This window comes from Thauera sp. AutoDN2 (genome assembly GCF_051280715.1).
Taxonomy (GTDB): domain Bacteria; phylum Pseudomonadota; class Gammaproteobacteria; order Burkholderiales; family Rhodocyclaceae; genus Thauera.
In genome coordinates this window covers 1-112,782 of sequence record NZ_JBNCAR010000002.1, presented here as the reverse complement: position 1 = coordinate 112,782, position 112,782 = coordinate 1, and the positions used below count along the sequence as shown (strand labels likewise).

The following is a 112,782-nucleotide window of genomic DNA, read 5'->3' as shown; positions in this document are numbered from 1 at the left end:
GTCGGGCAGGTTGGCAAACAGCGCAGGGTGATAGGCGCCCAGGCCGGAGAAGGTGAGGCGCGGCTGGCCATCGGCGCGGATGCGGCTGTCGGCGGCGAGATGGAAGTCGCCGTCCGGATGGTGCGCGGGGTTGTCGACCAGCAGCAGGTGGGCGAGCGCGCCGTCGGCGCGCAGATCCGCGGCGGCGGAACGCAGAGCGGTGAAATCCGCGTCGCAGAACACGTCGCCGTTGACGACGATGAAGGGTGCGTCGCCGAGCAGCGGCAGGGCGTGGCGGATGCCGCCAGCGGTCTCGAGTGCGGTGGCCTCGGGCGACCACGCGATGCGCACGCCGAAGGCGGTACCGTCGCCGAGCGCTTCCTCCAGCCGGTGGCCGAGGTGGGCGTGGTTGATGACAAGCTCGCTGAAGCCGGCTGCGCGCAGGCGCTCGATGTGCCACACGATCAAGGGCTTGCCGCCGACGGGCAGCAGCGGCTTGGGCGTGTGGTCGGTGAGCGGGCGCATGCGCTCGCCGCGCCCGGCGGCGAGGATCATCGCTTTCGTCATCGCGCTCAGAAGGTGTAGCCGACCTGCACGTCCTCGGGCTCGAGGCGGTCGAGCAGCTTCAGCAGCGGGCCGAGGTCGCGGTAGCGCTTGCAGGCGCGGCGCAGGTAGTCCGTCACCAGCGGCATGTCGGCGAGGTAGCCGTCCTTGCCGTCGCGGTGATACAGGCGGGCGAAGATGCCGAGCACCTTGATGTGGCGCTGCACGCCCATCCACTCGAAGTCGCGGTGGAAGTCGGTGAACGCCTCGCGCACCGGCAGGCCGAGCTTTTTCGCGGTTTCCCAGTAGCGGATCAGCAGGTCGAGGATGAACTCCTCGTCCCAGCGGATGTAGGCGTCCTTGAACAGCGACACCAGGTCGTAGCTGATCGGGCCATAGACCGCGTCCTGGAAGTCGATGATGCCGGGGTTCGCGCCGCGGCCCTCGGCGGGTTCGAGCAGCATCAGGTTGCGCGAGTGATAGTCGCGGTGTACGAAGACCTGAGGTTCGGCGAGGTTGGATGCGAGGATCTTGTCGAACGTTGCGTTCAGCGTGGCGGTCTCGGCTTCGGTCAGGGTGACGCCCTTGTGGCGGGCGATGTACCACTCGGGGAAGAGTTGCAGTTCGCGCATCAGCAGGGCGCGGTCGTACTCCGGCAGCACCCCGGGACGGCTGGCGCATTGGATCGCCGCCAGCGAACCGAGTGCGTCGGCGTACAGGTGCGCAGCGCGTTGCGGGTCGTCCTGCGCCTTGAGCGCCTGCAGATAGGTGGTCGAACCGAGGTCGGACAGCAGCAGGAAGCCCTGGTCGAGGTCTTGCGCGAGCACCTCGGGGACGTGTGCGCCCGCGGCGCGGAAGAGCTCGGCCACGTGCAGCCACGGGCGCACGTCTTCCTTCTCCGGCGGAGCGTCCATGACGACGCGCGAAGGGTTGCCGTCGGCGAAGGTGACGCGAAAGTAGCGCCGGAAGCTGGCGTCGGCCGAGGCCGGTGCGAGTTCGAAAGGATGGCCGGGCAGCGTGGCGGCGAGCCAGGTCCTGAGTTGTTCGAGGCGATGCAAACCGGATCTCCGCGGGTGTTCGTGTAGAATCCGCGAGTTTATCAACACGGTGGTTCGGGTGGGCAGACGCACATTGCGAACAACGGAAAAGGCTTGATCCGCATGGCTCCGCGTATGGCTCCAAACACCCGCATTCGTCTGATTCCGCTGCTGTTGCTCTGCATGTCGGGCGCGGCCCATGCCGAGTCGCTGCCGGTGCTCAAGGTTTCGCCCGATCTGCTGCGCAGGCCCGCTGCTGCGCAGACGCCGCCGTCCCGCGCTCCGGCATCTGACGGGGCGGAAGGCAGCGTCCAGGGCGATGCCACGCTGCCGACCAAGCCGGTTGCGGCCGTGCCGCTCGCGCCCGCCACCGCGCCTGCGGTCGCACCGACCGCCGAGCCGGCCCCCGAGCCAGCCACTGAGCGGGCGAGGCAAGCCGGTTCGCGGCAGATCCCGGCTGCGGGCGGAACGGCCGTGACTGCGCTGCGCATCCATGGCACGCGCGGGATCGAACTGGTCGCAGAAGGTGAGGCGGAACTGCAGCGCGACGATACCCTGCTCACGGCGGACAAGGTCACCTATCGCGAACTCACCGACGAGGTGGTGGCTGAGGGCAACGTGGTGCTCGACCGCGCGGGGGACGTCATTCGCGGCCCGCGTGCGCGGCTGGTAGTGGGCGACCGGGTGGGCGAGGTCGAGTCTCCGCAATACGAACTCTCACGCACGACGGCGCCCGCGCTGGCGGGCGATGCGCCTCGCACCGTCGCCGGCAGCGGCCATGCCGACATGCTCCGGCTGGAGGGCGAGAACCAGTACCGGCTCGAGAACGCGACCTGGACCACCTGCACCCCGAGCGATCCCGACTGGTACATCCGGGCCCGCGAGCTCGACCTCGACTACGACCGCGAGGTCGGCACTGCGCGTGGCGGCTCGATCGTGTTCATGGATACGCCGATCTTCTGGCTGCCATGGGCGGAGTTCCCGCTCAGCGGACAGCGCCAGTCCGGCCTGCTGCCGCCGACCTTCGGCTCGTCGAACAAGACCGGGCTGGATTTCACTCAACCGTATTACTGGAACATCGCGCCCAACTACGATGCCACCATTGCGCCGCGCTTCATGGGCCGGCGCGGCGTGCAGATCGGCGGCGAATTCCGCTATCTCGCCGAGGCCTATCGTGGCATCACGCGTGTCGAGTGGATGCCCGAGGACCGCGTGACGGGCGAGGAGCGGCGGCTGGGCTCGATCCAGCACCAGCACCGCTTTGCGCCGAATTTCTATGGCACGCTCGATCTGAACGCGGTATCCGACGACAGCTATTTCGAGGATCTTTCCTCAAGCGTCGGTGTGGCTTCGCGGGTGAACCTGCTGCGTGAGGGGCGCCTGATGTACTCCGGCGGCTGGTGGAACGCCACGGCGCTGGCACAGCGCTACCAGACCCTGAGCCCCGACGAGGAGGCACCGAACACCGAGCCCTACCGTCGCCTGCCGCAGATCGAAGTCAACGCGTTGCGCGCGGATCTACCGGGGGGGGTGTCCGCAGCGCTCGAAACCGAACTGGCGCGTTTCGAGCACAAGGACGCCAGGAAGGATCGCGACGAGGCGACCCGTTTCGTGGCCTACCCCCAGGTTTCGCTGCCTGTGCAGGGCGCAGCCTGGTTTCTGACCCCAAAGGCGGGGGTGCATTATTCCCGCTATGACATCGACCGCTCGCCCGCATCGACATTCGATACGACGTCGATCACGCGCTCGGTGCCGATCCTGTCGCTGGATTCCGGACTGTTCTTCGAGCGCGAAACACAGCTCTTCGGTGGAGACTACCTGCAGACGCTCGAGCCTCGGCTGTACTACCTGCGCGTGCAGGACAAGGACCAGAAGGAAATTCCGGTCTTCGATTCGAACCGGTTCGATGTGGGCTTCGCGCAGATCTTCTCCGAGAATCGCTTCTCCGGTCGCGACCGGATCGGCGATGCCAACGATCTGACCGCTGCCTTGACCACGCGCTTCATCGATTCCGATACCGGAGTCGAGCGCCTGCGCGCCCTGATCGGGCAGCGCTACTACTTCTCCGACCAGCAGGTCTTTCTGTACAGCGAGGACGAGTTGCGCCGTGCCGGACGCGGCAACGAAATCCTTGCCGGCCTGGGCGGACGGATCAACAAGCGCGTGTCGATCGACTCCTATCTGCAGTACAACACGCAGACCGGCCAGACCGATCGCCTGAATGCGAGCGTTCGTTACCAGGCGGGCTTTGCCCGCACGCTCAACCTGAGCTACCGCTATGCGCCCAACCTGCCGATCGACCGGGATATCGTCGGCGTCGAGGACATCGACGTCTCCGGCCAGTGGCCGCTCGCGCGCAACTGGTATGGTGTCGGGCGGGTGACGCATTCGCTCAAGGACAAGCGCGTCACCGAGGCGATCGCAGGTCTGGAGTACGATGGCGGCTGCTGGGTTTTCCGTACTGCGATGCACCGCTTTGCGATCGACGAGAGCAACGTAACCAACGCAGTCTTCATCCAGCTCGAACTGAACGACCTTGCCGGCATCGGCTCGAATCCGGTCAACCTGATCCGGCGCAGTGTGCCGGGCTATGGCAAGATCAACGACTCCTCGGCCGATCGTGTGTTCGGCGTCGAGTGAGCACCGTCCAGTGAATCCACACTCAATGAACATGAACCGACTCCTAGCCCGTTCCCGTGTCGCCATCGCCATCGGCCTGGCCGCAGCCGCACTTGCGCTGCCAGCCCATGCTGCACCGCGTGCGGTCGAGGTTGACCGTATCGTCGCCGTGGTCAACAACGAAGTCATCACCTCCCAGCAGTTGCGCGCGCGCATCGAGCAGGCCAAACGACAGCTCGGCCGCCAGGGCGTCGAGCTCCCCCCGGATGAGGTGCTGGCGAGGCAGCTTCTGGAGCGTCTGATCGTCGAGCGTGCCCAGGTGCAGCTGGCAGGCGAGTCAGGCATGCGGGTCGACGACGCGACGCTCGAGCGCGCCATCGAGCGCATCGCCCAGAACAACAAGCTGTCGATCGAGCAGCTGCGTGCAGCGCTCGAGCAGGACGGGGTGGGCTGGAGTCGCTTCCGCGACGAGATCCGCACCGAGATCCTGCTCACCCGTCTGCGCGAGCGAGAAGTCGACAACCGCATCGTCGTGACCGATGCGGAGATCGACAACTTCATCGCCAACAATCCGGATGCGTTCTCCGGGCAGGAGTTCGCGGTCGCCCACATCCTGCTGCGTACGCCAGAGGGCGCGTCGCCCGAGCAGATCGAGGCCGTGGCACGGCGCGCCGAACAGGTGATGACGCGGCTGCGCTCGGGCGAGGACTTTGCCCGCGTAGCGGCCGAGGTCTCGGATGCACCGGACGGCTTGTCGGGCGGGAACCTGGGCTGGCGTCCGCTCGACCGGCTCCCGGCGCTGTTCGCCGACGTGGCCAGAAACATGCGCCCGGGGGAGACCTCGCCGGTGCTGCGCAGTGCCGCTGGACTTCACATCGTGCGTTTGGTCGATGTCCGCGGCGGCGGCGCCGACGCCGTCCAGCAACTGGAACAGACGCGCGCGCGTCATATCCTGATCAAGACCTCCGAGGTGCTCTCCGATGCCGATGCCGAGGCGAGGCTGCTGACGCTCCGCGAGCGCGTGATCAACGGCGCGGATTTCGGTGAGCTCGCCAAGGCGAACTCTGCGGACCTGTCCGCCGGTCGGGGTGGCGACCTGGGTTGGCTCAGCCCTGGCGATACGGTGCCTGAGTTCGAGCGCGCCATGGATGCGCTGCAGGCCGGCGAGGTCAGTATGCCGGTACGCTCGCCCTTCGGCTGGCACCTCATCCAGGTGGTGGAGCGCCGTGTCCAGGACGTGACCGAAGAACGCAAGCGCAACGCAGCCCGCATGGCGCTGCGCGAGCGCAAGGCCGAGCAGTCCTATGAGGACTGGCTGCGCCAGCTGCGCGACAGCACCTATGTCGATTACCGCCTCGAGCGGGAGTGAGCACGATGCCCGACACGGGTGCGCTGCCCGTCGTCGTCACTAGCGGCGAACCAGCAGGGGTCGGTCCGGAGCTCTGCCTGCGCCTGGCCGAGCGTGACTGGCCGAGGCGCCTGGTCGTGCTCGCCGACATCGAGCTGATGCGCGCACGCGCATCCGCACTGGGGCGTGCCGTGCGCATCGTTCCGTATTGCCGCGAGGTGCCTGTCGCGCGCGGCTGCATCGAAGTGCTGCACCTGCCGCTCGCCCAGCCATCGCAGGCGGGTGTGCTGGTGCCGGCCAACGGCGCCTACGTGCTCGGCCTGCTCGATCGCGCGATCTCCGGTTGTCGCGAGGCCGAGTTCGCGGCCATGGTCACTGCGCCAGTGCACAAGGGCGTGATCTGCGAAGGGCTGGGTGCGCGTGACACCATGCCTTTCACCGGCCATACCGAATACCTTGCCGCGCATACCGGTACGGCACGCGTCGTCATGATGCTGGTGGGCGGAGGCATGCGCGTGGCGCTGGCGACGACCCACCTGCCGCTTGCCGCGGTTCCGGCAGCGATCACCCCCGCGCTGCTCGAAGAGACGCTGCGCATCCTGCACGCTGACCTGGTGCGCCACTTCGGCCTCCGGGCGCCGCGCATCCTCGTCGCCGGACTCAATCCGCATGCCGGTGAGGGCGGGCACATGGGCCGTGAGGAGATCGACGTCATCCTCCCGGTACTCGACAGGTTGCGCGCCGAGGGCATGCAGCTGACGGGGCCGCTTCCGGCGGACACGCTGTTCGTGCCGCACACGCTCGAGAAGGGCGACGCGGTGCTGACCATGTATCACGATCAGGGCCTGCCCGTGCTCAAGCATGCGAGCTTCGGTGGCGGGGTCAACGTCACGCTCGGCCTGCCGATCATCCGCACTTCGGTCGATCATGGCACCGCGCTCGATCTGGCCGGTAGCGGGCGCGCCGACCCGGGCAGCCTGTATGCCGCAGTCGAGCTTGCGCTTGCCATGGCGGCGGCCCGCAGTACGGCACACTGAGCCGGGCGACCGCGAGGGACTCATATGCAAGATTTCGAAACCGATGGCCATCGCGCCCGCAAGCGCTTCGGCCAGAACTTCCTTTCCGACCCCAACATCATCCGCAAGATCATCGATGGGATCCGGCCCCTGAAGGGTGATCTCATGGTCGAGATCGGCCCCGGCCTCGGGGCGATGACCGCTCCGTTGATCGAGCGCCTCGGGCATCTGCACGTCGTCGAGATCGACCGCGACCTGATCGCGCGCCTGCACGAGCGCTACACGCCGGCACAGATCACGGTGCATGAGGGCGACGCATTGAAGTTCGATTTTGGCAGCCTTGCCGCGGAGGGTGGCGCGTCCTTGCGCATCGTCGGCAACCTGCCGTACAACATTTCGACACCGATCCTGTTCCACCTCGCCAGCTTCGCCGACAGGGTGAAGGACATGACCTTCATGCTGCAGAAGGAAGTGGTAATGCGCATGGTGGCCGAGCCGGGTACCGAGGAGTATGGGCGGCTCTCCGTGATGCTGCAGTACCGCTTTCGCATGGGGCGGCTCTTCGACGTGCCCCCGACCGCCTTCCGCCCAGCGCCGAAGGTCATGTCCAGCATCGTGCGCATGGCGCCGCTACCGCTGGATCAACTCGGCGCGAAGGATGAGGCGCTGCTCGGTCGCATCGTCACTGCCGCGTTTGGCCAGCGCCGCAAGACGCTGCGCAACACGCTGCGAGAGTTCATGCATGAAGCCGATTTCGATGCGCTCGGCATTGATGCCGGGCTGCGGGGCGAGAAGCTCTCGGTTGAAGAGTACGTGGCAATCGCCAATCACTGCACGGTCCGTCACTGACCCATCGGGTATGGGTGTGCGGTACAGGCGCGCCGCGCGAGCGCACGCGCCCGTGCGGGCAAGGTGGTCGATTGCCACGTTCGCGGGCACGTGCGCTCGCGCAGGGCTTTTGCGGCAGGCATATCGTGCTGCCGCCGCCCCCGCAGACTTACTTCTTGTTCAGCGGGCAGGTGTTCATGCCGAGCAGGGTGTAGGCCGGGCACCAGCCCATCGCGCCGGTTGCCAGCGGCACGATGCCGATCCAGGCCCAGACCGGGCCGCCGAAAAGAGCCCAGGCGATCAGCGCCAGGCCAACGAGGATACGGATGATCTTGTCTGCGCCGCCAACGTTCGTCTTCATGTGGATTCTCCTTGCCTTGGATGATGGAAAGCAGCGTCATTGAACTACGCCGGACGGCTCCCCGTCTGTAACCTCGGTTACACAGCGCCTCCCTTCGCGTTGGCCGCTTTGCCGGCGCGGTGAAGCTTCAGGTGTGACCGGCGTCACGGTTGCTGCCCGATTCTCCCTCCCGCATCCGTGGATATGATTGCGCGGAACTGGCAGCAGGCTCATGATTTTTAGCTGAACGTGGGGTGCATTGCAAAATGCTTCGAAAGGGGAGGGGCGATGCTGAATACGCAGCAGGCTTGGCCTATGGGGTCGCAGACGACACCAGACGTCCTTCAGGCGATCATCGACTTCCTTCCCAGCGGCGTCAGTCTGTTCGATCGCGAACTGAACATGGTGTTGTGCAACCGTCAACTCCGCGAGCTGCTCGAATTTCCCGATGCGCTGTTCGAAAACGGCCTGCCTTCCCTGCTTGATCTCGCGCGCTTCAATGCGCGCCGTGGCGAATACGGCCCTGGGGATCCCGAGCAGATCGCTGAGTCGGTGGTCGCTCGCGCGCGCGAACGCGAGCCGCACGTTTTCGAGCGCAAGCGCCCCAACGGCCGGATCCTGGAGATTCGCGGCAACCCGCTGCCCGATGGCGGTTTCGTCACCATCTACACCGACATCACTGAACGCAAGAATGCCGAGGAGGAGGCCCGGCGCAGCGCGAATTACCTCGACGCAGTGGTGAACGCCTTGCCGCAGGGCGTCTCGGTGGTCAACGAGGCGCTCGACGTCGTGCTCTGGAACCGTGCTTTCGTGAAGCAGCTCAATCTGCCCGAAGACTTCATGAAGCCGGGCAGAACCTTTGCCGACGTGATCCGCTTCAACGCCCAGCGCGGTGAGTACGGGGACGTGGATCCCGAAGAAAAGGTGCGCGAGATGGTCGAGCTCGCACGCCGCTTCGAGCGCCACAGGATGGAGCGCAGGCGAAGCGATGGCGGCGTCATGGAAATCGAGGGGCGGATCGTGTTCGAGGGCGAACAGCCGGTCGGTTTCGTCACCACCTATACCGACATCACCGACCGGCTGCGCAATGCGGAAACCGTCCGCCGGGTGCGCGACCTGATGAGCGACGCGGTCAATTTCTCCCCGACCTACATCTGGGAAACCGGGCCGGACGGGCACTATACCTTCGCGCAAGGCATGGAAAAGATCCTCGGTCGTGCGGACGACGAGGTGCTTGGCACCGAGCGCTGGAAGCAGTTCTGCACTGAGCACTGTGGCAAGCCATGTGTCGGATCGGAGGTGGCGTGCCAGTGGCTGTCGCCGATCCGTGCCCACGCAGTGCTCGAGCGCTGCACGCTGATTACGCATAGCGCGGACGGCCGTCCAGTGTGGCTGTCGTCCAGCGCGCAGCCCGTGTTCGACGAGGGCGGGTGTTTCAACGGCTATCGCGGGGTGGATGTCGACATCACGGAGCTGACGCTCGCGCAGCAGGAACTCGAGCAGATGGCGCTGCACGATCCGATGACCGGACTCGCCAATCGTCGCAAGTTCTGCTCCCGCTACGACCTTGAGCTTGCGCGCCAGAGCGGAACGGGGAATCCGCTCGCACTGCTGCTCGTTGATGTCGACCACTTCAAGAGCATCAACGACCGGTTCGGGCACCTGGTGGGAGACGAGTGCCTGCGCCGGATCGCGAACCTGCTGTCGAGCGCCTTGCGCGTCACCGACCTGGTCGGGCGTTTCGGCGGCGAGGAGTTCATGGTGCTGCTCTCGGACACGGACCCGGAGGAGGCGCTGCAGGTGGCCGAGACGCTGCGGCGGGTGGTGGAGGCGTCCTCACTCGGCACCCCCGAAGGCGACCCTCTTGCGATCACGGTCAGCATTGGCGTGGCAGCGCGTCCTGCGTCCGATCGTCGCGATTTCGAGCAGGTTCTCACAGAGGCGGACCGCGGCGTTTACGCGGCCAAGCATGCCGGACGCAACTGCGTGTGCGCGGGCTGGAATGCTCCCGCGGAGGCTTGAGCAAGCTGACGGTATGCCGCGTTCAGGGCTTCAATGAGCCCTCGGTGACCAAGCGGCGCAATCCGGCCGGATCGACGATCTCCACCTGCTCGCGACCCAGACGCACGAGCCCCTGTTCTGCGAAGCTCTTCAGCAGCCGGCTGACGATCTCGCGTACGCTGCCCAGTTCGTCGGCCAGTTGCTGATGCGTGACGCGAAGCAGGCGTCCCTTGCCGAGCAGCAGTGCGGCCAGACGCTGGTCGAGCTTGCGGAACGCGACCTCCTCGATGAGTTGCATCAGGTCGGCGATGCGCTCGGCGAAGAGGTGGAAAACGAAATCGCGGAAGGGGCGTTCGATCATCATCTCGTCGAACACCGGCTTGGGCAGCAACATCATGAGGGTGTCGGCCTCGGTCATGCCACGCGCGTTGTAGGCCTCGTGGCCCAGCAGGCAGGACGAGGAGATGATGCAGGTCTCTCCGGCCCCGACCCGGTACAGGGGCAGTTCGCGCCCGCTGGGCGCGCACTTGCTGACACGCACCGAGCCGTCCACCACGAAGGGAAAGCCTTCGCATGCCTGGTGGTCGTCGAACAGCATGGTCCCTGCCGGGATACGCATCCAGTGCGCGCCCTGCAGCAGGCGCCTCCGCGCGTCCGCAGGGAGCGCGGAGAGCACCGGATAACGCGCTTCGAGCCGCTCTTCGTCGGTGGCGGGTGAGGCGGGAAGAGTGCAGCCTGTAGTCATCGGCACATTTTCACCGGTGGCGGACGATTCGTCACGCGCCCAGCGCCAACTCCAGCACCACGGGCGCGTGATCCGACGGCCGTTCCAGACGGCGCGGCGCCTTGTCCACCGTGCAGTTGCGGCAGGCCTCGCGCAGCGCGGGCGACACCAGCAGGTGGTCGATGCGCAGGCCGAAGTTGCGCCGGAAGGCCATCATGCGGTAGTCCCACCACGAGAACGCGCGCTCGGGCTGCTCGAAGAGACGGAAGGCGTCGACCAGTCCGAGATCCCGCAGCGCGCGGAAGGCGGCGCGCTCCGGTTCGGAGACATGGATCTCGTCCTTCCAGTCCGGGTGGGCGTCGCGGTCTTCCGGGGCGATGTTGAAGTCGCCCGCCAGCACCAGGCGCTCGTGCGTCTTCAGTTCCTCGCGCAACCACTCGGTGAGTGCGGCGAGCCAGCGCAGCTTGTACTCGAACTTGTCCGACCCCACCGCCTGGCCGTTGGGAAAGTAGCCGCACACCACGCGCAAGCCGTTGATGGTGGCGGCGATGATGCGCTTCTGCTCGTCCTCGAAGCCGGGGATGTTGCGCACCACAGTCGCCTCGTCGATCGGCTGCGGGCTGAGGATGGCGACGCCGTTGTAGGTCTTCTGGCCGATGAAGACGGCGTGGTAGCCGGCCGCTTCCAGATCAGCGACCGGGAAGGCCTTGTCTTCGAGCTTCAGTTCCTGCAGGCACAGCGCGTCGGGCTTGTTGGCCGCCAGCCAGTCGAGGACGTGCGGCAGGCGGACCTTCAGCGAGTTGACGTTCCAGGTGGCGATCTTCATGCCTGCGCCACCATGCCGCTGTGGCGCAGCAGCGCGTCGACTCTGGGCTCGCGGCCGCGGAAGGCCTTGAAGGAGTCGAGCGCCGGGCGGCTGCCGCCCACCGCGAGGATTTCGCGCCAGAAGCGCTCGCCGGTTTCGGGGTCGAGCAGGCTGCCACGGCCGGCGCCGGCTTCCTCGAAGGCCTCGAAGGCGTCGGCCGACAGCACCTCGGCCCACTTGTAGCTGTAGTAGCCCGCCGCGTAGCCGCCGGCGAAGATGTGCGAGAAGCTGTGCGGGAAGCGGTGCCAGGCGGGCGGGATCATCACCGCGACTTCGCGGCGCACCTCGTCGAGCAGGGCCATCACGCGCTCGATGGGCACCGGGCCGGCGGAGGCGTCGACCTCGCCGTGCAGGCGCAGGTCGAACATCGAGAACTCGAGCTGGCGCACGGTCTGCATGCCGCTCTGGAAGTTCTTGGCGGCGATCATCTTGTCGTAGAGCGCGCGCGGCAGCGGCTCGCCGGTGTCGGCATGCGCGGTCATGCCCTGCAGCACGTCCCACTCCCAGCAGAAGTTCTCCATGAACTGGCTGGGCAGCTCGACCGCATCCCACTCCACGCCATGGATGCCGGACACCGCGAGCTCGTCCACCTGGGTCAGCAGGTGGTGCAGGCCGTGGCCGCACTCGTGGAACAGCGTCAGTACGTCGTCGTGGGTGAAGGTGGCGGGTTTGCCTGCGACCGGGCCAGGGAAGTTGCACACCAGGTAGGCGACCGGGGTGTCGCTGCCCCAGGTGTTGCGGTGGCGGCTGCGCGCCGAGTCCATCCACGCGCCGCCGCGCTTGGTGCTGCGCGCGTGCAGGTCGAGGTAGAAGTGCCCCACCAGCTCGCCTTCCTTCTCGATGCGGAAGAAGTGCACGTCCGGATCCCAGGTCGGCGCCTCGTCGGGGAGGATGTCGACGCGGTAGAGCGCGCGGATCACGCCGAACAGGCCGTCGAGAACCTTGGGCTCGGGGAAGTACTGTTTCACCTCCTGGTCGGAGTAGGCGTAGCGCGCCTGACGCAGCTTTTCGGAGGCGTAGGCCACGTCCCAGGGCTCGAGGGTGTCCAGCCCCAGCTCGGCCCTGGCGAAGGCCTTGAGCTCTTCCAGGTCCTTCTCGGCAAAGGGTTTGGCCTTGGCGGCGAGGTCGTGCAGGAAGCCGAGCACCTGTTCCGGCGTGTCGGCCATCTTGGGCACCAGCGAGACCTCGGCGAAGTTGCGGTAGCCGAGCATGCGCGCTTCCTCATCGCGCAGCGCCAGGATGCGGCCGATGAGCGGGCCGTTGTCGAGCTCGGGATTGCCGAGCTCGGAGGCGCGGGTGGCGTAGGCGCGGTACATGCGCGCGCGCAGATCGCGGTCGTCGGCGTATTGCAGCACCGGCAGGTAGGACGGCATCTGCAGCGTGAACTTCCAGCCGTCCTTGCCTTCCGCCTCGGCGGCGGCGCGGGCCGCGTGGCGGGCGTCGTCCGGGATACCGGCAAGACCAGCCTCGTCCGTGATCCACTCGGCGTGCGCGTTGGTGGCGTCGAGCAGGTTCTCGGAGAACTTGGCGGCGAGCTGGGATTGCTCTTCCTGGATTTCCTGGAAGCGCGGCTTCTGCTCGTCGGGCAGTTCGGCACCGGACAGGCGGAAGTCGCGCAGCCCGTGCTCGAGGATGCGCTGGCGCACCGGCGACAGGGTGGCGAACTCGGGGCTGTCGTGCAGCGCCTTGTACTTCTGGAACAGCGCCAGGTTCTGCCCGACCTCGGCGTAGAAGCGGGAGATCTCGGGCAGCATGGCGTTGTAGGCCTCGCGCCACTCGGGCACGTCGAACACGCTGTGCAGGTGGCCGACGACGCCCCAGGCGCGGCCGAGGCGCTCGCCGGCCTCGTCCATCGGGCTGACGAAGCCGTCCCAGGTCGGCGTGGCGGGGTCGGCGGTGAGGCGCTCGATCAGCGCCCGGTTCTCGTCGATCAGGCCGCGGATCGCGGGTTCGACGTGTTCCGGCTTGATGTCCTCAAAACGCGGCATGCCCGTGAAGTCGAGCAGGGGGTTGGTGTTGGAAGGGGAGTCGGGGGTGGGCGTGCTCGGCTGCATCTTCTACCTTGTCTGTTCGTTCCGGCGTGGCCGGCCAAGGCGGCTATTCTGCCGCAAAAAAGGCGGCGGGCGCCGCGTACGACGCCCGCCGCCGGAGCTGCGTGGATTCAGTGGACCAGATCGCGATACGCATGCCAGCTGGCGTGACCCACCAGCGGCAGCAGGATCACCATGCCGATCATCATGCTCGCGAAGCCGATACCGATGAGGGCAACGATCACCACGGCCCACAGCATCATGGTGTCGAAGTTGGTCTGGACGGCGCGCAGGCTGGTCATTGCCGCGGTGACGGTGTCGGTTTCGCGATCCATCACCATCGGGATGGCGATCGCCGAAAGAGAGAAGACGACGAGCGCCAGCACGCCACCGACGATGACGTAGGCCGCCAGGAAGTACAGGTTCGTGCCCGAACTCAGGAGCCCGCTGACGAAGTTGGTCACGTCGCTGACCTCGCCCCGGTAAAAGAGCGCGAACATGATCGCCGAAATGCGCTCCCAGGCAATGAGCGCAATGGCGAGGAAGGCGCCGAACATGGCCAGACCGTCGGCCTTTGCGGCGAGTCCACGCAGCGACCCTGAGAACGAGGTCTTGTGGCCCTTCTCGTGCCGCCGCGAAATCTCGTAGAGGCCCGCCGCGGTGATCGGTCCGATCAGCAGGAACCCGGAAATGGCTGCCATGAACAGGTAGGGTTTGTCCGCCGCATAGGACAGGATCGCGTAACCGACTGCAGCCAGGATCAGGCCGTAGGAGAGGCTCGCGCCCAGGTTCTCGCGCATGTCGTCCCAGCCCATGCGCAGCCACTGCATCGGACGGTCGGTGCCGATCGAGCGGATGTGGGGAAGCTTGAAATGCTGGTCCAGTGAGTCGTAGGGCTTGTCCATGTTGTTCTCCACATCTGCGTTGTTCTGGGAGCGTCGCAACCCGGCTGGACGTGCTTGCCGGGCGTGAATGTCCATGCAGGCGCTGGGTCTTCGTGTTTTTAGAATAGGACACGTACGAAGAGTTCGCGAATAAGAGCTGTTCCAGGTCCAGATAGGCTGATGCTATGCAACATGGGGTGTTCGACTGACCGCGGAGTGCGCAGGTGGGGGCTGAGACCGCGGGAGGCCGGGGTGGCAAGGCAAAAAAAAAGGGCGCCCCCCGGCACCCCTGTCTGGCGCTCGCGCGCTCGAGGTCTGTGCGGCTCAGGCCAGCTTCTGGCCGGTCAGGCGTTCGTAGGCCTCGCGGTACTTGCCCGCGGTGTGCTCGATCACGTCGGCAGGCAGCTTGGGGCCGGGCGCGGTCTTGTTCCAGTCCAGCGTTTCCAGGTAGTCACGCACGTACTGCTTGTCGAAGGACGGCGGGCTGATGCCCTCGCGGTAGCTGTCGGCCGGCCAGAAGCGCGAGGAGTCGGGGGTCAGCGCCTCGTCGATCAGGTGCAGCGTGCCGGCGGCGTCGATGCCGAACTCGAACTTGGTGTCGGCGATGATGATGCCGCGGCTGGCCGCGTAGTCGGCCGCCTCGGAATACAGCGCGATCGCCGCCTTGCGCGCTTCCTCGGCCAGCTGCGCACCGGTCTTGCCAGTGCCGGCCAGCGCGTCCTTCATCAGCGCGTCGCAGCGTGCCTGCGCCTGCTCGAAGGAGATGTTCTCGTCGTGCTCGCCCATGTCGGCCTTGGACGACGGCGTGAAGATCGGCGCTGGCAGCTTGGCCGCCTGCTGCAGGCCGTCTGGCAGCGCGATGCCGCAGACCGCGCCGGTGGCCTGGTAGTCCTTCCAGCCCGAGCCGATCACGTAGCCGCGCACCACCGCCTCGATCGGCAGCGGCTTCAGGCGCTTCACCACCAGCGCGCGGCCGCGCACCTGCTCACGCTCGTCGGCGGCGACCACGGTCTCGGGGTCGATGCCGGTGAGCTGGTTCGGCAGGATGTGGGCGAGCTTGTCGAACCAGAAGTTCGCCAGCGCCACCAGCACGCGGCCCTTGTCGGGAATCGGGTCGGGCAGGACCACGTCGAAGGCCGACAGGCGATCGCTGGTCACGATCAGCAGCTTCTCGTCGTCGACGGCATAGATGTCACGCACCTTGCCGCGGCCGAGCAGCGGCAGGCTCTTGATGGAAGTTTCAAAAAGGGGCGTCGCCACGGTGGGGCCTCGGGTTGCTGGCAAAAGCGGGATTATAGGCGAGGCAGCGGGTGTGGGTCGCTCATGCGAAGTGCGATGAGGAGGGTCATGGGTGGGGGGGGGCGTCTTCCCTGCTCAGCAGCGTGCGCATTCGCCTCAGCCCCATATACACGAAGCCTGCGATCACAGGGATCGACACTGCGGTGATGATCTCGGGGGTCGCCGGGGCGATGAGTGACTTGGCGCCCTTGGCGACGTAATTCACCAGTTGCGAGGCGTAGTAGGTGATGGCGACCACGGACAGACCCTCCACCGTCTCCTGCAGATGGAGCTGGATCTTGGCGCGGCGGTTCATCTGCGCGAGCAGTTCCTGGTTCTGACGCTCGAGCTCGATGTCCACCCGGGTACGCAGCAGTTGCGAGTTGCGCGCAATGCGGCCCGAGAGGTCTTCCTGGCGGCGCGCGATGGTGGCGCAGGTGGCTATCGCGGGGGCGAGGCGACGCTCCATGAATTCACGGATGGTCGGGAAGCCGCCAAGGCGGGTTTCGCGCAGGTCATCCACGCGCTGCTGCACCAGGCGGTAATAGGCTGCGGCGGCGCCGAAGCGGAAGGTGGTGCGGGCGACCGAGCGCTCGATGTCCGCGGCAAGGCGGGTGAGGCGGCCGAGCACGGCGTGGTCGTCCTCGGCGCTGCGCGCGTCGCCCATGCCATCCATCAGGTCGGCGAGCTCGTCTTCTGCATGCGACAGCAGGCGTCCGACCTCCTTCGCCACCGGAAAGGCCAGCAGTGCCATGACGCGGTAGGTTTCGATCTCGACCAGCCGTTGCACCATCCGCCCGGCCTGACGCGGCGTGAGGCCATCGTCGAGGAGCACGAAGCGCGAGAAGCCGTCGTGGATATGAAAGTCCGTGAACACCCAGCCCGCGCATTCGGCCACGCGTGCTGCAACCAGCGTTTCTCCGCGTGGTGAGGCCTGATTGAGCAGGCTGTCGGGGTCGACGTCGTCGGTGCTGCGCACTTCGATGTGCGTTGCGGCAATGAGCTGGCCGGGGATGTCCCGGCGCCAGGCAGTAGGCACGGACAGGAGTGCGTTGTCCTCTGCGCCATCGCCAGGGTGGATTCTGCGGAAGAAGGTGTAGCTGGAGAACTCGTTATGGCGTTCCCACTTGAGGCGAAAGTCGCCAGCATCGAGCAGGAGGTGGCCGCTGTCGGTGCGTGGGGCCGGCAGTTCGAGCTGACCACAGAGCGCGGCGAGATGCGCGGTTTCGCGTTCTGCGCTGCCCTCGTGATGCAGGAAGGCGAGATAGGTGACGTATTCCGGGGTGTCGAGTGGAACCGGTGGGCGGGCGTGCACCTCGTCGTTCAGCGTCTGGCGCAGGGGGTGTTGTTCGAACAGGGACATGATGTCTGGGACGCGGTACGGGAGAGGAGCGGCCGGTGCGGTCGCAAGCGGAGCCGGTTACAAGCTTTCGCATTCTTGCCCAGCCCCTGCGGGGTGACAAGCGAGGGATGGCGAAAATCGCGTTGCACCAGGGCAGGATCAGCGGTGCTGCAAGAAAACGCCCGCTTCCGGGACGGGAAGCGGGCGCAAAGCCCGAAGGCAGGGAGAGAAGGAAGACGCACCGTGGGTACCTGCCGGTGCGAGCGGTGCGGGCAGATGGAGCGGCAAGCGGTGAGGGCATATGCCGGACCGCGTTGCCGCAGGTTCAGATCGCGGCGCTGGCGTAGCGCCGCGCGAGCGCGTCCAGCGGCAGCGGCTTGATGCGGCTGGCCTGCCCCGCGCAGCCGAAGGCCTCGAAGCGCTCGCGGCAGATGTCGCGCGCCGCGTCGCGGGCGGCCTTGAAGAACTTGCGCGGGTCGAACTCCTTGCGGTCGGTGGCCATTAGCCGGCGCATCGCGCCGCTCATCGCCAGGCGCAGGTCGGTGTCGATGTTGACCTTGCGCACGCCGCTTCGGATGCCCTGCACGATGGCCTCGACCGGCACGCCATAGGTCTCGCCGATCTCGCCGCCATGCTCGCGGATGATGGCGAGCCATTCCTGCGGCACGCTGGAGGAACCGTGCATCACCAGGTGGGTGTCGGGGATGCGGGTGTGGATGGCGGCGATGCGGTCGATGGCGAGGATGTCGCCGGTGGGCGGGCGGGTGAACTTGTAGGCGCCGTGGCTGGTGCCGATCGCCACCGCGAGTGCGTCGACGCCGGTGGCGGCGACGAAGTCGGCGGCTTCGTCGGGGTCGGTCAACATCTGGCTGTGGTCCAGCGTGCCCTCGGCGCCGACCCCGTCTTCCTCGCCGGCCTGGCCGGTCTCGAGTGAGCCGAGGCAGCCGAGCTCGCCTTCCACCGATACGCCCACCGCATGGGCCATCTCCACCACGCGGCGGGTGACCTCGACGTTGTACGCGTAGCTCGCCGGAGTCTTCATGTCCGCGCGCAGCGAGCCGTCCATCATCACGCTGGTGAAGCCGCTGCGGATCGATTGCTGGCAGACCGCAGGGCTGGCGCCGTGGTCCTGGTGCAGGGAGATCGGAATGTCGGGCCACTGCTCGACCGCGGCCTCGACCATCTTCTTCAGGAAGGCCTCGCCGGCATAGCCGCGCGCACCGGCCGAGGCCTGCAGGATGACCGGGCTGTCGGTGGCCTCGGCGGCGAGCAGGATGGCGTGGATCTGCTCCATGTTATTGATGTTGAAGGCGGGCACGCCGTAGCCGTGTTCGGCGGCGTGGTCGAGCAGCTGGCGCAGGGCGATCATGGCCATGGGATGGATCTCCGCAGGAAGTGGGCGGCTCAGTTCAGCGTCGCCTTCGCGGCGCGGGGCTGCGTGGATGCGAACGTGTTCTGAGGTGTGGATGTGATCAGGGCGCGTGCCCGGGCGAGTACTGCGTCAGGGGTGAAGCCGAAGCGTTGCAGCAGGGCAGAAGCCGGAGCGGACTCGCCAAACCGATCGATTCCGATCACTTCGCCGGCGCAGCCGCCATCGCCGCAGATGTAGCGCCACCAGCCCTCGCCGCGTGCGGCTTCGATCACCAGTCGCGGCACGCCGGCGGGCAGCACGCTGTGCCGCCATTCGTCGGTCTGACGGTCGAAGAGCGTGGAGCACGGCATGGACACCACGCGCACACCCACCCCCTCGGCGGCCAGCGCCGCGTGCGCCGCCATCGCCAGCGCCACCTCCGAGCCGGTGGCGATGATGACGAGCGCAGGCGCGTCGGCATCGGCCAGCACGTAGCCGCCCCGCAGGATGGCCTGTATCTGCACTTCGTCGCGCGCCTGGTGCGGCAGGTTCTGGCGCGACAGGGCGAGCAGGGTGGGGCCGTCGCGGCGCGCGACCGCGGCGTTCCAGGCGGCCTGGGTTTCGACCGCATCGCACGGGCGCCACACGTCCAGCCCCGGGATCAGGCGCAGGCTGGGGATATGCTCGACCGGCTGATGGGTGGGGCCGTCCTCGCCCAGGCCGATCGAGTCGTGCGTCATCACGTACACCACGCGCTGCTTCATCAATGCGCTCATGCGGATGGCGTTGCGGGCGTAGTCCGAGAACACCAGGAAGGTGGCGCCGAAGGGAATGTAGCCGCCGTGCAGGGCGATGCCGTTGAGCGCAGCGGCCATGCCGAACTCGCGCACACCCCAGTTGATGTGGCGCCCGGGCGCATCTGCGCGCACGGTGCCGCAGCCAGGCCAGTCGGTGAGGTTGGAATGCGTCAGGTCAGCCGAGCCGCCGAGCAACTCCGGCAGCGCGCGTGCCAGGCGGCCGATGGCCTGCTGGCTGGCCTTGCGCGTGGCGACGGAGGCCGCCTCCTTCGCGACGCCGCGCAGGATGGCGTTGGACAGGATGCCGAAACCTACCGGCAGATCGCCCGCCGTGCGGCGGCGGAATTCCTCCGCTTCGTCCGGGAAGGCCTGGGCGTAGGCGCTGAGGCGCCGCGCCCATTCTGCCTGCTGCGCAGCCCCACGGGCGCGTGCGTCGAAGGCCGCGCGGACTTCACCCGGGATCTCGAAGGGGACTTGCGGCCAGTCGAGCGCGCCGCGCGTGGCGGCGATCTCGCTGGCGCCGAGTGGCGCGCCGTGGACGTCCGCTGTGCCGGCCCGACCGGGGCTGCCATGGCCGATGTTGGTGCGGCAGCAGATGAGCGTGGGGCCGGTGTCGGCCCGGGCGTGGCCCAGCGCCACCTGGATGGCACGATCGACGGCGGCGATGTCGTGGCCGTTCACTGCCTCGACCACGTTCCAGCCATAGGCGCGGAAGCGCGCCGGCGTGTCGTCGGCGAACCAGCCGGAGACGTCGCCGTCGATCGAGATGCGGTTGTCGTCCCAGAAGCAGATCAGCTTCGAGAGCCGCTGCACGCCGGCGAAGCTCGCGGCCTCGTGGCTGATGCCTTCCATCAGGCAGCCATCGCCGAGGAAGACCCAGGTGCGGTGGTCGACGAGGGTGTGGCCGGGGCGGTTGAACTCGGCGGCGAGCAGCTTCTCGGCGAGCGCCATGCCCACGGCGTTGGTCACGCCCTGGCCGAGTGGACCGGTGGTGGTTTCGACGCCGGGGGTGTGGCCGACCTCGGGGTGGCCGGGGGTGCGGCTGTCGAGCTGGCGGAAGCGCTTGAGCTCGCCCAGCGGCAGGTCGTAGCCGCTGAGGTGGAGCAGGGCGTAGAGCAGCATCGAGCCGTGGCCGTTGGAGAGTACGAAGCGGTCGCGGTCGGGCCAGGCGGGGTCGGCGGGGTTATGGCGCAGGTGCCGGTTCCAGAGTGCCACGGCGATCTCGGACATGCCCATGGGCATGCCGGGGTGGCCGGACTGGGCGGCTTCGACGGCGTCGATGGCGAGGAAGCGCAGGGCGTTGGCGCACAGGGCGTCGATCGGTGCCTGGGTGAGTCGCATGTTCATCGTTATTTCTCCAATCGGGAAGCATTACTGCGCCAGCGCCTTGCGGCGGCGGTCCATCAGGCGCCAGATGAAGGGGGTGAAGATGAGCTGCATGGCCAGTTCCATCTTTCCGCCCGGCACCACGATGGTGTTGGCGCGGCTCATGAAGCTGTCGTTGATCATGTTGAGCAGGTAGGGAAAGTCGATGCCCTTTGGGTTGGCGAAGCGGATCACCACCATGGATTCGTCGGCGGTCGGGATGGCGCGTGCGATGAAGGGGTTGGAGGTGTCCACCATCGGCACGCGCTGGAAGTTCACATGCGTGCGCGCGAACTGCGGGCAGATGTAATGCACGTAGTCGTGCATGCGGCGCAGGATGGTGTCGGTGACCGCCTCGGTGGAGTAGCCGCGGGTGCTCTTGTCGCGGTTGAGCTTCTGGATCCATTCGAGGTTGATCACCGGCACCACGCCGATGAGCAGATCGACGAAGCGCGCGACGTCGATGTTCTCGTGTTGAACTGCGCCGTGCAGGCCTTCGTAGAACATCAGGTCGGTGCCGGTGGGGAGCTCCTCCCACGGGGTGAAGGTGCCGGGTTCCTGCTTGTACGGCTCGGCTTCGTCGGCGCTGTGCAGGTACTTGCGGCGCTTGCCGCTGCCCGACTCGCCATAGCTGCGGAACAGGTTCTCGATCTCGCCGAACAGGTTGGCTTCGGGGCCGAAGTGGCTCAACTGGCAGTTGCCGTCGAGGTCGCAGGCGGCGAGCTTCTCACGCATGGTCTTGCGATCGTAGGCGTGGAAGCTGTCGCCCTCGATGACCGCCGCAGTGACCCCCTCGCGGCGGAAGATCTCCTCGAAGGTGCGCTGTACGGTGCTGGTGCCGGCGCCGGAGGAGCCGGTGATGGCGACGATCGGATGACGTTCGGACATGATGTCTCCCCGGGAGGCTTATGAAGCGAATGCGGTGTCGCGGAACAGCGAGCGCGTCTGGAACAAGGGCAGCTCGTCTTGCGGCCCACCGATCAGCGGTTCGCCGTGGTAGCGCTCGATGCGCTCGACCTCTTCCTTCGAACCGAACACGAAGCCGATGCGCTGGTGCAGCGATTCGGGCTGGACCTCGAGCACCGGGCGCACGCCCGTGCTCGCGCGGCCGCCGGCCTGTTCGATGAGGAAGCCGATCGGGTTGCACTCGTAGAGCAGGCGCAGCCGGCCGGGCTTGGCCGGGTCCTTTCGGTCGCGCGGGTAGAGGAACACGCCGCCGCGCATCAGGATGCGGTGGGTTTCGGCCACCAGCGAGGCGATCCAGCGCATGTTGAAGTCGGCGCCGCGCGGGCCGCTGCGGCCGGCGAGGCACTCATCCACGTAGCGCCGCACCGGGGTTTCCCAGAAGCGGGCGTTGGAGGCGTTGATGGCGAACTCGCGCGTGGTTTCGGGTACGCGGATGTCGGGGTGGGTGAGGTAGAACTCGCCGATGATCGGGTCGAGGGTGAAACCGGCGACGCCGCTGCCGACCGACAGCACCAGCATGGTGGAGGGGCCGTAGATGGCGTAGCCGGCGGCGACCTGGCGGTTGCCGAGTTGCAGGAAGTCTTCGGCTGGCGCGTCTTCGCCCGGCGTGGGCGCGCGCAGGATGGAGAAGATGGAGCCGACGGCGACGTTGACGTCGATGTTGGATGAGCCGTCGAGCGGGTCGAAGGCGAGCAGGTACTTGCCGCGCTGGTCGCTGGCGGGCAGCGGGATGGGGGCTTCGTTCTCTTCGGACACCATGCCCGCGAGGTCGCCACCCCAGTGCGTGGCGCGCAGGAAGATCTCGTCGGCGAGGACGTCGAGCTTCTTCTGTTCCTCGCCCTGCACGTTGGCGTTGCCGTGGCTGCCGAGCACATCGGCGAGCGCGCCGTGGGCGACCGCGCGCGAGATCGCCTTGCAGGCCTGCGCGACCTGCAGGATCAGGGCGTTGAACTCGCCGGTGGCGCAAGGGTTGTTGCGGCGGTGCTCGATCAGGTATTCGGTGAGCGTGCTGCGGTCGAGGCTGAACATGGTCTGTCTCCCCCGGCGTGGTGCCGGATCGGTGCTTGTCGTTGTGCGTGTGCGCCGGCTCGGCTCAGGCGGTTTCGGCTGGCAGGAAGTGCCGGCTGGCGCGCACGTCGGCTTCGGTGAGGGTGGTGAGCGAATCCGCATCGACCAGCCCGCCTGCTTCGAACAGGCGCAGGGCCTGGCGCAGGCGCATGCGGTCGAGCGCGTTGCGCACGCTGCGCGCGTTGGCGAAGTGCGGATGGCGGCGGCGCAGCACGATGTATTCGTCGAAGGTGCGGCGCGCAGCCGCGTCGAAACGGTAGTTCCAGCCGGCGAGCATGCGCTGGGCGATCTCGCCGAGTTCGTCGTTGCTGTAGTCGGGGAAGTCGACGTGGTGGGCGATGCGCGACTTCATGCCGGGGTTGGATTCGAAGAAGCGTTCCATGCGCTCGGCGTAGCCGGCGAGGATGACGACGAGGTCGTCGCGCTGGTTCTCCATCACCTGCAGCAGGATCTCGATGGCTTCCTGGCCGTAGTCCTTTTCGTTCTCGGGGCGGTAGAGGTAGTAGGCCTCGTCGATGAAGAGCACGCCGCCCATGGCGCGCTTGAGCACGTCCTTGGTCTTGGGCGCGGTGTGGCCGATGTACTGGCCGACGAGGTCGTCGCGGGTGACGGCGACGACGTGGCCGCGGCGGCAGTAGCCGAGGCGGTGCAGGATCTCGGCCATGCGCATGGCGACGGTGGTCTTGCCGGTGCCGGGGTTGCCGGTGAAGCTCATGTGCAGCGAGGGGTGTTCGGTGGCCAGCCCGAGGCGCTGGCGCACGCGGTCGACGAGCAGCAGGGCGGCGATCTCGCGCACGCGGCGCTTGACCGGGGCAAGGCCGACGAGGTCGCGGTCGAGGGACTCGAGCACTTCGCCGATGCCGGCGTCGCGGAACTCGGCGCCGAGGTCGATGCTGGCGGGGGCGGGGGCCTTCTCGGGGGCGTTCATGGTCGCGTCTCCTGTCGGTGTCGGTTCATCGGAACGTGGGTGGGCGTGTGCGCGGGACCGCCGGCCGACCGGGTGATCTGCGCCGCTTGGCTGCGGAACTCGCTCGCTGCGCTCGCTCAGACAGTCCTCGCCGCGCTTCGCAGATCACCCGATCGGCCTGTGCCCGTGGGCTTACTGATGCGCTGTGTCGTCAGCTCGCATAGCGCGCGCCTTCCGGGTTGCGGCCGACGGCGTAGCTCTCCATCGTGTAGCGCAGGCTGCGACCCTTCGTTTCCTGGCGGGTGAGTCTGAAGCCGGGCTCGGCCGTGGGGCGCTGGACGATGAAGGACATGCGCACCGTCTCCCAGCCCTTGGTGGAGTCGAAGGCGTTGATGCGGATGTAGGTCTCGGGGTTGGCCTCGCGGCAGGCCTTGAGTTCGCCCATGACGCCGGCCGGGTCGCGCAGGTCGAACATCGGCAGGCTCCACATGTTCCAGTAGGTGTTGCGCGGGTGCGGGTCGTCGGTGAATTCGAGGGCGACCGCCCAGTTCTGGTCGAGGCAGTAGTTGATCTGCGCGGCGATCTGGGTGTCGGTGAGGTCGGGCAGAAAGGAAAAGCAGCCTTGGGTGATGCGCATGATGGGTCTCCTCGGTTCCGGTATGAGGCTGGGCTTCAGGCCACGCTGGCGGTCGGCACGAAGTCGGACGTGTCGGTGCTGGTGTAGTTGAAGGTGATCTCGCCCCAGGTATCGAGCGCGGCGCGCAGCGGCTGGCACCACTTGGCGGCGTCGGCGAGGATCTGCGGACCTTCGTTGAGAATGTCGCGGCCTTCGTTGCGGGCGAGCACCATGGATTCGAGCGCGACGCGGTTGGCGGTGGCGCCGGCCTGGATGCCCATCGGGTGGCCGATGGTGCCGCCGCCGAACTGCAGCACGCATTCGTCGCCGAACAGGTCGAGCAGCTGGTGCATCTGACCAGCATGGATGCCGCCCGAGGCGACCGGCATCACGCGCTTGATGCTGGCCCAGTCCTGGTCGAAGAACAGGCCGCGCGGCAGGTCCTGCTTCGTGTAGGTGTCGCGGCAGACGTTGTAGAAGCCCTGCACGGTCATCGGGTCGCCTTCGAGCTTGCCGACTGCGGTGCCGGCATGCAGGTGGTCGACCCCGGCCAGGCGCAGCCACTTGGCGATGACGCGGAAGGACACGCCGTGGTTTTTTTGCCGGGTGTAGGTGCCGTGGCCGGCGCGGTGCATGTGCAGGATCATGTCGTTCTCGCGGCACCAGTTGCTGATCGACTGGATCGCGGTCCAGCCGATGATGAGATCGACCATGACGATGCAGGAGCCGAGGTCGCGGGCGAATTCGGCGCGCTTGTACATCTCCTCCATGGTGCCGGCGGTGATGTTGAGGTAGTGACCCTTGGATTCGCCGGTCTGCGCCGCGGCCTGGTTGACGCCTTCCATGCAGTACAGGAAGCGATCGCGCCAGTGCATGAAGGGCTGCGAGTTGATGTTCTCGTCGTCCTTGGTGAAGTCCAGCCCGCCGCGCAGGGCTTCATACACCACGCGGCCGTAGTTCTTGCCCGACAGGCCGAGCTTGGGCTTCATCGTCGCACCCAGCAGCGGGCGGCCGTATTTCTCCAGGCGCTCGCGCTCGACGACGATGCCGGTCGGCGGGCCGCGGAAGGTCTTCACATAGGCCACCGGCAGGCGCATGTCCTCGAGGCGCGCGGCCTTGAGCGGCTTGAAACTGAACACGTTGCCGATGATGGAGGCGGTGAGGTTGGCGATCGAGCCTTCCTCGAACAGGTCGAGGTCGTAGGCCACCCAGCAGAAGTACTGGCCTTCCTGGCCCGGCACCGGCTCGATGCGGTAGGCCTTGGCGCGGTACTTGTCGCAGGCGGTCAGGCGGTCGGTCCACACCACGGTCCAGGTGGCGGTGGAGGATTCGCCGGCCACCGCAGCGGCGGCCTCGATCGGATCCACGCCTTCCTGCGGGGTGATGCGGAACACGGCGAGCACGTCGGTGTCCTTGGGCTCGTAGTCGGCGTTCCAGTAGCCCATTTGCGCGTACTTGAGCACGCCGGCCTGGTAGCGCTTCCTGGGGTCGAGGATCTGCTGCGGGGTGTCTGCGGCGCCCATATCGTGTCTCCTTTGTTTGATCGGCTGCGAGTGGTGCTTCGAGCGGTGGGGTGACTGGACAATAAGGGCTTGCTCAAATAAGCTCCAATGACGTTTTTTGTGTATTTCAGATAAGGTTTTCTGATGAAGCTCGCCCAGCGCATGACCCTGAAGCAGCTACGCGCCTTGGTCGCCGTCGCCGACAGCGCCAGCTTCACGCAGGCGGCGCGGCTGCTGCATCTCACCCAGCCGGCGATCTCGATGCAGGTCCGTGACGCGGAGGCCATCGTCGGGCAGGTGCTGGTGGATGGGCGGCGCGAGGTGCGACTGACGCCGGCGGGAGAGCTTCTGGTGCGCGCGGCGCGGCAGGTGTTGCACAGCCTGGAACTGGCCGAGGTCGAGCTGAAAGCGAGGATGGGTGTGGCAGCGGGTACGCTGGACGTGGTCGCGATCACCACGGCGGAGTATTTCGTGCCCTATCTGCTCGCGGAATTTGGCCGCCGCTTTCCAGACATCACCTTCCGGCTCACAGTGGCGAACCGCGAGCACGTGCGCGCGCTGCTGCAGGAGCAGCGCTGCGACGTGGCGATCATGGGGCAGCCGCCGCGCGGCCTGGAGTTGCGGCGCATTCCCTTCGCGCCGCACCGGCTGTCATTCGTGGCGCGCCCGGATCACCGCCTCGCCGGGCGCAAGCGCATCCCGCCCGCGGCGCTGACCGAGGAGCGCCTGCTGTTGCGTGAGCAGGGCTCCGGCACGCGCGACAACCTCGAACGCTACCTGCGCACGCATGGCGTCAAGCCGCTGGCGGCGGATGAGCTCGGCAGCAACGAGACCTTGAAGCAGGCGGTGATGGCGGGCATGGGCATCGCCTTCCTGTCGCATCACACCTTTGCAATGGAGGTGGAAAGCGGGCGGCTCGTGCGGCTGGACGTGGCCGATACGCCGGTGATCCGGGAGTGGAACGTGGTCTCGCGCATGGACCGCCCGCTTACGCCAGCGCTCGATGCGCTGCTGGAGTTCCTGCAGACCGAGGCGGCAGAGATGATGCGGGCGATGGAGCGCTGAGAGCCGCGCAAGAAAAAACGCGCCACATGGGCGCGTTTCGAACTGCCTGGGAAGCCGCGACGACTCAGCGCACGATCTGCGTGAGTTCGCCGGCCTTGTAGCGCGCCGCCATTTTCTCGAGCGAGACCGACTTGATCTTGCTGGCCATGCCGGCGCAGCCGAAGGCTTCGAAGCGGGCCTTGCACACCAGCTTGGCGGCTTCACGCGCGGGCTTGTTGAACTCGCGCGGGTCGAACTTGGAGGGGTTCTCGACCAGGAACTTGCGCACTGCGCCGGTCATCGCCAGGCGGATGTCGGTGTCGATGTTGATCTTGCGCACGCCGTACTTGATGCCCTGCACGATCTCCTCGACCGGTACGCCGTAGGTCTCCTTCATGTCGCCGCCGTACTGGCGGATGATCTCGAGCAGTTCCTGCGGCACCGAGCTGGAGCCGTGCATCACCAGGTGGGTGTTGGGGATGCGGGCGTGGATCTGCTTGATGCGCTCGATGGCGAGGATGTCGCCGGTGGGCTTGCGGCTGAACTTGTAGGCGCCGTGGCTGGTGCCGATCGCGATGGCGAGCGCGTCGCAGTCGGTCTGCTTGACGAAGTCGGCGGCCTGGTCGGGGTCGGTCAGCATCTGGCTGTGGTCGAGCGTGCCTTCGGCGCCAACGCCGTCTTCCTCGCCGGCCTGGCCGGTCTCGAGCGAGCCGAGGCAGCCGAGCTCGCCTTCGACGCTGACGCCGATGGCGTGCGAGAACTTCACCACCTCACGGGTGACGGCGACGTTGTACTCGTAGGAGGAGGGCGTCTTGCCGTCTTCCAGCAGCGAGCCGTCCATCATCACGCTGGAGAAGCCCGAGCGGATCGCGCCCATGCAGATCGCCGGGCTCTGGCCGTGGTCCTGGTGCATGACGATGGGGATGCTCGGGTAGGCCTCGACGGCGGCGTCGATCAGGTGGCGCAGGAAGGCTTCGCCCGCGTATTTGCGCGCGCCGGCCGAGGCCTGCATGATCACCGGGCTGTCGCATTCCGCCGCCGCTTCCATGATGGCCTGGACCTGTTCGAGGTTGTTCACGTTGAACGCGGGCAGGCCATAGCTGTGTTCGGCGGCATGGTCGAGCAGCTGGCGCATGGAAACGAGGGGCATGGAGTCTCTCCGGAAGGGGGCCGCGCTCGGCGGCAGTGCGATCGAAAGCCGGTATTTTAGCCTGTGTCGTGGCGAAAACGATCCTGCCCGTGTGGGGCGCGTTCGGGGACAGAGCTGGCAGGCAGGAGAAGCGGAGTTGTGGGGAGCGCGGGCGCCGGGGCTGGAATTGCTGGAGCGGGCCTGCCCGCGAATGCAGCGCCCGAGAAGGCGCCGCTTGCGGGCAGGCCCACCCCTGCAGCCAGCTTTACACCGGGTCGTCCAGGGTGCCCGGCATGTGGTGTTCGCCGACGCGTACGATCTTGAGCGTGTTGGTGCCGCCGGCACTGCCGATCGGCTCCCCGATGGTGAGCACGATGAGGTCGCCGTAGTCGACCACGCCTTGCTCGAGCAATACCTGTTCTGCCTCCCACAGGAGCACGTCACGGTCCTGGTGAGTCTGGCTCATCAGGAGCGGATGGACTTCGCGGTAGAGCGTCATCTGGTTGCGCGCCGAGACCTCGGGGGTGAGCGCGTAGATCGGCACGCCGGCGATCAGGCGGCTCATCCACAGCGCGGTGGAACCGGTCTGCGTCAGCGAGGCGATCGCCTTCACCTTGAGGTGGTAGGCCGTCCAGATCGCCGCCATTGCGATCGACTGGTCGATGCGGGTGAACACGCGGTCGAGCATCTCTCGGTCAAGCCCGGTGTCGTAGGACTTCTCCGCCTCCAGGCAAACGCGACTCATCGCCTCGATGACCTCTACCGGGAACTTTCCGGCGGCGGTCTCGGCCGACAGCATCACCGCGTCGGTGCCGTCGAGCACTGCGTTGGCCACGTCCGAGACCTCGGCGCGGGTGGGCACCGGGCTGGTGATCATGGATTCCATCATCTGCGTGGCGGTGATGGTGAGCTTGTTGCGGTCGCGCGCAGCGCGGATCATCTTCTTCTGCAGGGCCGGCACGGCGGCATCGCCCACCTCCACGGCCAGGTCGCCGCGTGCCACCATGATGCCGTCCGAGGCGTCCAGGATCTCCTCGAGGTTGGCTACGGCCTCGGTGCGCTCGATCTTGGCGATCAGCAGCGCCGAGCTGCCTGCCGCGCGCATCAGCTGGCGTGCCATGTACATGTCGGCTGCGCTCTTGGGGAAGGACACCGCCACGAAGTCCACCCCGATACGGGCGGCGGTGCGGATGTCGTCCATGTCCTTGCCGGTCAGCGCGGGAGCGGTGAGGCCGCCGCCCTGACGGTTGATGCCCTTGTTGTTCGAGAGTTCGCCGCCCACCTTCACTAGGGTGTGGATCTCGTGGCCGAGGACGCGCTGCACGATCAGCTTGAGGCGGCCGTCGTCGAGCAGCAGGATGTCACCCGGCTTCACGTCCTTGGGCAGATCCTTGTAGTCGAGGCCCACGCGCTGGACGTTGCCCAGTTCGCAGCGTGCGTCGAGGATGAAGGGGGCGTCACGGGTCAGTGTCACGCGGCCTTCCTCGAACCTACCGATGCGGATCTTCGGTCCCTGCAGGTCGGCGAGGATGCCGACCGGCCGGCCTGCCCGCGCGGATGCATCGCGAATGGCTTCCGCGCGCGCCACATGGTCTTCCGGCTTGCCGTGGGAGAAGTTCATGCGCACCACGTCGAGGCCGGCGTGCACCATGCGCTCCAGGGTGTGCAGGTCGGACGAGGCGGGGCCGAGGGTGGCGACGATCTTGGTATGGCGGGACATCCGGGCTACTCCGGTCGGTTGGCTCCCGGCATTCTAGCAGTGCGCCATGCACGATCGCTGCCGTGCGATCCCATGGGCTGCCCCCGCAGGGCGCCCGGACGCAAGCGCGGCGCCTGAGCATTCGAGAGGAGCCCTGCACCCGTTCCGGGTGGATCCATTGTGCGTTGCAACAAAAGCCGGTATAGAGTATCGCCATCCGCCTCCTTTCCTTTGCGGGCGCCCGGCGTGCCCCCTGCCGGATGCCTGCCTGACCGATGACTTCACCGCTTCCCGGATTCCGTTCCGCATCTTCCCCCTGGCCTGCCCGTCTCGATGTGTTGCAGAGCCTGTCGGGGCTCGCGCTCGCGCTCTTCATGTGGGTTCACATGGGCTTCGTTTCCGCGATCCTGATCAGCGAGGATTTCGCCTGGAGCGTGGCGCGGTTCTTCGAGGGCTACTTTTTCCTGCCGCGCCCGCAGGCCTGGCTGGTGTCCGTCTTCGTTGCGGGGATCACATCGCTGCTCGCGCTGCATGCGCTGCTGGCCCTGCGCAAGTTCCCGGCCGACTGGCGCCAGTACCGTATCGCTGCGCGGCACGGCAGCCGGCTGCGCCATGGCGACACCACGTTGTGGTTCGTGCAGGTGGTGACCGGCTTCGCGATGTTCTTCCTGGCGCCGGTACACCTGTACGCGATGTTCATGCACCCCGAACTTATCGGCCCGTATGAGTCCGCCGACCGGGTGTGGACCGGCGGTTTCTGGCCGCTGTACCTTGCGCTGCTGTTCGCGGTTGAGGTGCATGGCAGCGTGGGGTTATATCGGTTGGCGGTGAAGTGGGGGTGGTTCGAGGGTCGCGATGTGCGTGTGAGCCGGCGCCGGCTCAAGATCGCGATGTGGGCGCTGATCGCCTTCCTGCTCACCCTCGGTCTGACTACGCTGATGGCGGAGATCCGCCTGGGCATCGAGCATGCACCGCGTGCGGGTGAGCGCTATGTGCCGAGCTGGCAGCGCGGGGTGGATTCCGGAGCATTGCGGCAATGAGGATCGAATACACGGACGTGCTGGTCGTGGGTGGCGGGCTGGCCGGACTGCGCACCGCGGTGGGCGCGGCGCGGCGTGGGCTGCGGGTCGAGGTGCTGTCGCTGGTACCGGCCAAACGCTCGCACTCCGTCGCGGCGCAGGGCGGCATGCAGGCGAGTCTGGGTAATGCGACCAAGGGCTTGGGCGACAACGAGGATGTGCACTTCGAGGACACCGTGCGCGGTTCGGACTGGGGGTGCGACCAGCTTGTCGCACGCATGTTCGCCCACATGGCGCCCAAGGCGGTGCGCGAGCTCGCGGCCTGGGGGGTGCCCTGGAACCGGGTGCAGCGCGGCGCGCATGAGGTGGTGATCAACGGCGAGCGTGTCACGCTCACCGAACGCGACGAGGCCCATGGCCTGATCACCGCGCGCGACTTCGGCGGCACGCGCAAGTGGCGCACCTGCTACACCGCCGACGGCACCGGCCATACCATGCTCTATGCGCTCGGCGATCGCGCGGTGGCCGAGGGCATTCCGGTGCGCAACCGCAGTGAGGCGGTGGCGCTGATCCACGAGGGCGGGCGTTGCCAGGGCGTGGTGGTGCGCGATCTGGAGAGCGGCGAGCTTTACGCCATGCTCGCTGCGGCCACAGTGATCGCCACCGGCGGCTTCGGCCGCATCTGGGGGATTTCGACCAACGCGCTGATCAACGAAGGCATGGGGGCGGCGATTGCACTCGAGACCGGGGTGGTACGCCTGGCCAACATGGAGGCGGTGCAGTTCCATCCCACCGCGATCGTGCCTGCCGGCATCCTCGTCACGGAGGGCTGCCGCGGTGACGGCGGTCTGTTGCGTGACGTTGATGGCCACCGCTTCATGCCCGACTACGAGCCGGAGAAGGCCGAACTGGCCTCGCGTGACGTGGTCTCGCGCCGCATGGCCGAGCACATGCGCCGCGGCAAAGGCGTGAAATCCGCCGCCGGCGAGCACCTGTGGCTGGACATCGCGGTGCTCGGCGCCGCCCACATCGACCACAAGCTGCGCGAGGTGAAGGACATCTGCCGCCACTTCCTCGGCATCGACCCGGCGCGCGACTGGATCCCGGTGCGTCCGACCCAGCACTACTCGATGGGCGGCATCCGCACCGACCACCGCGGCGAATCGCCCTCGCTGCGCGGCCTGTTCGCGGTGGGCGAGGCGGCGTGCTGGGACCTGCACGGTTTCAACCGTCTGGGCGGCAACTCGCTCGCCGAGACGGTGGTGGCGGGCATGCTGGTGGGCGAGTACGTTGCCGATTTCGTTGCGTCGCACGCCGGCGCCTTGAAGTTCTCGCCCGGACTCGCGCGCGAGTTCGTCGGCCGCGAGCGCGCCGCCCTGGAGGCGATCGCTGCGCGTCCGGTGCCCGCGCCGGGCGGCGACACCGTGGCCTCGCTGCGGTGTGAGATGGAGGTGACCATGACCGAGCACGTCGGCCTGTTCCGCAATGAGACCGGGCTGCGCGCAGCGGTTGCGACGCTGACCGACCTGCATGCGCGCGCGCAGCGGGTCGGCATCGCCAGCCGCCATCTCGACGCCAACCCGGAACTGGTGGCCGCCTACCGCCTGCCGCGCATGCTCGCGCTCGCGCTGTGCGCCGCGCAGGGCGCGCTCGAGCGCCGCGAGAGCCGCGGCGCGCATGCGCGCGAGGACTACCCGGCGCGCAACGACCGCGACTGGCTGCGCCGCACGCTGGCGTGGTGGCCGACGGGGGGCGCCGCGCCGGTGCTGGAGTACGAGCCGATCACGGTCGAGCACATGGAGCTGCCGCCCGGCTTCCGCGGCTACGGCACGCGCAACATCGTCGAGCACCCGGCCACCGCGCTGCGCGAGGCCGAGATCGAATCCATCCGTGCCCGCCTGGAGGGCGCCGGGCGCAGCCCCCTGCAGGCCGCGCTGCTGGATTTCCGCATGCGCCTGCCCGAGCGCTATCGCGGCGACAACGAACGCCTCGCCGGCATCGAAGAAGGAGCGCCGCGATGAGCCGCCGCCTGAAACTCTCCATCTTCCGCCACAACCCGCGCGACCCCAAGAGCGTGCCGCGCCTGGTCGACTATGAGCTCGACGAGCAACCGGGCATGACGCTCTTCATCGCGCTCAATGCGATTCGCGACACCCAGGCGCCGGACCTGAACTTCGATTTCGTCTGCCGCGCGGGGGTGTGCGGATCGTGCGCGATGGTGATCGACGGCCGCCCCGGGCTGGCCTGCCGTACGCTGACGAGCACCTTGCCGGCATCGTTCAGCTTGTATCCCCTGCCGGTGTTCCGGCTGGTGGCCGATCTTTCGGTGGATGTGGGGAGCTGGATGCGCGAACTCGCCGAGCGCCTGCAGACCTGGGCCCACCTGGATGGCGAGCCCGATCTTGATTGCCTGGAGGCGCGCATGGAGCCGGCGCTGGCCGAGGAGGTCTACGAGCTCGATCGCTGCATCGAGTGCGGCTGCTGCATCGCCGCCTGTGCTACCGCGCAGATGCGCGAGGGCTTCGTCGGTGCGGTCGGCCTCAACAAGGTCGCGCGCTTCCGCCTCGACCCGGCCGACACGCGCGACGACGCCGACTTCTACGAGCTCGTCGGCAACGATGCAGGGATCTTCGGCTGCATGAGCCTGCTGGCCTGCAACGACCTGTGTCCCAAGGAGCTTTCGCTACAGACTCAGCTCGCCTGGCTGCGGCGCAAGATGGCGGGGCAGGGCGTGCGCTGGCTGCGCCGGGCTTGAAGCGTCGCCATGACGAAAACGGCCGCCCCTGTGAGCGGCCGTTGCGCGGTGTCGGTGCAGGCCTCAGTCCTTGAAACGTGCTTCCAGCGCTGCGATCGCGGGCAGGGTCTTGCCTTCGAGGAACTCGAGGAAGGCGCCGCCGCCAGTGGAAATGTAGCCCACGTCGTCGGCGATGTGGAATTTCGCGATGGCTGCCAGGGTGTCGCCGCCGCCGGCGATCGAGAAGGCTTCGGAGTGGGCGATGGCCGAGGCCATCATCTTGGTGCCGCCGGCAAACTGGGGCAGTTCGAACACGCCGACCGGGCCATTCCACACGATGGTGCCGGCGTGGGCGATGATCTCGGACAGCTTGGCGGCGGTGCGCGGGCCGACGTCGAGAATGCGGTCGTGCGGGCCGACCTCGTCCACCGAGATGCGGTTCGCGCGCGCCAGGGCGGAGACTTCGTCGGCGACGACGACGTCTACCGGCAAGGGCACTTCGGCGCCGCGCGCCTTCATCATGTCCATGATCGCCTGCGCTTCCTTGACCAGCTCGGGCTCGGCCAGCGACTCGCCGATCCGCTTGCCGGAGGCGAGCAGGAAGGTGTTGGCGATGCCGCCGCCAACGATCAACTGGTCGACCTTGTCGGCGAGCGAGCGCAGGATGGTCAGCTTGGACGACACCTTGGAGCCACCGACGATCGCTACCAGCGGGCGCTTGGGGTCGTGCAGCGCCTTGCCGAGTGCGTCGATCTCGGCGCCCATCAGGATGCCGGCACAGGCCACCGGGGCGAAGCGGGCGATGCCGTGGGTGGTCGCTTCGGCGCGGTGGGCGGTGCCGAAGGCGTCATTGACGTAGAGGTCGCACAGCGCGGCCATTTTCTTCGCCAGTTCCTCGTTGTCCTTCTTCTCGCCCTTGTTGCAGCGGCAGTTCTCGAGCAGGACGACCTCGCCCGGTTTCACCTCGAAGCCGCCTTCGACCCAGTCGCCGACCAGGCGCACCGGACGCTGCAGCAGCTGGCCTAGGCGTACCGCAACCGGCGCCAGGGTGTCGTCGGGGCCGACCGTGCCCTCGGTGGGGCGGCCGAGGTGGGAGGTGACCATGACCGCGGCGCCATTCTCCAGACAGAACTGGATCGAGGGCAGCGACGCGCGGATGCGGGTGTCCTCGGTGATGTTGCCGGCATCGTCCTGCGGCACGTTGAGGTCGGCGCGGATGAAGACCTTCTTGCCGCGCACGTCGAGGTCGGTAAGTTTCTTGACTTGCATGATTCGCTCGTTCCCGGAAAAACGCCCTGCGGGGCAGGGCGTAGATGGTTGGCGGTTCTGGACCGGCTTGCCTGGCGCTTACTTGGCGTTATAGAAAGCGCGGGCAGCGTCGAGCATGCGGCAGGAGTAGCCCCACTCATTGTCGTACCAGGCCAGGACCTTGACCAGCACGGAGCCGTCTTCGCCCTTGATGACGCGCGTCTGGGTGGCGTCGAAGGTGGAGGACACGGTGGTGTGGTTGAAGTCGGACGACACCAACGGCTCGTTATTCACCGCGAGGATGCCCTTGAGCGGGCCGTTGGCCGCGGCGGTCATCAGCTCGTTGATCTCTTCCTTGGTGGTGGCGCGCTCGGCGGTGAAGGTGAGGTCGACCAGCGAGACGTTGATGGTGGGCACGCGCAGGGCAAAGCCGTCGACCTTGCCGACGAGCTGCGGCAGCACCAGGCCGACGGCCTTCGCGGCGCCGGTCTTGGTGGGGATGATGTTGGCAGCGGCGGCACGCGCGCGGCGCAGGTCCTTGTGGCGCACGTCCACCGTGACCTGGTCGTTGGTGTAGGCGTGGATGGTGGTCATCAGGCCCTGCTTGATGCCGACGCTGTCGGCCAGGATCTTGGCGACCGGGGCCAGGCAGTTGGTGGTGCACGAGGCGTTGGAGACGACGGTCATGTCGCTGCGCAGCACTTCTTCGTTCACGCCCATGACGATGGTGGTGTCCACGTCGTCACCGCCCGGGGCGGAGATCAGCACGCGCTTCGCACCCTGGTCGAGCAGGGCCTGGGCCTTGGCCTTGGTGGTGTAGGCGCCGGTGCATTCAAGCAGCACGTCCACGCCGTGGCTGCCCCAGTTCACGCCCTTGGGGTCCTTGGTGGAGTAGAAGGGGATCTTCTTGCCGTCGATGATGATGCAGTCCTCGCCCTCGGTCTCGACCGAGGTCGCGAAGCGGCCGTGGGTGGTGTCGTACTTCAGCAGGTGGGCGTTGGTGGCCAGATCGCCGGAGGCGTTGATGGCGACCACTTCGAATTCGTTCTGCAGGCCCTGCTCGTAGATGGCACGCAGCGTGCAGCGACCGATACGACCGAAACCGTTGATGGCGACCTTGATGCTCATCGATGCTTCTCCCTGGAATGAGGATAAAGATTGAAAACCGGGTGTGCGTCCTTGTTGCTGCCCCGCCGGCAGGCGCCGGGTCGAGCCCTGATGTGCAGCGGGAGCGGTCCGCTTCCGGAGCCGCTCCCGCGCCTGGGTCTCGTCAGAGCACCGCTTTCACTGCCTGCACCACCGCATCTGCGGTGATGCCGAAATACTTGAACAGCTCGCCGGCCGGCGCCGACTCGCCGAAGCGGTCGATGCCGATCACCCGGCCTTCAAGGCCCACGTACTTGTACCAGCCGTCGGTGCAGCCGGCCTCGACCGCGACGCGCGGCAGGCCGGCGGGCAGCACGCTGGCCTTGTAGGCGGCGTCCTGGCGGTCGAAGATGTTGGTCGAAGGCATGGACACCACGCGCACCGCCACGCCTTGTTCGGCCAGGGTCTTCTGCGCCGCCATGGCGAGTGCAACTTCCGATCCGGTGGCGAGGATCACCGCCTGCGGCGTGCCGCCGGCCGCGTCCGCAAGCACATAGCCGCCCTTGCGGATTGCAGCGACCTGTTCCGCCGTGCGGGTCTGGAAGGGCAGGTTCTGGCGTGAGAAGCACATCGAGGTGGGGCCATCCTTGCGCTCGATCGCGCTTGCCCAGGCCACGGCGGACTCGGTGGTGTCGCAGGGGCGCCATACGTCCATGTTGGGGATCAGGCGCAGGGTGGCGGTCTGCTCCACCGGTTGGTGGGTGGGGCCGTCTTCGCCGAGGCCGATCGAGTCGTGGGTGAACACGAAGATCTGGCGCACCTTCATCAGCGCGGCCATGCGCAGGGCGTTGCGCGCGTACTCGCTGAACATCAGGAAGGTGGCGGTGTAGGGGATCAGGCCGCCGTGCAGCGCGACGCCGTTGGCGATCGCCGCCATGCCGAACTCGCGCACGCCGTAATACACGTAGTTGCCGCCGCTGGTTTTGCTGACGCCCTTGGCGCCCGACCACAGCGTGAGGTTGGAGCCGGCGAGGTCGGCAGAGCCGCCGAGCAGCTCGGGCAGCTTGGGCGCGTAGGCTTCGATGCTGTTCTGGCTGGCCTTGCGGGTGGCGATGGTCTCGGCCTTGTCGGTGACCTTGGCGAGCACCGCGGCGACGTGGGCATCCCAGTCGGCCGGCAGCTCGCCGGCCATGCGGCGTTCGAACTCGGCGGCGAGCTCGGGGTGGGCGGCACGGTAGGCGGCGAAAGTGGCGTTCCACTGGGCCTCGAGCGAGGCGCCCTTGGTGCGCGCGTCCCAAGCGGCGTAGACGTCGGCCGGGATCTCGAAGGGCGCGTGGGTCCAGCCGATGTGGGCGCGGGCAGCCTCGATTTCGGCCGCGCCGAGCGGGGCGCCGTGCACGTCGTGGCTGTCCTGCTTGTTGGGGGCGCCGGCGCCGATGATGGTCTTGCAGCAGATCAGCGTCGGGCGCGAGGGGTCGGCCTTGGCCTGCTGGATGGCAGCCTCGATCGCCACCGGGTCGTGGCCCTGCACGTCGCGGATCACCTGCCAGCCGTAGGCCTCGAAGCGCTTGGGGGTGTCGTCGGTGAACCAGCCCTGCACATGGCCGTCGATGGAGATGTCGTTGTCGTCGTAGAAGGCGACGAGCTTGCCCAGGCCCCAGGTGCCGGCGAGGGAGCAGGCTTCGTGCGAAATGCCCTCCATCAGGCAACCGTCGCCGAGGAAGACATAGGTGTTGTGGTTGACGATCTCGTGGCCGGGGCGGTTGAACTCGGCGGCGAGGATCTTCTCGGCGAGCGCCATGCCGACCGCGTTGGTGATGCCCTGGCCGAGCGGGCCGGTGGTGGTCTCGACGCCAGGCGCGTAGCCGTATTCGGGGTGGCCGGGCGTCTTGCTGTGCAGCTGGCGGAAGCGCTTGAGTTCCTCGATTGGCAGGTCGTAGCCGGTCAGGTGCAGCAGTGCGTAGATCAGCATGGAGCCGTGGCCGTTCGACAGTACGAAGCGGTCGCGGTCGGCCCACTTGGGGTTGGCCGGGTTATGGCGCAGGTGATGGCGCCACAGCACCTCGGCGATCTCGGCCATGCCCATCGGCGCGCCCGGGTGGCCGGAGTTGGCCTGTTGCACGGCGTCCATCGCCAGGGCGCGGATCGCACCGGTGATGGGATTGAAGACCGGGGGCTGGACGTTGCGGGTCGGCTGCATGCTGTTCTCGGGCCGGAGGCCACCATCGGAAAAACCGGAATTATCCCTTAAAAGGCCCCGGGGATGCCAACGCTGTGCCGCACTATCAAGGCGACCCAGAGTGGGGGGATCGCTGCAGGCTTTTGGATCAGGCGTACTGCCGGCGGCGCTCCATGAGCCTCCAGATGAGCGGGGTCAGGATCAACTGCATCGCCAGGTCGAGCTTGCCACCCGGAATGACGATGGTGTTGGCGCGGCTCATGAAGGCATCGTGGATCATGCGCAGCAGGTAGGGGAAGTCCACGCCGCGTGGATCCTTGAAGCGGATGACCACCATGGACTCATCCTGTGTCGGCACGTCGCGCGCGATGAAGGGGTTCGAGGTGTCGACCACCGGTACGCGCTGGAAGTTGATGTGGGTGCGGGCGAACTGCGGCACGATGTAATGCACGTAGTCGTGCATGCGGCGCAGGATGGTGTCCTGCACGGCCTCGGGGGTGTAGCCGCGCAGCTTGGTGTCGCGGTGCAGTTTCTGGATCCACTCGAGGTTGATCGTCGGCACCACGCCGATGAGCAGGTCGACATGGCTGGCGATGTCCACTTCCTCGGTCTGCACCGCACCGTGCAGGCCCTCGTAGAACAGGCAGTCCGTCCCGACCGGAAGATCCTCCCATTCGGTGAAGGTGCCCATGGGCAGGTTCCAGCGCATCGACTGGGCTTCGTTGTGGATGTAGTAACGGCGGCGGCCGGTGGCGGCTTCGCCATAGGCGCGAAACAGGCGTTCGAGCTCGGAGAGCTGATTGGCTTCGGGGCCAAAGTGACTGATGCCGCGCTGGCCGACCCGCTCCGCGTCCTCGATCAGCGTCTTCATCTCGTCGCGGGTGTAGCGGTGAAAGCTGTCGCCCTCGACGATGGCGGCATTGACATTCTCGCGGTGAAAGATCGCTTCGAAAGTGTGCTTGACCGTCGTCGTACCCGCGCCGGACGAACCGGTCACGGCGATGATCGGGTGCTTCAGGGACATGATGGGCTCCGTCGCAGGCGCAGGGTCGGATAAGCGGCGCGCGGGCGCCGCAGGCGGTTCGGTGTGGCGGGGTTCAGGAGTGCGCCTTGATCCAGTTCGACCAGTCGGTGAACAGGGCGGGCGAGGCGGCGGCGATCACGCCGCGCTTGATCGCGGGGCCGGACATCAGCGCGCCGCCGTCCAGTGCCTCGGCAATGCCGCCCGCCTCGGCCAGGATCAGGCGTCCGGCAGCGTAGTCCCACAGCATCTGCCCGCCATGCACATACACGTCGAGCCGGCCGGCGGCGACGAAGCACCATTCGAGCGCGCTCGAACCGAAGTTTCGCTGCGAGTAATAGGGCGGCCGCACCGCCAGTTCGTCGCCGAGGTGATGGCTGATGCGCTTGAAGTCCACCCCCGCCACGGCGTCGCACAGGCTGGTTGCGCCGGCGCGCAGGGGCAGTTCGGTGCCGTTGAGATAGGCCCCCGCGCCGCGCGCGGCATAGAAGGACTCGTCGGTGATCGGGTTGTAGACCACGCCGATCACCGGCTCGTGGTGGATCAGATAGGCGATCGATACCGCGAACAGCGGGATACCGTTGGCGAAGTTGGTGGTGCCGTCGATCGGGTCGATGCACCACATCCCGCGCGCACCCTCGTTCCACACGGTTGCCTGCTCGGCGGCGCTCATCTCCTCACCCAGCACGGCGCCCGGGAGGAACTGCGGCAGTGCCTCGGTGAAGCGACGCTGTGAGGCGAAGTCGGCTTCGGTGAAGAGCGAGCCGTCGGCCTTGCGATTGCGCGCCGACTTGAGATAACGGGGAAGGATCTCGTCGCGCGCGATGTCGCGAACCATGGATTCCAGGGCGCGTGCGCGCGCCAAGCGCTGGGCTGCTGTAGGCATCGGGGCCTCCTGGCCGCTCGGGCGGCCTGTGCTGAGGCCTATAATCTTACGATGATTTCACGCTTCCACTTTCCTGGTCGCCTGCCCGAGGCGGGTGAGTTCGAGTTGCCCGAGGCGCTCGCCCATCATGCGGCGAGGGTGCTGCGCCTGCGCGATGGCGAGGCCGTGGTGCTGTTCGACGGCCACGGCGGCGAGGTCGATGCGACGCTCGCGATCCACGGAAGGCGGGTTTCGGCGCGGCTCGGTGCGCGGCGAGATACCGAGCGCGAGTCGCCTCTGGAGGTGGTGCTGGTGCAGGCGCTCGCGTCCGGCGACAAGATGGACTGGGTGGTGCAGAAGGCGGTCGAGCTGGGCGTGAGCGCGGTTCAGCCGGTGCAGGCCGAGCGCTCGGTGCTCAGGCTTGCTGGCGAGCGTGCGGAGAAGCGCGCCGCCCATTGGCAGCAGGTTGCAGTGGCCGCATGCGAGCAATGCGGGCGCAACCGCGTGCCGGTGGTGTTGCCGGTGCTGGGCCTGCCGGCCTGGCTGGCAGGCCACCGCGGTGGGCTGAACTACGTGCTTGCGCCGGGCGGTGCGGCTGGCTTCGCCGACGAGCCGGCGCCTGCCGGATGCGTACGTCTGCTGGTTGGGCCGGAGGGGGGCTGGAGCGAAGCGGAACTGGCGGCCTTCGATGCGGCCGGCTGCCGGCGCGTGCGGCTGGGGCCGCGCATCCTGCGCACCGAAACGGCCGGCCTGGCGGCGATCGCTGCGATGCAGGTGCGCTGGGGCGACTTCTGAGCCGCCACTGCGGCACCACTGCAGCACTACGAAAAGGGAGAAGCTGATGTTCGAATCCGCCGAACTCGGCCACCACACCGACCCGGAAACCTTCGATGCCGCCGTCCCCGGGCTGCGTGCCGAGCTGCTCGATGCGCAGTTCGATCTGCTCGATCTCAAGCAGTTCGCGGTGGTCGTGCTCATCAACGGTGTCGACAAGGCCGGCAAGGGCGAGACGATCAATCTGCTCAACGAGTGGATGGATCCGCGTCACATCGAGACCTGGGCCTTTGATACGCCCACCGCAGAAGAGTCCGATCGCCCCTTCATGTGGCGCTTCTGGCGCGCGCTGCCGCCGCGTGGCAGGATCGGCGTGATGTTCAGCAACTGGTACACGCAGCCGATCCGCGACCGTGTGGAGAAGCGCAGTGGCAAGGCCGAACTGGATCAGCGCCTGGACGAGATCCGTCGCTTCGAGGCCATGCTCGCGCACGAGGGCGTGCTGCTGATCAAGTTCTGGTTCCACCTCTCCCGCTCGGCGCAGAAGAAGCGCCTGAAGGACCTGGAGAAGGACGAGCGCACGCGCTGGCGTGTGACCGAGCGCGACTGGAAGTACTTCGAGCTCTATGATCGCTACCGCGAAGTGGCAGGTCACGCCCTGCGCACGACCAGCACCGGCGAGGCGCCGTGGCTGATCGTCGACGGTTCCGATCCGCGCTTTCGCACGCTGTTCGTGGCACGCACGCTGCTGGCCGCGCTGCGCAGGCGTCTTGATGCGGCCTCGCAGCACTGGATGCCGCGCCTGTCCGCTGCGCCGCTGCCGCCGTGCATCGATGGCCTGAACGTGGTCGACAGCCTCGAGCACCCGCGCATGAAGCGCAAGGAGTACGACGAGCTGCTCGAACCCCTGCAGGGGCGCCTGGCCTTGCTCACGCGCTCGGAGGTCTTTCGCCAGCGCAACCTGGTGCTGGTGTTCGAGGGCATGGATGCAGCGGGCAAGGGCGGTGCGATCCGTCGCGTGGTGGGGGCGCTCGATGCGCGCCAGTACCGCATCGTGCCGATTGGCGCGCCCACCGAGGAAGAGCGCGTCCAGCCATACCTGTGGCGTTTCTGGCGACATCTCCCGCCGCGCGGCAAGGTGGTGATCTTCGACCGCTCCTGGTATGGCCGGGTGCTGGTGGAGCGTGTGGAGGGGTTTTGCTCGGAGGCTGACTGGATGCGTGCCTACTCCGAGATCAACGACTTCGAGGAGCAGCTGGCCGATGCCGGAGCAATCGTGGTCAAGTTTTGGATGGCGATCACCAAGGATGAGCAGCTCGAGCGTTTCAAGGCGCGCGAGGCCGAACCGCACAAGCGCTTCAAGATCACCGCCGAGGACTGGCGTAACCGCGAGAAGTGGGACGATTACCGTCGTGCCGTGTGCGATATGGTCGATCGTACCAGCACCGAGCGCGTGCCCTGGACGCTGGTCGAGGCAGACGACAAGCACCATGCCCGCATCAAGGTGCTGCGCACCCTGTGCGAGCGGCTCGAGGCGGAGCTCGGCTGATCGCCCGGCCGCGTTCGGGCTAGAATCCGCACATCCGATTCCGTATGTGCCGGCGAAGTCCCGCCGGCCGCTTTCCTCGTGGTGACCGTGTGAGCAAGTCCGCCAGTACAACGCCTTCGACGAACTCCGCGCCGGGCCTCGACATGCCAGCGTCCTCCGCGCCCGTGCCTGCGCCGGTGCCGGTGGTCGATGACGCTACCGCACAGTTCGTCGCCTGGGTGCGCGGGGCCGCGCCCTATATCCATGCTTTCCGCGGCCGCACCTTCGTCGTCGGCTTTGGCGGTGAGGTCGCGGCCGGCGCCCGGGCGCAGAGCCTCGCATACGACTGCAACCTGCTCGCCGCGCTCGGCATCCGCCTGGTACTGGTGCATGGCGCGCGTCCGCAGATCGATGTTGAGCTCGCGCGCAGGGGGCTCGAGCCCCGCTTCCACCACGGCCTGCGCGTCACCGATCCGGAGGCGCTGGAGTGCGTCAAGTCGGCCATGGCGGTGACCCGGCTCGAGGTCGAGGCGCTGCTTTCGCAAGGCCTGCCGAATACCCCGATGGCCGGCAGCTACATCCGTGTCACCGGCGGCAACTTCATCACCGCGCGCCCGGTGGGGGTGGTCGACGGCGTGGATTACCAATACACCGGCGCCGTGCGCAAGATCATCGCCGAGGAGATCAACGCCGACCTGGATCAGCAGAACGTCGTGCTGATCACGCCACTGGGTGTGTCGCCCGCGGGGGAGATCTTCAACCTCGCCATGGAAGAGGTGGCCGAGGCGGTGGCGATCGCGCTCAAGGCCGAAAAGCTTATTTACCTGTGCGATGCGCCGGGACTGCTCGATGCGCAGGGCGCGTTGATCGAGTCGGTGACGGCGGACGAGGCCGAGCGTGCATTCGAGGCGGGCGAAGGGCTCACGGAGGACATGCACCTGTTCCTGCCCTGCGCGATCCGTGCGGTGCGCAAGGGCGTGGCGCGTTGCCACCTGATCGACCACGATCTCGATGGCGGCCTGCTGCTCGAATTCTTCACCCACGCGGGCGTCGGTACGGTGGTGTCTCGAGACCCGCTGTTCCGCGTGCGCGAGGCGACCGTGGACGACGTTGCCGCGCTGGTGGCGCTGATCTCGCCGATGGAGGCCGATGGCACGCTGGTGCGGCGCGGGCGCGAACTGCTCGAGCAGGAGATCGACCGCTTCACTCTGGTCGAGCACGATGGCGTGCTTGTCGGCTGCGCGGCGCTGTATCCCTTCAGTGAGGAAAACGCGGCTGAGCTGGCCTGCCTTGCGGTCACGCCCGAGTACCGGCGCGCCGGCCTGGGCGACCAGTTGCTGAAGCGCATCGAGCGCCGCGCGCGCATGCAGCGCCTGGAGCGCCTGTTCGTGCTCACCACGCGTACTTCACACTGGTTCCGCGAGCGCGGCTTCAGCGAGATCGGCCCGGAGGCCCTGCCGCGCCAGAAGCGCGAGCTCTATAACTACCAGCGCCGCTCCAAGGTGTTCGTGAAGAGCCTTTGACCGGACGCGCTCCGCCGGATGTGCGAACGCCGGTGCGGCGGATCAAGCGGGCAGGGATGAGGTGGCCGGGATGAGGTGGCCGCGGTGAATGGGCTAGAATGCGGCCTTCACGCTTCTATGAACCCGCAAGCAGAAAGGATCGAAACATGGCACGCATGGTGAACTGCATCAAACTGGGGCGCGAGGCCGAAGGTCTGGAGCGGCCGCCGGTGCCCGGCGAACTTGGCAAGCGCATCTACGAGAGCGTTTCGCAGGAAGCCTGGCAGCAGTGGGTCAAGTACCAGACCATGCTGATCAACGAGAACCGGCTCAACCTGATGGATGCGCGTGCGCGCAAGTATCTGGCCGAGCAGATGGAAAAGCACTTCTTCGAAGGCGGTGCAGACCAGATTGCCGGCTACGTGCCCCCGCAGCCCTGAGCTTGCACGCAGCTCTGGTGCGCGCGGCGGACTTGGACAGACGAAAAGGGGGAGGGCCTCGCGGCGCCTCCCCCTTCGCTTTTTCGGCAGGTGAAGCGGGCGCTCAGGGCTTTTCGCCGAGCTGCGCCTGCGCCTTCTCGAAGCGGACATCCTCGCCGCGGGCGAGGTAGACCACGTGCTCGGCGATGTTCAGGGCGTGATCGCCGATGCGCTCGATCGACTTGGCGATGAAAAGCATTTCGAGGCTGTTCGTGATCGTGCGCGGATCTTCCATCATGTAGGTGATGAGCTGGCGCATGATGCTCTTGAAGCCGGCATCGACGTCGGCGTCCTTGCGCTTGATCGTGTCCACGCTGCTCGTGTTGGCGCGTGCGAGGGCGTCCAGCGCCAGTTGCAGCATCTCGAGCGCCATGGTGGCGCACTGCTCGAGTCCGACGCGCGGGGTGAAACTGCTCTCGGCGGTGTGCAGCCGCCGTGCCGCCTTGGCGATCTTTTTCGCCTCGTCGCCGATGCGCTCGAGATCCGACACGCTCTTGATGGCGGTCATGACCAGGCGCAGATCGCTTGCGGCGGGCTGGCGGCGGACAATGATGTGGTTGCACTCGTCGTCGAGACGGATCTGCTCGAGGTTGATCGCCTTGTCGCCGTCGATGACCTTCTCGAGCAGCACCAGGTCGCCGGTACGCAGGCCCAGGAGGGCATTCCGGGTCTGTTGTTCGACCATGCCGCCCATCTGCAGCACGCCGCGGCGGATTTCCTCGAGTTCGACGTCGAACTGCTTGTAGGTGTGTTCGGTCATTTCTGTAATCGGCCTGTTCGGGAAGCCAGCAGGCTAGCAGGGCATTGTTAAGCTTTTGTTGCGCGCAACGAGGCTGAAACCACGGTTGTGAATCCGGTGCTCAACGCTGCAGGCGTTCCACGCCCGCGGAGCCTGCCAGCACCAGCACGTCCGCGCCGCGCTCGGCGAAGAGGCCGTTGGTGACCACGCCCACGATCTGGTTGATGCGGGTTTCCGTCGCGACCGGATCCGTGATCGACAGGCCATGCACGTCCAGGATCAGGTTGCCGTTGTCGGTGACGAAGTCCGCGCGTACCTTGGGGTCGCCGCCCAGCTTGCGCAGCTCGCGCGCCACGTGGCTGCACGCCATCGGGATCACCTCGACCGGCAGCGGAAAGCGGCCGAGCACGTCGACCCGCTTGCTGGCGTCGCAGATGCACACGAAGCGCCCGGATACGGCCGCGACGATTTTCTCGCGCGTGAGCGCGCCACCTCCGCCCTTGATCATCGCGAAACCGCCATCGATCTCGTCGGCGCCGTCCACATAGACCGGCAGGTGTTCGATGCCGTTGAGATCGAACACCTCGATACCATGGGCGGCGAGGCGTTTCGAGCTCGCTTCGGAGCTGGACACCGCGCCACGGATGCGCTCGCGCATCCCGGCAAGGCCGTCGATGAAGTGATTCACCGTGGAGCCGGTACCCACGCCGACGATGCTACCCTCCACGATGTAGTCGAGTGCGGCGAGCGCGGCGGCTTTCTTGAGTTCGTCCTGGGTCATGATGTGCTGGTGTTGTGTGCGGCGCGTGGTCTGAAGGGTCAGACAAGACCGTGGAAGGGTTGAACGAGAACGGTATCTCCCGGCTGCACGTTCGTGCAGTCTTCGGGAAGGACCACGAAGCAGTCTGCTTCGGACATCGAGCGCAGGATCCCCGAGCCCTGCGCACCGGCGAGGGTTGCCGAGAGCCCGTCGCTGTCGCGGTTCAGGCAGGCACGGAGATACTCCACCCGCCCGGGCTGCTTACGCAACGCGAAGGCTGCATGTACCGGGAAACGCTCGGCGGGTGGGAGCGGATTCACCCCCATGAGCTTGAGCAGGGCATCCTGCACGAACTGGTAGAACGTCACCATCACCGCGACCGGATTGCCCGGCAGGCCGAACAGCACCGCGTTGCCGATGCGCCCGAAGGCCATGGGGCGCCCCGGCTTGATGGCCAGCTTCCAGAACGCGACCTCGCCCAGGCGGGTCATCATCTCGCGGATGAAATCTGCCTCGCCGACTGAGACGCCACCGCTCGTGATCACGACGTCCGCTGCCTGCGAGGCTTCGCGGAAGGCGGCCTCGAGCGCCTCGGGCCGGTCGGGTACGACGCCGAGATCGAGCAGGTCGCAACCGAGCCGCGAGAGCGTGCCATGGAGCGTGTAGCGGTTGCTGTCATAGACCTGACCGGGGCCGAGCGCCTGGCCGATGGAAGCGATCTCGTCTCCGGTCGACAGGATCGCGACGCGCAGACGTCGGTGCACGCAGACCTCCGCGATGCCGAGCGATGCGATCAGGCCGAGCTCCGCCGGGCCGCAGCGCTTGCCTGCGGCAACGGCCACGCCGCCCTCGGCGAGGTCTTCACCCGCGCGGCGCAGGTTCTGTCCGGGTTTCTGGCCGGCTGGAATGCAGACCTTGTCATGCTCGCGACGCGCCACTTCCTGCATGACGATCGTGTCCGCGCCTTGCGGGATGCTTGCGCCGGTCATGATGCGCACCGCCTGGCGGTGGCCTACGATGCCCGAAAAGGGCCGTCCGGCATAGGCGGTACCGACCACGTCGAGCAGGGTCTCCGCCCCCGCAGCGAGGTCGGTCGCGCGCACCGCGTAACCGTCCATGGCGGAATTGTCGTGTGCAGGGACGTTGTAGGGCGCGATCACGTCCTCGGCCAGCACGCGCCCGAGCGCGGCGCGCACGGTCACCCGCTCGCGCCCGCCGACCGGGGTCAGCGCTGCCAGGATGGTGCGCCGGGCGTCCTCGACGCTGAGGAAATTGCGGCTCGGGTAGCTGCCTGCGGGGGCTGAAGTCATGCTTCGGATTCCGGGTAGGGGGGGCTTGCTCCGCATCTCGGTGGGTCCCTGTTCGCGCGATTACAGCGCGCCGTAGGAGTGCAGGCCGGTGAGGAACATGTTGACGCCGACGAAGGCGAAGGTGGTCACGAACAGACCCACGACCGCCCACCAGGCCAGCACCGCGCCACGCAGGCCCTTGGTCAGGCGCATGTGTAGCCAGGTCGCGTAGTTCAGCCATACGATCAACGCCCAGGTTTCCTTCGGGTCCCACTGCCAGTAGGTGCCCCAGGCTTCGGCGGCCCAGAGCGCGCCCAGGATGGTGGCGATGGTGAAGAATGCGAAGCCGATCGCGATCGCCTTGTACATCACGTCCTCGAGCACGCGCAGTGCCGGCAGCCGGCTGGCGAGGAGGCCGCGCTCGGCGAGCAGGTAGGCCGTGCCGACCATCGCCGCGACCGCGAACGCGCCGTAACCGATGAAGTTGGTCGGCACGTGCACCTTCATCCAGTACGACTGCAATGCGGGGATCAGCGGCTGGATCTCGTGCGCCTCTCGGGTGAAGGTGTACCAGAGCAGGAACGCAACCGCGGCGGAGAGGACGATCATCACGAAGGCGCCCATGCGCCGCGTTGCATAGCGGCCCTCATAGTAGAGGTAGAGCAGGGCGGTCATCAGCGTGAAGAGGACGAACACTTCGTACAGGTTGCTGATCGGAATATGGCCGATCTCGGGTCCGAGCAGGTAGGACTCGTACCAGCGCACAAACAGACCCACGGTGCCCATGACTGCGGCGATCCAGGTCAGCGTGGAGCCAGTGCGCTCACCGAAGTCCGAGCGCGCGAGCAGACCGATCCAGTAGGCACCCGTGGCGATGAAGATGAGCGCGCTCATCCACATGATCGCGGTCTGGCTGGAGATCAGGTACTTGAGGAAGAAGGTCTGCTCGGCGCGCGCCAGATCGCCCTGATAGAGCGCAATGCTCGCCAGCGACAGCACCGCCACGGCGGCGAGGAAGCTGCGGAAGGGCTTCCAGTACCAGCCGATCGCGGCCAGCACCGGTACATGCAGGATCAGCACGATGTCGTCGTAGACGTCCATCGCGTGCTGGTAATGGACCAGTGCGATGACCGCTCCGGCCACCAGCGCCAGTGCGTATAGCCAGTCGAAGAGATCAAGTTGGCGCAGCCAGTGTTTTGGCGCGCGCTGCGCTGGTGGCACAGAAGCGGCAGCGGCGGGGTGAGAGGGGGCTGCGGGGGAGGGACGTGCGATATCCATCATGCACCTTTGACCGATTCGGGAACGGGGGCGGGCGGAGCCGCGCGCAGGGCGGCAGCGAGGCCTTCCACGTGGCGCTGGAAGGTTTCGTCGACGTCCAGTGCCTTGCGATTGGAGGACATGGCGACGAGGATTTCGTTCGCCTTCACCAGTACGAAGAAGCGGCGTTCGCGGATGTAGAGCATGGCGAACACGCCCAGCACGAGTAGCAGCGAACCAATATAGACCAGCGGCTGACCGGGGGAGCGCGTTGCCTGCAGCACGGTCGCGAGCCGCTCCTCGAAGCTGTCCAGCTGGAGGTAGGCCGGCGAGCCGTAGAACAGGCTGTCCGAGATCGCAGCGATGCTGTCGTTGACGTAAGTGGCGCGCGCGGGGCTCACTTCCGCGGCGTCCAGGCCAGCGTCCGCGCGGACCTGCATCCAGGCCTCCCACGCTGCGCCCTGCAGTACGCGCACCAGCACATCGGCGGCCTGGCCACGCTCGGCCTCGGGGACGGTGCGTTCGATGAAGGCGCCCAGGGTCTCGTAGCCGCGCTCGGCGAAAAGCTCCAGCGTCTGGACCGCGCTTTGCGCGAGCGGCGCGCGCATGGCTTCGGCGTTCTGTCCGCCGGCAAAGGTGCGGGCGGCGAAGCGCTGCGCCAGCTGCGCGCGCTGGGTCGGGTCGAGCAGCAGGTTGCGTACCGCGAACCAGGTGTCGACGCTGCCGGCCTCGTCGAGCGGGATGCGCATGTAACGGAAGCTGTCGGCCTGGCTGTCGCGCAGGCCGGTATACAGGAACCAGCGCCCGTCCTGCTCGATCGGCAGCATGTAGTTGTGGAACTCCCGCGCCTGCCCGGCTTCGTCGCGCAGCCGGTAGGTGAAACTCGGGCCGACGTTACGCATGTCGCGCGGGCTGACGGTCCGGGCCCCACTACCGAGGTGCTGCTCGAGCCTGGCCAAGCCCTTGGCCGACTGCACGTCCGCACCTTCACCGGTCGCGAGATCCTCGACGTTGAAGGCCTTGAAGTCGATGAATTCCAGGGTGTAGCGGAACGCTTCGTCGTGGAACGGGAGGTTCTCGCCGACCGCGCCCTCGAGTTCCGTCAGCACGCCGGCACGCCCCGGCAGCAGGCTCCTGGCCACGAGCCGGAGCCGGGAGCCGCCGTCCTCGAAGCTCGACTGATAGAGGGTAATGCCCTGCAGTGTGAGCGGCTTGTTCACCTCGATCGTGTGTGCGGTGGATTCGCCGCTCATGCGGTTGGCCACAACGATGTCGCTGGCGAAGCGCTTTGGCATGCCGTTCTCGTAATGGTCGATGTGGAAGCGCTCGAGTGTGATGTTGAAGGGCAGTTCCTGCAGCAGGATCCCGTCGCCGGCGCGCAGCACGGCGAAGGTGGTGGTGCGCCCCTCGGGGATGTAGACGTCGCCTCGGAAGCTGGGGTTGTCGAGGCCGAGGCGTGCGGATTCGGGGATGTCCGCGATCAGCTGGTTGGCTGCGGTGGGCTGCTTGTCGCCCAGCCAGGTCGTAACGCGCAGGGGGAGGTCGCCGTCGAGCAGGCCGCCGACGCAGATCAGTACGATCGCGCCATGGGCGAAGAAGTAGCCGACGCGGCCGATGCTGCCTTGCTTCGCTGCGATCAGCGCACCGTCGCTGCGCGCGTTGCTGCGGCTGTTGAAGCGGTGCTGGCGCAGGTATTCCTCGATACGTGTCTGCGCCTCGGGCAAGTCCAGCGTTGCACTCAGGCTGGCGCGGTGGGCGAACTGGCGCAACGAGGCTTCGCGCGCATGTTCGCGGAAGCTGCGTATCTCGCGCAGCATGGGCGCGGTCTGGCGCACGATGCACAGCGAGGTCGACAGCACCAGGAAGGCCAGGATGACGATGAACCAGCCGGCGTTATAGACCGAATACAGTCCGAGCTTTTCGAATACGGGAAACCAGAACGGACCAAACTGGTTGAGATAGGCGTTCAGGGGGTCGTTCTGTTTGACGACCGTGCCGATCACCGAGGCGATCGACAGGATCGTCAGCAGGGCGATGGCGAATCGCATCGAGCTCAGGAGCTCGAAGAGGGCGCGCGCGGTGCCGCGTTGCATCCGGACCTCGGTGAGAAGGGTCGGGTGAGCGGCGGCTGGGGCGACGCGCGAACGCGGCGTTCGAGGCGGGCTGCCGCCTCACCGGACCGGCAGGGCGGGGGCGGCGGGTGCCGCCCCCGGGTGTTGCGGGTGCGCTGAAGCTCAGCGCAGGCCGGCAGCGTAGTCGGAGACGGCCTTGATCTCGGGATCGGTCATCTTGATCGCGATTGCACGCATCATGTTGTTCGGGTCGTTTGCGCGCACGTTGTCGCGGAAGGCCTTCATCTGCGCGTCGAGATACTCGGCGAACTGACCCGACAGGCGCGGATACTGCGCCGGCATGCCGGAACCGGCGGGGCCGTGACAGGCGGCACAGGCGGGGACGCCCTTCTCGGGGATGCCGGCGCGCCAGATGTGCTGCCCGAGCTCGATCGTCTCGAGGTTCTGTGCCGCTTCCGGCTGCAGTTCGAAGCCGGCGAAGTACTGGGCGAGGCCGCGCATGTCAGCTTCTTCCAGGCCGGCCACCATCGCGCCCATGATCGCGTTCTCACGCACCGGCGGGTTGCCGTTCCAGCTCTTGAATTCGCGCAACTGCTTGAAGAGGTAGTCTTCGTGCTGGCCGGCGATCTTCGGGTTTGCCGGAAGTGCGCTGTTGCCATCGATGTTGTGGCAGGCAGCACAGACGGTCTCGGCGGTCTGTTTTGCCTTGGCGAGGTCCGGAGCCTGGTCCTGGGCCTGAAGGCTGCCGGCAAGCAGCAGCAGCGACGAGAGCAGCAGGGAACGCTTGATCATGATGTCCTCGGAAAGCCGTGAGTGAATGTTTCAAACGCGGTATTCTAATACAGGAAAGCCTGATTGCGCGATGCGATGGAGGCTTTCTTCCATAGCCAACCGCCTTTTCGCCCCTTCCTAGATGCCTTTGTTCCGCAACGCACAATTCGAGATATCGATCGCCAAGCCCTCCGGCTTGCCGCCACCGTCCGGCCCGGAAATCGCCTTCGCGGGGCGCTCGAACGCCGGCAAGTCGAGCGCGATCAACACGCTCGCTGGTCATGTGCGACTTGCCTTCGTCTCCAAGACGCCGGGGCGCACCCAGCTTCTCAACTTCTTCCGGCTCAACAGCGGCGCGCTGCTTGTTGACCTGCCCGGCTACGGCTACGCGGCGGTGCCCGAGAAGGTTCGCCGCGAATGGGCAGGCCTGATCGAAACCTACCTGAAGAAGCGTGAGAGCCTGATCGGATTGGTGCTGATCATGGATTCGCGCCATCCGCTCACCCCGCTCGACCGGCAGATGATCGATTGGTTCGCGGTGTCCCGGCGTCCCATTCATGTTCTGCTCACCAAAAGTGACAAGCTCTCGCGCGGAGCGGCTGCGGCGGTCCTGCAGGAGGTACGCCGCGCGCTCGCGCCGCTGGGCCCGCAGGTTACGGTGCAGCTGTTTTCCAGCCTGAAGAAGAGCGGCGTGGAAGAGGCCGAGAAGGTGATCGGCGGGTGGCTCCTGGGCGACCTGCAGCCAGCGCCCGACGACTCCGGGGGCGAGGCCGATGCGGGTGACGCCTGCGTGCCGGCCGAGGGCCTGGAACAAACAAAAGCCCCCGACCAGGGGACATAGTCGGGGGCCAAAAATGCCTCACCGGGCGTGAGGCACCCGCTCAGGGAGGTGAAGCGGGAGATGGCCGGCGCGCGGCGCCGGACACCATCTGCTTGCTAAGATGGAGACTCTTGCGCGAAGTTCCGTGTTTTTTGCATTCGCGGTCTTCGCACCCGGTTCCCGGGCGCCCTTGCGTCGCCGCACGGCGGGGCTGCGGTCGGACCGGACCCGACCCATGATTTGAGAGAGAACACGATGCGACCCACTGGAGCGTTTCCCTCCACCCGCATGCGCCGCATGCGCCGCGACGAGTTTTCGCGCCGTCTGATGCGTGAGAACGTGCTTACGAGCAATGACCTGATCTACCCGGTGTTCGTGCTCGATGGCAGCGCACGCACCGAGGGTGTGCCTTCCATGCCGGGCGTTGAGCGCGTTTCGATCGACAATCTCCTGCGCGTGGCCGAGCAGGCGCTTGCGCTCGGCGTGCCGGCGCTGGCGCTGTTCCCGGTGATCGACGCTGCCGGCAAGACCGACGGTGCCGAGGAGGCCTGGAACCCCGAGGGCCTGGTGCCGCGGACCGTGCAGGCGCTCAAGGCGCGCTTCCCTGAGCTTGGCGTGATCACCGATGTCGCGCTCGATCCCTACACCAGCCATGGACAGGACGGCCTCATCGATCCGGCCGATCCGCGTGGCTACGTGATGAACGACGAGACGCTCGAGGCGCTCGCCAAGCAGGCGTTGTGCCACGCGCAGGCTGGCGCCGACGTGGTTGCCCCCTCGGACATGATGGATGGCCGCATCGGCCGCATCCGTGCCGAACTCGACGCGGGCGGGCACATTCATACACGCATCCTGGCCTACTCCGCCAAGTACGCTTCCAGTTTCTACGGCCCCTTCCGCGATGCCGTCGGTTCGGCCGGGAACCTGGGCAAGGGCAACAAGCACACCTATCAGATGGACCCGGCCAACAGCGACGAGGCGATCCGTGAAGTCGCGCTCGACATCGCCGAGGGCGCGGACATGTTCATGGTCAAGCCGGGCATGCCGTATCTGGACATCGTGCGGCGAGTGAAGCGCGAGCTAGAGGTGCCGACCTACGTCTATCAGGTGAGCGGCGAATACGCCATGCTCAAGGCGGCTGCAGCCAATGGCTGGCTTGACGAGCGTGCCTGCGCGATGGAAGCGCTGCTCTCGTTCAAGCGTGCCGGCGCCGATGGCATCCTGACCTACTATGCGCTCGATGCCGCACGCTGGCTCAAGGATGGCGACTGAGGTCGGCTCGTCGGGCCACGACCTCAGTCGCGGCACCGCCAGCACGCGCGCGCTGACCGCCGCCGACCTGGATGCGGTACTCGCCGTGCAGCGGGCTGCGTATGGCGACGCCTATCAGGAGTCTGCTTCCGTGCTGGCGCGCAAGCTTGCCCTTGCGCCTGAGGCGTGTTGGATTGCCGAGCTGGACGGGCGCGGCGTCGGCTATGTGCTCGCGCACCCGTGGGCAGGCATCGCGCCGCCCGCGCTGCATGCCGAACTCCCGCGCTTGCCCGAAGGGGAGCGGCTCGCCTTCCTGCATGATCTGGCGGTGTCTCCTGAGGCCCGTGGCGCGGGCGTGGCAGCCGCCCTGCTCGATCGCGTGCGCGACTGGTGTGCGCGTGCGGGCCTGCGGCGCATGGTACTGGTCGCGCTGGAAGACGCCGTCGCCTTCTGGCAGCGGCACGATTTCGTGCCGATCGACCAGCCGGTGCCATCGGGCTACGGCGATGGCGCCCGCCTGATGGCGGCCCGTCAGCCGAGCAGCCGCCCAAGCTGACGCTGCAGCGAGAGGATGTTCGGAATGCGCAGGTCGACGTAGGACGGCGTGCGCAGTCCTCCACCCACCAGTACGGTGCGCATGCCCAGGCGCTTGGCGGTGCGCAGGTTGACCACGGAATCCTCCAGCATGATGCACTGTGTTCCACGCAGGCGCTGGCGGTGCAGCAGGGTCCGGTAGGCGCGGATGCCGGGCTTGGGTTGGTAGCCCAGGTCCTCGATGCCGATCACGTCCTCGAACAGGCGGTGAATGCCCATGATGCGCAACACGGCCTCGGCATAGTGGCGCGGCGCGTTCGAGAACACGATCTTGCGCCCGGGCAGATGGCGGAGCATGCCGCGCAGCGCACGCTCGAACACCATCATCTCGTGCAGGCGGTCGAAGCGGTGCGTCTCGACCAGGAAGTGATCGGGGTCGGTGCCATGGTGCCGCATCAGTCCGAGCATGGTGGCGCCGTAGCGGTGCCAGTACTGGTTGCGCAGCGCGTTGGCATCGTCGGGCGCCAGACCCAGGTGCTGCTCCAGGTAGCGCGTCATGCTGCGGTTGATGTGCGGGAAGATGTGCGGGCTGGCGTTGTGCAGCGTATTGTCGAGGTCGAACAGCCAGACGGGTTGGGTGGGCATCTTCGTCCTTGGTGCAGGGGCGGTAATGTCAGCGAGCCGTGCGGCGGGGTTCGAAGCGCACGACGCTGCGCCCGTCCTCGGTCGTCCTCGGGGGGGCCTTCCAGGCGTGGCCCTGGATGATCTCGAAGGTGGCAGGCAGGCGGCCGTCGTGGCGCAGGCGTTCGTAGCTGGCGCGTGCCTCGGCCCATTCCCTGCGCCCGGACAGGCCGCGTGGACGTCCATCGGCCGCGTTGGCGCCTCCGCTGGCGCGTAGATCGGCCATCAGGCCGTCGAGGTCGGCGTAGGTCAGGGTCAGGATCTCCATGTCCATCACCGGGTCGGAAAACCCGGCCTCGATCAGCGCGTCGCCCAGGTCATGCATGTCGATGAAGCGGTGCACGCGATCGCCCCTTCGTGCGGGCAACGCTGCCCGCAGCTCGCGTAGCGTGTCCGGGCCGAAGGTGGTGAACATGAACAGGCCGCCCACCTCCAGCGTGCGATGTACTTCGCGGAATACCGGAGAAGGATCGTCGAGCGCGGGAAGCATGAGGTTGGACCACACCAGACCGAGGCTGGCGCGGGCAATCGGGAGCTTGCGGGCGTCCGCAAGCAGGTGCGGCAGGGCTGGAGGGGGGCCGAGCAGGCGTCGCAGCAGTCCGCCGCGTCCGGCCGTCGGTCGCACACGGGCGCCCGCGCGATCGAGCATGGCGGGCGCGAAGTCGGCTGCGAGCAGCAGCGCGTCGGGGAAGCGCTCCGCAAGGCGCGGCAGGTCTGCGCCGGTGCCGCAGCCCAGGTCCAGGACGCGGCGAGGCTCGACGCGGATGTAGTCCAGGCGCTCGTCCATGCGCCGTGCCACTTCGCGCATCAGGGGGCCGGAGTCGTCGCTGCTGGCGGCGGCGCGCTCGAAGCGGCGCCGCAGCAGGTGATGGTCCAGCGCGAACGCGCTGCTCGAGTCGGCGCTGGAGGTGGGCATGGGCTGGTCGCTCAAATCGCGCGCAGGCCCAGTCGTTCGAACAGGCGGTCGTCGCGGTCGGCGTCGGGGTTGTCGGTGGTGAGCAGGCGCTCGCCGTAGAACATGGAGTTTGCACCGGCCATGAAGCACAGCGCCTGAAGTTCGTCGCTCATCTCCTGCCGGCCGGCCGAAAGACGGACGAAGCTTGCCGGCATCGTGATGCGGGCAGCGGCGATGGTGCGGACGAACTCGAAGGGGTCGAGGGCTTCGGCCTCGGCGAGGGGGGTTCCCGGAATCGCCACCAGGTTGTTGATGGGCACGGACTCCGGGGGCTTGGGCAGGTTGGCGAGCTGGGCGATCAGTGCGGCTCGCTGGAGCCGCGATTCGCCCATGCCGATGATGCCGCCGCTGCAAACATTGATGCCGGCCGAACGTACGCGCTCGAGCGTGTCCAGGCGGTCCTGCATGGTGTGCGTGGTGATCACGCGGCCATAGAACTCGGGCGCGGTGTCGATGTTGTGGTTGTAGTAGTCGAGCCCGGCCTGGGCGAGCTGCTCGGCCTGGCCATCCCTCAGCATGCCCAGGGTCACGCAGGTCTGCAGGCCGAGTGCCTTGACTTCGCGCACCATCTCCACCACCGGCTCCAGATCCCGGTCCTTCGGGCCACGCCAGGCTGCACCCATGCAGAAGCGCGTTGCGCCGCGGGCCTTCGCCGCGCGTGCCTTGTCGAGCACCTCGTCGATCGGCATCAGCTGCTCGGACTCGAGGCCCGTGTGGTGGCGCTTGGACTGGGAGCAGTAACCGCAGTCTTCCGAACAGCCGCCGGTCTTGATCGAGAGCAGGGTCGAGCGCTGGATCGCGCTGGCGTCGAAATGCGCACGGTGGACCTGCTGGGCGCGGAACACCAGATCGAAGAAGGGCAGGTCGAAGAGCGCCTCGACCTCGGCGACGGCCCAGCGGTTGCGTTCGGCCGGCTCGGCCCGGCGGGGTTCATCGATGCGCTGGAGGATGGCGGAATGCGTTGTCATTTCTGGCCCGTCAGGCTGTAATTATGGAGGCCCGCATGTTCTTCCAAGGACGGAAACCTTGTCAAATTCAACGCACGCGCTGCGCGCGCTCTGGCTGCAGGTCGTCGATCTGCTCGCGCCTCAGGACTGCTTCCTGTGCGGGGTGCGCACCGAGGGCATGGCCCTGTGCGCCGCGTGCAATGCGGGTCTGCCGCGCCGGCCTGATTCAGCTTGTCCGTGCTGCGGCCTACCCGGACTGAACGGGGGGGTGTGTGGTGCCTGCGCCCGCGAGACGCCTGCCTTCGATGCAACGTTGGCGGTGTTCGAGTTCGCCTTTCCGGTGGATGTCATGGTGCATGCGCTGAAGTACCAGCGTCGCCTGGCGCTGGCCGAGTTTTTCGGGCAGGCGCTGCTTGAGCGTGGTGCGGGCTTTGTCGAGGGCGCGGACCTGCTCGTTCCGATGCCGCTGCATCCGCGCCGACTGGCCGAGCGCGGCTTCAATCAGGCGGTTGAGATCGCCCGGCCGGTGGTGCGTGCGTGTGGTTTGCCGCTCGGACTGGCCGTGGTGAACAAACTGCGCGACCTCCCGCCGCAGGCGGGGCTCGATCGCGAGGCTCGACTGCGCAGTCCGCGCGGCGCTTTCGGGGGCAGCACGTCCCTGGCGGGGCAGCGCGTGATCGTGGTCGATGACGTGATGACCACCGGCGCCACGCTGGATGAGCTGGCGCGCTGTCTCAAGCGCCAAGGGGCGAGCTGGGTGGGCAACCTGGTTGTCGCCCGCACGCTGACGCCCGCCTGAAAGGCGCATCCTGCGCCTCGCCTGTGCCGGTCTTTTCTGGTCGGGGCACGATGCGCTCGATGCTGCGGGGCGTTAGACTCCCGTCCAGCATTCCGCGCCCAGCGTCTGTTACGAAGCCGGGTGCGTATCCATGATCATGTGTCCCGCAGATGTTCGAAATCGTCCTCTATCAGCCCGAAATTCCGCCCAATACCGGCAACATCATTCGCCTCGCGGCCAATACGGGTTCGCGTCTGCATCTGGTGGCGCCCCTCGGCTTCGATCTTTCCGATCGGCATCTGGCGCGCGCGGGGCTGGACTATCACGATCTCACCTGTGTCACGGTGCACGAGGACTGGGATGCCTGTCTGGCGGCGCTTGCGGGCAGGCGCATGTTTGCGCTCAGCACCCGGGGAAGCGAGCGCCATGACCGGGTGGCTTACCAGCCCGGAGACGCGCTGGTCTTCGGACCCGAGAGCCGCGGCCTGCCCCAGACCGTGCTGGATGGATTTCCGGCCGGACGGCGGATCCGTATCCCGATGCGGCCGACGAACCGCAGCATCAACCTGTCGAATGCAGTGGCGGTCGTGGTGTACGAAGGCTGGCGTCAGCGTGGTTTTGAGGGTGCGGCCGGGGCGGATGAGGCTGCTCCTGGCGCAGCAGCCGTGGCCGCGCCGTAGCGCCTCGCTCACTCCTCGCGGGGGTCGCGTGCGAGCAGGCGCTCGACTGCGCTGCGCGCATTCATGCCGTGGTGGAGCAAAGCGTCGATGGCCTCGCAGATCGGCATCTCCACGCCGTGCCGGTGCGCAAGCTGTACCACCTCGCGCGCGGTGGAGACCCCTTCGGCGACGTGGCCGAGCTCACGCAGGATGTCGCCCAGACTTTTCCCCTCCGCCAACGCCAGGCCAACGCGCCGGTTGCGCGAAAGATCGCCGGTGCAGGTCAGGATCAGGTCGCCCATGCCGGCGAGCCCCATCAGGGTCTCGGAGCGAGCACCCAGCGCGCGCGCCAGACGGGTGATCTCTGCCAGGCCGCGCGTGATCAGCGCTGCACGTGCGTTGAGCCCGAAGCCCATGCCGTCCGAAACGCCGGCGGCGATCGCCATCACGTTCTTGACCGCACCGCCGACCTCGCAGCCGACAAGGTCGGTGTTGGCGTAGATGCGCAGGCGCGGCTGGTGCAGCACGCCGACCCAGTGGCGCGCGAATTCGCCGTCACGTGCGGCGAGCGCGACCGCTGCCGGCAGGCTGCGTGCAACCTCCGCTGCAAAGCTCGGCCCGGTGAGGGCTCCGCAGGGTGCAGTAGCGCCGAGTTCCTCTTCAACGATCTCGTGCGGCAGACGGCCGCTGCCCGCTTCGAAGCCCTTGCACGCCCACAGCAGGGGGGTTTCGGGCGTCAGCGCGCGCAGCGTGTGTACCGTGCTCCGCAAGCCGGCCAGGGGGGTGGCCACCAGGTGCAGTTCGGCGTGGCGGGCAGCGTGTTCGAAGTCGGGGTCGATGGCGAGCGCGTCATTCAGGCGCACGCCGGGGAGGTAGCGAAGGTTCTCGCGGTTCTCCGCGATGCTGGCCAGTTGGGCGCGGTCGCGCGCCCACAGTCGAACATCGTGCGAGGCGCTGAATGCCTGGGCGAGCGCTGTGCCCCAGGCGCCCGCACCGAACACCGTGATCCGGCAGCGGCTCACAGGCCCCAGACCTCATTTGCGCGCACGTAGCCCTCCAGGCCTTCGGCATGGCGCACCCGCGCCCAGCCCAGTTGGGGCGGTTCGACGAGTTGCAGCACGACGTTGCGTGTCGCCTCGAAGGCCGCCTGAGCGTCGGTTTGCGGCTGGCGCCGGATGGTCGCGCGTTCGGCGGTGACGATGACCGTGCGCTGCTCGCTGAGCGCGTGGCTCTCGACCCAGTTCAGTGCGCCTTCGGGTTCGCGCACCCGTAGCCAGGCGCCTTGGGTGACGACCACCTCGACCGGGGTGCCGGGGAGCAGGCGAAAGAGCGCGCGGGCCTGGGGGGAAGGCGCGTCGTGCATGACCAGCGAGGCGCCGGCGGATTTGTACTGGATTCCGGGCCCGGTTGCCTGCGCACCCGCGAGGCTGGAGGCCGAGCAAAGTGCGAGGAGGGTGGCGAGGCGCAGCCCCGGACGGCGCTTTGCAGTGCTGCTGGGCGTGCGCTTCATGGGGGATTCCTTACTGGATCGGCACTTCACCGTCGGCGCGCGCGGCGGCTTGCTGGCGCTGCGACTGGTAGAGCGTCTCGAAGTTGACCGGCGCGAGCAGGACTGGCTGGAAGCCTGCGCGGGTGACTGCATCGGACACAGCCTCGCGAGCGTAGGGGAAGAGAATGTTGGGGCAGCCGATCATCATCACCGGTTCGAGGTCGTCCTGCGGAACGTTGCGGATCTGGAAGATGCCTGCCTGTGCAACCTCGATCAGGAACAGGGTGCGGTCCTCGCTGATCTTGGCGTCGACGGTCACTGTGAGAGTGATCTCGTACACGCCATCCTCGATGGCGCGTCCGGCGGTGCTCAGCTGCACATTGATCTGCGGGTTTTCGCGCTCGAGGAAGATCTGCGGTGCGCCCGGTACCTCGACGGAGAGGTCCTTGACGTAGAGTTTTTCGATCGAGAAGACGGGCTGGGTGTTCTGTTCAGACATTGGGATGGATCCGGGTTGGAGTGGATTGGTGATGGGTGCGCCGGCCGGGGACACGCCGGCAGAATGTTCAGGCGGTCAAGCGGATTCGCCCTGCAGAAGCGGGTCGAGGCGGCCGGCTTCTTCGAGCGCGAAGAGGTCGTCGCAGCCGCCGACATGGTAGTCGCCAATGAAGATCTGTGGAACCGTGCGCCGACCGCTGAGCTTCATCATTTCCTCGCGGCGGACGGGGTCGAGGTCGACGCGGATCTTCTCGAGCCCGGCCACGCCCTTGTGCATCAGCAGCTGTTCGGCGCGGATGCAGAAAGGGCAGGTCGCGGTGGCGTACATGCGGACGTGGGGCTGCATGCTCATTTCCGCTTGCGGCTCACCGGATGGCCGGCCTTCTGCCATTCCATCATGCCGCCACGCAGGTTGTAGATGCGGGTGAAGCCGGTCTTGCGGAGCTGGGCGGCGCAGCTGTTGGAGCGGCCGCCGGTGGCGCAGCACAGGATCACCGGGTGATCCTTCAGCTTTTCCAGCTCCTTGCCACGGCGCTCGAACTCGCCCGAGGGGATGTGGCGCGCGTTCGGGATGTGGCCCTGGGCGTATTCGCCCTGCTCGCGCACGTCGATGACGATCGCATCTTCGCGGTTCACGAGCAGTGTTGCCTGGACCGGGGAGACCTGGCTTTCGTCGCCGCGGCTGCGGATCAGCTCGACCATCAACCAGGCCCCGGAGACGGCTGCAAGGGCCGCCCAATGCCAATTTTGTTGCAGGAATTCCACTTGAAAGGGGCTCCGTCAGGGTGGGAAGGAATGCGTGAATGAGCGCGTGCTCAGCTTTCGGATGCGTCCACGCCGCAGAAGACCTCGCGCATCAGCACGATGAGCTGGAGCGTGCGCTGATCGCCGACGCGGTAGAAGACGCGATTGGCGTCCTTGCGCGTCTGCAGCACGCCTTTGTCACGCAGGATCGCGAGGTGCTGCGAGACATTGCTTTGCGAGGTGCCGACGGCATCGACGATTTCCTGCACGCACTCCTCTCCGTCGCCGAGTACGCAGAGGATCTTGAGGCGCAGGGGGTGGGCGATGGCCTTGAGCGCGCGGGCCGCTGTTTCGATGTGCTCATGGCGGTCGATGAGCGTGAGGATGTCATTCTGGTTCACGATAGGGGCGGCGCGGGCAAAACGTTAGTATAAAATATTGCGTTGCGCCCATGCAGAACATCCTGCAAGCAAGGGTTTACCACCAGTTTCGTGCCAGCCTCCACTCCTCCCATTTCTCCATCGCGTCCGGGACGCAGCATGCCGCGCCCACGTTTTTGTGGATTGTTCGTCTGCGCCTGGTTTGTTGGCGCCTTGTGGTGCGTCTCGCCCGCGCAGGCGCAGCCTCCTTCCGGCCAGATCGACGAGCACCGTTCGGATCTGGCTGATCTGAAGCAGCGCATCCGCGACCTGCAGCAGGAGATGGCCCGTACGGAGGCAAGCCGTTCCGAAGCGGCGAAGGCGCTTGCCGAGGCCGAGCGCGCCGTGTCGCGTGCAGCCAGGGAGCTCGCGCAGCTTGAGGCGGAGCGTAAGGATGCGGAGAAGAAGCTGGGCGTGCTGGAGGCCGAGCAGCGCGAAACCGCGGGGCGCATCGACAGCCGGCGCAGTGAGCTTGGTGAATGGCTGCGCCGCCAGTACGTGCATGGCGCGGCCGACGGCGTGGCGCCCCTCCTGTCCGCCCGCGACCCGAACCAGCTTGCGCGCGATGCACACTATCTCGAGCACCTCGGGCGGGCGCGCGTCGCGCTGATCGATGGCTTGCGCGCCGACATGCGGGAGACGCAGCGCCGTGCCGAGGAGATCCAGCAGCGCCGCGACCGACTTGCGATCCTCGAGGACGAGCAGCGTGCGCGCAGGAAGTCCCTCGAACACGAGCAGCAGCAGCGCAAGCAGGTGCTGGCGAGGGTTGCGGGCGAGCTCCAGGCGCAGAAGAAGGCGGTCGGCAGCCTGCAGCAGGACGAGAAGCGTCTCGGGCAGGTAATTGACACGCTGGTGAAGCGCGCCCGTGCCCAGGCGGAGCGTGAGGCCGCCCGGCTGCTCGCCGCGCAGCGCGAGGCCGAGCGCAAGGCGGCGGAGCAGCCCGCTGCCTCGGCCGCGGGCCATGCGCGGCCGAGCCTCCCGCGCAGGGTGGAGCCGGTGGTGGGCGAGGTGCGGGCCGCGGCAGCGCCGACCCCATCCGGGGTGCGCTTCAAGGATCTGCGCGGCCAGATGCGCTTTCCGGTGCGGGGCGAACTTGTCGGGCGCTTCGGCGCTCAAAGAGCCGAGGGTGGCACAACCTGGAAGGGTGTGTTCATCCGCGCTGGTTCGGGGATGGAGGTGCGCGCGATCGCGGGCGGAGAGGTGGTCTTTTCGGACTGGTTGCGCGGGTACGGAAACCTCATCATCGTCGACCACGGCAGCGACTACCTTTCCATCTACGGTAATAACGACACCCTGCTCCGGGATGTGGGCGAGCGCGTGGGCGGTGGTGACGTGATCGCCAGCGTGGGCGCCGGCGGAGTGGGCAACGAATCGGGTTTATACTTCGAAATCCGCCACGGCGGTCAGCCGCTCGACCCGATGCAGTGGGTGCGGCTCAACTGACCGAAGGCAAGGCCGGCCAAGTCGCCGGCGCATCAATGGAGTTCTCATGCGCAGCAGCAAGCTGAAACAGTTCGGCCTCGTGATGACCGGCATGGTCGCCGGCGTCCTGATCAGTCTCAATTTTTCCGCCAGTGCCGACCGCAGCGTGCAGGTGCCGCTGCCGGTCGATGAGTTGCGCGCGTACGCGGATGTGTTCAACGCGATCAAGCAGGGCTACGTCGAGCCGGTCGAGGACAAAAAGCTCATCACCGATTCGATCAGCGGCATGCTGTCGGGCCTGGATCCGCACTCGGCCTACCTCGACGCGGAGGCGTTCAAGGATCTGCAGGTGGGTACCCAGGGCGAGTTTGGCGGCCTGGGCATCGAGGTCGGCATGGAGGATGGCTTCGTGAAGGTCATCTCCCCGATCGAGGACACCCCCGCGTTCCGTGCCGGAGTGCAGGCGGGCGACCTGATCGTCAAACTTGACGACACGCCGGTCAAGGGCATGAGTCTGAACGATGCGGTCAAGCGCATGCGCGGCAAGCCCAAGACCGACATCACGCTGACCATCATGCGCAAGGGGCAGTCCCAGCCGATCGTCATCACGCTCACGCGCGAGGTGATCAAGGTCCAGAGCGTCAAGTCGAAGCTCATCGAGCCGGGTTATGCCTATCTGCGTGTCGCGCAGTTCCAGGAGAACACGGCCGTTTCGGTGGTGGATCACCTGAACAAGCTCGCCGCCGAGGGGCCGATGCAGGGTCTGGTGCTCGACCTGCGCAATGATCCGGGCGGCCTGCTGCACGGTGCAGTCGGGGTGTCGGCGGCGTTCCTGCCGCAGGATACGCTGGTGGTGTCGACTGACGGTCGCACCGAGGATGCGCGCCGCGAATACCGCGCCGCTCCGGCCGACTACCTGCGCGGAACGCGGGACGACTTCCTGCGTCGCCTGCCTTCGGTGGCGCGCGAAGTGCCAATGGTGGTGTTGGTCAACGCGGGTTCGGCTTCGGCTTCGGAGATCGTGGCCGGCGCGCTGCAGGATCACAAGCGGGCCACGGTGATCGGCACCCAGACCTTTGGCAAGGGGTCGGTGCAGACCATCCTGCCGCTCAACAACAACACCGCGATCAAGCTCACGACGGCGCGCTATTACACCCCCAGCGGCCGCTCCATCCAGGCAAAGGGCATCGAGCCCGACGTCATCGTGGAGGAAAGCGCCAACGGCTCGAGCCGCCGCGTGCGCGAGGCTGACCTGCTTCGCCATCTCGGCAATGATCGTGACCCCGAGGCCGAAGCCAAGGCCGCCGCCGAGAAGGCGGAGGGCAAGCCCGCCGAGAGCGAGGAAGAGACGGAGCCGGTGCGTTTCGATTTCGGAGGGGAGGACGACTACCAACTCCAGCAGGCAATTCGCCTTCTCAAGGGTGAGCAGATCGTCCAGAATGAAAAATAAACCATGAGGACGGGAGGGGAATGATGCGCAGGGAGACCGCCTACAAGCTGGCTGGCAGGCATCACGACCGTCCCTTGCCTGGCGCCGACATCCACAAGCAGCGTGAGATCCGCTTCAAGGGCCTGCCTCCCGGGCAGGTCGAGCGGGCCTGGAAGGCGCTTCAGGCGTTGAAGGGCCTGCAACTAGAGCGTGACGACGAGACCCTGACGATCGTCGTGCGTTACTCGGTGCTCGACTATTCGCTCGAGACGCTCGAGGACGCCCTGCGTGATGCCGGCTTCGCGCTTGAGAATTCGCTATACGTCAAGCTGGTGCGCGCCCTGGTGTATTTCTGCGAGGAAACGCAGCGCCACAACCTGCTTTCGCCCGAGCGGCTGATCAAACAGTCGCACGAGGTGTACATTCAGGCCTGGGACCACCAGTTGCACGGTGATCACGACGACACGCCCCCCGAGCTGCGCGAGTACAAGTAGCCTCCATTCGATGAACGACGATCAACTGCTGCGCTACAGCCGCCACATCCTGCTGCCCGAGGTCGATGTCGAAGGGCAGCAGCGCTTGCTTGATGCGCGTGCGCTGATCGTCGGGGCGGGCGGACTGGGTTCGCCGGCAGCGATGTACCTCGCGGCAGCGGGTGTGGGCACACTCGCCATTGCAGACGACGACGAGGTCGATCTCACCAATCTGCAGCGCCAGATCCTCCACAGCGCCGACCGGGTGGGGGCGCCCAAGGTGGTTTCTGCGCGCGAGACCCTGCATCGGCTCAATCCGGAGACCCACATCGATCCGATCCGGCAGCGCCTTTCGGGCGCGGCGCTGGAAGAGGAAGTCGAGCGTGCCGACGTGGTGCTCGACTGCAGCGACAATTTCGCCACCCGCCATGCGATCAACCGCGCTTGCGTGCGCTTGCGCAAGCCCCTGGTCTCCGGGGCCGCGATCCGCTTCGACGGGCAGGTTTCGGTGTTCGACCTGCGCAACTCCGACGGCGCCTGCTACCACTGCCTGTTTCCCGAGGGTGAGGATCTGGAAGAGGTTCGCTGCGCGGTGATGGGGGTGTTTGCACCCATCGTCGGCATCATCGGCACGATTCAGGCGGCCGAGGCCCTGAAGCTGCTGATCGGCTGCGGCACCACCCTGGATGGGCGCTTGCTGCTGCTGGACGGCCTGTCCATGGAGTGGCGCAGCGTCTCGCTTTCGCGCGACCCGGGCTGCGCCGTTTGTAGCCAACGGGCCTGAGCGGACCGAGCCTGCTTTTCAGGCAGCGGAGCGCGGACGGGCGATCAGGCGCAGATCCGGCCCGATCATTCGCAGGTCGCGGATGTCGAGCCGCGTGGCGCCCTCGAGTGCCGCGAGTGCGGGCAGGTTGAACAGTCCGTGTGCCGCGTCCCCGACCAGCATTGGCGCGAGGTACAGCAGCACTTCGTCCACGCAACCTTCGCGCATCAGCGATCCATTGAGTTTGAAACCGGCTTCCACGTGGATCTCGTTGAGGCCGCGCGCGCCCAGTTGCAGCAACAGTTGGGGGAGATCCACCTTGCCCGCGGCATTGGGCACGATCAGTACCTCGTGGCCACGGTCGCGTAGCGCGGTGATGCGCGCTGCGTCCGCGCTTGCGGTGGCAATCAGGATGGGCGCGCCCTGAAGGATGCGCGCAGCGAGTGAAACCTGCAGACCTGCATCGACCAGGATGCGTAGCGGCTGTCGCGTGCAGGGGACGTCGCGCACGGTGAGTTGGGGGTCGTCCTCGCGCACGGTACCGATGCCGGTAAGGACCGCACAGGCGCGGGCGCGCCAGCGGTGGCCATCGGCACGGGCGGCGGCACCAGTGATCCATTGGCTGACGCCGTTCTCGAGCGCGGTCTTGCCGTCCAGGGTGGCTGCGGCCTTCAAGCGCACCCAGGGCCTGCCGCGCGTCATGCGGGACACGAAACCGATGTTGAGTTCGCGCGCCTCATCTTCGAGCAGGCCGTACTCGGTGCGGATGCCCGTCGCGCGCAAGCGCTCCAGACCGCGACCGCCAACCAGGGGGTTGGGGTCCACCATGGCGACCACCACGCGCGTCACGCCCGCGTCGATGAGCGCATCGGCGCAGGGCGGTGTGCGACCGAAGTGCGAGCAGGGCTCGAGGGTCACGTAGGCGGTGGCGCCGCGGGCTGCGCCCTCCGCTGCGCGCAGGGCGTGGATTTCGGCGTGCGGCTCGCCGGCGCGCTCGTGCCAGCCTTCGCCTACGATCTCTCCGTCGCGCACCAGCACGCAGCCGACGCGCGGATTGGGGGAGGTAGTGTCCAGGCCACGGGCTGCGAGTTGCAGCGCGCGCGCCATGGCAGCATGGTCAGCCGCCGAAAAGGTCATGCTCGGGGTCGGATTCGGGTTTGGAGACCTTGGCGCGGCGTGGACGCGTCTGCACCTCGCGGATCACTTCGGAGAACTCATCGACGTCGGCGAAGTTCCGATACACCGAGGCGAAGCGGATGTAGGCGACCTTGTCCAGCTTCTTGAGCTCCTTCATGACCAGTTCGCCGATCTTCTCGCTCGGCACTTCCTGTGCGCCCAGCGCCAGCAGCCTGGCCTCGATGCGGTCAAGGGCGGCGTCGATCGCCTCGATTGTCACCGGGCGCTTGCGCAGGGCCAGCTTCATGCTTCCGGCGAGCTTGGCGTGGTCGAACTCGGTCCGGTTGCCGTTGCGTTTGACGATGTGCGGCATCTTCAGATCGATGCGCTCATAGGTGGTGAAACGCTTGTCGCATTTCACGCAGCGACGGCGACGTCTTACGACGTCGCCGTCCTCGTTCTCGCGAGTGTCGGTGACCTGGGTGTTCGGATCACCGCAGAAAGGGCATTTCATGGGCTGCGCGGCGCATGGGGGCGTCGACCGCCCCCTTTGTGCGCCTTACTCGCCGTACACCGGAAATCTTGCGCACAGCTCGGCCGCCTGGGCGCGCACGCGTTCGATCACGCCCTCGTCGTCCGGCGCATCCAGTACGTCCGCGATCATGTGTGCGACCTTCTCGACCTCGATCTCGGTAAAGCCCCGGGTGGTAACTGCCGGCGAGCCGATGCGGATGCCGGAGGTGGTGAAGGGCTTCTCGGGATCGTTCGGGATCGAATTCTTGTTGACCGTGATGTGGGCCTTGCCCAGCGCTGCCTCCGCAGCCTTGCCGGTGATCTTCTTGTTGCGCAGGTCGACCAGGAAGACGTGGGACTCGGTGCGGCCGGAAATGATGCGCAGGCCGCGCTCCTCGCCCAGTACGCGCGCCATGACGCGGGCGTTGGCGATCACCTGTTCCTGATAGTTGCGGAACTCGGGCGAGGCTGCTTCCCTGAAGGCCACCGCCTTGGCTGCGATGACGTGCATCAGCGGACCACCCTGCAGGCCCGGAAAAATCGCCGAGTTCAGCGCCTTCTCGTGTTCGGCCTTCATCAGAATCACTCCGCCGCGTGGGCCACGCAGGGTCTTGTGGGTCGTCGAGGTGACGACGTCGGCGTGCGGCACCGGGTTGGGGTAGAAGCCTGCAGCGATCAGGCCGGCGTAGTGGGCCATGTCGACCCAGAAGATCGCGCCGACATCCCTCGCCACCTTTGCGAAACGCTCGAAGTCAATGCGCAGCGAATATGCCGACGCGCCGGCGACGATGATCCTCGGTTTCGTCTCGTGGGCGAGGCGCTCCATCGCGTCGTAGTCGATCTCTTCCTTCTCGTTCAGGCCGTACGCAACGACCTTGAACCACTTGCCCGACATGTTCAGCGGCATGCCGTGGGTGAGGTGGCCACCTTCGGCTAGGCTCATGCCCATGATGGTGTCGCCCGGTTTCGCGAAGGCCATCAATACGGCCTGGTTGGCCTGCGAGCCGGAGTTGGGCTGCACGTTGGCGGCTTCGGCGCCGAACAGGGCCTTGAGGCGGTCGATCGCGAGCTGCTCGGCCACATCCACGTGCTCGCATCCGCCGTAGTAGCGCTTGCCCGGATAGCCCTCGGCGTACTTGTTGGTGAGCTGGGAGCCCTGGGCTTCCATTACCGCGTGGGAGACATAGTTTTCCGAGGCGATCAGTTCGATGTGGTCTTCCTGGCGCTTGTTTTCGGCCTGGATGGCGGACCACAGTTCGGGGTCGAATTTGGCGAGGGTGTCTTGCGAGGAGAACATGTCGGAAGCTCGAAGAAGGATTTGTTCGGCCGCAGGCGCATGCTCGCCTGCGGGCTGGGTTCAGCGCGGGAGTTTATCACGTGCGCGCATGCACAAAAAAAGGCGCGCATCGAACACGATGCGCGCCTCGTGAGGATCTCCGTCGCGGGGGCTTACCAGCCGCCGTTCCCGGCTCCGCCACCATTCCCACCACCGTCGTTCCAGCCGCCACCGAAACTGCCGGGGATCTCGAGCTGCATGGAGTTGGGGTCGAACTCCACCGGCTTGTCGAGGCTGAACGTCACGATCTCCGGGAAGACCAGCAGCAAGGTGAGCATGAACAGCTGGATGAGCACGAAGGGGATCGAGCCGCGGTAGATGTCCATCGTCTTCACGCCTTCCGTCTCACGTCCGGTGACGCGATCGAGGAAGGGCTTCGCGGGTGCGACGCTGCGCAGGTAAAAAAGGGCGAAGCCGAACGGCGGGGTCAGGAAGGAGGTCTGCAGGTTCATCGCCAGCATCACGCCGAACCAGATCAGGTTGATGTCGAGCTTCTCGGCCACCGGCGCCAGCAGGGGGACCAGAATGAAGGCGATCTCGAAGAAGTCGAGGAAGAAGCCGAGCACGAAGACCATCAGGTTCACGAAGAGCAGGAAGCCGATCTGGCCGCCGGGCAGCTTGTCGAACAGGTGCTCCACCCAGAGTTGACCGTCGACCGCGATGAAGGTGAAGCTGAACAGCGTCGAGCCGATGAGGATGAACAGCACGAACGTCGACAGGCGGGCGGTCGACTGCAGTGCATGCTTGAGCAGCGGCATGTCGAGCCGGCGTCGCATCAGCGCCATCAGCAGCGCGCCGACCGCACCCATGGCGCCGCCCTCCGTGGGGGTGGCCACGCCGAGGAAGATCGTGCCCAGCACAAGGAAGATCAGTGTGAGCGGCGGAATCAGCACGAAGGTGACGCGCTCGGTGATGCGCGACAGCAGGCCGAGGCGGAAGAGCTTGTTCAGGGCGGCGCCGAAAAATGCGATCAGCGTGCCGACGGTCAGCGAGACGACCACCGTTTCGTCCGTGGGTGGCGTGCGCTCCGCACCCGAGATGGCGGAGGCGATGTCGGCGTAGAAGTAGCCGAAGGCGACCGTCAGGACCGTGACGAAGATGGAGAAAACGCCCAGCGAGCGCATGCCTGAGCTGCCGTTCGGTTCTCTATACTGGCGTGCTTCGGGTGGCAGTGCGGGCACCATCTTCGGCTTGAACATGGCCAGGCCGATGATGAAGAGCACGTACATGCCGATCAGCATGAATGCCGGCAGGAAAGCGCCGCGGTACAGGTCGCCGACGCTGCGGCCAAGCTGGTCGGCCATCACGATCAGCACCAGTGAGGGGGGTACGGCCTGGGCCAGCGTGCCCGAGGCGGTGATCGCTCCCGAGGCGATCGCGCGGCTGTAGCCGTAGCGCAGCATGATCGGTAGCGAGATCAAGCCCATCGAGATCACCGACGCGGCAACCACGCCGGTGGTGGCGGCGAGCAGCGCGCCCACGAGGATGACCGCGAGTGCGAGCCCCCCCCGGATCGGGCCGAACACCTGGCCTACGGTGTCGAGCAGATCCTCCGCCATGCCGCTGCGTTCGAGAACCAGACCCATCAGGGTGAAGAAGGGGATCGCAAGCAGCGTGTCGTTCTGGATGATGCCGAACACCCGCAGCGGCAGGGCCTGAAAGAGGCTCACCGGCAGCAGGCCCATCTCGATGCCGATGAAGCCGAACATCAGCCCCGTTGCCGCTAGCGCGAAGGCGACCGGAAAGCCGCTGAGCAGGAAGATCGCCAGCGCGAGAAACATCAGTTGCGGCAGGCTGGAAGAGAGCATTTCGATCATTTGCGGGTCTCGCTGACGGAGGCGAGGGCGATCTCGGTCGCGTCGGCGACCTCATCGACGGCCGCCAGAAGCGGATTGGGCGCGAGTCCCCTCAGGAAGGCGACCCGCTTGATGAGTTCGGAGATCGCCTGCAGCCCCAGCAGGGTGAAGCCGGCAGGAACAAGGGCGTAAACCGGCCAGCGGATCAGGCCACCCGCATTGGAGGACATCTCGTTCGAAAGATACGCGTTCTTCACCAGCGGCCAGGAGAACTCGATCATGAACCAGCACATCGGGAGCATGAACAGCACGATGCCGACGATGTCGATGATGTTTCGGGTACGCATGGACAGGCGGCTGGCGAGCACGTCGATGCGCACATGGGCGTTTTGCAGGAATGCATAGCCTGCACCGAGCAGGAAGACGGCCGCAAACAGGTACCACTGGATTTCGAGGTAGGCGTTGGAGCCGACGTTGAACGCCTTGCGCGCGATCGCGTTCGTGGCGCTGATCAGCGTGGCGGCGAGCACGAACCACATCGTGGACTTGCCCACGATGCGTGTCAGCCCGTCGATCAGCCTGGATAGGCGGAGGAGGTTTCCCATGGGGTGGCCTGGATGCGGTGGTCGGGCGACACTGCCGGACGCTGCGTGATGCAGGCCCGGTCAGCGAGGAGTCGAAGATGCAGAAACGGGCGCTTCCCGCGCAGAAGCCGGGAAGCGCCGCGCATCTTAAAGCTTTTGTGCGGCCATGTACTGCGAGTAGTTGCCTTCGGCGACCGCGAACCACTGCACCTGGTCAGCCATGAAGCGGGAGTAGTCGGGGAAGACCTTTTGCCAGTTCGGGTTCTTCGCCGCGATCTCCTCATATACTTCACGCGATGCCTTGAAGGCGGCATCCATCACGTCACGCGGGAAGCGGTTCAGCTTGGCGCCTTCGGCCACCAGTTGCTTGAGCGCACCCGGGTTGCGCCCATCGTAGCGCGCCTGGCAACGTACATGCGCATCGGCTGCCGCGAGTTGGACGATCGCCTGATACTCCTTGGACAGGCTGTTCCACTGCTCGTCGTTGATGTAGACGGAGAACTGGGTGCTGCCCTCCCACCATGCGGGGAAGTAGTAGTTCTTCGCGACCTTGTAGAGGCCGAGCTTGAGGTCGTCGTAAGGGCCGATCCACTCGGCGGAGTCGATCGTGCCTTTCTCCAGCGCCTGGTAGATTTCGCCGGCAGGGATGTTCTGGGGCACGGCACCGAGCTTGCTCAGCACGCGACCGCCGAAGCCGCCGATGCGCATCTTCAGGCCGTTGATGTCGGCGACCGAGTTGATCTCCTTGCGGTACCAGCCGCCCATTTGCGCGCCGGTGTTACCGCAGGGCAGGTTTACGATGTTGTATTGCGCGTAGAACTCGCGCATGAGCTTGAGGCCATCGCCCTCGTTCATCCAGGCGGTCATCGCACGCGAGGCCATGCCGAAAGGCACTGCGCAGTCGAGTGCGAAGGTCTCGTCCTTGCCGAAGAAATAGTAGGGCGCGGTGTGAGCGCATTCCACGGTGCCCTGTTGCACGGCGTCGACTACGCCGAAGGCGGGGACCAGTTCACCGGCCGGATAGACGGTGATGTTGAACTTGCCGCCGGTCGCGTCGGAAACGTTCTTCGCGAAGATCTCCGATGCCCCGAAGACCGTGTCGAGCGACTTCGGGAAGCTTGACGCGAGGCGCCAGCGGATCTGTTCCTGCGCGTGCACGATGGCGGGGGCGGCGCCGGCCGCGAGAATGCCGGCCATACCGGCGCCCTGAATGAATTTGCGACGTTCCACGATGTCTCCTTTGGTGTTGGTTTGCAACCGCGACCGATTATAAGGAGCGTGCCAGTACTGGCGAAAACCGAGGAAAACCCTTATCCGAGGGATTTTATGGATATGGCGTTTTATGCGTTCGGCAATTCGTCGCGAGCGCCTTCGAGGTGCGTCTGCTCGGCCCAGCGCAACAAGCGCCAGCGGTCGTCGGTCCGCTCGATCCAGTTGAGCGCTGCGTTGGGGATGGAAAAATCGCGCGGTGCGTGCAGGTCCTTGCGGGCTGCGATGCGGTGCACGATGTCGAGCACCCCCCCGTGGGTCACCACCAGCACCTGCTCGCCCGGGTGGCGGACGGTGATCTCGTCGAGCACGCTGTGCACCCGCGCGGCGAAGTCCTCCAGGCTCTCGCCGCCCTCGGGAAAGGCGAAGCCAGGGTCGCGCTGCACGAAGCTGCGGTACGCGTCCGGGTGCAGGCGCTCGGCCTCATCGTAGGTGAGTCCCTGGAACAGTCCGTAATGACGCTCCCGCAGGCGCGGCTCCGTGACGACGGCCAGGCCATGGCGGTTGGCGACCGCGGTCGCCGTCTGTTGTGCGCGGCAGAGATCGCTGCTGTAGAGCGCGGCGAAGCGAAGGCTGCCGAGGCGCATCGCGGTGGCTTCGGCCTGGCGGTGGCCGAGCGGATTGAGTGGAACGTCCAGATGTCCCTGCAGCCGGCGTTCCACGTTCCAGGCGGTTTCGCCGTGACGTACGAGGCAGAGACGGCAGCTTGATGCGGTGAGGGGCGGGGCTTGCATGAAGTGGCTCGGGCGGGAAAAAAACGAGGAGCCCGCGCGGGGCTCCTCGAGTGCTGCGGATGCAGGGAGCGGCGAAGCTCAGCGCACCGACTGCATGAAGCGGTCGTATGTGGCTTCTGCTACGCCGAACCAGGCGTTCTGCGACTGGCGGTACTTGACGAACTCGGTGTAGATCTTCTTCCACGCCGGGTTCTTCGCCGACTCTTCGTCGTACAGTTCCTGGCTGATCTCGTACGCCTTCTGCATGATCTCGTTCGAGAAGCGCTGCAGCTTGACGCCCTGCGCGAGCAAGCGGGCGAGGGCCTGCGGATTCTTGTGGTCGTAGCTGGCGGTCATCAGGATGTGCGCTTCGCGCGCGGCGGCGCGGAAGGCGGCTTGGTACTCCGCGGGCAGCTTCTCCCATTCCTGCTTGTTCACATAGAAGTGAACCGCAGGACCCGGCTCCCAGAAACCCGGGGCGTAGTAGTAGGGCGCGACCTTGTGGAAGCCCAGCTTCTCGTCGTCGTACGGGGCGACGAACTCGGCTGCGTCGATGGTGCCCTTCTCCAGCGCGGCGTAGATGTCGCCGGCGCCCAGCTGCTGCGGAATCGCGCCCATGCGCGCGAGGATCTCGCCGCCGATGCCGGGGATGCGGAATTTCAGGCCCTTGACGTCATCGACCGTGTTGATCTGCTTGCGGAACCAGCCACCCATCTGCACGCCGGTGTTGCCGCCGAGGAAGGAGTAGACGTTGTAGTTGCTGTAGAACTCGTCGAGCAATTCCTGACCGCCGCCGGCGATGATCCAGGCGTCCATCTGGCGCGCGTTGAGGCCGAAGGGAATGGCGGTGCCAAAGCCGAAGGCCTTGTCCTTGCCGGTGTAGTAGTAGGAGCAGGTGTGGCACATCTCGACGGTGCCCTGCTGCACCGCGTCCAGCGCCTGCATGCCCGGCAGCAGTTCGCCGGCCGGATAAACGCGGATGTCGAACTTGCCGCCGGTGATCTCGCGCAGGCGGTTCGCGAGCAGGTCGGCGCTGCCCATCAGCGTGTCGATGCTCTTGGGGAAGCTCGAGGTCATTCGCCACTTGATCTCGGGCAGGCCGGTCTGGACTGCGGGGGCGGCGATGGCTGCCGTCGAGGCTGCGCCGGCAGCGCCAGCGGCCAGGCTGGCGCCTGCCTTCTTGAGGAATGAGCGACGTTCCACGTTATCTCCTTGCGGGTGTGTTGAATGCGCAGACGATTATATAGACCCGCGTCTGCTTCCGGGACTTGCATGCGCTGGTTTCAGCGACCAGCCACCTTCATGTGCTCGATCAGCACCGAGCCGCACTGCTTGGCGCTGCGCGGCAGGGCATCCTTGCCAATGGCGACGATGCTGCGGAACATCTCTCGCAGGTTGCCGGCAATGGTCACCTCCTCGACCGCATGCTTGATGCGGCCTTTTTCCACCCAGAAGCCTGCCGCGCCGCGCGAGTAGTCGCCCGTTACGTAATTCACGCCGTGGCCGAGGAGTTCGGTCACGAGCAGACCCCGGTCCATTTGCCGGATCAGGCTGGCGAGATCGTGCTCCCCGGGGTGCACGATCAGGTTGTGGGAGCCGCCGGCGTTGCCGGTGGTCTGCATGCCCAGCTTGCGGGCGGAGTACGCGGACAGGAAATACCCTTCCAGCACGCCGTCGCGGACCACCTCGCGGTCACGGGTGGCGACGCCGTCGCTGTCGAAGGGGCTGGAGCCGAATGCCTTGCGCAGGTGAGGGCGCTCGGAGATGTTTACCGTTGCCGGAAAAAGCGGCTGGCCGAGGCTGTCGAGCAGGAAGCTTGCCTTGCGGTAGAGCGCGCCGCCGCTGGCTGCCTGCACGAAATTGCCCACCAGAGACACCGCGAGCGGTGCCTCGAAGATCACCGGTACCTCGCAGGTGCGGATCTTCTTCGCGCCCAGGCGAGCGAGCGCTCGCTCGCCGGCCACCCGGCCGATCTCTTCGGGCGACAGCAATTCGGCGGGGTCGCGGCGGGCGTCGTACCAGAACTCGCGCTGCATGCCGTCGCCCTCTCCGGCGATCACCGAGCAGGACAGGCCGTGGCGTGTGGTGGCGTAGCCGCCCACGAACCCGTGGCTGTTGGCCGAAACGAAATGCGACTGCTGGATCGATGTGTTCGCGCCTTCGGAGTTGGTGATCTTCGGGCTCACCGCGAAGGCCGATTCCTCGCAGCGGCGCGCGAGTTCGATCGCTTCCGCGACGTCGATCGCCCAGGGATGGAAGAGGTCGAGGTCCGGAAGCTTCTTCGTGCGTGCCATCAGCGCTGCATCGGCCAGCCCTGCGCAGGGGTCGGGGGCCGTGAAGCGGGCGATCGAGATGGCTGCCTCGACTGTGGCCTTGAGTGCCTTCTTCGAGAAATCGGAGGTGCTCGCGTAGCCGCGTTGCTGACCGAGATAGACGGTGACGCCGACGCCCTTGTCGCGGTTGTACTCGATCGTGTCGACTTCGCTCCGACGGACCGCAACGGACTGGCCGAAGCCCTCCGAGACGTCGGTCTCGCAGGCCGATGCGCCGAGCTTCTTCGCGTGCTTCAGGATGTCGCCGGCGATCTCCGCGAGATGTGCCTGCGAGAAGGAAAAGCCTTGACTGGACATGGAGGGGTCGTCTGCGTGCAAAGGCTATAATCTTAACCCGATCAAGCCAGCCCCCCACGCACGCAATGCGCTCAGAATCGCGCCGCCACGGCCAAGCAGAACCCGAATCCGAAGACGACTTCCTTGAACCGCCGAGCAAGAGCAGCCGCAAGCGCGAGATGCAGGCGCTGCAGGACCTCGGCGAGCAGCTTGTTGCGCTCTCGCCCGAGCGACTCAAGAAAGTGCCGCTGCCTGAAACCCTGTACGAGGCCATCCGCGCTGCGCAGGGCTTCAAGATGGAAGCCCGCCGCCGCCAGTTGCAGTACATCGGCAAGCTCATGCGCAAGATCGACCCCGAGCCCATCCAGGCCCAGCTGGAGATCTTCGCCGGCAACTCGGCTGCCGAAGTGGCGAAGATGCACCGTCTCGAGCGCCTGCGAGAGCAACTGCTGGCAGACGAGCAGACCATCGGTACCATCGCCGAGACCTGGCCCGAGGCCGACCTGCAGTACCTGCGCACCCTGCGCCGCAATGCGCTCAAGGAGCGCGAGGCAGCGAAGCCGCCCAAGTCCTTCCGTGAGATTTTCCGTGTGCTGCGTGATCTGCAGGCGGCACAGGAGGCCGCCGAGGAAGAACTCGCCGTGCTCGGGCTGCCGATGGGCGACGATGTCGACGAGGATGCACCGCCACAGGCATGAACAATGCGGCTGACTGCCGCGCAGGGTGCCGCACAGACCTTCAGGCACAAGAACCACGGAGAGCGATTCCATGAGTGAACACATCCGCATCGGCCTGGTGTCGATCAGCGACCGCGCCTCGGACGGCACGTACGAAGACCAGGGCATCCCAGCGCTGAAGGACTGGCTGGGGAGGGCGCTCACCTCGCCGTGGGCAGCCGAGACCCGCCTGATCCCCGACGAGCGGGCGCGGATCGAGCGCACCCTCGTCGAGCTCGTCGACGATGTTGGTTGCCATCTGGTGCTCACCACCGGCGGCACCGGCCCGGCGGTACGCGACGTGACGCCCGAAGCGACCCTTGCCATCGGTGACAAGGAGATGCCCGGCTTCGGCGAGGAGATGCGCCGCATCAGCCTCAACTTCGTGCCCACTGCCATCCTGTCGCGCCAGGTCGCGGTGATCCGCGGCAAGTGCCTGATCATCAACCTTCCGGGCCAGCCCAAGTCGATCCGCGAGACGCTCGAGGGCGTGCGTGATGCCGACGGCAGCGTGCGTCATGTTGGCATCTTTGCCGCGGTGCCCTACTGCATCGACCTCGTTGGCGGCCCGTACATCGAGACGGATGGCGCAGTGATCAAGGCGTTCCGCCCCAAGCACGCAATTCGGCCGAAGCAGGCCTGAAGACGGTGAACACGCCGACCGAACTGTTCTGGGAAGAGGTGACCGAAGACGGCGGCGTGCGTGCTTGCAGCGCACGCTGGCGCTCCGAAAGCGGCCAGGCGCCGCCACGCCGCGTGGTGGTCGCGGATGACACCACCAAGGCTGACACAGCCTGGCGGCTGGCCTGTGAGGGCACTGCGCTGCTGTGGCGCGGCGACTATCACAACGCCCGCCAGTTGCTGCAGGCCATGGCGCGCCGCGCCGACGCCCGCCCGCGCAAGCAGGGCAAGGCAGGCAAGCGGGGCAAGCAGCCTGTTTCGCCTGCGCAGGCCTTCCACCTCCACCGCATGGCACAGGCGCAGCGCGCACGCACGCTGGGCATGCTGTTGATTCCCTTCGAGGTCGGTGGGCGCATTCCGCTGCGGCGTGCGCCCGAGGTGCTTGAGGTCGTCGCCGAGGCCGTGTCCGGCACGCCCGATGGGGATCTGGCGGCGGCGCCCTTCGTAATGTCGCTGCGCGAACTGCTCGGTCTCGTCGGTGCGCACGAGTGGCGGCGCAAGGGCGTGGACATCCCGCTGCTCGGTGCGCGGATCCACCCCTGGTATGGCGTGTATTCGCCGATCCGCGGTGAGTACCTCGACCTGATCGCGCGCGCGCGCCTGCCCGCGAAGACGCAAGCCTTCGACATCGGCACCGGCACCGGCGTCATCGCCGCGCTGCTCGCGCGCCGCGGGGTGTCGCGCGTGGTGGCCACCGACGTGTCGCCGCGCGCGCTGGGCTGCGCGCAGGAGAACCTCGCCCGCCTCGGCCTGCTGGCGGAGGCTGCGCAGCAGGACAGCCCCTGCGGTGCGGATTCGAGCACGACCTCTGCGGCCCATCAAGCGCCCACGGGTCGCATCGAGTTGCTGCTGACCGATCTCTTTCCGCCCGGTCGGGCGCCGCTGGTGGTGTGCAACCCGCCCTGGGTGCCGGCCAAGCCGAGCGCTGCGATCGAACACGCTGTCTACGACCCCGACAGTCGCATGCTGCGCGGTTTCCTCGCCGGTTTGGCGGAACACCTCGAGGAGGGCGGGGAGGGCTGGCTGATCCTGTCCGATCTCGCCGAACACCTCGGGCTGCGCAGCCGTGTCGAGCTCCTGGGCTGGATAGACGCTGCCGGATTGCGCGTGCTCGGCCGCGAGGACATCCGTCCGCGCCACCGCAAGGTGGCCGACGCCGAAGATCCGCTGCATGCGGCGCGTGCAGCGGAAACGACCTCGCTCTGGCGCTTGGGCGTCGCGGAGCGCTGAACGCGGAATCCGCTCAGCGCACCGCACAGCGGCGCCTTCGCTTCGAGCGACCCTGCGGGAAACGGTTTTCCGTCTTCCCGGGCGCAGATAAATGCCCCCGGAAGCAAGGAAAACCTACTGTCGCGGCACCAGTCGGATCACCTTCTTTTCCAGATGTTTCGCCGTCGGCGGCACCGAGAGCTGCCGCCGACGCTCGACCTCGCGCCACCAGGCGCGCAGACCGAGCAGCACGGCGAGGATGCTCGCATAGAGCAGCGGCTCGCTGATGTCCGCCTTCACCAGCCACCAGAAGTGCACAACCGCGAAGATCGCGACCGCGTAGGTGGAGCGGTGCAGCGACTGCCATCGGCGCCCGCCGAGGCGACGGATGGCAAAGCTGTTCGAGGTGGCGGCGAGCGGGATCATCAGCACGAAAGCCGCGAAGCCGACGGTGATGAAGGGCCGGTCGAGGATGTCGAGTGCAATTGCGTTCACGTCGAAGAACTGGTCCAGCCACAGGTAGATCGCGAAGTGGGCCAGTGCATAGGCGAACGCGAACAACCCCAGCATGCGGCGCAGGCGCAGCAGCCAGTGCAGGCCGCTGAGGCGGCGCAGCGGAGTCACCACCAGCGTGATCAGCAGCAGGCGCAAGGCCCACTCGCCCGTGGCGTGGGTGAGCGTCTCGATCGGGTTGGCGCCGAGCGTGTTCGCCTGCCAGCCGAGCGCGAGATGGATCGCGGGCAGCAGGCAGAGGATGAAGAGGAGGGTCTTGACGGCTACGATCAGGCCCGCGGAGGGTGCCTTGAGAGAGAGGGTCATCGCTTGGGTGGAGCGCAGTGCTGCTCAGTAGAATTTTTTCAGGTCCATGCCCTGATACAGGCCGGCGACCTGGTCGGCATAGCCGTTGAACATCTGCGTGGGGCGCTTGCGTACCTCGCCGATCCGGCGCTCGCTGTGCTGGCTCCAGCGCGGGTGGCGCACCTGCGGGTTCACGTTGGAATAGAAGCCATATTCCTGCGGTGCGAACTTGTTCCAGGCGGTGGCCGGCTCCGTTTCGGTGAGGCGGATGGTGACGATGGATTTGGCACTCTTGAATCCGTATTTCCACGGCACGACCAGACGGATCGGTGCACCGTTCTGGTTCGGCAGCACCTCACCATAAAGGCCGACGGAAAGGATGGTCAGCGGATGCAGCGCTTCGTCTAGACGCAAGCCTTCGGTGTAAGGCCAGTCGATGACGTCCGTATTCATCACTTTGGGGTCGTAGTGGGTGACGAATTCGACATACTTCGCGCTGCCCAGCGGTTCCACTTCCTTCAGCAGCGCGGCGAGCGGGAAGCCGACCCAGGGTACCACCATGGACCAGGCCTCGACGCAGCGCAGGCGGTAGATGCGCTCCTCCAGCGGGGCAAGCTTGAGCAGGTCATCGATGTCGAAGTTGCGCGGCTTGCCGACGAGGCCCTCCACGCGCACCGTCCACGGGCGCACCTGCATGCGGTGCGCGTTCGAGGCCGGATCGCCCTTGGCGGTGCCAAACTCGTAGAAGTTGTTGTAGGTCGTCAGCGCATCGTAGGGCGTGGGTTCCTCGGACGTGCTCAGCACCGAGGGCTGGGTGTGCAGCTTCGTCGCGGCGTGGGCCATGCCCGGGATGCCGTGCCACGCGGCTGCGCCCGCGATCAGGCCCGCGCCGCTGCGGGTCAGGAATTCACGCCGGCGTGCGAAAAGGGCCTGTGGGGTGATTTCGGAAGGCAGGATGTCGGCCGGCTTCTTGATCAGCATGGTCGGGGTTCTCCGGGTTGGGGCGTGCGGTTGAAGATGCCGGGCGTCATGCGGCGTGGCGCCGCGTGCAGTGTACGAACAGACGATCGAAACTTCGATCGGTTCATTGCATCATGCCGATAGGGGGCGCGTTGCCCAGTGCCCGCCCGCTTTCCGCTAAAATCGACGTCCCCGCAAAGTTTCGAGCAAAGGCCAAGCATGACCGCCTCCATCAAGGTGCATATCGACGACGTCCGTATCCAGGAGATCAAGGAGCTGGTGCCGCCTGCGCATGTGCTGCGCGAGTTTCCCGCGACCCCGAAGGCCGCGGAAGTCGCGTACGAGGCGCGGCAGGCGATCCATCGCATCCTCTACGGCGCGGACGACCGGTTGCTGGTGGTGATCGGGCCGTGCTCGATCCACGATCCGGAGGCGGCGATCGAGTACGGCAACAAGCTCAAGGCGGAGGCCGAGCGGCTGAGTGGCGATCTGCTCATCGTCATGCGGGTCTACTTCGAGAAGCCGCGCACCACGGTGGGCTGGAAAGGGCTGATCAACGATCCCGGCCTCGATAACAGCTTCCGCATCAACGACGGCGTGCGGTTGGCGCGCAAGCTGCTGTGGGAGATCAACGAGCTTGGCCTGCCGGCGGGCACCGAGTTCCTCGACATGATCACCCCGCAATACATTGGCGACCTGATCTCCTGGGGCGCGATCGGTGCGCGCACCACCGAAAGCCAGGTGCACCGCGAACTCGCATCGGGCCTGTCGTGCCCGGTCGGGTTCAAGAACGGCACAGACGGCAACCTGCGCATCGCGGCCGACGCGATCAAGGCGGCACAGGCGCCGCACCACTTCCTGTCGGTGACCAAGGCCGGTCACTCGGCCATCGTGTCAACGCGCGGCAATGAGGATTGCCACGCGATCCTGCGCGGCGGCAAGGAGCCCAATTTCGATGCAGTCAGCGTCGATACGGCTTCCAAGGCGCTCGCCGAAGCGGGGGTGTGCAACAAGGTCATGGTCGACTTCTCGCATGGCAACAGCCGCAAGCAGCACCGCCTGCAGATCGAGGTCGCGGAGAACGTTGCCGCACAGCTTGCTGAGGGCGAGGACCGCATCATGGGGGTGATGGTCGAGTCGCACCTCAAGGAGGGGCGTCAGGACCTCGTGCCGGGCAAGGCGCTCGAGTACGGCAAGAGCATCACCGATGCCTGCATCGGCTGGGAAGACAGCATCGACGTCTTCGAAACGCTTGCCGAGGGCGTACGCCAGCGTCGCATCAAGCGCGCCGCCGAGTTCTGACCGGCTGCCGCGCCGACGAGCGCTACTGGGGCCTGCCACGCGCAGGCCCTTTCAACTTACGGCGGCCGGTGCCGCGCGCGATCTCCGGCTCGCCTTTCCCCGTACGGCTGCGCGCATGAGCGAACCCACGCGCAAGATCATCCACTGCGATTGCGACTGCTTCTACGCCTCGGTCGAGATGCGCGACGACCCGGCCCTGCGCGGCAGGCCGCTCGCGGTGGGCGGGCGTGCGGAGACGCGCGGCGTGATCGCCACCTGCAACTACGAGGCGCGTGCATTCGGCGTGCATTCGGCGATGCCCACGGCACGGGCCTTGAAGCTGTGCCCGCAGCTGATCCTGCTACCGCCCGACTTCGATCGCTACCGGGAGGCCTCGCGCCGAATCCTCGCCATCTATCGCGACTACACGCCTCTGGTCGAGCCCTTGTCGCTCGACGAGGCTTATCTGGATGTCACCGGCGTGGACCGCTGCCACGGCTCGGCTTCGCTGATGGCCCAGGAAATTCGCGAACGCATCCGCGACGAGGTGGGCATCACCGCCTCGGCCGGCATCGCGCCCAACAAGTTCATCGCCAAGGTGGCGAGCGACTGGAACAAGCCCGACGGACAGTTCGTCGTGCGTCCGCAGGACGTCGACGCCTTCGTGGCCGCGCTACCGGTGAAGAAGATCTTCGGCGTCGGCAAGGTTACGGCGGCGAAGCTCAATGGACTCGGCGTGCGCACCTGCGGTGATCTGCGCGCCTGGAGCGCAGCCGACCTGACCCATGCGTTCGGCAGCTTCGGCGCCAGCCTGTACCGGCTGTGCCGCGGTATCGATGAGCGCCCGGTGCAGCCCGATCGCGCGCGCAAGTCGCTGTCAGTGGAGACGACCTACACGCCCGACCTGCGCGATCTGCCCGCCTGCCGTGCCGCGCTGCTGGAACTGCTCGCCGATTTCAGCCGCCGCTTCGAGCGCGCGCGCGACCGACCGCCGGTACACAAGGCTTTCGTGAAGGTGCGTTTTGCGGATTTCAGCCGTACCACGGCCGAGTGCGTGAGCAGTGCCCCGGACGAGACCACATGGCTGCGGCTGCTCGACGAGGCGCATGCGCGGGGTGCGATGCCCGTCCGGCTGCTGGGCGTGGGGGTGCGCTTCGGCGAGCGGGCCGAGGGAGGCACCGATGTGCTGCAGGGTTCGCTGTTCGAATCCTGAGCGCGCGGACCTCCCGGCTGGTGTGGCCGCGCGGCCGGGATCGGGTTTGCTCAGGCGTTCTTGCGCTTCTGCCATAGCACGTCGCCGCGCCCGCCGGCACGGTTGAGCACGCGGCCGAGCACGAAAAGCAGATCGGAAAGGCGGTTGAGGTACTGGCGCGGAGCGTCATTGACGGCCTCTTCCAGCGCCAGCGCGACCAGTGCGCGCTCGGCGCGGCGGCACACCGTGCGGGCGTGGTGGGCATAGGCCGCGGCACGGGTGCCGCCGGGCAGGATGAAGTCCTTGAGCGGCTCGAGGTCCTCGTTGAAGCGGTCGAGCTCTTCTTCCAGGTGGGTCACCTGCTTGTCGGTGATCATGCTCATGCCCGGGATGCACACCTCGCCGCCGAGGTCGAACAGGTCGTGCTGCACGTCTGTGAGTAGGGCACGCACGTCCTCGGGCAACTCCTCGCACAGCAGCAGGCCGACGATGGCGTTCGTCTCGTCGACCTCGCCCAGCGCGTGGATGCGCAGGCTGTTCTTGGAGACGCGCTTGCCGTCGCCCAGGCCAGTGGTGCCGGCGTCGCCGGTGCGGGTGTAGATCTTGGAGAGGCGGTTACCCATGGTGTGCTCGTGTCCCGTTGTTGGTTGACGTTCGCGTCAATTATAGGCGAAGGCTGGCGCTCCGCGGGGCGGCAATTGGTGCGCTTAAGCTCATGATAAACTTGCGCATTCGCCTGCAGCCAGGGCATCCCGTCCAGAAAACACGCAAACTTCCATGAAATCCGCCGAAATCCGCGACGCCTTCCTCAAGTTTTTCGAATCCAAGGGCCACCAGATCGTGGCCTCCAGCTCGCTCGTGCCGCACGAGGACCCGACGCTGCTGTTCACCAACGCCGGCATGAACCAGTTCAAGGACGTGTTCCTCGGCTTCGACAAGCGCGCCTACACCCGCGCCACCACCTCGCAGAAGTGCGTGCGCGCCGGCGGCAAGCACAATGACCTCGAGAACGTCGGCTACACCGCGCGCCATCACACCTTCTTCGAGATGCTGGGCAACTTCAGCTTCGGCGACTACTTCAAGCGCGACGCGATTTCGTACGCCTGGGAGCTGCTCACCGAGGTCTTCAAGCTGCCCAAGGACAAGCTGTGGGTCACGGTGTACGCCGAGGATGACGAGGCCTACGACATCTGGACCAAGGAAGTCGGCGTACCGGCGGAGCGGGTGATCCGCATCGGCGACAACAAGGGCGCGCGCTACGCCTCGGACAACTTCTGGATGATGGGCGATACGGGACCTTGCGGCCCGTGCACCGAGATCTTCTACGACCACGGCGAGCACATCTGGGGCGGCCCCCCGGGATCGCCTGAGGAAGACGGCGACCGCTACATCGAGATCTGGAACAACGTGTTCATGCAGTTCAACCGCGACGAGCTGGGTGTGATGCATCCGCTGCCCAAGCCCTCCGTCGATACCGGCATGGGCCTCGAGCGCATTTCGGCGGTGCTGCAGCACGTGCATGCCAACTACGAGATCGACCTCTTCCAGGCGCTGATCAAGGCCGCGGCGCGCGAAACCTCTGGCGCCGACATGGACTCGCCCTCGCTGAAGGTACTCGCCGACCACATCCGCGCCTGTTCCTTCCTGATCGCCGACGGCGTGATCCCGGGCAACGAAGGCCGCGGCTACGTATTGCGCCGCATCATCCGCCGCGCCATCCGCCACGGCTACAAGCTCGGCGCGCGCGCCGCCTTCTTCCACAAGATGGTGCCCGACCTGGTCGCCGAGATGGGCAGCGCCTATCCCGAACTCAAGGATGGCGAGCGCCGCATCATGGACGTGCTGCGCCAGGAAGAGGAGCGCTTCTTCGCCACCATCGAGAACGGCATGGCGATCGTCGAGGCCGAGCTCGCCGCGATGGAGAAGGCGGGTAACAAGGTCTTCGACGGCGACACCGCCTTCAAGCTCCACGACACCTACGGCTTCCCGCTCGACCTCACCGCCGACATCTGCCGCGAGCGCGATGTGACCGTGGACGCCGCCGCCTTCGATGCTGCGATGGCGCGGCAGAAGGAGCAGGCGCGTGCCGCCGGCAAGTTCAAGATGGCCGCCAATCTGGAGTACGAGGGGCCTGAGACCACCTTCCACGGCTACACCGCACTCGAGGAGAAGGGCAACATCCTCGCCCTGTACAAGGACGGCGCACCGGTCAATGAGCTGCTGGAGGGCGAGATGGGTGTGGTCGTGCTCGACCACACGCCGTTCTACGCCGAGTCCGGCGGCCAGGTCGGCGACCGCGGCGAGTTGCGTGGCGCCGCGGGCATCTTCGGGGTGGAGGACACCCAGAAGATCCAGGCCGCGGTGTTCGGCCATCATGGCGTGGTGCGTACCGGCAAGCTTTCGGTGGGGCAGGGCGTGACCGCCCGGGTGGACGTCGCCGCCCGCGCCGCCACCGCGCGCAACCACTCGGTCACCCACCTGATGCACAAGGCCTTGCGCGAGGTACTCGGCGCCCACGTGCAGCAGAAGGGCTCGCTGGTCGATCCGGACAAAACGCGTTTCGACTTCGCTCACACCGCGCCGATGAGCGCCGAGGAGATCCGCGAGGTCGAGGAGATCGTCAACCGCGAGGTCCTCGCCAACAGTGCGACGCAGGCCGAGGTCATGGCGCTGGAAGCGGCACAGAAGTCCGGCGCGATGATGCTGTTCGGCGAGAAGTACGCCGACGAGGTGCGCGTGCTGTCGATCGGCACCTCCAAGGAGCTGTGCGGCGGCACCCATGTCACGCGCACCGGAGACATCGGCCTGTTCAAGATCGTCGCCGAGGGCGGTGTGGCCGCCGGCATCCGCCGCGTCGAGGCCATTACCGGCGAGAACGCGCTGCGCTACGCCCAGGAGCAGGAGCGTCGCGTGCAGGGCATGTCGGCGCTGCTCAAGGTGCAGCCCGACGAGGTCGCCGAGCGTGTCGCCGGCATCCTCGACAACGTGCGCGCGCTCGAGAAGGAGCTTGCGCGCCTCAAGGGCAAGCTCGCCGCCAGCCAGGGTGACGAACTGGTGAGCCAGGCGGTCGAAGTGGGTGGCCTCAAGGTGCTCGCCGCCGTGCTCGAGGGCGCCGACGTGCCCACCCTGCGCGACACCATGGACAAGCTCAAGGACAAGCTCAAGTCGGCTGCGATCGTGCTGGCGAGCGTGGGCGAGGGCAAGGTCAGCCTGATCGCCGGCGTCACCGCCGACCACTCCGCCAAGGTCAGGGCCGGCGAGCTGGTTAACTTCGTCGCCCAGCAGGTCGGCGGCAAGGGCGGCGGCCGCCCCGACATGGCCCAGGCCGGCGGCACCCAGCCGGAGAACCTGCCGGCGGCGCTGGCGGGGGTGAAGGACTGGGTGGCCGGGAAGCTGTGACGGTTCCCGTAGCGAAAGCTCGGGCGCGCGTCGTGCGCGCCCGCTTTGACTTTGATGGTGGCCGATGTGCTCAAGCGTCCACCCCGCGTCATGCGATTGCGGGAATGTTTGCCGTTATCGCTAAAAGGAGACTTCCCATGCTGCGCCCTTTATCCCTGATCACCCTCTCGCTCTGGGCCTGTACCTCCAGTGCCGCGCCAGACATCAGCTTCTATCAGGCGTCTTGCGACGGATGTGGCGAACAGCGCGTCGAAATGGGTAGCCATACCTTCTGCGCGCTCTCCTACGTACATAGTGGTGGGTTCAACAGCGCCTGCGCGATTGGCGGCTCGCCGAAGGCTTGGCGTCTTGTCGCGACCGATCCGGACAAGGGCGAGACGCAGGCTTGTGCAGCCATTTGCATGGACCTCGAGACCGTGGGCGGTGAGCCGGTTGCGGTGAGCCCGAGGCCGGTTGCTGCGCCCAAGCCTGCAGTCGCGCCCGCGGCGGGCGATTTTGCCCCCAAGGTCTTCGGCCCCTATCAGACCGACTTCGGGACCCTGTCCATGCGTCGTGAGGGCAGCCGTGTGACGGGCACATACACGCACATGGATGGGCGCCTGGACGGAGCGCTCAATGGTTACACGCTCACCGGCCGATGGACTCAGTCGAACGGCGAAGGGCGCCTTGTATTCCGATTCAACCAGGACTACTCGGCTTTCACCGGCGTCTGGAGCTATGGGGACGCGAACCCCGAGCAGCAGTGGAACGGAAGTCGTTGAGTGCTCCTCGGCCGAGCCCGTGAGGGACTCGGCCGACGCTTCGGGGCTCGATGTCCTGACTGTATCTTTCTTCAATCCGAATCGACTTTGCTGTAGAGGCTATCCTGTCATGCGCCGATTCTTGTCCATGCTTGCCCTGCTTCCCTTGTCCGCCGCGCTCGCAGCCAGCCCGCAAGCGTTCACCCTGGCGTCGGGGGTCACCGTCGAGACCTACCGCGTCGGTGAGACGGGTACGTCGCCGACGCTGGCCGACGTGGTGCGCGTGCATTACCAGGGTACGCTCGCCGACGGCAAGGAGTTCGACAGCTCCTACAGCCGTGGCCGCCCGGCCGAGCTGCCGCTCGAAGCGTTGATTCCATGTTGGCAGGAAGTGCTGCAGCAGATGAAGCCGGGCGGCGCGGTGCGCATCGTATGTCCGCCCGAAACTGCCTACGGTAGCCGCGGCGTGCCCGGCCGCATCCCGCCTGACAGCACGCTGAACTTCGTCATCGAACTGCTTGAGGTCAAGCGCTGAGGTTTGCGTCTGCGGTGGGTCACGGGTGTGATGGGTCTTTGCGATCGGCCTGCCGCAATTCCGCCAGTTCGGCGCGGATCGCGCGCAGTTCGGCCAGCAGCGCTTCGTGGTCCATGCTCACCAGTTCGCGGGTCTGCTCCTGCTCCTCGTGCTCCACCGCGCTCATCGAATCGACCACGATGGCGATGAAGAGGTTGAGCACTGCGAAGGTGGTGAGCAGGATGAAGAGGACGAAGAAGATCCACGCGTAGGGGTAGGTCTCCATCACCGGACGGGCGATGCCCATCGACCACGACTCCAGGGTCATGACCTGGAACAGGGTGTAGAAGGACTCGCCGAGGCTGCCGAACCACTCGGGGAAGCCTGCGCCGAAGAGCTTGGTGGTCATCACTGCGGCGACATAGAACACCAGCAGCAGCAGCGTGAGCACAGAGCCCATGCCGGGGATGGCCTTGAGCAGTGCATTGACCACTTTGCGCATCGAGGGCACCACCGACACCAGGCGCAGCGCGCGCAGGATGCGCAGCGAGCGCAGCACCTGCAGGCCTTCTCCGGTAGGGGCGAGCGTGACTGCGACGATGGTGAAGTCGAACACGTTCCAGCCACTGCGGAAGAAGCGCAGACGGTAGACAAAGAGCTTGAGTGCGAGCTCGACGACGAAGATCGCCAGCGCCGTACGGTCGAGCGCGAGCAGCAGACCGCCCGCCTTCTGCATGGCGGAGGACGAGGTTTCGAGGCCGAGTGTGATCGCGTTGACGACGATCACCGCGATGATGAAGCGCTGGAAGGCGGAGGATTCGACAAGGCGTTGGAGGCTTGCGGTCATTTCAAGTCCCGGGTGTGTGTGGTTTGAGGGGGAGAGTAGGATGGAATTGCGGAGCCTCGCAGGCGGGGAACGGCTGCTTGCCAGCCTCCGTCCTGCCCCGGCTGCCGGGGCGTGTCAGCGCGTGCGTGCGAGGGGCGCTGATTTCGCCTTGCGGGCCGTGTACCACAAGCTGGCGAACATCGAGCAGGCGAGGATGGTGGCCACGACCGACAGCGACACCAGTACCGGGATCTTGAACCAGTCGACGATCAGCATCTTGGTGCCGATGAAGACCAGGATCGCGGCCAGGCCGTACTTGAGCAGCTCGAAGCGGTCGCCGAGGTCGGCGAGCAGAAAGTACATTGCGCGCAGGCCGAGGATGGCGAACAGGTTCGAGGTCAGCACGATGAAGGGGTCGGTGGTGATCGCGAAGATCGCAGGGATGCTGTCGACCGCGAAGATCACGTCGGAGATCTCGACCAGCACCAGGGCGAGGAAGAGCGGCGTCATCTTGCGCATGCCGTCGCGCATCACGAAGAAGTGCTCGCCCTCCAGCTTCTCGGTGATCGGGTAGTGGTTTCGGATCCAGCGAATGAAGGGGTTCTTGTTCAGATCCGGGTCGTGCTCGGAGAACCAGGCCATCTTGATGCCGGTGGCGATCAGGAAGGCACCGAAGATGTAAAGGACCCAGTGGAACTCGCTGATCAACCAGCTTCCGGCGAAGATCATGATGGTGCGCAGCACGATCGCGCCGACGATGCCGTATAGCAGCACGCGGCGCTGCAGTTCGAGCGGCACCGCGAAGAAGCTGAAGATCATCATCCATACGAAGACGTTGTCGACCGCGAGCGATTTCTCGACCAGATAGCCGGTGACGAAAGCGAGCGTCTGTTCGTTGGCGAACGGACGCCCGGCGCTGCCGTCGAGGTGCCACCACAGCCCGGCGGCGAACAGCATTGCCACCGTCACCCAGGCGATCGACCAGCCTGCCGCCTCCTTCAGCGACACGCGGTGCTGCTTGCCGCCGCCGAAGGCGAACAGGTCGACAAGCAGCATCGTCACCACAATGGCGGCAAAGGCCGCCCACAACCACCACGTTCCGATCGATTCCACCGCGCACTCCGCACAAAAAACGAAAAGGGCCTGCTCCCGAAGGACACAGACCCTTGCGCGCTGTGATGCACGGACCTTGCCCTAGGGCAAGGTCTTGCTTGCAACGGATTCGATCGTTGCCCCCGGCACCGGGAGACGATCTTGCGACCGGTCTGCCGTGATGACGATGCCGAGGCGAAAAAGCTACTCCCCTTGATGGGGCGCGAGTGTGTCTGGTGCACCACGGCAAAGTCAAGGGGGTTTGCGAACGCTCGCGGGGCCGCCTGGTCGACACCTGCCCGGGGCTCGGGCATGATCGCCGGCGTCCGGCGCCGTTCCCATTTCCCCACAGGCACTCTGCGCCCTCATTTCAATCGACCAGAACTCATGGAAATCGTCTTCCTCGTTGCGCTCATCGTCCTCAACGGCGTCTTCGCCATGTCCGAGATCGCGCTGGTAACTGCGCGCCGGGCACGGCTGGCACGCCTGGCGGAGGACGGTGACGGCTCGGCTGCGGTGGCAATCAAGCTCGGTGAGGATCCAACCCGATTCCTGTCGACGATCCAGATCGGTATCACATCGATCGGTATTCTCAATGGTATCGTCGGTGAAGCAGCGCTCGCCGGCCCGCTCGCCGACTGGTTGCAGGGGGTGGGCATGGAACAGCGGGTGAGCGAGATCGGCTCGACCGTGCTGGTCGTGGTGGTGATCACCTACGTCTCGATCGTGGTCGGCGAGTTGGTGCCCAAGCGTATCGGGCAACTCAGCCCGGAGGGCATCGCCCGCCTGGTAGCGCGACCGATGAGCCTTCTGTCGGCGGCTTCGCGACCTTTCGTCTGGCTGCTTTCCGGCTCGACCGCGTTGATGCTGCGCCTGATGGGGCAGCGCGAAAGCGGCGGCCCGAGTGTCACCGAAGAGGAGATTCACGCCATGCTGGTCGAAGGCTCAGAGGCGGGCGTGATCGAGAAGAGCGAGCACGACATGGTACGCAACGTGTTCCGCCTCGACGACCGGCAGATCGGATCGCTGATGGTGCCGCGCGCCGACATCGTCGCCCTCGACGTCGAGCGTCCGCTTGCGGAAAACCTCGAACTGGTCGCGGCGGTGTCCTTCTCGAGCTTCCCCGTGTGCCGCGGCGGTCTCGATGACATCCTGGGCATCGCCAGCACCAAGCAACTCTTCAACCAGTCGCTGTGCGGCCAACCGATCGACCTGATGCGCGACCTGCTGCCTGCCGTCTACGTGCCCGAATCGCTCACCGGCATGGAACTCCTCGATCAGTTTCGTGCTTCGGGCACCTATTCGGTGTTCGTCATCGACGAGTACGGCGAGATCCAGGGCATGGTCACGCTGCACGACGTGATCGAGTCGGTGACCGGTGAGTTCCTGCCGCAGGGCAACGAGGAAGAGGCCTGGGCGGTGCAGCGTGAGGATGGTTCCTGGCTGCTCGAGGGGCTGATCCCGATCGTCGAACTGAAGGACCGGCTCGGCATCCGGACGGTGCCGGAAGAGGAGAAGGGGCGCTACCACACACTGTCGGGCATGGTCATGTGGTTGCTCGGGCGCGTGCCCAACACGGGCGACATCGCTACCTGGGAGAACTGGCGCTTCGAGGTGGTCGACCTCGACGGCAAGCGCATCGACAAGGTGCTGGCGACCGCGCTGCCGGCGGCACCCGAAGAGCAGGCGAACGCAGCGTCGCCGCTCGAGGGGGGCGAGGCGGCATGATCGACCAGGTCGCCGAAAAAGTCGCTCGCCGCGTCATCCTCGCGTTCGTGCTCGGCGGCCTGTTGCTGCTGAGCTATGCGGTGCTGCACATGTTCATCGTTCCAGTGGCGTGGGCGGTAATCATCGCCTTCGCGACCTGGCCGGCCTATCGGCGCCTGCGTGCGGCCATGCCGCGCTATCCGACCTCGAGCGCGCTGCTGATGACGCTGCTGCTGAGCACTGCCTTCGTGCTGCCGGCGCTGTGGATCGGCATGCTGCTGCAGAGCGAGCTGGCGCTGGCGATCGCTGCGATGACGGCACAGATCAAGCAGGGTGCGCTGGTTCTGCCGGAGTTCGTTCGCACCCTGCCGTGGGTGGGGGATGCGCTGCAGGGCCTGCTCGACGAGCTCACCCACGACCCCGAAGCACTCAAGGCGCAACTGACCGACTGGGTGCGTCGCGGCAGCGATCAGGTCGTGGCGCTGATCGGCGACGTCGGTCGCAACGCGGCCAAGCTGGGCTTTGCGCTCATCACGGTGTTCTTCCTGTATCGCGATGGCGACCGCGTGCTGTCCCAGGTGCATGGGGTGCTGCGCCATTTCCTCGGCGAGCGTGTCGATTCCTACCTGGGCGCGGTCGGCGGCATGACCAAGGCCGTAGTCTGGGGGCTGATCGTGACCGCGATCGGCCAGGGTTTCGTTGCGGGCCTGGGGTACTGGTGGGCGGGCGTTGCGGCGCCGGTGCTGCTCGGCGCGGTGACCGCGGTGATCGCGATGGTGCCCTTCGGCACGCCCTTCGCGTGGGGTTCGATCGGCATCTGGCTGCTGGTGACCGGGAACACGGTCGAGGGCGTGGGCCTGCTGCTGTGGGGTGTGCTGGTGGTGAGCTGGGTGGACAACCTCATCCGCCCGCTGGTGATCAGCAGCGCGACGCGCATTCCCTTCCTGCTCGTGATGTTCGGCGTGCTCGGCGGACTGGCGGCGTTCGGGCTGGTCGGGCTGTTCCTCGGCCCGGTCGTGCTCGCGGTGCTGATGGCGGTGTGGCGCGAGTGGATTGATGAGTCCGAGTTCGGGCGGTTGACCGGCGTGCAGCCGCCCGCGGTCGAGGACACGGGCGGGGAGCAGGCGCCGCGCTGAGCGATGGCCCGCCCGGGTGCCGGCTCAGGCGCCGTACTTGCGTACCAGCGTGTCGTGCAGGGCGACGAATTCCTGTGCGAGCTTGTGCTTCGGGTCGAGGTGGATCATCGGCTTGGCCTGTTCGTGCGATTCCTTGATCTTCACCGAAGCCGACAGGTAGGGCTGCAACACCGGCAGGCCTTCGTCGATCAACTCCTGCACCACCTTCTGCGGCAGGCTTGCGCGGGGCTGGAACTGGTTGACCACGATGCCCTCGATCTCGAGCTTGCGGTTGTGGTCGGAGCGGATCTCCTGCACGTTCTCGAGCAGCGAATACAGCGCCTTGCGCGAGAATTCGTCGCAATCGAAGGGGATCAGGCAGGCATCGGCCGCGATCAGCGCCGAGCGCGTGAAGAAGTTCAGCGCCGGCGGGGTGTCGATGTACACGCAGTCGAAATCTTGCGCCAGTTCTTCCAGGGCATCGCGCAGCTTGTAGATCTTGTAGCGCGATTCGAGCTTGCCTTGCAGTTCCTCGAGCTGGGGGTGCGAGGGCATCACGTGCAGGTGCTCGAACGGGCTGGCGACGATGAATTCTTCGGTGTCGCGCGGGTTGAGCTTGAAGTTCAGCGTCTGGTCGAAGAAGTCGGCGAGCGTCGCTTGCAGATCCTCGCCGCTGGCGCCGAGCAGATACTGCGTGGAGTTGCCTTGCGGGTCGAGATCGACGACGAGGGTGCGCTTGCCCTGCTGGGCGCTGATTGCCGCCAGGTTGCAGGTGATCGTGGATTTGCCGACCCCGCCCTTCTGATTGAACACCACTCGACGCATGCGTTTCTCCCCGTTATGGCTGCGGTTTCGGCCTGGCGCCGCAACCGCAGCCCGCATTCTGCCAAAACATGGGGCGCTCGGGGGGCGCGGAAAATGCCTCGCCGATATGCGGCAGTGCACATGAGCCCTGCCCAAGGGGGTGCCGCTGCGGTAAACTTTCGCGACGTCAATCGAGGCCGTTCCCGCGCTCGGGGTTTCAAGACCCCCCGGATGCGAACAACAACAAGCAAGCCTTGCGAACATCCCGAACGATGCATGCGTGTCCGAGCTGCCCGGCCGGCACGTGCCGCGCTGGTCGTCGCCGACCAGCGCCGCGCCACCATACCGCCACAAAACACACCTCACTGCTGAAGAGGGTAGATCATGGATCAGGATTTCATCGCCGCAGCGCTCGACTATCACCGCTCTCCCACCCGCGGCAAGATTTCGGTCGTGCCCACCAAGGGCCTCACCAACCAGCGTGACCTTGCGCTCGCCTATTCGCCCGGCGTCGCCGCAGCCTGCGACGCGATCGTCGCCGACCCCGCCGAAGCCTTCGAGCTGACCAGCCGCGGTAACCTCGTCGCCGTCGTGACCAACGGCACCGCCGTGCTGGGACTGGGCAACATCGGCCCGCTCGCTGCCAAGCCGGTGATGGAAGGCAAGGGCTGCCTGTTCAAGAAGTTCGCCAATATCGACGTCTTCGACATCGAGCTCGCCGAGAACGACCCCGACAAGCTGATCGAGATCATCGCTTCGCTCGAGCCCACGCTGGGCGGCATCAACCTTGAGGATATCAAGGCGCCGGAGTGCTTCTACATCGAGAAGAAGCTGCGTGAGCGCATGAAGATTCCGGTCTTCCACGACGACCAGCACGGTACCGCCATCATCTCCGCCGCCGGCCTCGTCAACGGCCTCAAGGTGGTGGAGAAGGACATTGCAGAAGTCAAGCTGGTGTGCTCCGGGGCCGGCGCTGCGGCGATCGCATGCCTCGACATGATGGTCAGCGTGGGCCTGCGCCGCGAGAACATCTACGTCTGCGACTCCAAGGGTGTCATCTGGGAAGGCCGCGAAGCCAACATGGAGCCGACCAAGGCGCGCTATGCGCAAAAGACCGACGCACGCACGCTGGGCGACGTGATCGCCGGCGCCGACGTCTTCCTGGGGCTCTCCACCGCTGGGGTGCTCAAGCCCGAGATGGTGGCGAAGATGGCCGACAAGCCGCTGATCTTCGCGCTCGCCAACCCCAACCCCGAGATCCTGCCGGCCGACGCCAAGGCCGTGCGCCCGGACTGCATCATCGCGACCGGCCGTTCGGACTTCCCGAATCAGGTCAATAACGTGTTGTGCTTCCCCTTCATCTTCCGCGGTGCGCTGGACGTGGGCGCCACCACGATCAACGAGGAGATGAAGCTGGCCTGCGTGAAGGCGATCGCCGAGCTGGCCGAAGCCGAGGCCAGCGACATCGTGGCGAGCGCCTACGGCGGACAGGAACTGAGCTTCGGCGCCGAGTACATCATCCCGAAGCCCTTCGATCCGCGCCTGATCGTCAAGATTGCGCCTGCGGTGGCGAAGGCCGCGATGGATTCGGGGGTTGCGACCAAACCGATCGAGGACTTCGATGCCTACGTGTCGAGCCTGAACGCCTTCGTCTATCAGTCCGGCATCGTCATGAAGCCGGTGTTCGCCGCAGCCAAGGAGGTGCCGGCCGAGCAGAAGCGCGTGATCTACGCCGAGGGCGAGGACGAGCGCGTGCTGCATGCAGTGCGCGTGGTGCTGGACGAGGGGATTGCCAAGCCGATCCTGATCGGCCGCCCCGAGGTGATCGAGATGCGCATCAAGAAGCTCGGCCTGATCCTGCAGCCCGGGCGCGACTTCGAGGTGGTCAACCCGGAGTCTGATCCGCGCTACCGCGAGTTGTGGACCGAATACCACCGCCTGATGAGCCGTGACGGCGTGACCCCCGAAGTGGCGAAGGCCAAGATCCGCCGCGACACCACGCTGATCGGCGCCATGCTGCTGCGCCGCGGCGATGCGGATGCGCTCGTGTGCGGCACTTTCGGCACCTACGACTACCACCTCGAGCAGGTGCGCAACGTCATCGGCCTGGCGCCGGATGCCAAGCTCTTCGCTGCCATGAACCTGCTGCTGCTGCCCAAGCGCATGCTCGCGATCGCCGACACCTATGTGAACGAATCGCCGAGCGCCGAGGAGATCGCCGAGATCGCCCGCATGGCGGCCGCGGAACTGCAGCGCTTCGGCATCGAGCCGAGCGTGGCGCTGCTGTCGCACTCGAGCTTCGGCAGTTCCACCTCCGCCTCGGCGCGCAAGATGCGTCGTGCCTGCGAGATCCTGCACGAGACTTCGCCGGAGCTGAACGTGGACGGCGAGATGCACGGCGATGCCGCGCTGTCGCAGGAGATCCGCGACGCGCTGTACCCGGACTCGCACCTGCAGGGGCAAGCCAACCTGCTGGTGATGCCGAACCTCGATGCGGCGAATATCTCCTTCAACCTGATGAAGGTGGCCAATGGAGACGGCGTCTCGGTTGGACCGATGCTGCTCGGCGCGGCGAAGGCGGTGCATATCCTCACGCCGTCGGCGACCGTCCGCCGGCTGGTGAACATCACCGCGCTGGCGGTGGTCGACGCCAAGGAAACGCGCGCCAGTCAGGGTTGATGCGCGCGGGGCGCATGCGCTCCGTGGATATCCTTCATCGTTGGGGCAGTCCTGTACGGGGCTGCCCCGCTTTCTTTGCTGACCTTCCGTGTGCTCTCCTTTTCGATGATGAACGGTTCTCGACCCGCTCGTTTCCGGCGCCTTCCAGGGTGTGCGCTCGCGCTGCTGCTGTGTGCGCTGCCCGCAGCCGCCGCGGAATGGCTGCTTGCCGCTGCCGACCACCAGGCGGTGCCCGGAAGAAACTTCGAGCTCGTTGTAGTGGGCGGAGCCGGCGAGGATGCGAGCCGCTGGCCGCAACGTCTGCCTGCCACCATCGAACTTCCCGGTGCGGGGCCGCGGATCGCCTTGCAGTTGGTCGCGATCGGGCCGGTCGAGGCGGGGGCCGCCCAGCGGCGCTATTTCGCACGCTGGCCGATGGAGGTGACGGGCGTGGTCCGTATCGTGCTCGATGAGCATTCCTCTGCGCGCCTGCTCGTCGACGCCAGGGCGGACACGCAGCGCGTGGAGCCAGCCGCGGTGCAGGCGGAGCAGGGCCTCGACCCGCTCGCTCCTGTAGCAGCGGTGGCGCCGGATGCGGCGCCCGTCGAGCCTTCGGCCATCGGTTTCCATGAACCGATGTACTTCCTCGTCGGTGGCAAGGATCCGACATCTGCCCGCTTCCAGTTCAGTTTCAGATACCGGATCTTTGACGCCCACGGGGTGGTGGCAGAGAAGATTCCGGTGGCTCGCGGCCTCTATTTCGGCTTTACCCAGACTTCGCTGTGGGATCTGGAGTCCGAATCCAAGCCGTTCCGCGATTCGAGCTTTCGCCCGTCGTTGTTCTACCGCTTGGCGCTGGACGATCCCGACCGTCGCGGTTCGCTTGCGCTCTACGGGGGTTACGAGCACGAGTCCAATGGCCAGGAGGACAGACCCTCGCGCAGTATCGATACCTTGTTCCTGCGCGCCGATGCACGCTTGCGGCTCGACGATAAGGGAACCTACCTTGGCATTGCCCCCAAGCTCTGGACCTACCTGGATCGCGAGGACAACCCGGACATCGCGCGCTACCGCGGCTATGGTGAACTCGGTCTGCGCCTGGGGCGCGACGACGGGTTGATGTTCTCCACGCTGCTGCGCCGCGGCACGGCCGGCAAGATGGGGGCGCAGTACGACCTCTCCTATCCGATCCGGCGCAGCGTGTTCTCGGGGGTGGGGGCCTTCGTGCACGTGCAGGCGTACAAGGGATATGGTGAGACCCTGCTCGAGTACGACGAGAACAAGGAAACGCAGTTCAGGGTCGGCGTTTCGCTGGTACGCTGACTGCCCCCAAGGCCTGCCGCAGGGCGCCTGCGGCGTACAGGACAGAGAAGGAGAATCCGATGACCCATGCCATTCGCTTTCACCGCACCGGCGGCCCAGAAGTGTTGCAGTGGGAGACCGTCGATCTGCCGCCGCCCGCCGCGGGCGAGGTGCGTCTGCGCCACCATGCGGTCGGGCTGAATTTCATAGACACCTATCATCGCAGCGGGCTCTATCCGCTGCCACTGCCTTCCGGCATCGGTCTGGAGGCTGCCGGCGTGGTCGAGGCGGTGGGCGAGGGCGTGGACGCGTTCGCTCCGGGCGACCGCGTCGCCTACACCAGCGGGCCGCTCGGCGCCTATGCCGAGGCGCGCAACATCGAGGCCCGCCATCTGGTTCGCCTGCCCGAGAACATCTCCTTCGAGCAGGGTGCGGCGATGATGCTGCAGGGGATCACCGCCCACTATCTGCTGCATGCCACTTACCCGGTGAAGGCGGGCGAAACTATCCTGGTCCATGCCGCGGCCGGCGGTGTGGGTTCGATCCTGGTGCAGTGGGCCAAGCTGCTCGGTGCCACCGTGATCGGCACGGTGGGCAACGAGGAGAAGGCCGTGCGTGCGCGGGCGCTGGGTTGCGACCACGTTATCGTGTACAGCCGCGAGGACTTCGTCGGCCGTGTACGTGAGATCACCGCAGGCGAGGGGGTGGCGGTGGTGTACGACTCGGTCGGGCGTGACACCTTCCTGCACTCGATCGCCAGCCTGCGCCGGCGCGGAACGATGGTGAGCTATGGCAATGCCACCGGCCCGGTCGCGCCCTTCGACTGCGCCTTGCTGCAGAAGTCCGGGTCGATTTTCGTGACTCGGCCAGGGCTGTTCGACTATATCGCCACCCGTGATGAGCTGTGCGAGCGTAGCGCAGCACTCTTTGAGGTGGTGGGCAGCGGTAGGCTCCGGGTCGAGATCAACCAACGCTATGCGCTCTCTGATGCTGCGCAGGCGCATCGCGACCTCGAAGCACGCAAGACCACGGGCTCGACGATCCTGCTGCCCTGAAGCGGGCGCGGTGGGCGGCGGGCGCCGCCCGCCCGGGGTGGGTGCAAAAGGTGTAACGGAGTCGTTATCGGGCGCCGGTCCTTGCGCCCGCCTCGGGTAAAATTTGCGCCATGAATCCTGCAGCCCACCCTCCGGCCGAATCGAGCCTGGCGCCGAGCGCACCGCGCTTCGTACATCTCCGGGTCCACTCCGAATACTCGATCACCGACGGCATCGTCCAGCTCGACCAGGCGATCGCCGCTGCGGCGGCCGACGGCATGCCGGCGCTCGGCATGTCGGACCTGGTCAACCTGTTCGGCATGGTCAAGTTCTACAAGGGCGCGCGCGGCAAGGGCATCAAGCCCATCGTCGGCGTGGATGCCTGGATCCAGAACGAGGCCGAGCGCGACAAGCCTCACCGCGTGCTGCTGATCTGCAGAAACCGCGCGGGCTACGGCCAGCTGTGCGAGCTGCTCACGCGCGCCTACCTCGAGAACAAGCACCGCGGCCGCGCCGAGATGCGCCGCGAGTGGTTCGAGGGCGGCGCCGCGAGCGAGCTGCTGTGCCTGTCGGGCGCGATGAGCGGCGACATCGGCGCGGCGATCGCCGCCGGCAACCTCGCGCTCGCCGAACAGCTCGCCGCCGACTGGGCGCGGCTGTTCCCGGACGCCTTCTACATCGAGCTCCAGCGCGCCGGTCACCCCGGCACCGAGTCGTACATCCGCCACGCGGTGGACATCGCCGGCCGGCTCGGCCTGCCGGTGGTCGCGACCCACCCGGTGCAGTTCCTGAAGCGCGAGGACTTCAAGGCCCACGAGGCGCGGGTGTGCATCGCCCAGGGCTACGTGCTCGCCGACAAGCGCCGGCCGCGCGACTTCACCGAGGAGCAGTACCTCAAGAGCCAGGCGGAGATGTGCGAGCTCTTCGCCGACCTGCCCGAGGCGCTCGAGAACGCGGTCGAGATCGCCCGCCGCTGCTCGCTGACCGTGCAGCTGGGCAAGAACTTCCTGCCGCTCTTCCCGACCCCCGAGGGCATGACGCTCGACGACTTCCTGGTCGCGGAGGCGAAGAAGGGCCTGGAGGAACGCCTCGTCCAGCTCTACCCGCACCCCGAGGAGCGCGAGCAGCAGCGCCCGCGCTACGAGCAGCGGCTGAAGTTCGAGACCGACACCATCATCCAGATGGGCTTCCCCGGCTATTTCCTGATCGTTGCCGACTTCATCCAGTGGGGGAAGAACAACGGCGTGCCTGTCGGCCCGGGGCGCGGTTCGGGCGCGGGCTCGCTGGTAGCCTATTCGCTCAAGATCACCGACATCGACCCGCTCGAGTACGCGCTGCTGTTCGAGCGCTTCCTGAACCCCGAGCGGGTGTCGATGCCCGACTTCGACATCGACTTCTGCCAGGACAACCGCTACCGCGTCATCGAGTACGTGCGCGAGCGCTACGGCAAGGACGCGGTGAGCCAGATCGCCACCTTCGGCACCATGGCCTCGAAGGCGGTGGTGCGCGACGTCGGCCGCGTGCTCGACCTGCCCTACGGCCTGTGCGACCGGCTGTCGAAGCTGATCCCGATCGAGGGCGCCAAGCCCGTCTCGCTCAACAAGGCCTACGAGATGGAGCCGCAGATCGGCGAAATGATGGCCGACGGCAACGACGGCGAGTCGGTGCGCGACCTGTGGAGCCTCGCGCAGCCGCTGGAGGGCCTCTCCCGCAACGTCGGCATGCACGCCGGCGGCGTGCTGATCGCGCCCGGCAAGCTCACCGACTTCTGCCCGCTCTACATCGCCGACGGCGAGGATGCCACGCCGGTGTCGCAGTTCGACAAGGACGACGTCGAGGCCGTCGGCCTGGTGAAGTTCGACTTCCTCGGCCTGCGCAACCTCACCATCATCGAGCTCGCGCTCGAGTACGTGGCGCGCCTGGAGGGCAGCCGGCCCGACCTGATGAGCCTGGGCTTCGAGGATCCTGCCGCCTACCAGATCCTGAAGGACGCCAACACCACGGCGATCTTTCAGGTCGAATCGGACGGCATGAAGAAGCTGCTGAAGAAGCTCGCGCCCGACCGCTTCGAGGACATCATCGCGGTGCTCGCGCTCTACCGTCCCGGCCCGCTCGGCTCGGGCATGGTGGACGACTTCATCCTGCGCAAGAAGGGCCAGCAGGAGATCGACTACTTCCACCCCGACCTCAAGGCCTGCCTGGAGCCGACCTACGGCGTGATCGTGTACCAGGAACAGGTGATGCAGATCTCCCAGATCATCGGGGGCTACACACTCGGTGGCGCCGACATGCTGCGCCGCGCGATGGGCAAGAAGAAGGCCGATGAGATGGCCAAGCACCGCGCCACCATCGCCGAGGGCGCGAAGCAGAAGGGCTACGATCCGGCGCTCGCCGAGCAGCTCTTCGACCTGATGACCAAGTTCGCGGAGTACGGCTTCAACAAGTCGCACACTGCGGCCTACGCAGTCGTTACCTACCACACTGCCTGGCTGAAGGCGCACCACTGCGCGGCCTTCATGGCGGCGACGATGTCGTCCGATCTGGACAACACGGATACGGTCAAGATCTTCTATGAGGACACGCTCGCCAACGGCATCAAGGTGCTGCCGCCGGATGTGAATACCTCCGACTATCGCTTCGTGCCGGTCGATCGCAAGACCATCCGCTACGGTCTGGGCGCGGTGAAGGGCGTGGGCGAGCCGGCGGTGCGCGCGATCCTCGCCGCACGTCAGAAGGGTGGCGTTTTCGGTGACCTGTTCGACTTCTGCGAGCGGGTGGACCGGCGCATGGTGAACCGCCGCGTCATTGAGGCGCTGATCCGCGCCGGCGCCATGGACACGCTCGCCGGCCACGCCGGCCTGGACCGCGCGCAGCTGATGGCCACGGTGGCGTTGGCGATGGAGGCGGCCGAGCAGGCGGCGGCCAACGCGATGCAGGGGGGGCTCTTCGACCTGATGCCTGAGGCCGCAGGGGCGGCACCCGAGTTCGCGAAAGTGCGTGCATGGACCGAGCGCGAGCGCCTCAAGGAGGAGAAGCTCGCGATCGGCTTTTTCCTCTCCGGTCACCCGTTCAACGCTTTCAAGCAAGAGGTGCGTCGCTTCGTGCGTCGCACGCTGGCGCAGCTCGAGCCCTCGCGCGATATCACCATGCTGGCCGGCGTGGTGATGGAGCAGCGCACCAAGGTCGGCAACCGGGGCAAAATGGCCTTCGTGCAGATCGACGACGGCACCGAGCCGCGCGAGGTCACGGTGTACTCCGAAGTGCTCGAGGCCAGTCGCGGCAAGATCATCACCGACGAGGTGGTGGTGGTCGAGGCCAAGGTCAGCAACGACGACTTCTCGGGTGGCCTGCGCATCATCGCCGACCGCATCCTGACGCTTGGCGAGGCGCGCAGCCGCTTCGCGCGCGCCCTTACGCTGCGCATCAACGGCGAGGTGGGTGCGAGCGGCGGCGCGGTGGCGGCGGCCGGCAAACTGCAGACCCTGCTCGAGCCCTTCCGCGAGGGCGGCTGCCCGATCCGGGTGAGCTACCGCAACGAGGCAGCCGAGGCCGAACTCCCGCTCGGCGACGAGTGGCGGGTGCGGCTGGAAGATGCGTTGCTGGAAAGCTTGCGCGACTGGCTGGCGCCGGAGGCCGTCGAGGTGATCTACCAGTAAGGCGGGAGACCGGGACGGCAGACACCGGGCGACGCGCGGCGGCCTCACGCCGTCGGGCGTTGTTCGAAGCCCTCGACGGCGTCCGCGTCGGCCGCGCTGATCTCGATGCGGGCCACGTCGGCTTTCGGCGGCCCTTGGCGCGCCCAGTCGATGAAGTCGTCGATACGCGCCTGGGGACCGATCACCAGCGCCTCGACCCAGCCCTCGTGACGATTGCGCACCCAGCCGCGCAGGCCGAGGCGGGTTGCCTCGGCCTGCGCGCTGGCGCGGTACCACACGCCTTGTACCTTGCCGTGGATGGCGAGCAGGCGGGCGACGGTATCTTGCGATGAGGGATCCTGTACTTCAGGCATAGGCGATCTCCGGTTCCCTGCCACTGAGCAGGCGTGCGCGGGCGACGGCCTCTTCGAGCGTGGCGGTGATGTTGTCGTCGCCCAGGCGGTCGAGGAAGCCGGAGCGGAACACGATTGAGCCGGGCTGCGAGCCGAGCCGGCACAGGATCAGGTGGGCGCCGCGTTTCTGCAGGTTGCGGTGCAGGGTCTGCAGGATGTCGAGCCCGGTCGTGTCGAGGCTGAGCACGCGGTCCATGTCGAGGATGACCACGTCGGGGTGGCCGTCCTGCATCAGCAGCAGGTTCTCGAGCTTGTTGGCGGCCCCGAAGAAGAGGCTGCCGGAGAGCTTGTAGGCGAGGATGCGCGGCGTGCCGTCCGCGCGCAGCTGGGTTTCGGCGCCCGCCAGCTCGGGCAGCGCGATGCGCTCGATGCGGGTGAGATCGGACATGCGGTACATGAAGAACAGGCTCGCCAGCACCATGCCGATCTCCACCGCCAGGGTGAGATCGAACAGCACGGTGATGAAGAAGGTACCGAGCAGGATGGTGCGGTACTGCAGCGAGTAGCGTGCCAGTTCGCGCGGCGCGAAGGCGTGCCATTCACCCATGTTGATCGACACGATGACCACGATCGCCGACAGCGTGGCGAGCGGGATGTGGCTGGCCGCGGGGGCGAGCGCGAGTACGATTGCGAGCAGCACCCCGGCGTGGATGATGCCGGCAACCGGGGTGCGGCCGCCGGTGCGGATGTTGGTGGCGGTGCGCGCGATCGCGCCGGTGGCGGCAAAGCCGCCGAACAGCGGCGCGGCGACGTTGGCGATGCCCTGCGCCATCAGCTCCTGGTTGGGATCGTGGCGGTCGTCGATCTGGCTGTCGGCGACGCGGGCGGAGAGCAGCGACTCGATCGCGCCGAGCAGCGCGATCGTGATCGCCGGTGCGACCAGCTTGCCGAGCGTGGACAGGCTCATCTCCGGCAGGCCGAAGGCGGGAATCTCCTGCGGGATGCCGCCGAACCGGCTGCCGATGGTGTCGACCGGAAAGGCGATCAGGGCGTTCACCGCGGTCATGATGATCAGTACTGCGAGCGGTCCGGGCAGGCGGCGCATCCAAGCGGTCCGCACCGCCTGGCGGTTCCACGCCACCAGGATCACGAGCGAGGCTACCGCCAACGACACCGTGGGCAGGTGCAGTCCCGGCAGGGCTGCGGTGAGTGCGCCCATCTTGGCGAAGAACTCGCCCGGCAGGTCGGTGATCTGCAGGCCGAGGAAATCCTTGATCTGCGAGATGAAGATCACCACCGCGATGCCGTTGGTGAAGCCGATCACGACCGACAGCGGGATGAATCGGATCATGTTGCCCAGGCGCAGCGCGCCCATGGCGAACAGCAGTACGCCCGACATCATCGTGGCGATGAGCAGGTTCTGCACGCCATGGTCGGCCACGATCGCGTACACGATGGGGATGAAGGCGCCGGTGGGGCCGCCGATCTGCACCCGCGAGCCGCCGAGAAAGGCGATCAGGAAGCCGGCGACGATCGCCGTCCAGATGCCGGCGGTGGGCGACATGCCCGAGGCGATCGCGAAGGCCATCGCCAGCGGCAGCGCGAGCACGCCAACGGTGATGCCCGAGGAGAGGTCGCCGACGAAGGTGGCCCGGCCATAGCCGGGTAGGGTGTCGAAGAGTTTGGGACGGAAGTCGAGTTTCATGCTGTCTCCGCTGCGTGCTGGTTCAGGACGGGGCGCGAGGCCCAAGCAGCGCCGCCTTCGGATCGAGGGCTGACGCGAGCGGCGGAGAGGCTCACCCTCGGCCCGCGTGGTGCAGGACGATCCAGCGCTTGGAGGGTGTGAGCGGCATGACGGCTACTCGGCGTGGATCACTTCACCTTCATGCCCGGCAGCGCGCCGGCGTCGGGTGACAGGATGAATAGGCCCGGCGTGGCGCCTTCGGTGTCCGAGGCTGCGAGCACCATGCCCTCGCTCATGCCGAACTTCATCTTGCGTGGTGCGAGGTTGGCGACCATCACCGTCATGCGCCCGACGAGTGTGGCCGGGTCGTAAGCCGACTTGATGCCGGCGAAGACCTGGCGCGGCTTGGCATTGCCGGCTTCGTCGGTTTCGCCGATGTCGAGTTGCAGGCGGATCAGCTTGTCGGCGCCCTCGACGTGCTCGGCGTTGACGATTTTCGCGATGCGCAGGTCGACCTTGGTGAAGTCGTCGATCGAGATGTGGGGCGACGCCGTCTCGGCCGCCTGCGCGACGTGCTGCTGCTTCTCGGCATGGCGCTGCTGCGAGGACGCCGCCTTGGCGTCCTTCGCCGGGGTGGCGGCAGGGGCGAGCGACTCGCGGTTGGCCTCGAGCAGGGCATCGATCTGCTTGCGCTCGACGCGCGTCATCAGGTGGCTGTACGCCTGGATGGCGTGGCCTTCAGGCAGCGGCGCCCACTCGCCCCGCCAGTCCATCGTCGGGATGGCGAGGAAGGCCTCGACCTGCGCGGCCAGCGCCGGCAGCACCGGCTTGAGGTAGCGGGTGAGGTCGCGGAACATCGTCAGCGCGGTGCTGCACACCGCATGCAGGCGGGCTTCCTGCCCTTCCTGCTTGGCGAGTTCCCACGGCTTGTGGTCGTTGACGTACTGGTTGGCGACATCGGCCAGACGCATGATCTCGCGCAGCGCGCGGCTGTAGTCGCGCTCGTCGTAGGCGGCGGCAATCCGGCCTTCGCTCCACGCGGCGGCGAACTCGGCACAGGCGGCGGCATCGACCTCGCCCAGCCTGCCGTCGAAGCGTTTGCCGATGAAGCCGGCGCAGCGGCTGGCGATGTTCACGAACTTGCCGACGAGGTCGGAATTGACCTTGGCGATCATGTCGTCGAGGTTGAGGTCGACGTCTTCCATGGTGCCGTTGGACTTGCCGGCGAAGTAGTAGCGCAGCCACTCGGGGTTGAGCTTCTGCGCGATGTAGGAGTGCGCGGTGATGAAGGTGCCGCGGCTCTTGCTCATCTTGGCGCCATCGACGGTGAGGAAGCCGTTGACGCACAGCTGGCTGGGGGTGTTGTAGCCGGCGAACTTCAGCATCGCCGGCCAGAACAGGGCGTGGAAGTAGAGGATGTCCTTGCCGATGAAGTGCACCATCTCGGTGCCGGCCGTGGCGGCGCGGGCGGCGTCCGTGTAGTCCTCGACGGTAATCGTCTCGCCCGCGGCGGCGCGCTTCTCGACGAGGTTGCGGAAGCTGGCGAGGTAGCCGATCGGCGCGTCCAGCCACACGTAGAAGTACTTGCCCGGCGCGCCCGGGATCTCGAAGCCGAAGTAGGGCGCGTCGCGCGAGATGTCCCAGTCGGAAAGCTTGTTTTCGCCTTCCTCGCCGAGCCACTCCTTCATCTTGTTGGCGGCTTCCGCCTGCAGGCGGCGCTCGCCGGCGGTGTTGGTGCCGCGCGTCCATTCACGCAGGAAGGCGACGGCGCGCTCGTCGGAGAGGCGGAAGAAATAATGCTCCGAAGTCTTCAGCACCGGTTTGGCGCCGGACACCGCGGAGTAGGGGTTCTTGAGCTCGGTGGGAGCGTAGGCCGCGCCGCAGACCTCGCAGTTGTCGCCGTACTGGTCGGCCGCGCCGCACTTGGGACATTCGCCCTTGATGAAGCGGTCGGGCAGGAACATCTCCTTGACCGGGTCGTAGTACTGCTCGATCGAGCGCGTGTCGATCAGGCCGCCGGTCTTCAGCTTGCCGTAGATGTCCTCGGCGTAGAAGCGGTTCTCGGGGCTGTGCGTGGAGTGGTAGTTGTCGAAGGCGACGCCGAAGGCGGTGAAGTCACGCAGGTGTTCGCCATGCACGCGGTCGATGAGCTGCTCGGGGGTGAGGCCTTCCTTCTCGGCGCGCAGCATGACCGGCGTGCCGTGGGTGTCGTCCGCGCAGACGTAGTGCACCGAATGGCCCCGCATGCGCTGGTAGCGCACCCAGATGTCGGCCTGGATGTAGCCCACCAGGTGGCCGAGGTGGATGTCGCCGTTGGCGTAGGGCAGGGCGTTGGTGACGAGGATCTTGCGAGACATGATGTGTGCGGACGGGCCTGCTGAATAAAGTCAGGAGTTTAACAAAGCGGGCGCCCGCACTGTGGTCGCGCGCAAGGATCTGGGTCTGCTCGCGAATCGGGTGCTCCGGGCGCCTTCTCTTCATGAACACGTCCTCGACGGCGGGCAGGGGGCGGTTGGATGCACCTGATGCTCAAGGTTGCCGGCTGAGGATCAGTTCTACCCGACGGTTCCGCGCGCGTCCTTCATCGGTGGCGTTGCTGGTGAGCGGGTCAGCTTCGCCATGGCCGTCCGCGCTCAGGCGTTCCAGCGCGATGCCGCGCTGGCGGAGGTGCTCGGCGACCGCTTCGGCCCGGGTGATCGACAACTGCAGATTGACCATCTCGCTGCCCTGGCTGTCCGTATGGCCGACCACCTTCACCGCCGCACCCCCTTCGCCGGCGAGGACGGCTGCGAGCGTATCGAGCGCCTTGGCCAGGGGTGGGCGGATCTCTGCGCTGCCGCTCGCGAACCCGTCGGGTACCGGAATCTGCAGGCGTAGCCCCTGGCCTTCGGGGCTGCCGATCTCGATGCCGTGCACCTCGGCGGTGGCCGTGAGCAGGCGCTGGTGGAGCGCCGGCCAGTCCGGCTCGGGCGTGCTCACGCGCACGAGTGCATGGCGATTGACCGGGTCGGTGGGTTCGGGGGCGGGGAGGGTCGCGCAGGCGCCGAGCAGCAGGGCAGAACCGACAAGGGGGAGGAGACGGCAGCAGCGTTGCGTATTCATGGAGGGCGTGGATGGATGCCTCTTGGGGGATGCCTGCCGTGGCAAGGCGTCGTGCCAGATCGTGGGGGCAGCGGAACTGCAGTAATAAACCCTGTTCAGAACGCGGGTGAGCGAATGCTCCCGCTCCGGTATGATTCTGCCGCTTTCACCCCGCAGCGGGTGCACCGATTTTCGAGGAAAACGCGATGAGTCTTGATCAGCAAACCGTAAACGAAGCGCTCAAGCAGGTGATCGACCCGAATACCGGCAAGGATTTCGTGGCTGGCCGCAGCATCCGTAACCTGAGCGTCGAGCACGGCACCGTCCGTTTCGATGTCGAGCTCGGCTATCCGGCCAAGAGCCAGCATGAGCCCATCCGTGCCCTGCTGAGCGAGGCCGTGTCGAAGCTGTCCGGTGTCCAGCGCGTCGAGATCAAGGTGACCAGCAAGGTCGTGGCGCACGCGGTGCAGCAGGGCGTGAAGCTGCTGCCGGGTGTGCGGAACATCATTGCCGTAGCCTCGGGCAAGGGCGGCGTGGGCAAGAGCACGACTGCGGTGAACCTCGCGCTGGCGCTGTCGGCCGAAGGCGCTCGGGTCGGCATCCTCGACGCCGACATCTATGGTCCCTCGCAGCCACAGATGCTGGGCATCGGCGATCAGCGTCCGGTGTCGGCAGACGGCAAGACCATGATCCCGCTGCAGGCCTACGGACTGCAGGCCATGTCGATCGGCTTCCTGATCGATCCTGATACGCCGATGGTCTGGCGGGGGCCGATGGCTACGCAGGCGCTGAACCAGATGCTCAAGGACACCGCCTGGGACGATCTCGACTACCTCGTCATCGACATGCCGCCTGGCACCGGCGACATCCAGCTCACCCTGTCGCAGAGCGTTCCGGTGACCGGTGCAGTCATCGTCACCACGCCGCAGGACATCGCCCTGCTCGATGCGCGCAAGGGCGTGAAGATGTTCGAGAAGGTGGGCGTGCCCATCCTGGGTGTGGTGGAGAACATGAGCATCCACATCTGTTCGAAGTGTGGCCACGAGGAGCACATCTTCGGCCACGGCGGTGGCGAGAAGATGTGCGCGGATTTCAATGTGCCCTTCCTCGGCGCGCTTCCGCTGGATATCCAGATTCGCAGCGAGGCCGACGGTGGCTCGCCGACGGTCGTCGCCGACCCCGAGGGGCGCATCGCCTCCACCTACAAGCAGATCGCGCGCCGGGTCGCGGTGCGCATCGCAGAGCGCTCGAAGGACATGACGCACAAGTTTCCGAACATCGTCATCAAGAGCACCTGAACCCGGGTGCTTCCGGGGCGGAGCGCCACGGCGGCCGTCCCGGTGTGCGGTGCAGCAACAATGCCGTGGCGAGGTCTTTCCCCGCTGCAGCGCTTGTCCTACACTACGCCGCTTTTACGACCGGCCCTGCTGCCGGCCGCAACGCACCCCGCTGGAACCCGCGCCCATGTCCATCAAGTCCGACAAGTGGATCCGCCGCATGGCCCAAGAGGCCGGCATGATCGAGCCCTTCGCGCCGGAGTTGGTGCGCAGCAACGACAGCGGCCGCATCGTCTCCTACGGCACCTCGAGCTACGGCTACGACGTGCGCGTGGCAAACGAATTCAAGATCTTCACCAACATCAACTCGACCATCGTGGACCCCAAGGACTTCGATGCGCGCAACTTCGTCGATTTCACGGGCGACGTCTGCATCATCCCGCCGAATTCCTTCGCACTGGCGCGCACGGTCGAGTATTTCCGCATTCCGCGCAGCGTGCTGACAGTGTGTCTGGGCAAGAGCACCTACGCGCGCTGCGGCATCATCGTGAATGTCACCCCGCTCGAGCCCGAGTGGGAAGGCCACGTGACGCTCGAGTTCTCCAACACCACGCCGCTGCCGGCCAAGATCTACGCCAACGAAGGCGTGGCGCAGATGCTGTTCTTCGAGTCGGACGAGGTGTGCGAGACCTCTTACAAAGATCGCGGTGGCAAGTATCTCGGCCAGACTGGCGTCACCTTGCCAAAGATCTGAAGCGACGACGCGCAGAGAGGATGCATCCACGGGGCCGCCTGACGGCCCCTTGTACTTTTCCGAAGCACTTTCGGTAACGCGCAGGCAACCCACGACGGCTACCCTGCCCATTTTGTCCGTCCCGCAAGGACACCGCTGGAGAGGACCAGGATGAGATTTCACTTCCCCATCATCATCATCGACGAGGATTTCCGCTCGGAGAACACCTCGGGACTGGGGATCCGCGCGCTGGCGAAGGCGATCGAGGACGAAAGCATGGAGGTGCTCGGTGTCACCAGCTATGGCGACCTGACCTCCTTCGCGCAACAGCAGAGCCGCGGCTCTGCCTTTATCCTGTCGATCGATGACGAGGAGTTTTCCTCGCCCGAGGCTTCGGCCAAGGCCATCGCCGATCTGCGCGCCTTCGTCGTCGAGATTCGCTTCCGCAATGCCGACATCCCGATCTTCCTGCATGGCGAGACGCGCACTACGCGCCATATCCCCAACGATGTGCTGCGCGAGATGCACGGCTTCATCCACATGTTCGAGGACACACCGGAGTTCATCGCGCGCTACGTGGTGCGGGAGGCGAAGAACTACCTCGATTCGCTGGCGCCGCCCTTCTTCCGCGCACTGGTGCACTACGCCGCCGACAGCTCGTATTCGTGGCACTGTCCGGGGCACTCGGGCGGGGTCGCCTTCCTGAAGAGCCCGGTGGGCCAGATGTTCCACCAGTTCTTCGGCGAGAACATGCTGCGTGCGGACGTCTGCAACGCGGTGGACGAGCTTGGTCAACTGCTCGACCATACCGGTCCGGTGGCGGCCTCGGAGCGCAATGCGGCGCGCATTTTCAACTGCGACCACCTGTACTTCGTCACCAACGGCACCTCGACCTCGAACAAGATGGTGTGGCACACCACGGTGGCGCCCGGCGACATCGTCGTCGTCGACCGCAACTGCCACAAGTCCATCCTCCACTCGATCATCATGACCGGTGCGGTGCCGGTGTTCCTGACGCCGACGCGCAACCACTACGGCATCATCGGCCCGATCCCGCTGGAGGAGTTCTCGATCGAGAACATTCAGAAAAAGATCGAGGCCAACCCCTTCGCTCGCGAGGCGAAGAACAAGAAGCCACGCATTCTGACGATGACGCAGTCGACCTACGATGGCGTGGTCTACAACGTCGAGACCATCAAGGAAATGCTCGACGGCCAGATCGACACCCTGCACTTCGACGAAGCCTGGTTGCCGCACGCCGCCTTCCACGATTTCTACGGCGACTATCACGCGATCGGCGCGGATCGTCCGCGGTGCCGCGAGTCGATGGTGTTCTCCACCCAGTCGACCCACAAGTTGCTCGCCGGCCTGAGCCAAGCCTCGCAGATCCTGGTGCAGGACTCGCAGACTCGCAAACTCGACCGCGACATCTTCAACGAGGCCTATCTGATGCACACCTCGACCTCGCCGCAGTACGCGATCATCGCGTCCTGCGACGTGGCGGCCGCGATGATGGAGGCACCAGGCGGTACCGCGCTGGTGAACGAATCACTGTCCGAGGCGGTGGAGTTCCGTCGGGCGATGCGCAAGGTGGACGCCGAGTTCGGCGAGGACGAGTGGTGGTTCAAGGTCTGGGGGCCGGATTATCTCGCCGAGGAAGGCATCGGCCACCGTGACGACTGGACCCTGAAGGCGGGCGAGCGCTGGCACGGCTTCGGCAACCTGGCCGAAGGCTTCAACATCCTCGACCCGATCAAGGCCACGATCATCACCCCGGGTCTCAACATGGACGGCGACTTCGCCGAACATACGGGCATCCCGGCGGCGATCGTCACCAAGTACCTGGCGGAGCACGGCATCATCGTCGAGAAGACCGGCCTGTACTCCTTCTTCATCATGTTCACCATCGGCATCACCAAGGGCCGCTGGAACACGATGGTGACCGAGTTGCAGCAGTTCAAGGACGACTACGATCGCAACCAGCCGTTGTGGCGGGTGATGCCCGAGTTCATCGCCAAGCACCCCCGTTACGAGCGCGTCGGCCTGAAGGATCTGTGCAACCAGATCCACAGCTTCTACAAGGACCACGATGTTGCCCGACTGACCACCGAGATGTATCTCTCGGACATGGTGCCGGCGATGAAGCCTGCCGATGCCTTCGCGAAGATGGCCCACCGTGAGATCGAGCGTGTGGTGCTCGACGAACTCGAGGGCCGCGTCACGGCGATGCTGGTCACGCCCTATCCGCCGGGTATCCCACTGCTGATCCCGGGCGAGCGCTTCAATGCCACGATCGTGCGTTACCTGAAGTTCGCGCGCGACTTCAATGCGCGCTTCCCCGGCTTCGAGACGGACATCCACGGTCTGGTCAAGGGCGAGGACGGCCGCTACCACGTCGATTGCGTGAAGGGCTGAGCGCTGGCGCCCGGGTACCCGGGCGCTTCGATTGAAGAAGGAAGAGGGGCCGCGGATTGCGGCCCTTCTTCATGGTGTGTGGTGTTGGGGGCTCAGCGTCGCCGGTACTGCACGAAGTCGAAGTCGTACTCGTTCTCTTCGTCTGCGCTGCGCGCTTCGCGCCGGTCTTCCACGAATTCGGACAGATCGAAGGGCGGGAAGTGCGCATCCCCTTCGACGTCCGCCCAGACTTCGGTGAGCTCCAGTCGGTCAGCCAGGGGAAGTAAAGTGTCGTAAAGCTGCGCGCCGCCGATGACGAACAGCGTGCCGCTGTCAATAGCGGCTGCGATCGCAGCCTCCGGGCTGGCAAAGACTTCGGCACCGTCGGCGTTGAAGTCTTTGCTGCGGGATACCACCATGTTGCGCCGCCCGGGCAAAGGACGTCCGAGCGATGCCCAGGTCTTGCGCCCCATCAGGATGGGGTGCCCCATGGTCAGCGCACGGAAACGCTGCAGATCCGCCTTCAGCCGCCAGGGTAGGCCATTGTCGCGGCCGATCACGCCGTTGCGCGCGACGGCGGCGACGATGACGATCTCGGGGGTCTTGCTCATATGGCCACCGGAGCCTTGATATGTGGGTGGGGATCGTAGCCTTCGAGGCTGAAGTCCTCGAAGCGGAACGCGAATATGTCCTTGACCGCAGAGTTGAGCCGAAGTTGCGGCAGCGCGCGCGGCGTGCGCGACAGTTGCTCCCGCGCCTGATCGAGATGGTTCAGGTAAAGGTGGCAGTCCCCGCCTGTCCAGATGAAATCGCCCGGTTCGAGATCACACACCTGTGCCACCATGTGCGTCAGCAGCGCGTAGGACGCGATGTTGAACGGGACGCCCAGGAAGATGTCCGCACTGCGCTGATAGAGCTGACATGAGAGCCTGCCCTTTGCCACGTAGAACTGAAAGAGTGCGTGGCAGGGGGGAAGCGCCATGCGGTCTACCTCCCCCGGATTCCAAGCCGAGACGATGTGGCGGCGGGAGTCCGGGTTGCTCCGGATGCCATCGATCAGCCGGGCGATCTGGTCCACGCGGGTGCCATTGGCGTTCTCCCAGCGGCGCCACTGCTTCCCATAAACCGGGCCAAGCTCACCGTCCTCGTCTGCCCATTCGTCCCAGATCGAGACCCCGTTTTCCTTGAGGTAACGGATGTTGGTGTCGCCCTGGAGGAACCAGAGCAGTTCATGAATGATGGAGCGGGTGTGGAGCTTCTTCGTCGTCAGGAGTGGAAAGCCTTTCTGCAGGTCAAAGCGCATCTGCCAACCGAACACCGACACGGTACCGGTTCCGGTTCGGTCGGTCTTGCCGTCGCCGTGCTCGAGCACGTGGCGCATCAGGTCGAGGTACTGTTGCATGGGGGCCCTCGCAAAAGCCTCGATTCTAACGGGTGAGTACCCGCTCCTGCCATTTGAGCCGCGGCGTCGCGACAGCCTATATGATCTGGACATTGCGCGGCTGCGAGGCGCAGAATGCCGCAAACACATCAGCGGGTAGGGTGTGCCCCTGAGCGGCGTCCTCTGCCCGCCCATTCGGAGACCGTCTTGCACGCCCCCAGGCCTCTCGATTATTCCCCTGTTGCCGTCTTTGCCGGTGCCGGAGACGCTGTTGCCGGCTTTCATGCAGCGGCGTTCGCGTTGCGCTCGCTTGCCGGACCCGGTCATGAGAGCGCGGGGGATGCAGCATTCGGCATCGTCTGTAGCTATGGCGATGCCTTCGGAGATGCTGTCGCTTCCTCTGCTCCGGGAGCCGGTGCCGGGCGTGTTCGGGATGCGGGATGGGCTGTGCGCTGGGTGGCCAGCGTACGTGACTGCGCGATCGCCTTGAGTGATGCGTACTGGGCGTCGTGCAGGGCCGCGGATGGTTCGGCGCCCGCTGCGTACCGCCTGCGTCTGGCGTCGAGCGCTGCGGAAGTGGTCAAGTGGTCCGCCTGCAGCCGAAGCCGCCCGCCCCTGGATGTATGGGGGCGTCTGGCCGTTCTCTTCACTGACGCTCCCGAGTCGTATGGACGACTGGTCGGGGGCGACCTGCCGGGCATCGGGCGAGAGTATCTGCGTGCGATCGCTTACCATAGCGCGGGTCTTGACCAGATGGTGCTTGATACGGCGCTCGCGGCCTGCGCATTGATCGACCGTGCGCTGCCCTTCATCGAGTTGTCCCGCAAGAAGAGTCTGCCGCTCCAGTATGTGGTTTCGCCACCGGATGCGCCGATGCCGGAGCGCCGGGCGGGAGAGCCGTCGTCGGGAGCGTGGCATTTCCAGGCGGACGCTGCAGGCGAGCTTCTGCGCGGATTCCGGGAGGCGCTCGAGCGTGGGGAAGTGCCGGCAGCACTTGCGGGGCAACCCCTTCCGGCACTGCACGATGCCGTCGAGGCGCTCCTCCGTAGATGGTCTGCGGACCCGCCCATCCGTCTGCGTCGACGCTTCCCTCAGGAAGCCGAGATCGACGTGACGCATGGGTTCGAGAACTGCCTTGCCGTACTGGATGAGCGTGCCTCAATCTCACGCCAGAGGTGCCGCACACTGGACTTCAGCCATAGCGGCTTGCACTTTTCCATGGACCTTGAACCCCCGGGGGGCTGGCCTGACATCGGAGGGCTGGTTGCTGTGCATTTCGTAGATGGGCAGGGCTGGCAGCTTGGGGTCGTCCGCCGGCTTGGTTTTGGGCAGCCGCTGACGGACCTTGGTATCGAACTGATTGCGCGTAAACCGCAGGCTGCGGATCTCGATGACGGGCGCTCGCCGGTGCGCTGCATTCTGTGCGACGAAGTATTGAAAGGGGAGTTGGTGCGGGTGGTGCTGCCATCCGACTGCGAGTTCGTATCGGAGCGAGTCTTCCTGCGCTCAGTTGCGGGCTTGTTCACCCTACGCAAGCTCCAGCAGGAGCTTGTCGAGCGAGACTATCGTATCTGCACCTTCCAGGTGCTCTGATCCGCCCGAGTGGATCGTTTAGGTTTTTGTGCAGATAGTGCTTGACGTTGTTTCTGCTGGGTCTATAATGCGCACCTCTTCAGCGCTGCAGCGGTTTCTTCGGAAGCGGTGTGCGGGGTTGAGGGGGTTGAAGCGGGAGGTTGTTGGGCGGTGGATCGGGTCTTGGCGGTGAGCTGGGGCGTTAAAAAAGATTCACGAAATGCTTGACAGGGATTAGGTGGTTG

The 112,782-nt window shown here is 66.4% G+C and carries 99 protein-coding genes (1 of these 99 only partly in view); 40 read left to right on the top strand and 59 right to left on the bottom strand.

The genetic code is table 11. The features are described from left to right. Together murU and ACPT9U_RS01860 are read right to left on the bottom strand one after the other, a co-directional pair. Nucleotides 1–534: the 5' portion of an N-acetylmuramate alpha-1-phosphate uridylyltransferase MurU gene (murU, locus tag ACPT9U_RS01865; protein ID WP_435749778.1), read on the bottom strand. It extends 147 nt beyond the left edge of the window; only the first 534 of its 681 coding nucleotides appear in the window; the start codon lies at nt 532–534; its stop codon lies beyond the left edge, outside the window. A 17-nt stretch (nt 535–551) separates the two neighbouring features. Then, complete coding sequence (locus tag ACPT9U_RS01860) at nt 552–1,580, bottom strand: aminoglycoside phosphotransferase family protein (protein ID WP_435749685.1); 1,029 nt, start codon at nt 1,578–1,580, stop codon at nt 552–554. 114 nt (nt 1,581–1,694) lie between these two features. Between ACPT9U_RS01860 and ACPT9U_RS01855 the strand changes: the two genes are divergently transcribed. Genes ACPT9U_RS01855 through rsmA form a run of 4 tightly spaced genes read left to right on the top strand, consistent with a single transcriptional unit; the run spans nt 1,695 to nt 7,391 of the window. Continuing rightward, nucleotides 1,695–4,199 carry an LPS-assembly protein LptD gene (locus ACPT9U_RS01855; RefSeq protein WP_435749684.1) on the top strand — a complete coding sequence of 835 codons (2,505 nt, stop codon included), beginning with the start codon at nt 1,695–1,697 and terminating at the stop codon, nt 4,197–4,199. A gap of 31 nt (nt 4,200–4,230) precedes the next feature. Beyond that, on the top strand, nt 4,231–5,547 hold the full coding sequence (locus ACPT9U_RS01850; RefSeq protein WP_435749683.1) for a peptidylprolyl isomerase: 1,317 nt from the start codon (nt 4,231–4,233) through the stop codon (nt 5,545–5,547). A 5-nt stretch (nt 5,548–5,552) separates the two neighbouring features. Further along, nucleotides 5,553–6,563 (top strand): 4-hydroxythreonine-4-phosphate dehydrogenase PdxA, encoded by a 1,011-nt coding sequence (gene pdxA / locus ACPT9U_RS01845; protein ID WP_435749777.1) that lies wholly within the window; start codon nt 5,553–5,555, stop codon nt 6,561–6,563. Nucleotides 6,564–6,587: 24 nt separating this feature from the next. Continuing rightward, a complete protein-coding gene (gene rsmA / locus ACPT9U_RS01840) occupies nt 6,588–7,391 on the top strand; it encodes a 16S rRNA (adenine(1518)-N(6)/adenine(1519)-N(6))-dimethyltransferase RsmA (protein WP_418364907.1) in 804 nt (267 codons plus the stop codon). Between the two features lie 148 nt (nt 7,392–7,539). Here the strand turns inward: rsmA and ACPT9U_RS01835 are convergent, their stop codons facing one another. Continuing rightward, nucleotides 7,540–7,731, bottom strand: coding sequence for a YgaP family membrane protein (locus tag ACPT9U_RS01835; protein ID WP_418364908.1), 192 nt, complete (start codon nt 7,729–7,731; stop codon nt 7,540–7,542). A 267-nt stretch (nt 7,732–7,998) separates the two neighbouring features. Here ACPT9U_RS01835 and ACPT9U_RS01830 point away from each other — a divergent pair, with 267 nt between their 5' ends. Continuing rightward, the gene (locus tag ACPT9U_RS01830; RefSeq protein ID WP_435749682.1) at nt 7,999–9,732 is read left to right on the top strand and encodes a PAS-domain containing protein; all 1,734 of its coding nucleotides are present in this window, start codon (nt 7,999–8,001) and stop codon (nt 9,730–9,732) included. Between the two features lie 22 nt (nt 9,733–9,754). On the opposite strand, the gene ACPT9U_RS01825 is transcribed toward ACPT9U_RS01830, so the two are convergent. From ACPT9U_RS01825 to ACPT9U_RS01765, 13 genes are all read right to left on the bottom strand, one after another. Next, the gene (locus ACPT9U_RS01825; RefSeq protein WP_435749681.1) at nt 9,755–10,456 is read right to left on the bottom strand and encodes a Crp/Fnr family transcriptional regulator; all 702 of its coding nucleotides are present in this window, start codon (nt 10,454–10,456) and stop codon (nt 9,755–9,757) included. A 31-nt stretch (nt 10,457–10,487) separates the two neighbouring features. Then, nucleotides 10,488–11,261 carry an exodeoxyribonuclease III gene (gene xth, locus ACPT9U_RS01820; RefSeq protein ID WP_418364911.1) on the bottom strand — a complete coding sequence of 258 codons (774 nt, stop codon included), beginning with the start codon at nt 11,259–11,261 and terminating at the stop codon, nt 10,488–10,490. After that, nucleotides 11,258–13,354, bottom strand: coding sequence for a M3 family metallopeptidase (locus ACPT9U_RS01815; RefSeq protein ID WP_435749680.1), 2,097 nt, complete (start codon nt 13,352–13,354; stop codon nt 11,258–11,260). Before ACPT9U_RS01815 ends, xth begins: the two co-directional genes overlap by 4 nt. Nucleotides 13,355–13,461: 107 nt before the next feature. After that, nucleotides 13,462–14,235: a DUF2189 domain-containing protein gene (locus ACPT9U_RS01810; protein ID WP_418364913.1), complete on the bottom strand. Its 774-nt coding sequence runs from the start codon at nt 14,233–14,235 to the stop codon at nt 13,462–13,464. 303 nt (nt 14,236–14,538) lie between these two features. Continuing rightward, nucleotides 14,539–15,474, bottom strand: coding sequence for a phosphoribosylaminoimidazolesuccinocarboxamide synthase (locus ACPT9U_RS01805; protein WP_435749679.1), 936 nt, complete (start codon nt 15,472–15,474; stop codon nt 14,539–14,541). Nucleotides 15,475–15,559: 85 nt separating this feature from the next. Beyond that, nucleotides 15,560–16,855 (bottom strand): DUF3422 family protein, encoded by a 1,296-nt coding sequence (locus ACPT9U_RS01800; protein WP_435749678.1) that lies wholly within the window; start codon nt 16,853–16,855, stop codon nt 15,560–15,562. A 304-nt stretch (nt 16,856–17,159) separates the two neighbouring features. Continuing rightward, on the bottom strand, nt 17,160–18,209 hold the full coding sequence (fba, locus tag ACPT9U_RS01795; protein ID WP_435749677.1) for a class II fructose-bisphosphate aldolase: 1,050 nt from the start codon (nt 18,207–18,209) through the stop codon (nt 17,160–17,162). 29 nt (nt 18,210–18,238) lie between these two features. After that, nucleotides 18,239–20,329, bottom strand: a complete 2,091-nt coding sequence (gene tkt / locus ACPT9U_RS01790; protein ID WP_435749676.1) for a transketolase — start codon at nt 20,327–20,329, stop codon at nt 18,239–18,241. 24 nt (nt 20,330–20,353) lie between these two features. Next, entirely contained in the window at nt 20,354–21,235 is an 882-nt protein-coding gene (locus tag ACPT9U_RS01785) for a phosphoribulokinase (RefSeq protein WP_320368351.1), read from the bottom strand. A gap of 18 nt (nt 21,236–21,253) precedes the next feature. After that, nucleotides 21,254–22,342 carry a class 1 fructose-bisphosphatase gene (locus ACPT9U_RS01780; RefSeq protein ID WP_435749675.1) on the bottom strand — a complete coding sequence of 363 codons (1,089 nt, stop codon included), beginning with the start codon at nt 22,340–22,342 and terminating at the stop codon, nt 21,254–21,256. Between the two features lie 64 nt (nt 22,343–22,406). Continuing rightward, entirely contained in the window at nt 22,407–23,309 is a 903-nt protein-coding gene (gene cbbX / locus ACPT9U_RS01775; RefSeq protein WP_435749674.1) for a CbbX protein, read from the bottom strand. A 190-nt stretch (nt 23,310–23,499) separates the two neighbouring features. Continuing rightward, nucleotides 23,500–23,925 carry a ribulose bisphosphate carboxylase small subunit gene (locus ACPT9U_RS01770; protein WP_418364922.1) on the bottom strand — a complete coding sequence of 142 codons (426 nt, stop codon included), beginning with the start codon at nt 23,923–23,925 and terminating at the stop codon, nt 23,500–23,502. A gap of 35 nt (nt 23,926–23,960) precedes the next feature. Continuing rightward, nucleotides 23,961–25,427, bottom strand: a complete 1,467-nt coding sequence (locus ACPT9U_RS01765; protein ID WP_435749673.1) for a form I ribulose bisphosphate carboxylase large subunit — start codon at nt 25,425–25,427, stop codon at nt 23,961–23,963. Nucleotides 25,428–25,550: 123 nt separating this feature from the next. Between ACPT9U_RS01765 and ACPT9U_RS01760 the strand changes: the two genes are divergently transcribed. Beyond that, on the top strand, nt 25,551–26,471 hold the full coding sequence (locus tag ACPT9U_RS01760) for a LysR family transcriptional regulator (RefSeq protein ID WP_418364924.1): 921 nt from the start codon (nt 25,551–25,553) through the stop codon (nt 26,469–26,471). A gap of 64 nt (nt 26,472–26,535) precedes the next feature. On the opposite strand, the gene fba (ACPT9U_RS01755) is transcribed toward ACPT9U_RS01760, so the two are convergent. Both fba (ACPT9U_RS01755) and pyk read right to left on the bottom strand, forming a co-directional pair. Next, the gene (gene fba, locus ACPT9U_RS01755; protein WP_418364925.1) at nt 26,536–27,600 is read right to left on the bottom strand and encodes a class II fructose-bisphosphate aldolase; all 1,065 of its coding nucleotides are present in this window, start codon (nt 27,598–27,600) and stop codon (nt 26,536–26,538) included. A 244-nt stretch (nt 27,601–27,844) separates the two neighbouring features. Beyond that, nucleotides 27,845–29,299: a pyruvate kinase gene (gene pyk, locus ACPT9U_RS01750; RefSeq protein ID WP_418364926.1), complete on the bottom strand. Its 1,455-nt coding sequence runs from the start codon at nt 29,297–29,299 to the stop codon at nt 27,845–27,847. A gap of 254 nt (nt 29,300–29,553) precedes the next feature. Between pyk and ACPT9U_RS01745 the strand changes: the two genes are divergently transcribed. Genes ACPT9U_RS01745 through ACPT9U_RS01735 form a run of 3 tightly spaced genes read left to right on the top strand, consistent with a single transcriptional unit; the run spans nt 29,554 to nt 33,052 of the window. Further along, nucleotides 29,554–30,318, top strand: a complete 765-nt coding sequence (locus tag ACPT9U_RS01745; protein ID WP_418364927.1) for a fumarate reductase cytochrome b subunit — start codon at nt 29,554–29,556, stop codon at nt 30,316–30,318. Beyond that, entirely contained in the window at nt 30,315–32,318 is a 2,004-nt protein-coding gene (locus ACPT9U_RS01740; protein WP_435749672.1) for a fumarate reductase flavoprotein subunit, read from the top strand. Before ACPT9U_RS01745 ends, ACPT9U_RS01740 begins: the two co-directional genes overlap by 4 nt. Further along, on the top strand, nt 32,315–33,052 hold the full coding sequence (locus ACPT9U_RS01735) for a fumarate reductase iron-sulfur subunit (protein WP_418364929.1): 738 nt from the start codon (nt 32,315–32,317) through the stop codon (nt 33,050–33,052). The genes ACPT9U_RS01740 and ACPT9U_RS01735 overlap by 4 nt, the downstream gene beginning before the upstream one ends. A 63-nt stretch (nt 33,053–33,115) precedes the next feature. On the opposite strand, the gene ACPT9U_RS01730 is transcribed toward ACPT9U_RS01735, so the two are convergent. The 5 genes from ACPT9U_RS01730 to ACPT9U_RS01710 form a co-directional block, all read right to left on the bottom strand. After that, entirely contained in the window at nt 33,116–34,300 is a 1,185-nt protein-coding gene (locus tag ACPT9U_RS01730) for a phosphoglycerate kinase (protein ID WP_418364930.1), read from the bottom strand. A gap of 78 nt (nt 34,301–34,378) precedes the next feature. Continuing rightward, on the bottom strand, nt 34,379–35,407 hold the full coding sequence (gap, locus tag ACPT9U_RS01725) for a type I glyceraldehyde-3-phosphate dehydrogenase (RefSeq protein ID WP_418364931.1): 1,029 nt from the start codon (nt 35,405–35,407) through the stop codon (nt 34,379–34,381). A 142-nt stretch (nt 35,408–35,549) separates the two neighbouring features. Continuing rightward, a complete protein-coding gene (gene tkt / locus ACPT9U_RS01720) occupies nt 35,550–37,565 on the bottom strand; it encodes a transketolase (RefSeq protein ID WP_435749671.1) in 2,016 nt (671 codons plus the stop codon). A gap of 127 nt (nt 37,566–37,692) precedes the next feature. After that, nucleotides 37,693–38,568 carry a phosphoribulokinase gene (locus ACPT9U_RS01715; protein WP_418364933.1) on the bottom strand — a complete coding sequence of 292 codons (876 nt, stop codon included), beginning with the start codon at nt 38,566–38,568 and terminating at the stop codon, nt 37,693–37,695. Between the two features lie 73 nt (nt 38,569–38,641). Beyond that, nucleotides 38,642–39,451: an inositol monophosphatase family protein gene (locus tag ACPT9U_RS01710; protein ID WP_418364934.1), complete on the bottom strand. Its 810-nt coding sequence runs from the start codon at nt 39,449–39,451 to the stop codon at nt 38,642–38,644. A gap of 51 nt (nt 39,452–39,502) precedes the next feature. Between ACPT9U_RS01710 and ACPT9U_RS01705 the strand changes: the two genes are divergently transcribed. The 4 genes from ACPT9U_RS01705 (at nt 39,503) to ACPT9U_RS01690 (ending at nt 43,674) form a co-directional block, all read left to right on the top strand. Continuing rightward, a complete protein-coding gene (locus tag ACPT9U_RS01705; protein WP_435749670.1) occupies nt 39,503–40,225 on the top strand; it encodes a 16S rRNA (uracil(1498)-N(3))-methyltransferase in 723 nt (240 codons plus the stop codon). Between the two features lie 46 nt (nt 40,226–40,271). Next, nucleotides 40,272–41,753, top strand: coding sequence for a polyphosphate:AMP phosphotransferase (gene pap, locus ACPT9U_RS01700; RefSeq protein WP_435749668.1), 1,482 nt, complete (start codon nt 40,272–40,274; stop codon nt 41,751–41,753). 143 nt (nt 41,754–41,896) lie between these two features. Then, nucleotides 41,897–43,255, top strand: a complete 1,359-nt coding sequence (gene argA / locus ACPT9U_RS01695; RefSeq protein WP_418365002.1) for an amino-acid N-acetyltransferase — start codon at nt 41,897–41,899, stop codon at nt 43,253–43,255. A gap of 146 nt (nt 43,256–43,401) precedes the next feature. Then, nucleotides 43,402–43,674: an oxidative damage protection protein gene (locus ACPT9U_RS01690; protein WP_418364937.1), complete on the top strand. Its 273-nt coding sequence runs from the start codon at nt 43,402–43,404 to the stop codon at nt 43,672–43,674. A 103-nt stretch (nt 43,675–43,777) separates the two neighbouring features. On the opposite strand, the gene phoU is transcribed toward ACPT9U_RS01690, so the two are convergent. From phoU to ACPT9U_RS01660, 6 genes are all read right to left on the bottom strand, one after another. Further along, on the bottom strand, nt 43,778–44,473 hold the full coding sequence (gene phoU, locus ACPT9U_RS01685; protein ID WP_418364938.1) for a phosphate signaling complex protein PhoU: 696 nt from the start codon (nt 44,471–44,473) through the stop codon (nt 43,778–43,780). Between the two features lie 100 nt (nt 44,474–44,573). After that, a complete protein-coding gene (gene rpiA / locus ACPT9U_RS01680) occupies nt 44,574–45,233 on the bottom strand; it encodes a ribose-5-phosphate isomerase RpiA (protein WP_418364939.1) in 660 nt (219 codons plus the stop codon). A 38-nt stretch (nt 45,234–45,271) separates the two neighbouring features. Then, nucleotides 45,272–46,522 (bottom strand): molybdopterin molybdotransferase MoeA, encoded by a 1,251-nt coding sequence (gene moeA / locus ACPT9U_RS01675; protein ID WP_418364940.1) that lies wholly within the window; start codon nt 46,520–46,522, stop codon nt 45,272–45,274. 60 nt (nt 46,523–46,582) lie between these two features. Next, a complete protein-coding gene (gene ccsB, locus ACPT9U_RS01670) occupies nt 46,583–47,782 on the bottom strand; it encodes a c-type cytochrome biogenesis protein CcsB (protein WP_418364941.1) in 1,200 nt (399 codons plus the stop codon). Further along, nucleotides 47,779–49,851, bottom strand: a complete 2,073-nt coding sequence (locus tag ACPT9U_RS01665; RefSeq protein ID WP_435749667.1) for a cytochrome c biogenesis protein ResB — start codon at nt 49,849–49,851, stop codon at nt 47,779–47,781. The genes ccsB and ACPT9U_RS01665 overlap by 4 nt, the downstream gene beginning before the upstream one ends. A 141-nt stretch (nt 49,852–49,992) precedes the next feature. Further along, complete coding sequence (locus ACPT9U_RS01660; protein ID WP_418364943.1) at nt 49,993–50,622, bottom strand: c-type cytochrome; 630 nt, start codon at nt 50,620–50,622, stop codon at nt 49,993–49,995. Nucleotides 50,623–50,743: 121 nt separating this feature from the next. Between ACPT9U_RS01660 and yihA the strand changes: the two genes are divergently transcribed. From yihA to ACPT9U_RS01645, 3 genes are all read left to right on the top strand, one after another. Further along, the gene (gene yihA, locus ACPT9U_RS01655) at nt 50,744–51,442 is read left to right on the top strand and encodes a ribosome biogenesis GTP-binding protein YihA/YsxC (protein ID WP_418364944.1); all 699 of its coding nucleotides are present in this window, start codon (nt 50,744–50,746) and stop codon (nt 51,440–51,442) included. A 234-nt stretch (nt 51,443–51,676) separates the two neighbouring features. Beyond that, nucleotides 51,677–52,693 carry a porphobilinogen synthase gene (gene hemB, locus ACPT9U_RS01650; protein WP_435749666.1) on the top strand — a complete coding sequence of 339 codons (1,017 nt, stop codon included), beginning with the start codon at nt 51,677–51,679 and terminating at the stop codon, nt 52,691–52,693. Then, nucleotides 52,683–53,228, top strand: a complete 546-nt coding sequence (locus ACPT9U_RS01645; RefSeq protein WP_435749665.1) for a GNAT family N-acetyltransferase — start codon at nt 52,683–52,685, stop codon at nt 53,226–53,228. Before hemB ends, ACPT9U_RS01645 begins: the two co-directional genes overlap by 11 nt. Here the strand turns inward: ACPT9U_RS01645 and ACPT9U_RS01640 are convergent. The 3 genes from ACPT9U_RS01640 to bioB are packed head-to-tail and all read right to left on the bottom strand — an operon-like array spanning nt 53,204 to nt 55,810. After that, complete coding sequence (locus ACPT9U_RS01640) at nt 53,204–53,851, bottom strand: pyrimidine 5'-nucleotidase (RefSeq protein WP_435749664.1); 648 nt, start codon at nt 53,849–53,851, stop codon at nt 53,204–53,206. The genes ACPT9U_RS01645 and ACPT9U_RS01640 overlap by 25 nt on opposite strands. 28 nt (nt 53,852–53,879) lie before the next feature. Beyond that, entirely contained in the window at nt 53,880–54,803 is a 924-nt protein-coding gene (locus ACPT9U_RS01635) for a methyltransferase domain-containing protein (RefSeq protein WP_435749663.1), read from the bottom strand. Nucleotides 54,804–54,814: 11 nt separating this feature from the next. After that, nucleotides 54,815–55,810, bottom strand: coding sequence for a biotin synthase BioB (bioB, locus tag ACPT9U_RS01630; protein ID WP_435749662.1), 996 nt, complete (start codon nt 55,808–55,810; stop codon nt 54,815–54,817). 58 nt (nt 55,811–55,868) lie between these two features. On the opposite strand from bioB, the gene ACPT9U_RS01625 reads away from it, so the two are divergent. Further along, nucleotides 55,869–56,588 (top strand): ComF family protein, encoded by a 720-nt coding sequence (locus ACPT9U_RS01625; RefSeq protein ID WP_418364950.1) that lies wholly within the window; start codon nt 55,869–55,871, stop codon nt 56,586–56,588. A 149-nt stretch (nt 56,589–56,737) separates the two neighbouring features. After that, nucleotides 56,738–57,247, top strand: a complete 510-nt coding sequence (locus ACPT9U_RS01620; RefSeq protein WP_418364951.1) for a tRNA (cytidine(34)-2'-O)-methyltransferase — start codon at nt 56,738–56,740, stop codon at nt 57,245–57,247. Between the two features lie 8 nt (nt 57,248–57,255). On the opposite strand, the gene ACPT9U_RS01615 is transcribed toward ACPT9U_RS01620, so the two are convergent. From ACPT9U_RS01615 to ACPT9U_RS01590, 6 genes are all read right to left on the bottom strand, one after another. Next, a complete protein-coding gene (locus ACPT9U_RS01615; protein ID WP_418364952.1) occupies nt 57,256–58,248 on the bottom strand; it encodes an NAD(P)H-dependent glycerol-3-phosphate dehydrogenase in 993 nt (330 codons plus the stop codon). Continuing rightward, nucleotides 58,245–58,736, bottom strand: a complete 492-nt coding sequence (locus ACPT9U_RS01610; protein WP_418364953.1) for an SH3 domain-containing protein — start codon at nt 58,734–58,736, stop codon at nt 58,245–58,247. The genes ACPT9U_RS01615 and ACPT9U_RS01610 overlap by 4 nt, the downstream gene beginning before the upstream one ends. 10 nt (nt 58,737–58,746) lie before the next feature. Then, nucleotides 58,747–59,214, bottom strand: coding sequence for a protein-export chaperone SecB (gene secB, locus ACPT9U_RS01605; RefSeq protein WP_418364954.1), 468 nt, complete (start codon nt 59,212–59,214; stop codon nt 58,747–58,749). 75 nt (nt 59,215–59,289) lie between these two features. Continuing rightward, complete coding sequence (gene grxC, locus ACPT9U_RS01600) at nt 59,290–59,559, bottom strand: glutaredoxin 3 (RefSeq protein WP_418364955.1); 270 nt, start codon at nt 59,557–59,559, stop codon at nt 59,290–59,292. 2 nt (nt 59,560–59,561) lie between these two features. Then, a complete protein-coding gene (locus ACPT9U_RS01595; RefSeq protein ID WP_418364956.1) occupies nt 59,562–59,978 on the bottom strand; it encodes a rhodanese-like domain-containing protein in 417 nt (138 codons plus the stop codon). A gap of 50 nt (nt 59,979–60,028) precedes the next feature. Then, nucleotides 60,029–60,358 carry an ArsR/SmtB family transcription factor gene (locus ACPT9U_RS01590; protein WP_418364957.1) on the bottom strand — a complete coding sequence of 110 codons (330 nt, stop codon included), beginning with the start codon at nt 60,356–60,358 and terminating at the stop codon, nt 60,029–60,031. A 138-nt stretch (nt 60,359–60,496) separates the two neighbouring features. On the opposite strand from ACPT9U_RS01590, the gene ACPT9U_RS01585 reads away from it, so the two are divergent. From ACPT9U_RS01585 to ACPT9U_RS01570, 4 genes are read left to right on the top strand one after another with little or no spacing between them, the layout of a single operon-like run. Further along, nucleotides 60,497–61,819, top strand: coding sequence for a murein hydrolase activator EnvC family protein (locus ACPT9U_RS01585; RefSeq protein ID WP_435749661.1), 1,323 nt, complete (start codon nt 60,497–60,499; stop codon nt 61,817–61,819). Nucleotides 61,820–61,865: 46 nt separating this feature from the next. Beyond that, entirely contained in the window at nt 61,866–63,248 is a 1,383-nt protein-coding gene (locus ACPT9U_RS01580) for a S41 family peptidase (protein WP_418364959.1), read from the top strand. Nucleotides 63,249–63,271: 23 nt separating this feature from the next. Then, entirely contained in the window at nt 63,272–63,721 is a 450-nt protein-coding gene (locus ACPT9U_RS01575; RefSeq protein WP_418365003.1) for a hypothetical protein, read from the top strand. A 10-nt stretch (nt 63,722–63,731) separates the two neighbouring features. Beyond that, entirely contained in the window at nt 63,732–64,484 is a 753-nt protein-coding gene (locus ACPT9U_RS01570) for a HesA/MoeB/ThiF family protein (protein ID WP_418364960.1), read from the top strand. Between the two features lie 18 nt (nt 64,485–64,502). Here the strand turns inward: ACPT9U_RS01570 and ribD are convergent, their stop codons facing one another. The 9 genes from ribD to pmbA form a co-directional block, all read right to left on the bottom strand. Then, nucleotides 64,503–65,600, bottom strand: a complete 1,098-nt coding sequence (ribD, locus tag ACPT9U_RS01565) for a bifunctional diaminohydroxyphosphoribosylaminopyrimidine deaminase/5-amino-6-(5-phosphoribosylamino)uracil reductase RibD (protein WP_418364961.1) — start codon at nt 65,598–65,600, stop codon at nt 64,503–64,505. After that, nucleotides 65,581–66,093, bottom strand: coding sequence for a transcriptional regulator NrdR (nrdR, locus tag ACPT9U_RS01560; RefSeq protein WP_435749660.1), 513 nt, complete (start codon nt 66,091–66,093; stop codon nt 65,581–65,583). Before nrdR ends, ribD begins: the two co-directional genes overlap by 20 nt. Nucleotides 66,094–66,138: 45 nt before the next feature. Next, entirely contained in the window at nt 66,139–67,389 is a 1,251-nt protein-coding gene (gene glyA / locus ACPT9U_RS01555) for a serine hydroxymethyltransferase (RefSeq protein ID WP_418364963.1), read from the bottom strand. Nucleotides 67,390–67,541: 152 nt separating this feature from the next. Then, a complete protein-coding gene (locus ACPT9U_RS01550) occupies nt 67,542–69,245 on the bottom strand; it encodes a TRAP transporter large permease (protein WP_418364964.1) in 1,704 nt (567 codons plus the stop codon). Beyond that, nucleotides 69,242–69,829 carry a TRAP transporter small permease subunit gene (locus tag ACPT9U_RS01545; protein ID WP_418364965.1) on the bottom strand — a complete coding sequence of 196 codons (588 nt, stop codon included), beginning with the start codon at nt 69,827–69,829 and terminating at the stop codon, nt 69,242–69,244. The genes ACPT9U_RS01550 and ACPT9U_RS01545 overlap by 4 nt, the downstream gene beginning before the upstream one ends. Nucleotides 69,830–69,955: 126 nt before the next feature. Next, nucleotides 69,956–71,038: a TRAP transporter substrate-binding protein gene (locus tag ACPT9U_RS01540; protein ID WP_435749659.1), complete on the bottom strand. Its 1,083-nt coding sequence runs from the start codon at nt 71,036–71,038 to the stop codon at nt 69,956–69,958. Nucleotides 71,039–71,148: 110 nt separating this feature from the next. Next, complete coding sequence (locus ACPT9U_RS01535; RefSeq protein ID WP_435749658.1) at nt 71,149–71,811, bottom strand: histidine phosphatase family protein; 663 nt, start codon at nt 71,809–71,811, stop codon at nt 71,149–71,151. 78 nt (nt 71,812–71,889) lie between these two features. Continuing rightward, nucleotides 71,890–72,993, bottom strand: a complete 1,104-nt coding sequence (locus ACPT9U_RS01530) for a TRAP transporter substrate-binding protein (RefSeq protein WP_418364968.1) — start codon at nt 72,991–72,993, stop codon at nt 71,890–71,892. An 80-nt stretch (nt 72,994–73,073) separates the two neighbouring features. After that, on the bottom strand, nt 73,074–74,420 hold the full coding sequence (gene pmbA, locus ACPT9U_RS01525; RefSeq protein ID WP_418364969.1) for a metalloprotease PmbA: 1,347 nt from the start codon (nt 74,418–74,420) through the stop codon (nt 73,074–73,076). Between the two features lie 65 nt (nt 74,421–74,485). Here pmbA and yjgA point away from each other — a divergent pair, with 65 nt between their 5' ends. The 3 genes from yjgA (at nt 74,486) to ACPT9U_RS01510 (ending at nt 77,026) form a co-directional block, all read left to right on the top strand. After that, nucleotides 74,486–75,097 (top strand): ribosome biogenesis factor YjgA, encoded by a 612-nt coding sequence (gene yjgA, locus ACPT9U_RS01520; protein ID WP_418364970.1) that lies wholly within the window; start codon nt 74,486–74,488, stop codon nt 75,095–75,097. Between the two features lie 70 nt (nt 75,098–75,167). Further along, a complete protein-coding gene (mog, locus tag ACPT9U_RS01515; protein WP_418364971.1) occupies nt 75,168–75,758 on the top strand; it encodes a molybdopterin adenylyltransferase in 591 nt (196 codons plus the stop codon). A gap of 5 nt (nt 75,759–75,763) precedes the next feature. Next, the gene (locus ACPT9U_RS01510; protein WP_418364972.1) at nt 75,764–77,026 is read left to right on the top strand and encodes a methyltransferase; all 1,263 of its coding nucleotides are present in this window, start codon (nt 75,764–75,766) and stop codon (nt 77,024–77,026) included. A gap of 114 nt (nt 77,027–77,140) precedes the next feature. Here ACPT9U_RS01510 and ACPT9U_RS01505 read toward each other — a convergent pair whose 3' ends face one another. Then, nucleotides 77,141–77,824 carry a sulfite oxidase heme-binding subunit YedZ gene (locus ACPT9U_RS01505; protein WP_435749657.1) on the bottom strand — a complete coding sequence of 228 codons (684 nt, stop codon included), beginning with the start codon at nt 77,822–77,824 and terminating at the stop codon, nt 77,141–77,143. A gap of 24 nt (nt 77,825–77,848) precedes the next feature. Beyond that, nucleotides 77,849–78,784, bottom strand: a complete 936-nt coding sequence (gene msrP, locus ACPT9U_RS01500) for a protein-methionine-sulfoxide reductase catalytic subunit MsrP (protein WP_418364974.1) — start codon at nt 78,782–78,784, stop codon at nt 77,849–77,851. A 198-nt stretch (nt 78,785–78,982) separates the two neighbouring features. On the opposite strand from msrP, the gene aroG reads away from it, so the two are divergent. Next, a complete protein-coding gene (gene aroG / locus ACPT9U_RS01495; protein ID WP_435749656.1) occupies nt 78,983–80,065 on the top strand; it encodes a 3-deoxy-7-phosphoheptulonate synthase AroG in 1,083 nt (360 codons plus the stop codon). Between the two features lie 115 nt (nt 80,066–80,180). Beyond that, a complete protein-coding gene (gene dinB, locus ACPT9U_RS01490) occupies nt 80,181–81,257 on the top strand; it encodes a DNA polymerase IV (protein WP_435749655.1) in 1,077 nt (358 codons plus the stop codon). Nucleotides 81,258–81,307: 50 nt separating this feature from the next. On the opposite strand, the gene ACPT9U_RS01485 is transcribed toward dinB, so the two are convergent. Continuing rightward, nucleotides 81,308–81,859, bottom strand: a complete 552-nt coding sequence (locus ACPT9U_RS01485; protein ID WP_418364977.1) for a cob(I)yrinic acid a,c-diamide adenosyltransferase — start codon at nt 81,857–81,859, stop codon at nt 81,308–81,310. A 154-nt stretch (nt 81,860–82,013) separates the two neighbouring features. Between ACPT9U_RS01485 and alaS the strand changes: the two genes are divergently transcribed. The 3 genes from alaS (at nt 82,014) to ACPT9U_RS01470 (ending at nt 85,910) form a co-directional block, all read left to right on the top strand. Continuing rightward, complete coding sequence (alaS, locus tag ACPT9U_RS01480; RefSeq protein WP_435749654.1) at nt 82,014–84,635, top strand: alanine--tRNA ligase; 2,622 nt, start codon at nt 82,014–82,016, stop codon at nt 84,633–84,635. 137 nt (nt 84,636–84,772) lie between these two features. Further along, nucleotides 84,773–85,396, top strand: coding sequence for a hypothetical protein (locus tag ACPT9U_RS01475; RefSeq protein ID WP_435749653.1), 624 nt, complete (start codon nt 84,773–84,775; stop codon nt 85,394–85,396). Nucleotides 85,397–85,523: 127 nt separating this feature from the next. Next, nucleotides 85,524–85,910 (top strand): FKBP-type peptidyl-prolyl cis-trans isomerase, encoded by a 387-nt coding sequence (locus tag ACPT9U_RS01470; protein WP_435749652.1) that lies wholly within the window; start codon nt 85,524–85,526, stop codon nt 85,908–85,910. A 19-nt stretch (nt 85,911–85,929) separates the two neighbouring features. On the opposite strand, the gene ACPT9U_RS01465 is transcribed toward ACPT9U_RS01470, so the two are convergent. Both ACPT9U_RS01465 and ACPT9U_RS01460 read right to left on the bottom strand, forming a co-directional pair. Further along, complete coding sequence (locus ACPT9U_RS01465) at nt 85,930–86,736, bottom strand: ion transporter (protein WP_435749651.1); 807 nt, start codon at nt 86,734–86,736, stop codon at nt 85,930–85,932. Nucleotides 86,737–86,850: 114 nt separating this feature from the next. Then, on the bottom strand, nt 86,851–87,828 hold the full coding sequence (locus ACPT9U_RS01460) for a TerC family protein (RefSeq protein WP_435749650.1): 978 nt from the start codon (nt 87,826–87,828) through the stop codon (nt 86,851–86,853). A 366-nt stretch (nt 87,829–88,194) separates the two neighbouring features. On the opposite strand from ACPT9U_RS01460, the gene ACPT9U_RS01455 reads away from it, so the two are divergent. Then, nucleotides 88,195–89,535, top strand: coding sequence for a hemolysin family protein (locus ACPT9U_RS01455; protein WP_435749649.1), 1,341 nt, complete (start codon nt 88,195–88,197; stop codon nt 89,533–89,535). Next, entirely contained in the window at nt 89,532–90,650 is a 1,119-nt protein-coding gene (locus tag ACPT9U_RS01450) for an AI-2E family transporter (RefSeq protein WP_435749648.1), read from the top strand. The genes ACPT9U_RS01455 and ACPT9U_RS01450 overlap by 4 nt, the downstream gene beginning before the upstream one ends. Before the next feature lie 24 nt (nt 90,651–90,674). Here the strand turns inward: ACPT9U_RS01450 and ACPT9U_RS01445 are convergent, their stop codons facing one another. Further along, on the bottom strand, nt 90,675–91,454 hold the full coding sequence (locus tag ACPT9U_RS01445; RefSeq protein WP_435749647.1) for a ParA family protein: 780 nt from the start codon (nt 91,452–91,454) through the stop codon (nt 90,675–90,677). 363 nt (nt 91,455–91,817) lie between these two features. Here ACPT9U_RS01445 and ACPT9U_RS01440 point away from each other — a divergent pair, with 363 nt between their 5' ends. The 4 genes from ACPT9U_RS01440 to dnaE all read left to right on the top strand — a co-directional run bounded on the left by ACPT9U_RS01440 (nt 91,818) and on the right by dnaE (nt 100,083). Then, nucleotides 91,818–94,112: an NADP-dependent malic enzyme gene (locus ACPT9U_RS01440; protein WP_418364986.1), complete on the top strand. Its 2,295-nt coding sequence runs from the start codon at nt 91,818–91,820 to the stop codon at nt 94,110–94,112. A gap of 105 nt (nt 94,113–94,217) precedes the next feature. Further along, nucleotides 94,218–95,414, top strand: a complete 1,197-nt coding sequence (locus ACPT9U_RS01435; protein WP_435749646.1) for a phospholipase A — start codon at nt 94,218–94,220, stop codon at nt 95,412–95,414. Between the two features lie 59 nt (nt 95,415–95,473). Next, entirely contained in the window at nt 95,474–96,448 is a 975-nt protein-coding gene (locus tag ACPT9U_RS01430; protein ID WP_435749645.1) for a quinone oxidoreductase family protein, read from the top strand. A gap of 110 nt (nt 96,449–96,558) precedes the next feature. After that, entirely contained in the window at nt 96,559–100,083 is a 3,525-nt protein-coding gene (gene dnaE / locus ACPT9U_RS01425) for a DNA polymerase III subunit alpha (RefSeq protein WP_435749644.1), read from the top strand. Between the two features lie 44 nt (nt 100,084–100,127). Here dnaE and ACPT9U_RS01420 read toward each other — a convergent pair whose 3' ends face one another. The 4 genes from ACPT9U_RS01420 to ACPT9U_RS01405 form a co-directional block, all read right to left on the bottom strand. Beyond that, a complete protein-coding gene (locus tag ACPT9U_RS01420) occupies nt 100,128–100,436 on the bottom strand; it encodes an acylphosphatase (RefSeq protein ID WP_435749643.1) in 309 nt (102 codons plus the stop codon). Next, the gene (locus ACPT9U_RS01415) at nt 100,429–102,120 is read right to left on the bottom strand and encodes a SulP family inorganic anion transporter (protein WP_435749642.1); all 1,692 of its coding nucleotides are present in this window, start codon (nt 102,118–102,120) and stop codon (nt 100,429–100,431) included. The genes ACPT9U_RS01420 and ACPT9U_RS01415 overlap by 8 nt, the downstream gene beginning before the upstream one ends. Before the next feature lie 167 nt (nt 102,121–102,287). Then, on the bottom strand, nt 102,288–104,456 hold the full coding sequence (gene metG / locus ACPT9U_RS01410) for a methionine--tRNA ligase (RefSeq protein WP_435749641.1): 2,169 nt from the start codon (nt 104,454–104,456) through the stop codon (nt 102,288–102,290). Nucleotides 104,457–104,628: 172 nt separating this feature from the next. Continuing rightward, a complete protein-coding gene (locus tag ACPT9U_RS01405; protein WP_320368285.1) occupies nt 104,629–105,201 on the bottom strand; it encodes an OmpA family protein in 573 nt (190 codons plus the stop codon). 185 nt (nt 105,202–105,386) lie between these two features. Here ACPT9U_RS01405 and apbC point away from each other — a divergent pair, with 185 nt between their 5' ends. The 3 genes from apbC to ACPT9U_RS01390 all read left to right on the top strand — a co-directional run bounded on the left by apbC (nt 105,387) and on the right by ACPT9U_RS01390 (nt 109,605). Then, nucleotides 105,387–106,478: an iron-sulfur cluster carrier protein ApbC gene (gene apbC / locus ACPT9U_RS01400; RefSeq protein WP_435749640.1), complete on the top strand. Its 1,092-nt coding sequence runs from the start codon at nt 105,387–105,389 to the stop codon at nt 106,476–106,478. A 166-nt stretch (nt 106,479–106,644) separates the two neighbouring features. After that, nucleotides 106,645–107,211 carry a dCTP deaminase gene (gene dcd, locus ACPT9U_RS01395; RefSeq protein ID WP_048705906.1) on the top strand — a complete coding sequence of 189 codons (567 nt, stop codon included), beginning with the start codon at nt 106,645–106,647 and terminating at the stop codon, nt 107,209–107,211. 150 nt (nt 107,212–107,361) lie between these two features. Then, nucleotides 107,362–109,605, top strand: a complete 2,244-nt coding sequence (locus ACPT9U_RS01390; protein WP_320368283.1) for an arginine/lysine/ornithine decarboxylase — start codon at nt 107,362–107,364, stop codon at nt 109,603–109,605. Between the two features lie 92 nt (nt 109,606–109,697). On the opposite strand, the gene ACPT9U_RS01385 is transcribed toward ACPT9U_RS01390, so the two are convergent. Beyond that, nucleotides 109,698–110,195 (bottom strand): dihydrofolate reductase, encoded by a 498-nt coding sequence (locus ACPT9U_RS01385; RefSeq protein ID WP_435749639.1) that lies wholly within the window; start codon nt 110,193–110,195, stop codon nt 109,698–109,700. Next, nucleotides 110,192–110,986: a thymidylate synthase gene (locus tag ACPT9U_RS01380; protein ID WP_435749637.1), complete on the bottom strand. Its 795-nt coding sequence runs from the start codon at nt 110,984–110,986 to the stop codon at nt 110,192–110,194. Before ACPT9U_RS01380 ends, ACPT9U_RS01385 begins: the two co-directional genes overlap by 4 nt. A gap of 435 nt (nt 110,987–111,421) precedes the next feature. Here ACPT9U_RS01380 and ACPT9U_RS01375 point away from each other — a divergent pair, with 435 nt between their 5' ends. Next, nucleotides 111,422–112,558 carry a hypothetical protein gene (locus ACPT9U_RS01375; RefSeq protein ID WP_435749636.1) on the top strand — a complete coding sequence of 379 codons (1,137 nt, stop codon included), beginning with the start codon at nt 111,422–111,424 and terminating at the stop codon, nt 112,556–112,558. Nucleotides 112,559–112,782 lie beyond the last annotated feature (224 nt).

What these genes read in the sequence shown, in the direction of transcription:
- ACPT9U_RS01855 (WP_435749684.1), top strand. Translation starts at nt 1,695, where the DNA reads ATGGCTCCAAACACCCGCATTCGTCTGATTCCGCTGCTGTTGCTCTGC.
- ACPT9U_RS01850 (WP_435749683.1), top strand. Translation starts at nt 4,231, where the DNA reads ATGAACCGACTCCTAGCCCGTTCCCGTGTCGCCATCGCCATCGGCCTG.
- pdxA (WP_435749777.1), top strand. Translation starts at nt 5,553, where the DNA reads ATGCCCGACACGGGTGCGCTGCCCGTCGTCGTCACTAGCGGCGAACCA.
- rsmA (WP_418364907.1), top strand. Translation starts at nt 6,588, where the DNA reads ATGCAAGATTTCGAAACCGATGGCCATCGCGCCCGCAAGCGCTTCGGC.
- ACPT9U_RS01835 (WP_418364908.1), bottom strand. Translation starts at nt 7,731, where the DNA reads ATGAAGACGAACGTTGGCGGCGCAGACAAGATCATCCGTATCCTCGTT.
- ACPT9U_RS01830 (WP_435749682.1), top strand. Translation starts at nt 7,999, where the DNA reads ATGCTGAATACGCAGCAGGCTTGGCCTATGGGGTCGCAGACGACACCA.
- ACPT9U_RS01825 (WP_435749681.1), bottom strand. Translation starts at nt 10,456, where the DNA reads ATGACTACAGGCTGCACTCTTCCCGCCTCACCCGCCACCGACGAAGAG.
- xth (WP_418364911.1), bottom strand. Translation starts at nt 11,261, where the DNA reads ATGAAGATCGCCACCTGGAACGTCAACTCGCTGAAGGTCCGCCTGCCG.
- ACPT9U_RS01815 (WP_435749680.1), bottom strand. Translation starts at nt 13,354, where the DNA reads ATGCAGCCGAGCACGCCCACCCCCGACTCCCCTTCCAACACCAACCCC.
- ACPT9U_RS01810 (WP_418364913.1), bottom strand. Translation starts at nt 14,235, where the DNA reads ATGGACAAGCCCTACGACTCACTGGACCAGCATTTCAAGCTTCCCCAC.
- ACPT9U_RS01800 (WP_435749678.1), bottom strand. Translation starts at nt 16,855, where the DNA reads ATGTCCCTGTTCGAACAACACCCCCTGCGCCAGACGCTGAACGACGAG.
- fba (WP_435749677.1), bottom strand. Translation starts at nt 18,209, where the DNA reads ATGGCCATGATCGCCCTGCGCCAGCTGCTCGACCACGCCGCCGAACAC.
- tkt (WP_435749676.1), bottom strand. Translation starts at nt 20,329, where the DNA reads ATGAACATGCGACTCACCCAGGCACCGATCGACGCCCTGTGCGCCAAC.
- ACPT9U_RS01785 (WP_320368351.1), bottom strand. Translation starts at nt 21,235, where the DNA reads ATGTCCGAACGTCATCCGATCGTCGCCATCACCGGCTCCTCCGGCGCC.
- ACPT9U_RS01780 (WP_435749675.1), bottom strand. Translation starts at nt 22,342, where the DNA reads ATGTTCAGCCTCGACCGCAGCACGCTCACCGAATACCTGATCGAGCAC.
- cbbX (WP_435749674.1), bottom strand. Translation starts at nt 23,309, where the DNA reads ATGAACGCCCCCGAGAAGGCCCCCGCCCCCGCCAGCATCGACCTCGGC.
- ACPT9U_RS01770 (WP_418364922.1), bottom strand. Translation starts at nt 23,925, where the DNA reads ATGCGCATCACCCAAGGCTGCTTTTCCTTTCTGCCCGACCTCACCGAC.
- ACPT9U_RS01765 (WP_435749673.1), bottom strand. Translation starts at nt 25,427, where the DNA reads ATGGGCGCCGCAGACACCCCGCAGCAGATCCTCGACCCCAGGAAGCGC.
- ACPT9U_RS01760 (WP_418364924.1), top strand. Translation starts at nt 25,551, where the DNA reads ATGAAGCTCGCCCAGCGCATGACCCTGAAGCAGCTACGCGCCTTGGTC.
- fba (WP_418364925.1), bottom strand. Translation starts at nt 27,600, where the DNA reads ATGCCCCTCGTTTCCATGCGCCAGCTGCTCGACCATGCCGCCGAACAC.
- pyk (WP_418364926.1), bottom strand. Translation starts at nt 29,299, where the DNA reads ATGTCCCGCCATACCAAGATCGTCGCCACCCTCGGCCCCGCCTCGTCC.
- ACPT9U_RS01745 (WP_418364927.1), top strand. Translation starts at nt 29,554, where the DNA reads ATGACTTCACCGCTTCCCGGATTCCGTTCCGCATCTTCCCCCTGGCCT.
- ACPT9U_RS01740 (WP_435749672.1), top strand. Translation starts at nt 30,315, where the DNA reads ATGAGGATCGAATACACGGACGTGCTGGTCGTGGGTGGCGGGCTGGCC.
- ACPT9U_RS01735 (WP_418364929.1), top strand. Translation starts at nt 32,315, where the DNA reads ATGAGCCGCCGCCTGAAACTCTCCATCTTCCGCCACAACCCGCGCGAC.
- ACPT9U_RS01730 (WP_418364930.1), bottom strand. Translation starts at nt 34,300, where the DNA reads ATGCAAGTCAAGAAACTTACCGACCTCGACGTGCGCGGCAAGAAGGTC.
- gap (WP_418364931.1), bottom strand. Translation starts at nt 35,407, where the DNA reads ATGAGCATCAAGGTCGCCATCAACGGTTTCGGTCGTATCGGTCGCTGC.
- tkt (WP_435749671.1), bottom strand. Translation starts at nt 37,565, where the DNA reads ATGCAGCCGACCCGCAACGTCCAGCCCCCGGTCTTCAATCCCATCACC.
- ACPT9U_RS01715 (WP_418364933.1), bottom strand. Translation starts at nt 38,568, where the DNA reads ATGTCCCTGAAGCACCCGATCATCGCCGTGACCGGTTCGTCCGGCGCG.
- ACPT9U_RS01710 (WP_418364934.1), bottom strand. Translation starts at nt 39,451, where the DNA reads ATGCCTACAGCAGCCCAGCGCTTGGCGCGCGCACGCGCCCTGGAATCC.
- ACPT9U_RS01705 (WP_435749670.1), top strand. Translation starts at nt 39,503, where the DNA reads ATGATTTCACGCTTCCACTTTCCTGGTCGCCTGCCCGAGGCGGGTGAG.
- pap (WP_435749668.1), top strand. Translation starts at nt 40,272, where the DNA reads ATGTTCGAATCCGCCGAACTCGGCCACCACACCGACCCGGAAACCTTC.
- argA (WP_418365002.1), top strand. Translation starts at nt 41,897, where the DNA reads ATGCCAGCGTCCTCCGCGCCCGTGCCTGCGCCGGTGCCGGTGGTCGAT.
- ACPT9U_RS01690 (WP_418364937.1), top strand. Translation starts at nt 43,402, where the DNA reads ATGGCACGCATGGTGAACTGCATCAAACTGGGGCGCGAGGCCGAAGGT.
- phoU (WP_418364938.1), bottom strand. Translation starts at nt 44,473, where the DNA reads ATGACCGAACACACCTACAAGCAGTTCGACGTCGAACTCGAGGAAATC.
- rpiA (WP_418364939.1), bottom strand. Translation starts at nt 45,233, where the DNA reads ATGACCCAGGACGAACTCAAGAAAGCCGCCGCGCTCGCCGCACTCGAC.
- moeA (WP_418364940.1), bottom strand. Translation starts at nt 46,522, where the DNA reads ATGACTTCAGCCCCCGCAGGCAGCTACCCGAGCCGCAATTTCCTCAGC.
- ccsB (WP_418364941.1), bottom strand. Translation starts at nt 47,782, where the DNA reads ATGATGGATATCGCACGTCCCTCCCCCGCAGCCCCCTCTCACCCCGCC.
- ACPT9U_RS01665 (WP_435749667.1), bottom strand. Translation starts at nt 49,851, where the DNA reads ATGCAACGCGGCACCGCGCGCGCCCTCTTCGAGCTCCTGAGCTCGATG.
- ACPT9U_RS01660 (WP_418364943.1), bottom strand. Translation starts at nt 50,622, where the DNA reads ATGATCAAGCGTTCCCTGCTGCTCTCGTCGCTGCTGCTGCTTGCCGGC.
- yihA (WP_418364944.1), top strand. Translation starts at nt 50,744, where the DNA reads ATGCCTTTGTTCCGCAACGCACAATTCGAGATATCGATCGCCAAGCCC.
- hemB (WP_435749666.1), top strand. Translation starts at nt 51,677, where the DNA reads ATGCGACCCACTGGAGCGTTTCCCTCCACCCGCATGCGCCGCATGCGC.
- ACPT9U_RS01645 (WP_435749665.1), top strand. Translation starts at nt 52,683, where the DNA reads ATGGCGACTGAGGTCGGCTCGTCGGGCCACGACCTCAGTCGCGGCACC.
- ACPT9U_RS01640 (WP_435749664.1), bottom strand. Translation starts at nt 53,851, where the DNA reads ATGCCCACCCAACCCGTCTGGCTGTTCGACCTCGACAATACGCTGCAC.
- ACPT9U_RS01635 (WP_435749663.1), bottom strand. Translation starts at nt 54,803, where the DNA reads ATGCCCACCTCCAGCGCCGACTCGAGCAGCGCGTTCGCGCTGGACCAT.
- bioB (WP_435749662.1), bottom strand. Translation starts at nt 55,810, where the DNA reads ATGACAACGCATTCCGCCATCCTCCAGCGCATCGATGAACCCCGCCGG.
- ACPT9U_RS01620 (WP_418364951.1), top strand. Translation starts at nt 56,738, where the DNA reads ATGTTCGAAATCGTCCTCTATCAGCCCGAAATTCCGCCCAATACCGGC.
- ACPT9U_RS01610 (WP_418364953.1), bottom strand. Translation starts at nt 58,736, where the DNA reads ATGAAGCGCACGCCCAGCAGCACTGCAAAGCGCCGTCCGGGGCTGCGC.
- secB (WP_418364954.1), bottom strand. Translation starts at nt 59,214, where the DNA reads ATGTCTGAACAGAACACCCAGCCCGTCTTCTCGATCGAAAAACTCTAC.
- grxC (WP_418364955.1), bottom strand. Translation starts at nt 59,559, where the DNA reads ATGCAGCCCCACGTCCGCATGTACGCCACCGCGACCTGCCCTTTCTGC.
- ACPT9U_RS01585 (WP_435749661.1), top strand. Translation starts at nt 60,497, where the DNA reads ATGCCGCGCCCACGTTTTTGTGGATTGTTCGTCTGCGCCTGGTTTGTT.
- ACPT9U_RS01580 (WP_418364959.1), top strand. Translation starts at nt 61,866, where the DNA reads ATGCGCAGCAGCAAGCTGAAACAGTTCGGCCTCGTGATGACCGGCATG.
- ACPT9U_RS01575 (WP_418365003.1), top strand. Translation starts at nt 63,272, where the DNA reads ATGCGCAGGGAGACCGCCTACAAGCTGGCTGGCAGGCATCACGACCGT.
- ACPT9U_RS01570 (WP_418364960.1), top strand. Translation starts at nt 63,732, where the DNA reads ATGAACGACGATCAACTGCTGCGCTACAGCCGCCACATCCTGCTGCCC.
- ribD (WP_418364961.1), bottom strand. Translation starts at nt 65,600, where the DNA reads ATGACCTTTTCGGCGGCTGACCATGCTGCCATGGCGCGCGCGCTGCAA.
- nrdR (WP_435749660.1), bottom strand. Translation starts at nt 66,093, where the DNA reads ATGAAATGCCCTTTCTGCGGTGATCCGAACACCCAGGTCACCGACACT.
- glyA (WP_418364963.1), bottom strand. Translation starts at nt 67,389, where the DNA reads ATGTTCTCCTCGCAAGACACCCTCGCCAAATTCGACCCCGAACTGTGG.
- ACPT9U_RS01550 (WP_418364964.1), bottom strand. Translation starts at nt 69,245, where the DNA reads ATGATCGAAATGCTCTCTTCCAGCCTGCCGCAACTGATGTTTCTCGCG.
- ACPT9U_RS01545 (WP_418364965.1), bottom strand. Translation starts at nt 69,829, where the DNA reads ATGGGAAACCTCCTCCGCCTATCCAGGCTGATCGACGGGCTGACACGC.
- ACPT9U_RS01535 (WP_435749658.1), bottom strand. Translation starts at nt 71,811, where the DNA reads ATGCAAGCCCCGCCCCTCACCGCATCAAGCTGCCGTCTCTGCCTCGTA.
- pmbA (WP_418364969.1), bottom strand. Translation starts at nt 74,420, where the DNA reads ATGTCCAGTCAAGGCTTTTCCTTCTCGCAGGCACATCTCGCGGAGATC.
- yjgA (WP_418364970.1), top strand. Translation starts at nt 74,486, where the DNA reads ATGCGCTCAGAATCGCGCCGCCACGGCCAAGCAGAACCCGAATCCGAA.
- mog (WP_418364971.1), top strand. Translation starts at nt 75,168, where the DNA reads ATGAGTGAACACATCCGCATCGGCCTGGTGTCGATCAGCGACCGCGCC.
- ACPT9U_RS01505 (WP_435749657.1), bottom strand. Translation starts at nt 77,824, where the DNA reads ATGACCCTCTCTCTCAAGGCACCCTCCGCGGGCCTGATCGTAGCCGTC.
- msrP (WP_418364974.1), bottom strand. Translation starts at nt 78,784, where the DNA reads ATGCTGATCAAGAAGCCGGCCGACATCCTGCCTTCCGAAATCACCCCA.
- aroG (WP_435749656.1), top strand. Translation starts at nt 78,983, where the DNA reads ATGACCGCCTCCATCAAGGTGCATATCGACGACGTCCGTATCCAGGAG.
- dinB (WP_435749655.1), top strand. Translation starts at nt 80,181, where the DNA reads ATGAGCGAACCCACGCGCAAGATCATCCACTGCGATTGCGACTGCTTC.
- ACPT9U_RS01485 (WP_418364977.1), bottom strand. Translation starts at nt 81,859, where the DNA reads ATGGGTAACCGCCTCTCCAAGATCTACACCCGCACCGGCGACGCCGGC.
- alaS (WP_435749654.1), top strand. Translation starts at nt 82,014, where the DNA reads ATGAAATCCGCCGAAATCCGCGACGCCTTCCTCAAGTTTTTCGAATCC.
- ACPT9U_RS01475 (WP_435749653.1), top strand. Translation starts at nt 84,773, where the DNA reads ATGCTGCGCCCTTTATCCCTGATCACCCTCTCGCTCTGGGCCTGTACC.
- ACPT9U_RS01470 (WP_435749652.1), top strand. Translation starts at nt 85,524, where the DNA reads ATGCTTGCCCTGCTTCCCTTGTCCGCCGCGCTCGCAGCCAGCCCGCAA.
- ACPT9U_RS01465 (WP_435749651.1), bottom strand. Translation starts at nt 86,736, where the DNA reads ATGACCGCAAGCCTCCAACGCCTTGTCGAATCCTCCGCCTTCCAGCGC.
- ACPT9U_RS01455 (WP_435749649.1), top strand. Translation starts at nt 88,195, where the DNA reads ATGGAAATCGTCTTCCTCGTTGCGCTCATCGTCCTCAACGGCGTCTTC.
- ACPT9U_RS01450 (WP_435749648.1), top strand. Translation starts at nt 89,532, where the DNA reads ATGATCGACCAGGTCGCCGAAAAAGTCGCTCGCCGCGTCATCCTCGCG.
- ACPT9U_RS01445 (WP_435749647.1), bottom strand. Translation starts at nt 91,454, where the DNA reads ATGCGTCGAGTGGTGTTCAATCAGAAGGGCGGGGTCGGCAAATCCACG.
- ACPT9U_RS01440 (WP_418364986.1), top strand. Translation starts at nt 91,818, where the DNA reads ATGGATCAGGATTTCATCGCCGCAGCGCTCGACTATCACCGCTCTCCC.
- ACPT9U_RS01435 (WP_435749646.1), top strand. Translation starts at nt 94,218, where the DNA reads ATGATGAACGGTTCTCGACCCGCTCGTTTCCGGCGCCTTCCAGGGTGT.
- ACPT9U_RS01430 (WP_435749645.1), top strand. Translation starts at nt 95,474, where the DNA reads ATGACCCATGCCATTCGCTTTCACCGCACCGGCGGCCCAGAAGTGTTG.
- dnaE (WP_435749644.1), top strand. Translation starts at nt 96,559, where the DNA reads ATGAATCCTGCAGCCCACCCTCCGGCCGAATCGAGCCTGGCGCCGAGC.
- ACPT9U_RS01420 (WP_435749643.1), bottom strand. Translation starts at nt 100,436, where the DNA reads ATGCCTGAAGTACAGGATCCCTCATCGCAAGATACCGTCGCCCGCCTG.
- ACPT9U_RS01415 (WP_435749642.1), bottom strand. Translation starts at nt 102,120, where the DNA reads ATGAAACTCGACTTCCGTCCCAAACTCTTCGACACCCTACCCGGCTAT.
- metG (WP_435749641.1), bottom strand. Translation starts at nt 104,456, where the DNA reads ATGTCTCGCAAGATCCTCGTCACCAACGCCCTGCCCTACGCCAACGGC.
- ACPT9U_RS01405 (WP_320368285.1), bottom strand. Translation starts at nt 105,201, where the DNA reads ATGAATACGCAACGCTGCTGCCGTCTCCTCCCCCTTGTCGGTTCTGCC.
- apbC (WP_435749640.1), top strand. Translation starts at nt 105,387, where the DNA reads ATGAGTCTTGATCAGCAAACCGTAAACGAAGCGCTCAAGCAGGTGATC.
- dcd (WP_048705906.1), top strand. Translation starts at nt 106,645, where the DNA reads ATGTCCATCAAGTCCGACAAGTGGATCCGCCGCATGGCCCAAGAGGCC.
- ACPT9U_RS01390 (WP_320368283.1), top strand. Translation starts at nt 107,362, where the DNA reads ATGAGATTTCACTTCCCCATCATCATCATCGACGAGGATTTCCGCTCG.
- ACPT9U_RS01385 (WP_435749639.1), bottom strand. Translation starts at nt 110,195, where the DNA reads ATGAGCAAGACCCCCGAGATCGTCATCGTCGCCGCCGTCGCGCGCAAC.
- ACPT9U_RS01380 (WP_435749637.1), bottom strand. Translation starts at nt 110,986, where the DNA reads ATGCAACAGTACCTCGACCTGATGCGCCACGTGCTCGAGCACGGCGAC.